This window comes from Vibrio sp. UCD-FRSSP16_30 (assembly GCF_001676025.1).
Lineage (GTDB): Bacteria > Pseudomonadota > Gammaproteobacteria > Enterobacterales > Vibrionaceae > Vibrio.
In genome coordinates, this window is sequence record NZ_LZFW01000046.1 from 1 (window position 1) to 115,343 (window position 115,343).

Annotated in this window: 92 protein-coding genes, 3 pseudogenes and 1 riboswitch (1 of these 96 running past the window's edge); of the genes and pseudogenes, 37 read left to right on the forward strand and 58 right to left on the reverse strand. The window is 41.8% G+C overall.

All coding sequences use genetic code 11. From position 1 onward, the window contains the following. A pseudogene (locus A9260_RS16830) lies at positions 1-777 on the reverse strand (IS3 family transposase); the annotation flags it as partial. 363 nt (positions 778-1,140) lie between these two features. Between A9260_RS16830 and A9260_RS12570 the strand changes: the two are divergent. The 4 genes from A9260_RS12570 (at position 1,141) to A9260_RS12585 (ending at position 5,798) form a co-directional block, all read left to right on the forward strand. Then, entirely contained in the window at positions 1,141-1,500 is a 360-nt protein-coding gene (locus A9260_RS12570; RefSeq protein ID WP_068699472.1) for a glutaredoxin family protein, read from the forward strand. Positions 1,501-1,808: 308 nt separating this feature from the next. Continuing rightward, positions 1,809-3,617, forward strand: coding sequence for an extracellular solute-binding protein (locus A9260_RS12575; RefSeq protein WP_068699474.1), 1,809 nt, complete (start codon positions 1,809-1,811; stop codon positions 3,615-3,617). A gap of 72 nt (positions 3,618-3,689) precedes the next feature. Then, entirely contained in the window at positions 3,690-4,781 is a 1,092-nt protein-coding gene (locus tag A9260_RS12580; protein ID WP_068699476.1) for a microcin C ABC transporter permease YejB, read from the forward strand. Continuing rightward, positions 4,782-5,798, forward strand: coding sequence for an ABC transporter permease (locus A9260_RS12585; protein WP_068699477.1), 1,017 nt, complete (start codon positions 4,782-4,784; stop codon positions 5,796-5,798). Positions 5,799-5,883: 85 nt separating this feature from the next. Here the strand turns inward: A9260_RS12585 and A9260_RS12590 are convergent, their stop codons facing one another. Further along, positions 5,884-6,126: a hypothetical protein gene (locus tag A9260_RS12590; RefSeq protein ID WP_068699479.1), complete on the reverse strand. Its 243-nt coding sequence runs from the start codon at positions 6,124-6,126 to the stop codon at positions 5,884-5,886. Positions 6,127-6,334: 208 nt separating this feature from the next. Here A9260_RS12590 and A9260_RS12595 point away from each other — a divergent pair, with 208 nt between their 5' ends. Then, entirely contained in the window at positions 6,335-8,005 is a 1,671-nt protein-coding gene (locus tag A9260_RS12595) for an ABC transporter ATP-binding protein (protein WP_373604482.1), read from the forward strand. A 23-nt stretch (positions 8,006-8,028) separates the two neighbouring features. Then, positions 8,029-9,486 carry a protein adenylyltransferase SelO gene (locus A9260_RS12600; RefSeq protein ID WP_068699482.1) on the forward strand — a complete coding sequence of 486 codons (1,458 nt, stop codon included), beginning with the start codon at positions 8,029-8,031 and terminating at the stop codon, positions 9,484-9,486. 63 nt (positions 9,487-9,549) lie between these two features. On the opposite strand, the gene A9260_RS12605 is transcribed toward A9260_RS12600, so the two are convergent. The 4 genes from A9260_RS12605 to A9260_RS12620 all read right to left on the reverse strand — a co-directional run bounded on the left by A9260_RS12605 (position 9,550) and on the right by A9260_RS12620 (position 12,536). Beyond that, on the reverse strand, positions 9,550-9,933 hold the full coding sequence (locus A9260_RS12605; RefSeq protein WP_068699483.1) for a hypothetical protein: 384 nt from the start codon (positions 9,931-9,933) through the stop codon (positions 9,550-9,552). A gap of 183 nt (positions 9,934-10,116) precedes the next feature. Then, positions 10,117-11,811, reverse strand: a complete 1,695-nt coding sequence (locus A9260_RS12610; RefSeq protein WP_068699485.1) for an SgrR family transcriptional regulator — start codon at positions 11,809-11,811, stop codon at positions 10,117-10,119. 66 nt (positions 11,812-11,877) lie between these two features. After that, the gene (locus A9260_RS12615; RefSeq protein WP_068699487.1) at positions 11,878-12,099 is read right to left on the reverse strand and encodes a DUF3389 family protein; all 222 of its coding nucleotides are present in this window, start codon (positions 12,097-12,099) and stop codon (positions 11,878-11,880) included. Further along, positions 12,096-12,536, reverse strand: coding sequence for a hotdog fold thioesterase (locus A9260_RS12620; protein WP_068699489.1), 441 nt, complete (start codon positions 12,534-12,536; stop codon positions 12,096-12,098). Before A9260_RS12620 ends, A9260_RS12615 begins: the two co-directional genes overlap by 4 nt. 162 nt (positions 12,537-12,698) lie before the next feature. Here A9260_RS12620 and A9260_RS12625 point away from each other — a divergent pair, with 162 nt between their 5' ends. The 3 genes from A9260_RS12625 to A9260_RS12635 all read left to right on the forward strand — a co-directional run bounded on the left by A9260_RS12625 (position 12,699) and on the right by A9260_RS12635 (position 16,037). Then, positions 12,699-13,487, forward strand: coding sequence for a M48 family metallopeptidase (locus tag A9260_RS12625; protein WP_068699491.1), 789 nt, complete (start codon positions 12,699-12,701; stop codon positions 13,485-13,487). A gap of 147 nt (positions 13,488-13,634) precedes the next feature. Next, positions 13,635-14,204 carry a PhnA domain-containing protein gene (locus A9260_RS12630; RefSeq protein ID WP_068699494.1) on the forward strand — a complete coding sequence of 190 codons (570 nt, stop codon included), beginning with the start codon at positions 13,635-13,637 and terminating at the stop codon, positions 14,202-14,204. Between the two features lie 444 nt (positions 14,205-14,648). After that, complete coding sequence (locus tag A9260_RS12635) at positions 14,649-16,037, forward strand: SLC13 family permease (protein ID WP_068699495.1); 1,389 nt, start codon at positions 14,649-14,651, stop codon at positions 16,035-16,037. A gap of 268 nt (positions 16,038-16,305) precedes the next feature. Here A9260_RS12635 and A9260_RS12640 read toward each other — a convergent pair whose 3' ends face one another. The 3 genes from A9260_RS12640 to A9260_RS17280 all read right to left on the reverse strand — a co-directional run bounded on the left by A9260_RS12640 (position 16,306) and on the right by A9260_RS17280 (position 18,604). Beyond that, on the reverse strand, positions 16,306-16,959 hold the full coding sequence (locus A9260_RS12640) for a hypothetical protein (RefSeq protein ID WP_068699737.1): 654 nt from the start codon (positions 16,957-16,959) through the stop codon (positions 16,306-16,308). A gap of 142 nt (positions 16,960-17,101) precedes the next feature. Further along, a complete protein-coding gene (locus A9260_RS12645) occupies positions 17,102-18,142 on the reverse strand; it encodes a DUF1254 domain-containing protein (RefSeq protein ID WP_068699497.1) in 1,041 nt (346 codons plus the stop codon). A gap of 189 nt (positions 18,143-18,331) precedes the next feature. Beyond that, the gene (locus tag A9260_RS17280; protein WP_331711138.1) at positions 18,332-18,604 is read right to left on the reverse strand and encodes a DUF6868 family protein; all 273 of its coding nucleotides are present in this window, start codon (positions 18,602-18,604) and stop codon (positions 18,332-18,334) included. Positions 18,605-18,966: 362 nt separating this feature from the next. On the opposite strand from A9260_RS17280, the gene A9260_RS12655 reads away from it, so the two are divergent. Continuing rightward, positions 18,967-19,986: a manganese-dependent inorganic pyrophosphatase gene (locus A9260_RS12655; RefSeq protein ID WP_068699499.1), complete on the forward strand. Its 1,020-nt coding sequence runs from the start codon at positions 18,967-18,969 to the stop codon at positions 19,984-19,986. Positions 19,987-20,065: 79 nt separating this feature from the next. Here the strand turns inward: A9260_RS12655 and mrtJ are convergent, their stop codons facing one another. From mrtJ to A9260_RS12670, 3 genes are all read right to left on the reverse strand, one after another. Further along, on the reverse strand, positions 20,066-20,608 hold the full coding sequence (mrtJ, locus tag A9260_RS12660) for a JDVT-CTERM system glutamic-type intramembrane protease MrtJ (protein WP_197485235.1): 543 nt from the start codon (positions 20,606-20,608) through the stop codon (positions 20,066-20,068). 80 nt (positions 20,609-20,688) lie between these two features. Further along, complete coding sequence (locus A9260_RS12665) at positions 20,689-22,371, reverse strand: choice-of-anchor F family protein (protein WP_068699502.1); 1,683 nt, start codon at positions 22,369-22,371, stop codon at positions 20,689-20,691. Positions 22,372-22,650: 279 nt separating this feature from the next. Further along, positions 22,651-22,905, reverse strand: a complete 255-nt coding sequence (locus A9260_RS12670; RefSeq protein ID WP_197485236.1) for a DUF3297 family protein — start codon at positions 22,903-22,905, stop codon at positions 22,651-22,653. A 234-nt stretch (positions 22,906-23,139) separates the two neighbouring features. On the opposite strand from A9260_RS12670, the gene A9260_RS12675 reads away from it, so the two are divergent. Continuing rightward, positions 23,140-23,778: a hypothetical protein gene (locus tag A9260_RS12675; RefSeq protein WP_068699503.1), complete on the forward strand. Its 639-nt coding sequence runs from the start codon at positions 23,140-23,142 to the stop codon at positions 23,776-23,778. Positions 23,779-24,377: 599 nt separating this feature from the next. Then, positions 24,378-25,337, forward strand: a complete 960-nt coding sequence (locus A9260_RS12680; protein WP_068699505.1) for a porin — start codon at positions 24,378-24,380, stop codon at positions 25,335-25,337. Positions 25,338-25,439: 102 nt separating this feature from the next. On the opposite strand, the gene A9260_RS12685 is transcribed toward A9260_RS12680, so the two are convergent. The 3 genes from A9260_RS12685 to A9260_RS12695 all read right to left on the reverse strand — a co-directional run bounded on the left by A9260_RS12685 (position 25,440) and on the right by A9260_RS12695 (position 29,277). Next, positions 25,440-26,903 (reverse strand): outer membrane beta-barrel protein, encoded by a 1,464-nt coding sequence (locus A9260_RS12685; RefSeq protein ID WP_068699506.1) that lies wholly within the window; start codon positions 26,901-26,903, stop codon positions 25,440-25,442. A gap of 211 nt (positions 26,904-27,114) precedes the next feature. Then, on the reverse strand, positions 27,115-27,306 hold the full coding sequence (locus A9260_RS12690) for a hypothetical protein (RefSeq protein WP_068699509.1): 192 nt from the start codon (positions 27,304-27,306) through the stop codon (positions 27,115-27,117). 255 nt (positions 27,307-27,561) lie between these two features. Beyond that, positions 27,562-29,277, reverse strand: coding sequence for a bifunctional metallophosphatase/5'-nucleotidase (locus A9260_RS12695; protein WP_082957026.1), 1,716 nt, complete (start codon positions 29,275-29,277; stop codon positions 27,562-27,564). A gap of 263 nt (positions 29,278-29,540) precedes the next feature. On the opposite strand from A9260_RS12695, the gene A9260_RS12700 reads away from it, so the two are divergent. Continuing rightward, positions 29,541-31,172, forward strand: coding sequence for an ATP-dependent endonuclease (locus tag A9260_RS12700; protein WP_068699512.1), 1,632 nt, complete (start codon positions 29,541-29,543; stop codon positions 31,170-31,172). Positions 31,173-31,293: 121 nt separating this feature from the next. On the opposite strand, the gene A9260_RS12705 is transcribed toward A9260_RS12700, so the two are convergent. Both A9260_RS12705 and A9260_RS12710 read right to left on the reverse strand, forming a co-directional pair. After that, on the reverse strand, positions 31,294-31,863 hold the full coding sequence (locus tag A9260_RS12705) for a YceI family protein (protein ID WP_068699513.1): 570 nt from the start codon (positions 31,861-31,863) through the stop codon (positions 31,294-31,296). After that, entirely contained in the window at positions 31,860-32,387 is a 528-nt protein-coding gene (locus tag A9260_RS12710; protein WP_068699515.1) for a cytochrome b, read from the reverse strand. Before A9260_RS12710 ends, A9260_RS12705 begins: the two co-directional genes overlap by 4 nt. A 219-nt stretch (positions 32,388-32,606) precedes the next feature. Between A9260_RS12710 and A9260_RS12715 the strand changes: the two genes are divergently transcribed. Further along, entirely contained in the window at positions 32,607-33,248 is a 642-nt protein-coding gene (locus tag A9260_RS12715) for a hypothetical protein (RefSeq protein WP_068699517.1), read from the forward strand. 35 nt (positions 33,249-33,283) lie between these two features. Here the strand turns inward: A9260_RS12715 and A9260_RS12720 are convergent, their stop codons facing one another. After that, the gene (locus tag A9260_RS12720; RefSeq protein ID WP_068699518.1) at positions 33,284-34,015 is read right to left on the reverse strand and encodes a dienelactone hydrolase family protein; all 732 of its coding nucleotides are present in this window, start codon (positions 34,013-34,015) and stop codon (positions 33,284-33,286) included. A gap of 259 nt (positions 34,016-34,274) precedes the next feature. Between A9260_RS12720 and A9260_RS12725 the strand changes: the two genes are divergently transcribed. Both A9260_RS12725 and gltS read left to right on the forward strand, forming a co-directional pair. Beyond that, positions 34,275-35,306, forward strand: coding sequence for a helix-turn-helix domain-containing protein (locus tag A9260_RS12725; RefSeq protein ID WP_068699520.1), 1,032 nt, complete (start codon positions 34,275-34,277; stop codon positions 35,304-35,306). A 181-nt stretch (positions 35,307-35,487) separates the two neighbouring features. After that, complete coding sequence (gltS, locus tag A9260_RS12730; protein WP_068699522.1) at positions 35,488-36,714, forward strand: sodium/glutamate symporter; 1,227 nt, start codon at positions 35,488-35,490, stop codon at positions 36,712-36,714. Positions 36,715-36,823: 109 nt separating this feature from the next. Here the strand turns inward: gltS and catB are convergent, their stop codons facing one another. The 3 genes from catB to A9260_RS12745 are packed head-to-tail and all read right to left on the reverse strand — an operon-like array spanning position 36,824 to position 38,289. After that, the gene (gene catB, locus A9260_RS12735; protein WP_068699524.1) at positions 36,824-37,441 is read right to left on the reverse strand and encodes a type B chloramphenicol O-acetyltransferase; all 618 of its coding nucleotides are present in this window, start codon (positions 37,439-37,441) and stop codon (positions 36,824-36,826) included. Between the two features lie 50 nt (positions 37,442-37,491). Further along, positions 37,492-37,956 (reverse strand): ASCH domain-containing protein, encoded by a 465-nt coding sequence (locus A9260_RS12740; protein WP_068699527.1) that lies wholly within the window; start codon positions 37,954-37,956, stop codon positions 37,492-37,494. 51 nt (positions 37,957-38,007) lie between these two features. Beyond that, positions 38,008-38,289 carry a hypothetical protein gene (locus A9260_RS12745; protein ID WP_068699529.1) on the reverse strand — a complete coding sequence of 94 codons (282 nt, stop codon included), beginning with the start codon at positions 38,287-38,289 and terminating at the stop codon, positions 38,008-38,010. Positions 38,290-38,386: 97 nt separating this feature from the next. Between A9260_RS12745 and A9260_RS12750 the strand changes: the two genes are divergently transcribed. Further along, entirely contained in the window at positions 38,387-39,364 is a 978-nt protein-coding gene (locus A9260_RS12750) for a transposase (RefSeq protein ID WP_068699531.1), read from the forward strand. A 284-nt stretch (positions 39,365-39,648) separates the two neighbouring features. Here the strand turns inward: A9260_RS12750 and A9260_RS12755 are convergent, their stop codons facing one another. The 6 genes from A9260_RS12755 to A9260_RS12780 form a co-directional block, all read right to left on the reverse strand. Further along, on the reverse strand, positions 39,649-40,413 hold the full coding sequence (locus A9260_RS12755) for a hydratase (protein ID WP_068699533.1): 765 nt from the start codon (positions 40,411-40,413) through the stop codon (positions 39,649-39,651). A gap of 258 nt (positions 40,414-40,671) precedes the next feature. Next, on the reverse strand, positions 40,672-42,120 hold the full coding sequence (gnd, locus tag A9260_RS12760; protein ID WP_068699535.1) for a decarboxylating NADP(+)-dependent phosphogluconate dehydrogenase: 1,449 nt from the start codon (positions 42,118-42,120) through the stop codon (positions 40,672-40,674). A gap of 24 nt (positions 42,121-42,144) precedes the next feature. Continuing rightward, positions 42,145-42,861, reverse strand: coding sequence for a 6-phosphogluconolactonase (gene pgl / locus A9260_RS12765; protein WP_068699537.1), 717 nt, complete (start codon positions 42,859-42,861; stop codon positions 42,145-42,147). Continuing rightward, complete coding sequence (gene zwf, locus A9260_RS12770; RefSeq protein WP_068699539.1) at positions 42,858-44,360, reverse strand: glucose-6-phosphate dehydrogenase; 1,503 nt, start codon at positions 44,358-44,360, stop codon at positions 42,858-42,860. Before zwf ends, pgl begins: the two co-directional genes overlap by 4 nt. 496 nt (positions 44,361-44,856) lie before the next feature. Next, positions 44,857-45,714 carry a glutathione-dependent disulfide-bond oxidoreductase gene (gene yghU, locus A9260_RS12775; protein WP_068699541.1) on the reverse strand — a complete coding sequence of 286 codons (858 nt, stop codon included), beginning with the start codon at positions 45,712-45,714 and terminating at the stop codon, positions 44,857-44,859. Between the two features lie 85 nt (positions 45,715-45,799). After that, positions 45,800-46,030, reverse strand: a complete 231-nt coding sequence (locus tag A9260_RS12780) for a DUF3820 family protein (RefSeq protein ID WP_068699543.1) — start codon at positions 46,028-46,030, stop codon at positions 45,800-45,802. Between the two features lie 109 nt (positions 46,031-46,139). Between A9260_RS12780 and A9260_RS12785 the strand changes: the two genes are divergently transcribed. Next, on the forward strand, positions 46,140-47,051 hold the full coding sequence (locus tag A9260_RS12785) for a hypothetical protein (RefSeq protein ID WP_197485240.1): 912 nt from the start codon (positions 46,140-46,142) through the stop codon (positions 47,049-47,051). Positions 47,052-47,111: 60 nt separating this feature from the next. Here the strand turns inward: A9260_RS12785 and tdh are convergent, their stop codons facing one another. Together tdh and A9260_RS12795 are read right to left on the reverse strand one after the other, a co-directional pair. Then, positions 47,112-48,143, reverse strand: a complete 1,032-nt coding sequence (tdh, locus tag A9260_RS12790; RefSeq protein WP_068699547.1) for an L-threonine 3-dehydrogenase — start codon at positions 48,141-48,143, stop codon at positions 47,112-47,114. Further along, positions 48,143-49,339, reverse strand: coding sequence for a glycine C-acetyltransferase (locus tag A9260_RS12795; protein ID WP_068699548.1), 1,197 nt, complete (start codon positions 49,337-49,339; stop codon positions 48,143-48,145). The genes tdh and A9260_RS12795 overlap by 1 nt, the downstream gene beginning before the upstream one ends. Positions 49,340-49,503: 164 nt before the next feature. On the opposite strand from A9260_RS12795, the gene A9260_RS12800 reads away from it, so the two are divergent. Next, positions 49,504-50,433 carry a LysR family transcriptional regulator gene (locus A9260_RS12800; protein ID WP_068699550.1) on the forward strand — a complete coding sequence of 310 codons (930 nt, stop codon included), beginning with the start codon at positions 49,504-49,506 and terminating at the stop codon, positions 50,431-50,433. A gap of 60 nt (positions 50,434-50,493) precedes the next feature. Here A9260_RS12800 and A9260_RS12805 read toward each other — a convergent pair whose 3' ends face one another. From A9260_RS12805 to A9260_RS17190, 4 genes are all read right to left on the reverse strand, one after another. After that, positions 50,494-50,829, reverse strand: coding sequence for a PBPRA1643 family SWIM/SEC-C metal-binding motif protein (locus A9260_RS12805; protein WP_068699552.1), 336 nt, complete (start codon positions 50,827-50,829; stop codon positions 50,494-50,496). Between the two features lie 201 nt (positions 50,830-51,030). Beyond that, positions 51,031-52,224, reverse strand: coding sequence for an acetate/propionate family kinase (locus A9260_RS12810; RefSeq protein ID WP_068699554.1), 1,194 nt, complete (start codon positions 52,222-52,224; stop codon positions 51,031-51,033). A 541-nt stretch (positions 52,225-52,765) separates the two neighbouring features. Then, entirely contained in the window at positions 52,766-54,712 is a 1,947-nt protein-coding gene (locus A9260_RS12815) for a DEAD/DEAH box helicase (protein ID WP_068699556.1), read from the reverse strand. Positions 54,713-55,007: 295 nt separating this feature from the next. Next, entirely contained in the window at positions 55,008-55,142 is a 135-nt protein-coding gene (locus A9260_RS17190) for a hypothetical protein (RefSeq protein ID WP_269451470.1), read from the reverse strand. Positions 55,143-55,499: 357 nt separating this feature from the next. On the opposite strand from A9260_RS17190, the gene rnb reads away from it, so the two are divergent. From rnb to A9260_RS12835, 4 genes are all read left to right on the forward strand, one after another. Beyond that, positions 55,500-57,515: an exoribonuclease II gene (gene rnb, locus A9260_RS12820; RefSeq protein WP_068699557.1), complete on the forward strand. Its 2,016-nt coding sequence runs from the start codon at positions 55,500-55,502 to the stop codon at positions 57,513-57,515. Between the two features lie 187 nt (positions 57,516-57,702). Beyond that, positions 57,703-58,029, forward strand: a complete 327-nt coding sequence (locus tag A9260_RS12825) for a hypothetical protein (RefSeq protein WP_156684057.1) — start codon at positions 57,703-57,705, stop codon at positions 58,027-58,029. Then, a complete protein-coding gene (locus A9260_RS12830; protein ID WP_068699561.1) occupies positions 58,026-58,496 on the forward strand; it encodes a helix-turn-helix domain-containing protein in 471 nt (156 codons plus the stop codon). Before A9260_RS12825 ends, A9260_RS12830 begins: the two co-directional genes overlap by 4 nt. A 70-nt stretch (positions 58,497-58,566) precedes the next feature. Continuing rightward, a complete protein-coding gene (locus A9260_RS12835; protein ID WP_068699564.1) occupies positions 58,567-59,715 on the forward strand; it encodes an iron-containing alcohol dehydrogenase in 1,149 nt (382 codons plus the stop codon). Between the two features lie 102 nt (positions 59,716-59,817). Here A9260_RS12835 and A9260_RS12840 read toward each other — a convergent pair whose 3' ends face one another. Then, positions 59,818-60,882: an AbrB family transcriptional regulator gene (locus A9260_RS12840; RefSeq protein WP_068699566.1), complete on the reverse strand. Its 1,065-nt coding sequence runs from the start codon at positions 60,880-60,882 to the stop codon at positions 59,818-59,820. A 791-nt stretch (positions 60,883-61,673) separates the two neighbouring features. Here A9260_RS12840 and A9260_RS12845 point away from each other — a divergent pair. The 3 genes from A9260_RS12845 (at position 61,674) to A9260_RS12855 (ending at position 63,925) form a co-directional block, all read left to right on the forward strand. Next, positions 61,674-62,411 carry a transporter substrate-binding domain-containing protein gene (locus A9260_RS12845; RefSeq protein ID WP_068699568.1) on the forward strand — a complete coding sequence of 246 codons (738 nt, stop codon included), beginning with the start codon at positions 61,674-61,676 and terminating at the stop codon, positions 62,409-62,411. A gap of 148 nt (positions 62,412-62,559) precedes the next feature. Continuing rightward, positions 62,560-63,207 carry an amino acid ABC transporter permease gene (locus A9260_RS12850; protein ID WP_068699569.1) on the forward strand — a complete coding sequence of 216 codons (648 nt, stop codon included), beginning with the start codon at positions 62,560-62,562 and terminating at the stop codon, positions 63,205-63,207. Continuing rightward, on the forward strand, positions 63,200-63,925 hold the full coding sequence (locus A9260_RS12855) for an amino acid ABC transporter ATP-binding protein (protein WP_068699570.1): 726 nt from the start codon (positions 63,200-63,202) through the stop codon (positions 63,923-63,925). Before A9260_RS12850 ends, A9260_RS12855 begins: the two co-directional genes overlap by 8 nt. Before the next feature lie 157 nt (positions 63,926-64,082). On the opposite strand, the gene A9260_RS17210 is transcribed toward A9260_RS12855, so the two are convergent. The 5 genes from A9260_RS17210 to A9260_RS12880 form a co-directional block, all read right to left on the reverse strand. Continuing rightward, positions 64,083-64,553, reverse strand: coding sequence for an RNA-binding S4 domain-containing protein (locus A9260_RS17210; protein WP_068699571.1), 471 nt, complete (start codon positions 64,551-64,553; stop codon positions 64,083-64,085). Between the two features lie 56 nt (positions 64,554-64,609). Continuing rightward, positions 64,610-65,221 (reverse strand): glutathione S-transferase, encoded by a 612-nt coding sequence (locus A9260_RS12865; protein WP_068699573.1) that lies wholly within the window; start codon positions 65,219-65,221, stop codon positions 64,610-64,612. Positions 65,222-65,556: 335 nt separating this feature from the next. Then, entirely contained in the window at positions 65,557-66,987 is a 1,431-nt protein-coding gene (locus tag A9260_RS12870) for a coniferyl aldehyde dehydrogenase (protein ID WP_082957027.1), read from the reverse strand. 324 nt (positions 66,988-67,311) lie between these two features. After that, positions 67,312-68,910, reverse strand: a complete 1,599-nt coding sequence (locus A9260_RS12875; RefSeq protein ID WP_068699575.1) for an isocitrate lyase — start codon at positions 68,908-68,910, stop codon at positions 67,312-67,314. Positions 68,911-69,007: 97 nt separating this feature from the next. Continuing rightward, on the reverse strand, positions 69,008-71,176 hold the full coding sequence (locus A9260_RS12880; protein ID WP_068699577.1) for a malate synthase G: 2,169 nt from the start codon (positions 71,174-71,176) through the stop codon (positions 69,008-69,010). A 231-nt stretch (positions 71,177-71,407) separates the two neighbouring features. On the opposite strand from A9260_RS12880, the gene A9260_RS12890 reads away from it, so the two are divergent. After that, positions 71,408-73,009 carry a DUF3612 domain-containing protein gene (locus A9260_RS12890; protein ID WP_082957028.1) on the forward strand — a complete coding sequence of 534 codons (1,602 nt, stop codon included), beginning with the start codon at positions 71,408-71,410 and terminating at the stop codon, positions 73,007-73,009. 83 nt (positions 73,010-73,092) lie between these two features. Here the strand turns inward: A9260_RS12890 and A9260_RS12895 are convergent, their stop codons facing one another. From A9260_RS12895 to thiD, 9 genes are all read right to left on the reverse strand, one after another. Continuing rightward, positions 73,093-74,157 (reverse strand): RelA/SpoT domain-containing protein, encoded by a 1,065-nt coding sequence (locus A9260_RS12895; RefSeq protein ID WP_068699586.1) that lies wholly within the window; start codon positions 74,155-74,157, stop codon positions 73,093-73,095. 140 nt (positions 74,158-74,297) lie between these two features. Next, positions 74,298-74,915, reverse strand: coding sequence for a thiamine phosphate synthase (thiE, locus tag A9260_RS12900; protein ID WP_068699588.1), 618 nt, complete (start codon positions 74,913-74,915; stop codon positions 74,298-74,300). Between the two features lie 14 nt (positions 74,916-74,929). Further along, a complete protein-coding gene (gene thiM / locus A9260_RS12905) occupies positions 74,930-75,721 on the reverse strand; it encodes a hydroxyethylthiazole kinase (RefSeq protein ID WP_068699746.1) in 792 nt (263 codons plus the stop codon). 14 nt (positions 75,722-75,735) lie between these two features. Beyond that, positions 75,736-76,407 carry a thiaminase II gene (gene tenA / locus A9260_RS12910; RefSeq protein WP_068699590.1) on the reverse strand — a complete coding sequence of 224 codons (672 nt, stop codon included), beginning with the start codon at positions 76,405-76,407 and terminating at the stop codon, positions 75,736-75,738. A 9-nt stretch (positions 76,408-76,416) separates the two neighbouring features. Next, a complete protein-coding gene (locus A9260_RS12915; RefSeq protein ID WP_068699592.1) occupies positions 76,417-77,370 on the reverse strand; it encodes an ABC transporter substrate-binding protein in 954 nt (317 codons plus the stop codon). 28 nt (positions 77,371-77,398) lie between these two features. Beyond that, entirely contained in the window at positions 77,399-78,367 is a 969-nt protein-coding gene (locus tag A9260_RS12920; RefSeq protein WP_068699594.1) for an ABC transporter substrate-binding protein, read from the reverse strand. A gap of 32 nt (positions 78,368-78,399) precedes the next feature. Then, a complete protein-coding gene (locus A9260_RS12925; protein ID WP_306763861.1) occupies positions 78,400-79,152 on the reverse strand; it encodes an ABC transporter permease in 753 nt (250 codons plus the stop codon). A gap of 34 nt (positions 79,153-79,186) precedes the next feature. Beyond that, entirely contained in the window at positions 79,187-79,969 is a 783-nt protein-coding gene (locus A9260_RS12930) for an ABC transporter ATP-binding protein (protein ID WP_068699598.1), read from the reverse strand. Between the two features lie 7 nt (positions 79,970-79,976). Then, positions 79,977-80,798, reverse strand: coding sequence for a bifunctional hydroxymethylpyrimidine kinase/phosphomethylpyrimidine kinase (thiD, locus tag A9260_RS12935; RefSeq protein ID WP_068699600.1), 822 nt, complete (start codon positions 80,796-80,798; stop codon positions 79,977-79,979). Positions 80,799-80,859: 61 nt separating this feature from the next. Then, a riboswitch (TPP riboswitch) is annotated at positions 80,860-80,957 on the reverse strand. Between the two features lie 476 nt (positions 80,958-81,433). Here thiD and A9260_RS12940 point away from each other — a divergent pair. After that, the gene (locus A9260_RS12940; protein WP_068699602.1) at positions 81,434-82,174 is read left to right on the forward strand and encodes a nitroreductase family protein; all 741 of its coding nucleotides are present in this window, start codon (positions 81,434-81,436) and stop codon (positions 82,172-82,174) included. A gap of 93 nt (positions 82,175-82,267) precedes the next feature. After that, positions 82,268-83,086 carry a LysR family transcriptional regulator gene (locus A9260_RS12945; protein WP_082957029.1) on the forward strand — a complete coding sequence of 273 codons (819 nt, stop codon included), beginning with the start codon at positions 82,268-82,270 and terminating at the stop codon, positions 83,084-83,086. Between the two features lie 185 nt (positions 83,087-83,271). Here A9260_RS12945 and A9260_RS12950 read toward each other — a convergent pair whose 3' ends face one another. From A9260_RS12950 to A9260_RS12960, 3 genes and pseudogenes are all read right to left on the reverse strand, one after another. After that, positions 83,272-84,303, reverse strand: a complete 1,032-nt coding sequence (locus tag A9260_RS12950; RefSeq protein WP_068699605.1) for an HlyD family secretion protein — start codon at positions 84,301-84,303, stop codon at positions 83,272-83,274. Between the two features lie 3 nt (positions 84,304-84,306). Next, entirely contained in the window at positions 84,307-84,819 is a 513-nt protein-coding gene (locus tag A9260_RS12955; protein ID WP_068699607.1) for a magnesium transporter, read from the reverse strand. A 254-nt stretch (positions 84,820-85,073) separates the two neighbouring features. Next, positions 85,074-85,913 (reverse strand): annotated as a pseudogene (locus tag A9260_RS12960) (polysaccharide lyase family 7 protein); the annotation flags it as partial. Positions 85,914-86,356: 443 nt separating this feature from the next. Between A9260_RS12960 and A9260_RS12965 the strand changes: the two are divergent. The 3 genes and pseudogenes from A9260_RS12965 to A9260_RS12975 all read left to right on the forward strand — a co-directional run bounded on the left by A9260_RS12965 (position 86,357) and on the right by A9260_RS12975 (position 89,802). Next, the gene (locus A9260_RS12965; protein ID WP_068699611.1) at positions 86,357-86,737 is read left to right on the forward strand and encodes a DUF2750 domain-containing protein; all 381 of its coding nucleotides are present in this window, start codon (positions 86,357-86,359) and stop codon (positions 86,735-86,737) included. Positions 86,738-87,152: 415 nt separating this feature from the next. After that, positions 87,153-88,016, forward strand: a pseudogene (locus A9260_RS12970) (polysaccharide lyase family 7 protein); the annotation flags it as partial. A gap of 226 nt (positions 88,017-88,242) precedes the next feature. After that, entirely contained in the window at positions 88,243-89,802 is a 1,560-nt protein-coding gene (locus A9260_RS12975) for a polysaccharide lyase family 7 protein (protein ID WP_068699614.1), read from the forward strand. A 104-nt stretch (positions 89,803-89,906) separates the two neighbouring features. Here the strand turns inward: A9260_RS12975 and A9260_RS12980 are convergent, their stop codons facing one another. Then, positions 89,907-90,596 (reverse strand): pseudouridine synthase, encoded by a 690-nt coding sequence (locus tag A9260_RS12980; RefSeq protein ID WP_068699616.1) that lies wholly within the window; start codon positions 90,594-90,596, stop codon positions 89,907-89,909. A 228-nt stretch (positions 90,597-90,824) separates the two neighbouring features. Between A9260_RS12980 and A9260_RS12985 the strand changes: the two genes are divergently transcribed. Continuing rightward, entirely contained in the window at positions 90,825-91,802 is a 978-nt protein-coding gene (locus A9260_RS12985; protein WP_068699618.1) for a transposase, read from the forward strand. A gap of 279 nt (positions 91,803-92,081) precedes the next feature. On the opposite strand, the gene A9260_RS12990 is transcribed toward A9260_RS12985, so the two are convergent. Further along, positions 92,082-92,933: an MOSC domain-containing protein gene (locus A9260_RS12990; RefSeq protein ID WP_068699620.1), complete on the reverse strand. Its 852-nt coding sequence runs from the start codon at positions 92,931-92,933 to the stop codon at positions 92,082-92,084. A 154-nt stretch (positions 92,934-93,087) separates the two neighbouring features. Between A9260_RS12990 and pyrC the strand changes: the two genes are divergently transcribed. Together pyrC and glgC are read left to right on the forward strand one after the other, a co-directional pair. After that, positions 93,088-94,119 (forward strand): dihydroorotase, encoded by a 1,032-nt coding sequence (gene pyrC / locus A9260_RS12995; protein WP_068699622.1) that lies wholly within the window; start codon positions 93,088-93,090, stop codon positions 94,117-94,119. A 313-nt stretch (positions 94,120-94,432) separates the two neighbouring features. Further along, a complete protein-coding gene (glgC, locus tag A9260_RS13000) occupies positions 94,433-95,650 on the forward strand; it encodes a glucose-1-phosphate adenylyltransferase (protein WP_068699624.1) in 1,218 nt (405 codons plus the stop codon). A 2-nt stretch (positions 95,651-95,652) separates the two neighbouring features. On the opposite strand, the gene A9260_RS13005 is transcribed toward glgC, so the two are convergent. After that, a complete protein-coding gene (locus A9260_RS13005; protein WP_068699626.1) occupies positions 95,653-96,006 on the reverse strand; it encodes a DUF3024 domain-containing protein in 354 nt (117 codons plus the stop codon). 159 nt (positions 96,007-96,165) lie between these two features. On the opposite strand from A9260_RS13005, the gene A9260_RS13010 reads away from it, so the two are divergent. Together A9260_RS13010 and A9260_RS13015 are read left to right on the forward strand one after the other, a co-directional pair. Beyond that, the gene (locus tag A9260_RS13010) at positions 96,166-96,990 is read left to right on the forward strand and encodes a phosphate ABC transporter substrate-binding protein (RefSeq protein WP_068699628.1); all 825 of its coding nucleotides are present in this window, start codon (positions 96,166-96,168) and stop codon (positions 96,988-96,990) included. A 350-nt stretch (positions 96,991-97,340) separates the two neighbouring features. Next, a complete protein-coding gene (locus tag A9260_RS13015; protein ID WP_068699629.1) occupies positions 97,341-98,912 on the forward strand; it encodes an HNH endonuclease in 1,572 nt (523 codons plus the stop codon). 323 nt (positions 98,913-99,235) lie between these two features. On the opposite strand, the gene A9260_RS13020 is transcribed toward A9260_RS13015, so the two are convergent. The 4 genes from A9260_RS13020 to A9260_RS13035 form a co-directional block, all read right to left on the reverse strand. Continuing rightward, positions 99,236-99,922 (reverse strand): MaoC family dehydratase, encoded by a 687-nt coding sequence (locus A9260_RS13020; RefSeq protein ID WP_068699631.1) that lies wholly within the window; start codon positions 99,920-99,922, stop codon positions 99,236-99,238. Between the two features lie 156 nt (positions 99,923-100,078). Continuing rightward, complete coding sequence (locus tag A9260_RS13025) at positions 100,079-100,771, reverse strand: class I SAM-dependent methyltransferase (RefSeq protein ID WP_068699750.1); 693 nt, start codon at positions 100,769-100,771, stop codon at positions 100,079-100,081. 16 nt (positions 100,772-100,787) lie between these two features. Continuing rightward, on the reverse strand, positions 100,788-103,148 hold the full coding sequence (locus tag A9260_RS13030) for a Lon protease family protein (RefSeq protein WP_068699633.1): 2,361 nt from the start codon (positions 103,146-103,148) through the stop codon (positions 100,788-100,790). Positions 103,149-103,332: 184 nt separating this feature from the next. Continuing rightward, positions 103,333-115,343: the 3' portion of a retention module-containing protein gene (locus A9260_RS13035; protein ID WP_068699635.1), read on the reverse strand. Its footprint extends 7,390 nt past the window's final position; 12,011 of the gene's 19,401 nt are visible here — the last part of the coding sequence; its start codon lies off the right edge, out of view; its stop codon occupies positions 103,333-103,335.

The window sequence follows — 115,343 nt, forward strand, 5'->3', positions numbered from 1 at the left end:
ACATAGCCCAACCAATTGGTTTACGAGCAAACAAGTCCAGCACAACGGCTAGATAAGCCCAGCGATTCCCTGTCCAGACGTAGGTCACATCTCCAACCCACACCTGATTTGGAGACGTAACGGCAAACTGTCGGTCAAGGTGATTCGGGATCTCCACATGCTCGAGTGGCTGTTTCTTATATTTATGATTCGGTAGCTGCCGACTAACTAACCCTAGCTTTTTCATAATCTTAGTTGCGCGATAGCGACTCAAATTAACGCCAGCATTAGTTACTATGCCCGCAATTGTTCGAGCTCCAGCAGAGCCATTGCTGGCACTATAAGCTTCTTGCACAAGCGATCGAGTTTGAACCTCTAATGTAGGGATAGCTTTTGGTCGTCGCTTCCAATACTTGTAACTCCTTCGATGAATGTCGAAGACGTGACATAGCGTAGTAATGCTGTAGCTCTGTTTGAGTCGCTCGATTATCGAGAATTTTTCAGTGAGTCCGACATCAACAGAGCTGTAGCCTTTTTTATGATTTCGTTGTGCTCTTCAAGCTCTGCGATCCGTTTTTTTAGCTCACGGATTTCAATTTGTTCTGGCGTTAACGGTGAGGCTTTGGGCGTAATGCCTTTCCGCTCTTGCTTGAGCTGCCTTACCCACTTGTCCATGGCTGACTTGCTAATATTCATGGCCTTGGCTGCCTCATCAACTGAGTACCCTTGGTCAACAACTAGCTGTGCTGCTTCAAGTTTGAATTCTGGGCTGAAAGTTCTTCTTGTACGTTTTGTCATAGTTCCACCTGTTGTGTACGAGGTGCATCTTAACACCTCTAATCAGGTGGCCAAATTCACTATGCCACTACATACTGACATGGAAAACCTTAAATTATATTAGTGACAAGTGCTTCTTTTCGTATATACATACTCAAAGTGCTAAAAGTACAAAAAATTATTCATATTGAAGTCGTTTGCTACCCTATATAAATGAGCAAAAGTAAGTCAAATGATTGCACAAAAAATTGAGATACAATATTGCCTCAATTCACAAGTAGACAGAAAAGAGTGATAACCAATCCCTACAACTTCATTGACTATGTTAAGTTTTTGATACAGCATTGATACTTATTCTCAAAATCAAAAACAACTAAGGTCGTCATGAAATTTATCAGGATTGTTCTAGGAAAGATTATCTTGCTGCTTAACTTCATCTTCACTCCACGCGGCATCAAACGCTCGCCAGAAGCGCAACAAGCTGCCAACCAAATCGCGGATAACTTAACGCTCTATCAATTTGAGGCATGCCCATTTTGTGTGAAAGTGCGTCGTGAGATGAAGCGTCAATCGGTCAATATCGCTTTAAAGGATGCTAAAAATGATACGGTGGCTCGTGAAGAATTGAGTGTGGGTGGCGGCCGCGTAAAAGTGCCATGTTTAAAAATCAATAAACAAGGTGTAGACACTTGGATGTACGAATCTAAAGACATTATCGCCTATCTGCAAAAAGAGTTTGCTTAATAATCAGTGAGCAGAGTGCTCACTCTGCTTCAATTATGTTGAATAGTGACTGCCGTCTGTGTTGATTCACTATTTAGCATTAACCAAAGTCCGACAAACAAAATGCCCCTAAAATCATCCTAAGCCTGTGCTGACCTCTAATTACATTGCTCGCCTTCAGATAAATAATCCCTCTTTATTTCAAACTTCTCACTATTATTGAAATAGTTAGCGCTGTTTTGGCTAAGATAGTAGGATGATGAATATCAACACGTTGCGTATCCCGTATTCACAACCGCGCACGTATCTATAAGGAAATGGAGAGCGACATGCTAAAAAGGACGCTAATTGCAGGGGCTATATTTTGTTCACCTTGGCTTCACGCGCAGGTAATAGAATCCACCTATTTGTCCGGTTTTGGTGACGTTAAATACCCATCTGATTTTCAGCACCTCAATTATGTTAATCCTAATGCACCTAAAGGCGGCCACGTTACTTATGGCGCGATTGGTACTTACGACAGTTTTAACCGTTATGGTTCAAGGGGTAAGCCCGGCGCAATGACCGGCGAGATTTACGACACATTAATGTTTTCCCCTAATGACGAAATCAATACCTCCTACCCTTTAATCGCACAAAAGGTCCGCTACCAAGATGACTATTCTTGGATGGAAGTGGACATCAACCCAAATGCCAAATTCCATGATGGTGTACCCATCACCGCTCATGATGTCGAGTTTAGCTTTCAAAAGTTTCTCGACCAAGGGGTGCCTCAGTACAAAACCTATTATAAAAAAGTGAAATCCGTTAAGGCGCTCAATGATAAAACCGTGCGTATCGAAATGAATGAAGTCGATCACGATGTGCTGTTTTCCCTCACTCAAGGCCTCATTGTATTACCGGAACACTTTTGGAAAGACAAAGATTTAAGTCAGCCGTTATCACAGCCTCCGGTTGGCAGTGGTCCATATAAAGTAGAATCCTTCAAGTCTGGACAGAGCATCACCTATTCACGAGTAAAAGATTATTGGGCAGACACCCTTCCGGTCAACGTAGGGCGTAATAACTTTGATACGATCCAATATGACTATTATCGTGATGACACCGTGATGCTTGAAGCATTCAAAGCAGGTGAATACGATTTAAGACAGGAAGGCACGGCTAAGTTTTGGGCTACCTCTTATACCGGCAGTAACTTTGACAAAGGTTATATCCTTAAAGAAGAAATCCCCCATCAATTGCCGCAAAGCATGCAAGGTTTTATCTATAACACCGAGCGCGATATTTTCAAAGATCCTAAGGTTCGTGAAGCCCTTACCTATGCGTTGGATTTTGAGTGGATGAACAAAAATATGTTCTACCAACAATACGCTCGCACTAGCAGTTATTTTCAAAACACCGAATATCAAGCAACCGGTAAACCAAGCAAAGCAGAACTGGCAATATTAGAGCCGATTAAAGCGCAAATTCCGCCACGAGTATTTGATAATGCGTATGCCCCTCCTAAAAGTGATGGCTCTGGCCGTATACGAACGCAAATGCGCACGGCCATCAAGTTACTAAAAGAAGCGGGATGGGAAACAAAAAATGGCGTGCTCACCAACAGCAAAACCGGCAAGGCGTTTGAATTTGAATTAATGGCTTATAGTCCCACGACAGAACGTATCGCCGATCCGCTCAAGAAAAACCTCAGTAATCTGGGGATCACCATGAAAATTCGCACCGTTGATACCACACAATACTTAAAGCGTTGGCACGAGCGTGATTACGATATGATTTTCTCGTCTTATTCTGCGAATGCCTACCCTAGCGCCAACCTAAAAATTGCTTGGCACAGCCACTTTGTCGATAGTACTTATAATCAGGCAGGGGTGCGTGATAAAGCCATCGATTATTTAACCGATGAAATTGATACACATCAACTTGATCCCGAAAAGCTCAAAGCATTAGGGCCTGCTCTTGATCGCGTTCTTACTTGGAATTTTTATGCCATTCCAGCCTGGCACTCAGATACCTTTCGAGTCGCCAGTTGGGACAAGTTCTCGCGCCCTGATGTTCGTCCAGAATACGATCTTGGTCTTGATACTTGGTGGATAGACAGCGACAAAGCGCAGAAGCTGCCGACTAAACGTCGCTAACATCGTTCTTTAATAAGGGGGCTTGCCCCCTTTTATTTAATCTCAAGTTAATAAATTTAAACAAAGAGTGTCATGTCAGCTTATATCATAAGACGCCTACTGCTTGTTATCCCAACCCTATGGGCGATCATCACGATTAATTTTTTTGTGATTCAAATTGCGCCCGGCGGCCCTGTCGAGCAAGCCATTGCACAAATGGAAGGCTTAGACTCAGGTGTGATGGAGCGCTTTACCGGTGGCGGTCAAGAGGTTAAATTAAGCGCGGCAAGCAATGATGCTCAAACAACAGGCTATCGCGGATCTCGTGGGATGGATCCAGAAGTTATCGAAGCCATTAAGCAGCAGTTTGGCTTCGATAAACCAATCCATGTGCGCTATTTTGAAATGCTCAGAAACTACCTTACCTTTGATTTTGGTGAAAGCCTGTTTAAAGGTGGCGATGTTATCGATCTCATTGTGGAGCGACTGCCCGTTTCAATCTCCCTTGGTCTATGGAGCACCTTGATCATCTATTTGATCTCAATTCCTTTAGGGATCATTAAAGCCATTCATCACGGTTCTCGTTTTGATATCTGGAGTAGCGCATTAGTGATTGTCGGCTACGCTATTCCTGGTTTCTTATTTGCGATCATTTTAATTATTGTGTTTGCCAGTGGTAATTATTTGGACTGGTTCCCGCTTCGTGGTCTAGTTTCGTCAGATTTTGACTCCCTTAATTGGTATCAAAAAGTCATCGATTATTTCTGGCATTTAGCGCTTCCTACATTGGCCATGGTGATTGGCGGATTTGCCACTTTAACCATGCTAACCAAAAACTCTTTTCTTGATGAAATCAACAAGCAGTACGTGGTGACAGCAAGGGCCAAAGGACTGGACGAAAAAAGCATTCTTTATAAGCACGTTTTTCGCAATGCGATGCTGATTATTATTGCGGGGTTTCCTAGCGCCTTTATCAGCATATTTTTCACCGGTTCCATGCTGATAGAAGTGATGTTTTCTCTAGAGGGCATTGGACTGCTTGGTTTTGAATCAACCATTCAGCGAGACTATCCTGTGGTATTTAGCTCCCTTTATATCATGACCTTACTGGGCTTATTGCTGAGTATTATTTCCGATCTTACCTACTCATGGGTCGACCCACGCATTGATTTTGAGGCTCGATAAATGAATCCGTTAGTCGCATTACGTATACAGCAATTTAAAGCTAATCGCCGTGGATACTGGTCATTATGGCTGTTCACTATTTTATTTGCCGTCAGCTTAGTGGCAGAACTTGTAGCCAATGATAAGCCTCTATTTATCAGCTTTGATGATGGCTGGTATTTCCCTATCGCCAAGCATTATTCAGAGATTGAATTTGGTGGCGAATTTGCAGCAGAGGCCGACTATACCGACCCTTATGTGAAAGATCTGATTAATGAAAAAGGCTATATCATTTGGCCGATCATTCCATTTAGCTATGACACAATAAACTATGATTTATCCCAACCTGCTCCCTCACCACCTGACGCCGTCAACTGGTTAGGCACAGATGATCGAGGTCGAGATGTGCTCGCTCGCGTCATTTATGGTTTTAGAATATCGGTTTTATTTGGCTTTATTCTTACCATCGTAAGTAGCGTTATCGGAGTCATTGTTGGCGCAACCCAAGGCTATTATGGTGGCAAACTGGATCTTATCGGTCAGCGTTTCATCGAGGTGTGGTCTGGCATGCCAACCTTATTCTTACTGATCATTTTATCAAGCTTTGTCGAACCTAATTTTTGGTGGTTACTAGGCATTATGGTGCTATTTAGCTGGATGAGTTTAGTCGGTGTAGTGCGGGCTGAGTTTTTACGCTGTCGAAACTTTGATTATGTAAAAGCTGCGCACGCTTTAGGTGTCAGTGATAAACGCATTATCAGTCGTCATATGTTGCCTAATGCGATGGTGGCAACCTTAACCATGATACCGTTTATTTTATCGGGTTCGGTGACCACGTTAACGTCGCTTGATTTCTTAGGTTTTGGCTTACCTAGCGGTTCTCCCTCTTTAGGTGAACTACTGGCTCAAGGCAAAGCGAATTTACAAGCACCTTGGCTGGGTTTTTCTGCATTTGTGGTGTTATCGGTGATGTTGAGTTTATTGGTGTTTATTGGTGAAGCGGTGCGAGATGCCTTTGACCCACATTCACAGGCTTAAGCCTTACCAGAATATTAGAGACTAAACGCAAAAGAGGCGCATAAAGCGCCTCTTAAAATACAATATTCGATGAGTTAAAACCGTATTAACTTGTTTGCTCAGTCAACTTAAGACGTTCAATGGTTTGTTTAAGTTCGTTGGCAAGATCGGTCATCGCCGTTAGGCTTGTCGAGTTTTGCACAGAAATTGATTCAACCTTAGCTGTAGCTTGGCTTAGCGTATCAAGCACAATGGCATCCAAAGAACGTAGGCATTTTTGTGCCAGTTGTAGGTGCAGCTCCGCTTCTTTGGCAAGGCTATAAGCTGATTTGTAGATTTCTTTTGGCATTTTAGCCTCCTGAGTCAATTTATGGGGGGTCATAAGACAGGGTTTTAAAATTTAATTTTGTATTTAAATACTACAATTAACAATATATTAATTTATTTGATAGAGCCACAGTTTATTTGAAAAACTGAGAGCTAATTCGCAACTATTGGTTACTGAGTATACATTTGCTTACATTATTTCGAGTCTGAATATTAACCAATAATTCACTTTGACCACTTATACTATTCACCGTTTTAGACCAACAGCAGGAAGCCACATGAGTCAGCCACTACTTAACATTGACAATCTTTCCGTCGCCTTTGGTGGTAAAAATGACCCAAGAACAGTAACTTACAATGTTAGCCTCACTTTAAATAAAGGCGAAACATTAGCCTTAGTCGGTGAAAGTGGCTCAGGTAAATCAGTCACAGCCAATGCAATTTTACGCCTACTCCCTAAAGCCAGTGCTGTCTATCAAACTGGCAGCATACACTTTGATGGTGAAGAGTTACTCTCCTTATCTGAGAGACGTATGCGCGGCGTACGAGGTGGACGTATTGGTATGATTTTTCAAGAGCCCATGGTCTCCTTAAATCCTTTGCATAAAGTCGGCCGGCAACTGGTTGAAACCGTTGAAATACACCGCGGATTACGCGCTAATCAAGCTAAGTCTCTTGCTCTCACTTGGCTTAAAAAAGTCGGTATTCGTCATCCTGAGCAAAAAATTAATGCCTACCCTCATCAATTAAGTGGCGGAGAGCGCCAGCGAGTAATGATTGCTCTTGCGTTGATCAATGAGCCAGAATTGCTTATTGCCGATGAACCAACCACCGCTCTTGATGTTTCAGTACAAGCTCAAATCCTTGATCTTCTTAAAGAGCTTCAACAAGAGTTAGGAATGGCAATGCTGTTTATTACTCACGATCTAAGTATTGTTAAACGCATTGCAAGTCGTGTGTGCGTAATGAAAGAAGGCAAACTTGTCGAAACCGCAGATTGCGACACGCTATTTAAAGCGCCGAAACACCCTTACAGCAAAATGTTAATTGAAGCGGATCCATCAGGATCGCCTGTCAGCGTAAACGCAACGCAATCCCCCCTTGTCGTCGCCAGCGATCTGAAAGTGTGGTTTCCAATTACCGGTGGCGTATTTAAGCGCGTGATCGATCATACCAAGGCGGTAACTGGCGTTAACTTCACCCTTAAAAAGGGACACACTCTTGGATTAGTGGGCGAAAGTGGCTCTGGAAAATCCACCACCGGTATGGCCATCCTGCGCTTAATCAACAGCGAAGGTGGAATTGTATTTGATGAGCAGGAACTCTCGGCATTAGACAGAAAGCAAATGCTGCCATTAAGAAGGCGAATGCAGGTGGTGTTCCAAGACCCTTTCTCTGCGCTTAATCCGAGAATGTCAGTTGCGCAAATTATTGGGGAAGGGTTGCGAGTTCATCCGCATTTAAATCAACAGACCTTAGAGGAAGAGTACTTAAACGATCAGCAAATTGATCAAGAGATTTGTCGGGTGATGCAAGAAGTAGGATTAGATTGCGAGACACGCTATCGCTATCCTAATGAGTTCTCCGGTGGACAAAGACAGCGCATTGCCATTGCCCGCGCATTAATTCTCAAACCCGAATTTATTTTATTAGATGAGCCAACCTCTTCACTGGATCGCACAGTACAAGCACAAGTATTACAGTTACTTAAAGACCTTCAGCTGAAATATGGTCTAACCTATCTATTCATTAGTCACGATCTTAATGTGGTGCGATCTTTGTGTCACGATACGATGGTGCTCAAAGCTGGCGAAGTGATTGAATATGGTCAAACCAAACAAGTCTTTGAAACGCCTAAACACCCTTACACTCAGCAACTAGTGACGCTGTCACACATGTAAACGAGTCATCTATAGGATATATAATGAAAGCCCTAGATCAACTTAACTATTGCCACACCTATGCCGATCTAGGCTCAACGTTTGGTACAACCCTCTATCCTAGCGCGCTGCAGTTCCCCTACCTTATTCATGTCAATCATTCGCTGGCCAGTCAGTTAGGTATTGATATGGCGAGCAGCAATAATGATGATTTAACCGCGCTATTATCTGGGCAAAGTATCCTAGAGCAATGGCAACCTACCGCCATGAAATATACTGGTCATCAATTTGGTCAATATAATCCTGATCTTGGGGACGGACGAGGCTTATTGCTCACCGAAATCATTGACTCAAACAATCAGAAGTGGGATTTTCATCTAAAAGGCAGCGGACTTACGCCCTACTCTCGCCAAGGCGATGGGCGAGCCGTCATACGTTCAAGCGTGCGTGAATATCTCATCAGCGCGGCTATGCAAGGACTTGGTATTGCGACCACTCAAGCTCTCGCCATATTAGGCTCTGGCACTAAAGTTCAAAGAGAACAGGTCGAATTTGCGGCAACCTTATTGCGCGTCGCCCCTAGTCATATTCGATTTGGTCATTTTGAATACCTATTTTATAGCGGGCAACATCAACAACTAAAAGAACTCGCCGACTATGTTATCCAATGGCACATGCCATCAATTGAGGATACTCAAGATAAGTACCCTCAGTTTTTTCAGCAAGTAGTCAGTTTAACCGCCACTATGATTGCCAAATGGCACGCTTATGGCTTCTGCCATGGGGTGATGAATACTGATAATATGTCGATACTTGGGCTGACTTTTGATTATGGGCCTTTTGCCTTTCTCGATAGCTATAATCCCAAATACATTTGTAATCATAGTGATTACAGTGGTCGCTACGCTTTTGATAAGCAGCCCGGTATTGCGCAGTGGAATCTTTCCGCTCTTGGTTACGCCTTGTCAAACTTAATAGATAAAGATCAATTAGAGCAATCACTTGCCGATTACCCAACCCTATTACAATCAGAATACCGCCAACTAATGAAAGCACGCTTTGGTTTGCAAAGCGATCAACCCGGCGATCCTGAACTCATTAGCGAAGCATTATCGTTAATGGAGAAATTAGAGCTCGATTTTCATCATACTCTGCGACTTCTTTCCGAAACTGAGTGCACGCTTTGGTCTGCACCACTAACCAATCAGCTTGATAAGCCAACATTTAAGCATTGGCTATTGCGATATAAAACTCGCTTAGAAATGGATTATAACGATGATCAATTACGCCAAAAGGCAATGCAATCGGTCAATCCTAAATACATTCTAAGAACGCATCTTGCGCAAGAAGCTATCGAATTAGTAGAAAAGGGAGACTTTGCAGTAATTGAGAAATGGATGGAGGTATTGGCTAATCCCTTTATCACTCATCACTGCGATGAGCATTGGTCATTACCGCCAAGTAATGACCAAAAAGGCTTATGTTTAAGCTGTTCATCCTAAGCACATCAACAGGTTTTATTAAACAATAATAGATAGAGTGGTAGTTATACCAATCACAGTAAGTTAAATACACTCGGCGGTATATTGCTCAATCAAGTGCGCGGTGTGCTGTTGTGCATCACCCGCATAAAATGCGTTTGCTTGCTCCCAACCTAATTGACGGCTGACTTCTGATGTGGCGGTAAGCACGGCTTCAGCCTCACTCATCCCCTCATTAAGCGCTAATGCCGTTGTCTTTGCTCGCTGAATATACTTGTACATATGGCTTTGATATTGGGCAAGATTGGCGTCTTTTGTTAAGAATGCCGCGTATCCGCCACAACGTGTTTGATTAATAAAGGTTTCAGGTGTTGGCGGTGGATTAACCGGCATAGCAAAGCTAGTGCTACAAGTAAAAATACCCGCAGTTAATATCACTGTCGCAAGTTTATTTGAAAATACCTTCATTCGTATCCTTATTAATTAAGCGCGACACAGCCGCGACCTGACATACATAAGCTAGACTTCAGTTGATGAATCGCATTATGAGCTGCAACTATTATGAAAGTATATTAATAATGATTCACTAGCAATAATTTCAGTAACAATAGCTTAAGTAACTCATCTATTAATTAGTAGATTAACAGGCACTTACTGCCGTTTAGGATGTTCAGGCATCACCCACACCTTAGAAAAATCAAACCAGCCAAGCGCATTGCATTTTGCATTTTGCAGCGCGCCACACTGATCTTTACTCACCCCAAGCCAGCAATGGAACATGGGGATAATGAGATGGTTTTGCACTAAATATCGACCAATTTCTCGCGCAGGAAACGCTTCATTTGGCAGTTGTTGCCACTGTTTAATTAAGCCATGTACGTGCTCAAATTGGGATGTGCTACTTAAAGGTTCAATGTCACTGTAACCAAGAATCCAGCCACGTAACGTGTCTTCTCTGTGATTGCCAAGTCCCATGGGCTTGATCCACAAATCTATCGCTTCAATATCATCAGGCACATGCTCGTAACGAATAAACTGCACCGACAAACCATCTTGCTTTAACAGGCTTGCGATAGCCTTGGCTAAGGTCGGAAATACGGGATGCTCGCTATGATAAGCAATGCTCACTGTTTTATTAGCTGGTGGTGCGTGTTTTGGCGCAGGCTGACTGTGATACCAACCCGGCCTTATACCATGTGCCGGTAATAGACCAAGCTCGACTATCGACTCCTGACTTAACTGCTCAAACAAGTTAAATGTCGACAATTTAGAAGCGAAATAATGTTGCCACTTTGGGTCTTGTCCTAGCCCGCTACGCTGATTAACCGCGATGTAGGTACAACCTGGATCAAGCGCAACTTCATCATCGGTTCTTTGTTTGGGAATATTGGGCTGTGACAAACTTGGATAAACAATACTGGAATGTATTTCATCAATCACCCACACCTCTACTCTGTCCACCAGCGGACGAAAGCCAAAATAGCTATCAAACGCTTCTAAAATCAACCTCTTATCATCATTAACGGCAACACGATAAGGGCCCGTTCCTGATGGCAAGCGATCAAAATCTTCAATATCACCACTGTTGGGCGGTATTATTTTAGCCACTGTTTCAGCAAGTAATACATCGAGATAAAAATCAGGACGGCTCAGTTCTATATCAATGACTAATGGAGAAGGTGTGGAAACTTGCTCGATATGCGCAAACATAGGCAATTTAGACAGTGTTTGTAAATGAGAAACGACCTGCTCTGTTTCCAATAATGCGCCGTTATGAAAACGCACCTTAGCTCTTAGGTAAAACCGCCAATGGCTGCCGTCTATATTTTCCCAAGAATGAGCAAGATCTTGAATTAATTGATCATCTTCATCTAATTGGGTTAGGCCACTAAAGACTTGTTGGATGATGTTTTGTTCAGAGCGTCGATGAGGTTTACTGGGATTAAGTGTGGCCAAAGGACGATAATAAGGGAGCCTTAATACCTGTTGCCCCTGACGATTTTGCACGCCAAGGTAATCTTGAATCACCTGAGTTAAGCGGTTAGCATCTTGATTAAGTACTTGTAGTGCTTGCCCAATACGTCCCTCTTCAAGGTAGCGTTTTGCCAGTCCTTCGCCAACATCTTGTCGGTTCTGTTTGAAAATAAGCTGAGACTGTTTGCCTCGCCCTGCCGATGGTCGCCACTCTATCCAACCTTCTTCAGTCAGTTTATTTAGCACGATACGAGCATTACGACGAGTACAGAACAAAATGTCGGTAATATCTTCTATTTGGGTATCGCTATCTTGACCATTAAAGTGTTCAAATAAGGTTTCAAACTGAGTTCTAAGGCGAGGGCTACTCATAAAGAGGAAATTCCAGTTTCAAAAAGAAAATAACATTTCCTCATTTTAGCATGAACTCAAGTGATTTTACGTGATTGGAATGCCAGTAACTTGTGAAATTTCTTTAATCGTTTCCGCTTCTAGTTTAAGAGAAAAACGACTTTGTGAATCGGTGACCACCAGCACTTGGCCCATCAGCGAAATCGCATCCGTTTGAGCTTCTAGTGTTAGGCGCTGCGCTCCTTCAAAACGAATCATTAGCTCATGAGGAGTAACAACAATTTTTCCTAATTCAAAATCTAAAGTCATGAATTACCCTTCTTTTTTCCGCCTTGTCTAACCATAACCGTATGTCGAGCAATGCACACCAATGCGCCGCTTTGATCTTTTATTTCAATGGACCATAGCTGTGTACTGCGCCCTAAATGTACTGGAGTGGCAACGCCCGTCACAACACCAGAACGTACTGCTTTTATATGATTGGCATTAATCTCCAATCCCACACAGTAGCTATCAAGATCACAACAAAAATTGGCAGCAAGTGAACCTAGAGACTCAGCCAACACCACCGATGCTCCGCCATGTAACATGCCTAAAGGTTGGTGGGTTATGGGCGCGACTGGCATGGTGGCCGACAGAGAGTTTTCTGATACTTGAGTGTAAATAATGCCTAAGTGCTCTATAAGCGTATTTTTAGATGACTCATTTAACGACTCTAGACACAGTTCACGTTTCCAAATACTCATCACTCTCGCTCCATTAATGCCTTTTAGTTCTAGTATCTTATTCTTTTTTAACTCTTTTATGTCTAGTTTTTTCAATCTTACGTGCAAATTTCTTCGTTTGAACCACACTTGAAGCTATTGAGAAGCAATCATCTCGCAAAGATAAATAAGGACTATCATTGTATGCGATGTAAAGCAGCATTACTTTCAGCCATATCGACCATCATACTTACCGCTTGTGCCACCTCTCCAACGGGTAGAAATCAAGTGGTACTATTTTCTGATACTCAAATGTCCAGCCTCGGAAGCCAGTCATTTGAGGAGATGAAAACTGAGCTGAATATCAGCAAAGATAATAAAACCAATGCGTATGTACAGTGTGTTACCACAGCCATCTTAGATTATGTACCGATCCAAGGGAGCTTCAGCCAGTGGGAAATTGTGGTATTTGATAGCCCGCAAGTAAATGCATTTGCTTTACCTGGAGGTAAAATTGGCGTTTATACGGGGTTGTTGAAGGTCGCTATAAATCAAGATCAGTTAGCAACCGTCATTGGTCATGAAATTGCTCATGTACTTGCCGATCACAGTAATGAGCGTATGTCCCATGCACAACTTGCCAATACTGGATTGCAAATTAGTAACATTGCTTTAGAAAGCCAAGACTATCGCAACGAAATCATGGCGCTAATGGGCGTGGGTGTTCAATATGGTGTTTTGTTACCCTATGGCCGTACTCAGGAAAGTGAAGCGGATATTGTTGGACTAGAATTAATGGCAAAAGCTGGGTTTGACCCTTATCAAAGTGTCGAGTTGTGGAAAAACATGGCAAAAGCCTCTGGAGGCAATCAAACGCCAGAGCTGCTATCAACCCATCCCTCTCACGATACTCGAATCAAGGACTTAACCGCAAAAGCGGCCAGTTTACCGATATATACCGGACAAAAGCCTAATTGTGGCAGTGCGAGTTAACACCAATATCCTGAGCTGAGTCCATTTACAAGCGTAATTAACGCCTTGCAAACACAGCTTACAGTGACATTGTTCGGGTTCTACTTTCATTAGAGGGCCGAAATATGGATAATGTCGCCAATTACACGAGATAAACAAGGTTAATACATGTCTATTGAATCAACATTGCGCCAACGTAGCGGCGATAAATGCGAACTTTGCGGCGCAACGAACGATCTACAACCTTTTGCTGTAGCACCTCACTCTCAAGCAACCGTCGATCACGGTGCTCTTTTGTGTGATACCTGCCGTACTCAAGTTGAAGATGCGGATCAAATGGATGTGAACCACTGGCGCTGCCTAAACGACAGCATGTGGAGCCAAGAAGCACCAGTACAAGTACTAGCATGGCGTCAACTTACTCGCCTAGCACGTACTGAAGCTTGGGCTCAAGACCTTCTAGATATGATGTACATGGAAGAAGAAACTAAGCTTTGGGCTGAGACTGGCATGGAAAACGACGGTAAAAAACACGTTGATTGCCACGGTGCACCACTAGCAAAAGGTGACACGGTCACTATCATCAAAGACCTACCTGTTAAGGGGTCTTCAATGGTCGTTAAAATAGGCACAATGGTAAGAAACATCAGCCTTGCGCAAGATGACGTTGAGTTGTTCTCAGGTAAAGTAGATGGACAATCTATGTGGTTACGTTGCGAATTTTGTCGTAAAAAGTAATTAAACATAGCCAACAAGTAACAACGTAAAAAAGGCTCATTTTATTTTGAGCCTTTTTTGTACCTAAATTTCGGCTAAATGCTGATGTTCAACATTCACTATTCTCTTTTTAAGCTCTCAAATTTTACTCTGCTCAAGCGCCAAATGTAGACTTGAAACGAACGATAACCGCCACCAATTGCTAATGTGTTATGTTTTGCTTTTTCCATCCCATCTCATTTATTGATAATAGTCAGATCATTTGATTGATAGGGCAACCCTCACTTTAATAACAACAAATTAACCTTACATACGACATGGTTAACAAGTTTACAATATGCTCATATAAAACATGATTGAAACATGTGATCATTAATTAACCATAAAGCAGTCGCTCTACAGTAATGGATCTCTTAAAAAATACTCATTCATAGAGCAACTTAAACATCGTTTGTGAGGAACTATATGAATCGAAATGACAATATTCCACTACCCCGCAATACAAGAGAATGGCTGTTGAACAAAAATAGTCTTATTATTTTAGCCGATATTGTTCTATTTTTTGCTCTATACAACACCCTCCCTTTTGAACATCACGTTGTCTTAGGTCTCTGCATCTTAAGCTTTGTAGCAATACTTTGGTTAACTGAAGCTTTACATGTCACTGTTACGGCAATACTTATTCCTATTCTTGCGGTCATATTCGATATTTTCGATACACAAACCGCGTTAGGTAATTTTTCTAACCCAATCATTTACCTATTTCTTGGTGGCTTCGCATTGGCTGCAGCTATGCATGTTCAAGGCCTAGATAAAGTCATTGCTGATAAAGTGCTTATTTTTGCTAAAGGAAAAATGCGTACTGCGGTTTTCATGCTTTTTGGTGTCACAGCTGGCTTATCAATGTGGATTAGCAATACTGCAACCGCTGCGATGATGCTGCCTATGGTTCTAGGCATATTAAGTAAAGTCGATGCCGACAAAGAACGAAAGACCTATGTCTTTGTTTTATTGGGTGTTGCTTACAGTGCCAGTATTGGTGGCATCGCAACCGTTGTTGGTTCTCCTCCAAACGCAATTGCGGCTGCAGAGGTAGGGCTTACTTTTACTGAGTGGATGAGCTTTGGTGTACCAGCTGCAATAATTTTATTACCCATCGCCATCGCAACATTATATTTAGCTCTTAAGCCCAACTTAAAGGGCACTTTTGAGCTGAATCGAGAACCGATAGCTTGGGACAAAGGCAAAATCGTCACCTTATCCATCTTTGCACTAACTGTGTTTTTTTGGATTTTTAGTAAACCTATAAATGCAATGCTTGGTGGTATATCAAGATTTGACACTATTATTGCCTTAGTCGCGATTGTACTGGTGAGCTTCGCTCGTGTCGTTCATTGGAAAGATATTGAAAAAACCGCTGATTGGGGTGTTTTGATCTTGTTTGGCGGTGGGATCTGCCTTAGTAATGTATTAAAAGCAACCGGTACCAGTGTCTTTTTAGCTAATTCTCTAAGCAACTTAGTCGCAGACTTTGGCTTAATCTTCATTATTGCCTCTGTTGCTTTATTCGTTGTTTTCCTTACAGAATTTGCAAGTAACACCGCTAGTGCAGCATTGTTAATTCCTATTTTTGCTACTGTTGCCGAAGTATTTGGTATGTCACCAGTAGTTTTATCAGTCCTTATTGCCGTCGCCGCATCTTGCGCCTTTATGCTCCCTGTTGCGACTCCACCAAACGCCATTGTGTTTGGCTCTGGTCATATAAAACAGCAAGAAATGATGCGAGTCGGAATTATCCTCAATATAGCTTGTATTGGTGCGTTAACCTTAATTGCGATGTTGTTATGGCAATAATACTGGTAAGCAGGAGCCATACGATTACAGCTTGTTAGATGTTTTATCCCCCTGACTAAGGGGGATAATGCCGATCAGTTAAGATGAAGAAGATCCGTTGACCGAACCTTTATTGGTGTCAAAATCCATGAGTATTCGGTACACATGGATTTTTTATTGTGGATCTTTATGATCATCATAAGAAAGAGACTTTCCCAATTGCAATAAAGCCTAGCCTTAGCAGCATCCTTTTTTAGCCTAAATGCCAACCTAATTGATTTTGCTCACTCTAAAATGCAAATTTGTATTTTGCATAGATGCTGCCGTCAGTGTCATCTCTTATGTCTGATGCCCAAGAATGTTCCGCGCCAACTCTAAATTGGTGGGTTTTCACTTGATAGGAGACGAAGGTATCTAAAGACACAATTGAGGTCGAGATATGATTGCCGTCGGCATAGGTGTAGAAAGGATCAACTCCTAGCGACCAGCCCTTCCCCAATTGCACTCGTGAATAAGTACCAACGGTATACAACATACTGTGTCTGTCTATACGATCATTTTCAGATAGTGCATCCCCGTAACCCACTGTTGCAATAGGATAAAATTGAAGAGTCTCATTAATTTTTAGTGCATATATACCACCAACATTGAGCGCGTATGCTGACTCATCGTTGTCTTCAAATTGGTAGGTAGCATCGACATATAAACCCAGCCCTTTGTACAGACCCATTTTGGCGTATCGACCATTTATCGCATCCATACCACTTTTTGTTTCGATGGAGAGAAGATTATTTCCCCAACCAAATCCAACAGAAGCATCCACTAAAGGATCGTTATCTTCGGTGTAGTTGGAGCTCAAATAAATACCAACACTTGAGTACACCGCTGTGGGATCTGACATATCAACGTCATCTGCTTTAGCATTTGCTAATGTGCTGTTCATTGCTAAAGCTAAGATTGCTATTAAGGCACTCGTTTTCACTAATATTATCCCTTTGCTTAATCAAGCAGTCCAAGCCAAGTCAAATTAATAACTCAACTTAGACTGCCCTAGTACTATGGGTTCGCTCATCGTAACAATAAGATTAATTTTGTTCTTTTAACTCTTTAATGATTAAATCATATTCAGAATCAATCACTTGCTGAGTTGCGCCATAATGTCGTGTCGTAATCGTAAAGTCACCATCATAAGCTGACGTGTCAATATTATTGATGGCATCAGCGCCACAATTAAATGAGATGGTTACCGTGCCATCTTTATTTTTATCCCATGTGTATGAGTTTACCGCCACCGCACCTTCAATCAGGTATTTCTCTGAGTCGTACGCGGTAACTGAAGTAAAGAAGGTATTTTTAGGATCTTCAAACGTTGTGGTGACACATTTATCCGCATTAATGAATGGAGAGTTCACATACTTGTTGCCTTCATTCGCCACCGGTGAAGCGCCGCCCCAACCTGCTGCATTTTCTAAGTTCCACTGCTGTAGATCTGTCACTTCACTTGGCGTGCGCGGGAATGTGTAAGTAAACTTACCTGTCTCTTCGACGATATCATCTACAATGCGCTTACGCTTCCAGACCTCTTGGTCCACTTCATCGAAGTTATATTTAGGCAGTACGTAATCTGTTGCAAAGTTAAAGAACGAAACATCAACCGCGTGCAGTGCCTCTCTTGATTGCTCAATGCCATTTTCTAGCCCTGAGCGATAAATTAGAAACGCCGTTTCTGTGTCTGTCACGTTGACCGTATGCACGCCATCTTCAACAATTAAATGCTCGCCATGACCGTTTTCTGTAATGACTTGCACAGATAAATAGTTATCAGTGTCAGGAATCTGGAAAGTCACTTTACCGTCAACTGCTTTTAAAATCGCAACACCGTATAAGGTATCGTCATTCATCTGTACCGTTGGTGCTTTATTGCCGCGCGGTGGCAGATTTTCCAAAATCGCAAACTGTTTATTTGCGCCGCCATTCATCCAATTTCGATACATACGAGCCGTCTCTGCATGAGCAAAGTTAGCTTTTGTCACGGGAATAAAATGTTGAGTTTCCATATCTGCTGCAATTGATACGCCAGATGAAACACTGAATGCGATAACTGTTGCGAGTACTAATTTTTTCATAATATTCTCAATAAATTGAAGTTGATAGCGGCGTTTGCCTGCTCCTATGAAAAGAGTATAGATGACTTTTAGTGGACAAATGAAATCATTAGTATTGATAAGTGATATAAACTACGCGCATAACTAAAGCCAATGAGTCATTGGTTAGGAAAAATTTACATGCTAGATATTAGTGCGTAGCAGGCGAGACTAAAACATCAATTTTAATACGATATAGGGCGTCAAATTTAGCAGCAGTATTCCTACTTTGTAATTAGCCAAGTAGGAGAAATACAATGTAGGTAGATGGGATCTTCTGACACCTGTAATTTTGCTGTGAACACTCATAGTGAAGTCTTTAAACAGGAATAAAAACGTCGTGGCAAATATCAACATGCCTATATTTATGGTGGTACACCAACCTAAGAAAGTCGCAATTTGATTAATATCCATAATCGATTTGTTCTCCGTAAACTTGAACATTCATACCATGGTCTAACTCACTTTTTGACTGCTAGCCCATTCCTAACCTCACTTATCTACAATATCTCGAAACCATATGTAAACCATTGAAATATTGTAACTATTTTCCCATGTTGATATTAATATAATTGCGTTTTTCTCAGCAATAATGAGAGATTTAAAGAAAACCATTAAATACTGTTTTTATATACAGCACCCTCATAAAGAAGAGCCAAAAAGAAAACTACCTAAGAATACTTACCATCCTAAGCCTTTGATTACACAATAATTCATTGTAATAGTTTCACAATATTTCTGACTTTTTTCTGCAACAACAGTTCTTTAATCTCAGCATCAGAATTTAACTTACTCAAAAGAATCTTATGAAACCGACACTGCTAAAACTCGCGATTATTTCTGCTGCTGCAGGTATGTCTTCAGCTCACGCTGCACTTGATTTATACCAACCAGCAAATAACAAAACAGATAACCTAGTTTGGGTTGGACACATGAGCCCAGATACAGATTCAGTTGCATCTGCAATTGTGGCAGCTCATATCTATGGCGGTAAGGCAACGGCTGCAGAAGAGATTAATCCAGAAACGACATTCGTTCTTAACTACTGTAACGAGAAAGCTCCTGAAGTAGTTAAAGACTACTCAAACTACCAAGTTGCGCTAGTTGACTTTAACCAAAGAACTCAACTTGCTCCAACAGTGAAACCTGAATCTCTTGTGGCTATCATTGATCACCACGCTATTGGCGGCGCGCCAGTTAATGCACCTCAGTTAGTGTCTATGGACATTCGCGGTTGGGGATCGACGGCCACTATTTTGGCAGCAAATGCGCAAACACTAAACGTTGAACTGCCTAAGTCTGTTGCTTGTGTCGGTCTTGGCGCAATTTTGTCTGATACGGTTGTTTTCCAATCTTCAACAACAACAGACTACGACAAAGAGCTTGCTAACAAGCTTGCAAAAGTAGCCGGTGTTAATGACATCAATGATTTTGGCCAACAAATGCTGATTGCCAAATCTGATCTTAGCCATCTTTCAGCGTCTAACATCCTAACTATGGATTACAAAAACTTTGAATTTGGTGGTAAGAAAGTCGGTATCGGTGTGGCTGAAACTCTAACAGCAGATCAGCTAATCGAACGTAAAGATGAGCTGCATAAAGCAATGAAAGAGTATAAAGAAACTCAAGGTTTAGATTACCTATTCTTCTCTATCACTGATACTCAGCACAAACGTGCCAACCTATTGTGGGTAGACAACGCAGAGAAAGAAGTACTAAAAGTCGCTTTCAACTCTGACTTTAACCAAGACATGCTGACTCTTGATGGCGTAACGTCACGTAAACGTCAAATCAGCCCAGCGATTCAAAAAGCAATCGAAGAGTAATCACTATCATCCGCTAGGATGAGGTTATTCACGAACATAAACGCTCAAAGTCATTCGCTTTGGGCGTTTTTTATGGCTGTTAACTTAACCTCGCTTCAAATAGAGGAAATATAAAAAACAAAGCATTATAAAAAACATGTAGAACGATAGCAGGAGAAATACTGCCATAGCGCTCGCGAAAATGACCCAATATTAATGAGGGTATGAACACACTTAATGCCCACAATGGCGATTGATTAATAAAATGAAACGCGACAAAGATCAACGATGTTATCAGATTGGCATAGCTAATTTTGTAGGCTCTTTGACTACATAGATATTGCATCCCCCAACGAAGTGCCAATAATCGCCCTTGAAGCATACCTCTAAACACATACTCCTCAATCACTGGCGATAAGATAATCAGTACCAACAGATGACTGAGCACATAGCTTTGACTATGGCTATGGATATCACTTTGAATATTGGCCAAAAAACCGAAAAACCATAATAAATACAACGCGACACCAAAGCATAACGCAAACCTAAACTGGTGATCTTCAAAGTACACCTTATGATTTTTCAAATCTAAACCACCTAAAAGACCGTTAGGAAAATCCGAGAGTTTAATCCTACCTTTCACAGACACTTTCGACTCTCCTATGATCAAGATACCGACCTACAGCCGGTATCAATTATGCACAAGCGCCTCTTTAATCAGTCTTATTTTGCTTTAGCGGGGGTATAAGAATGCTTATAAACGACATGTGCTAACGCAATCATAAATAGAATAAACAACATAGGATCTAAGCGGCCGCCTTTACTCACAGTACAACCACCACCTTTGCTTACTTCAGGTGCTATAGCCTCAGCTTCATCGGCTTCAATAATAGACTCATCAGCTGTCGTTACTGCCCCATAAGGCGGCTCATAACAACCGCCAAAGATGCCAGTACACCAACTTGGACTCGCTTGGTTTGCGGCTACCATCGGAATAATACGCAATGTAAACGCGCCATCTGGAATACCGTCACCGATTTTAACAATGTAATTGATACCTAAATTAAGTACATCCTCAATGCCACCCAATTCGTATAATCCATAAGGATTTGCCGCTAGCCAATCTATCTCAGCCTGATCAATGACCATAAATCCGTCATCATAGTTTCCGCGCCAATTCGTACCATCCCACCAGGCCATTAGAGACGCATCAGTTTCTGGATTGCTATCATCGTCAAAGAATACAGCGCTAGGTTCCCATTTTGACGGCAACCATTCACCAAATGGTAGCCCTTGCCCTTCTGTTTCTGCGCTTGTTTGATGGTAATTACTCTCAAGAGCAGTCGTAGAAGCAATCATATCCGTTTGGATTAATGTCACTTCTGTAAACAATGGATTGGCAAACGTTGGGCATGCATCAGCGGCATCAGAAACACAGCCTTGCTCGACTTCATAACCGGCAGTTCGCTCATCAAAAAAGCCATTGTCGGTAAAATGCTTGTCTGGAGCGCCAAATAAACCGTGTGAGAACGTGGCAAGTTTGTGTGATTCAAACAGATCAGAACCATCATAAGTTAAATTCCCCTGCCCACCAGAGCCACCTTCTCCCTTACCTAAAGAAAGATGGAGCCTATCAGTAATACCTTGCTCACTGGCAGAGACAAAGGCACTTCCTTTACCTGTTCCAATAATGAGTTTAAAACCACCTAAACGCTTACCTGTATAATTGTTGATTTTGCTAAACACTTGGTATGATCTTAAAGCGTCATTTCCATCATCAGTGACATTAAATACCAAATCGATACCATGCCCCTCACCTTCAGTAATGTCTTCTACAGAATCGGGTAACATCGCCACTTTAAATCTTTTGTGAGTTTGAAAGGTGCTAGAGCAAATGACTGGTTGTGGATGAGTGGAATCAAGAAGGTTTGCGTCTTCTACCTCGGAATCTTCCGCGCTTAAAAATGATGATCCAATAATGCAGTTTTGTGGCTTACCATGTGACACACTGAGATCGTCATTGACTATTTTTATAGCATTAGGCTCACCAATCGGCCAGTCTTTGCCGGTTATACTGGCTAAAGGTTGATTATCTTCACCCAACACAGAACTTTCAAAATAATCACCATAAGTCATTAATGAGTAAGTGCCTGTCGGCTTATCAAATGAACCAAACTCGATACCATCTTCATATTTTAAGGTGATATCAATGTTATCTAGATTCCAACCACCAATGCAGGCCGTCAACTCACCAGGCACGCCACAATCGCCAATAAAAGCATCGGCAAGTGTATTAGGATTAGAATTTTGAATTATCGCTGCGTGAGCACTGGCAGCTAAGAATAGACTGGAGACAACTAAGCCTATTGTATTCATGGTTGTTCGCTCAATTCTTGATTTATTCATAATCATCTCCAGTGTCTCTGATTAGAAAGTCACACTTAAGATGCACAAGATGGCGATGTTTACTTTTTCTGGTACATTAACACTACCTAATACACCTTTACCTTAAATTTAGCAAAGAATTGAGGTGCCTAAAGAGTGTTTGCGCTTAAAGTTCGATTACCTACAAAAACATTGATCTGACCCCAAATTCTCATTACAGACTCGATTTGATAACAAAAAAAACGCACAAGATCAGCTGATTTTGTGCGTTTTCTATTTTATGACTAAAGAGACGTTAACTTAAACGTAGTAAGCTTCTACAGTGCCTTTAAGTGTAATCAAGATAGGTTGACCACGACGATCTAATGCTTTAGGTGAAGGGATTTTTACCCAACCTTCACTGATGCAGTATTCTTCAACATCAGTACGCTCTTTACCGTTTAGTCGAATACCAATTTGATGATGAAAGCACTCTTCCACAAAATGTGGGCTACGTGAATTACCAGAAAGATGATCCGGAAGAGTTGGCTTTGCGTTCGTGTCGCTCATGTTCATGACCTGAATTATAGATAGAGTCGCTCATTGTAGACAATGCCAGTGCGAGGCTCAAGAAAACTTAGCATCGATTTATCTATCGCCCCCGATTCTCGCTATACAGAACGCAGTTTTCATTGCGCTGACAAGAAACACACAAGAAAATCAAACAAAATGGACACGCCCCTAACCTTATAAGCAAAAATAAGTTTTATCATAGGCTAATACCAGCATTACTCTGCCAAGGAAGATTCCATGATTAAATCGCCTCTACTTATTGGTTCACTACTATTACTTGTTCAAGGTTGTAGCAGTACTCTTCACACACCCAATGATAGCCAACTTGAAACAAACACAGACCAGCAAGCACAGATAGACCAAACTAACTCACAAACAGATAGCCTATTAATAACGCAGCATAAGGTTAATAGCCCAGCTTCTTTTTCAGATGAAAAGCAAGCGTGGCTAGCTAGCGAGCAATGGAACTATCATGGGACTGGGACTGTCAAAAATGTAGGATGGAATGAGCAACAGCAAAAAGGCGATCTTAACTACATGGCGACCTACAGTAACAATCCAACAGACTGTGAAGGCGAGGTATTTATTACTGGTCCTTTTTATAGCAACCGCATTAGTGGGATTTTTAACGTCAATGGGCAAGACGTTCACTTTAAATACGTCAGCAAAGTTAATCGCAATACCCGTACATATCGTGCAAAAAACCCTGCCGGAAAAGCCTTTTTATTAAATGCGCTAAGTCAGCAGCAACCTGTTGTCATCACCTCTGATATGAACATTACCGGAACATTTCCGACCAAAGGCTTTACTCAGGCAAAACTGGCGATAGATAAAGAGTGTAAAATTAAACTAGAACGAGACAGTAATGCACTATAAAGCTGGCTTTGCGAAACAAGACTGATATCTAAAAAGAGTCAACCGACTAAATAACGATGCGTTGTATTGCCTCCTGAAAAGGGGGCAGATCACAGAATCTCACTTTGGCCTATTTTCTAAGGCACAATGACAATACCAACGCTAAAGCCTCTGACAACAACAAACTAATGCTCTACTTGTCATATGATTATACAAATAGCCTTTATTTTATGAGGATATTCAACAAAATTATCCACTTGCCACTTAAAAAACACAGACGCTAAACCAAATTTCGCCGCTATTTAGATGTTCTACAACTCCTTGAAAAATGACTATTCAGTCATCATGCTCTTTACAGAATAAATGGTAAGTAGTATTTGAAAACCTATATTCCACATCATCCTATTAGTCATTCAATATGAAATAATAAAAACAAATCAGTTGGTTACAGTTTAAGCACTTTTATATATGCAACTTTACCAAGTGAAATTAATCACCTAGCTAATTATTCAATATTAGATTCTATTTATGCACCTTATATTAGTCTCATAAAATATTATAACCTTGTGGCTCTGAACTAAATCACTCTATTTGTATCAGATACTCAAGGAAGTTAAAAAATGAAAAAACTGACCCTAACAGCTATTGCTATTGCTTCTGCATTTGCCGCTAGTGCGAATGCTGCTGACATCTATAAAGGCGACAACCTTGCTTTTAATATGGGCGGCCGTGTTGAGGCTCGCAGCCAATTTTCAGATCAAGGCAAAGATAATAAAGCAAACGAAAAACAAGAAGACCAATCTCGTGCTCGTCTAAACTTTGAAGCTAAAACTCAAATCACAGAAGACGTATTTGCTCGCGGTTTTGTAGAAAAAGAGTTCACAAAAAATAACTCTAACGATACACGTTACTTGTACGTTGCTGTTGGTAATGACAATAATGAACTGCAATACGGTAAAACCGATGGCGCACTAGTTCAAATTACTAACTACACCGATATCCTAAATACTTACGGTGCTGAAGCATCAAGTAAGTCTGTTACTGCTGACCGTGCTGACAACCAACTTCTTTATATTGGTAACTACGGTGATTTAACTGTTAACGCAGCGCTAAATGGCGGTGGCGAAACAGTTGATACAGATAATACTGGCACTACTATCGACAAAGGTTACGGCCTTTCTGCTAGCTACGACTTCGGTATGCTTAAAGCAGGTGCTGGTTATGCGAAAGAAACTCACGATGGCTTCAAAGCTAAAGACAGCGATAACCTTCTATTAAGCTTGGGTTCAGACCTAACTGATCAACTATACGTTGGCGCATTGTATGTAGATGGTTCTCAATTCGGTGACGACTTCCAAGGTTACGAACTAGCTTCTTCTTACGCATTTACTGAAAAATTAACTCTTGCTGGTACATACACAAGCGTTAAATTTGATTCAGCAACTGACGACAGCAACAAAGCAGCTCTTGACCTTGGCTACCAAGCAACAAGCTACTTCAAAACTTACGTTGGCGTGAGCAAAGCATTCACTCTAAACGAAGAACTTAAAGCCCTACTAGGTGCTAAAGTTACTTTCTAATAAGTAGAAATTAGATAAATCAATTACGCTTAGTTGATTTTGTAATGCAAGGGGTTCTTATAAAGAGCCCCTTATCTATTTAAAGGCAATCAAAATATAAGTTTAGAAACGGTAATTCAGACTAGAAATAAACTGCTTCTTATCACTGTTTTTCTGCCCGTACTCCATCGACATTGACCACTCTCGGTTAAAGTTATAATTCGCCCCAACCAATGCCATCCATTTATCTAAATTTTCTTGCTCTAGCTTGTAGTCAATAGTATCAAGCAGATCACCTGTTCCAGGTACATCGACACTTCCTGTAATAGTTAGCCTGCTATCAAGATAGCTTGCCCCTACAAACACTGCGATAGACTGACTTCCTGATAACGGAAACTGCCTCCCTACTCTAGGAGAAATATTCCATATATTACCTGCCGTGACACTGCCCCGCATATCAGCATAGGAATAGCTGATAGGTAGGACAAAAAAGTAATCATTCCAACCGGCAGCTAATATTGTCCCAACCGTATAATTAACACCACTTATATCTATCTCAGGTGTTGTAACGGTAAGATCATCTCGACAAAATGAGGGCTGTATTAGACCTTTACAAATATCTAATTGCTCAGACAAATAATCACTATCAAGAGTAAAATTCACCAAAGCATGGCCATTAATCGCCCCAACAGTCGCAAACACATTCATAAACGGAAACAACCATGCATCCAGTTTTAATTGTGGGGTATAAGTAACAGTGGAATTATTACTAAAAGAAACAAAAGGGGTGGGTATTTTATCACTTCCATTAGCACCAATTTCTAAATTCCGCAGATCCATTGCCTGCTCTGTTTGCACATAAATGATACTAACACCAAACGGTAATGGCAGATCAAAGCCTTGTTCTACCACATTTTGCGCAAAGAATGGCAGTGCCCTATCCCATACTTTCGGCTCATCAGACAATATTTTTGCTTCACCTTTAGTCTTGCTTGCAACGCGACTATGCCCTAGACCAGTATTCGTCAAATCGTAGTTGGTCGATACTGACACCAACCGCGCCGAACCTGATGCCGTTGCTCCCGTGGTTGATGAGACATATAAAGGTACATCGTTAGATGTCCGCCACACATCACTATAAGCACTTGTGCCTGACTCTTTCACATTCCATTCAGCGCCAAGTAGAGTTCGCCAAGAACCGTCTTTATAGTCGTTTAACGCTTCTTCGTCAGGGAAGATAGCTAATACTTCATAAGTACCTAACCCTAACCCAGCACCTAAGTCATAGCGTTTGACGTCAATATAAGTAACCGAACCATCATCGTTATTCTTTATCATTCCCCTGCCGTAACCACCGCCTAGCAAAACTACATTCACACCCGACATACTGGCCGTTGCGTAGCCCGCAGATGCGTCTAATTCATCTGCGACCTCAGGATAGATGTCAGACATTTTATTAATGAAGGCTTGGGAGTCAGACTTGATGGCATTTCGCGTAGCATCACGCTCGTCAGCGGGGATAGTTGATACACAACCTGTGCTGAGTATTGATAGCGCACTCACACCCACAACAATCACTTTTCGCATTAATGCCGTCCTAGCTAATTAATGTTAATAAAAACAGTTACCTATGAGTATAGAAGAGTATTTAATAAACGAGTTTTAAAATAAAATTTGTCGATAAGAAAATAAATGAGAGAAAGTGAAGGGGGGAAAATAGTGATTGTTGAGCTATAAACAAAAAGCCCCGCTCAAATGAGCGGGGCTTTTCCATAATCTAAGCTATTGCTAAAATGTCTTAGCGCATCATGCCCAAATCTTTCTGCATATGATCTGAAAGCTCAGACGCATAATAAGTGGTTGTCGTTTGTCCTTTGCCGAACAAAATGTCGACAAAATGCATAATCAATCCTTTGAAATCAATAGAATAGCTCTTTGCTTCCTGAGAGCTTGGTACTGCTATGGTGTTAATCTGCATTACTTGCGCCATGAGTGCCTCTTTAAATTCTGTAAGTTTCAATAAGTTATGGCGCAAATATAAGCAAATACGGCTAAACAATAAAACAAGTAAATTTAAATTTTCAGATTAGTTTTTCTAATGCAACAAGTTAGCAACAAGCATTCAAATTAACCGTTAATAGATATGCATAAATCATCACATATACAGTACTTCGCGCATATCCATTCTTGAATGATTTCAAACTGTCTTTTTTATTACAAATCATTTACAAAAATGATTTGTAAATTATGTGATAAGGCCTAATTTGATTTGAGTTTCGATGCGCAATTCTTCTCTAGACACAAATTCAAGAAAACAATCTGCCATCGACATTTCTGTTACGCTCCAATCATCCCGACAATTCAAAATAGCAGAATACCCTTCCTTACCCTTCATCGAATACGCTGACGACGTTCCCCAATAAATCTGCTGCGGATTAATCTCAGTCCAGCCTCGAATATCATCGTAGATACGAATATTTTTAACTCGATCGCCCTTGTTGGCCTCTAAAATAACCTGATAATCTAAACGATAAGAATAAGGGTAACTTCCTGTGCCCGTCCCATCCTCAGCAATCGCGTTATCAATCGCCCCCTCTAAAATATCTTTAATGTATTGCCCTTCTATCGAGTAAACCCCAATTGGAACGGCAAATGGCAGCAATCGTCCTGCAATATCAGCCTGACTGATTGGGCCAGAATTTAATGAGCAACGCACACCACCAGCATTATGTATCGCAAAATCTAACTCAAATCCTCGATGGCACATTGCGTGATAAAAAGACTCAGCGACCAAAGGACAAATCTCACTTGATCCTTTGTCATCGGGTACTCGCACATGTCTTAGGGGAGATTTTAAATGCCCTACTATGTTTTGCTGCAGTGCTTGCACGGCGGGTTTATACGTTTGAGTCAAAACCTGATTCACTTGTGGATCTTTTTGACAGCGCACTACGTGAGGATGATGGGTTAAATAATCAAATACCCGCTTGTATTCACCATCACAAGAACAATCACTCATAGTGGCATCAAAGCAGACTCTGCGACCGATTAATATCTCATTAAGGCCGGTAAAGGCAGTGATTTTTCCTGATTCATCAAAATCAATATCACAATGACCTAAAGACTGTGCGTGCATACCTGCTTGCACAATATAAGTATCATTCACTCGCATTCCATAGCGATCTTTTGATGGAAGTCCAAGATCACTAAAGTCCCCCTGTAACACGTGCGAATGTCCACCCACGATCAAGCTAATTCCATCAATACTTTGTGCGAGTTTTAAATCTGCTTCATAGCCTAAGTGACTCAATAAAATGATTTTATTGATACCAGATTGCTGGATCTGCTGCACAGTGTTGATTGCCGTTTGCTTGGCGTTCACGAACGGAGTATCGGGATCTGGGTTGGCAATATCGACCATTTTATCGATAGATAAACCAAAAATAGCAATGCGCTCCTCGCCAACTTTATGCTCAAGCCATTGAGCCGATTGCAGTGTGGGTTGATAAGGATAAACGCTATGTGAATCGCTAACCGTCACCGGTTTGTTCATTAACTCATTTGATAAATCCCAGTTACCACACAACAACGGAAAGTTAATTCGCTTACTAAATGCGGCAACAGGGCCATTACCCATATCCAACTCATGATTACCCAATGTCATCGCGGTTAAATCAAGTTGATTTAAAAGCTTTGAATTGGCTTCGCCTTTAAATAAAGAAAAATACAAGGTGCCTTGAAAGCAATCACCAGCATGCAAGAACACGAACTCTCTCTCATCACTCGCCGCTTGTTGCTTTAATTGCTGTGAGCGCGTGCATATACGCGCAAACCCACCAACACTGATATAGGGGTTAACTGTTTGATCATCGATATTCAATGACAATTGAACCGTGGTCGGTTCAAAGTAAGAATGGGTGTCATTGATGTGAGCAACCCGTATCCTGGTCGCTTTATTCATTATTTTCGTCATATTCTCATCTCTAGTTTCACCGCCATTGTAGTCGGCGCGATATGACAAACCAATGAATGTTTTTCAACACTTAGTTTTATTGCCAATAACTCCGCTAAAAACGCAGCCACTATTCGCTTTATTAAAAAGAATATTTAAAAGGACACACACCTTAATCGCCCACAGATAAACAAGTTATTAGCGATAAATTTGCTCACCTTCGCAGTGTAGGTGCTGTCTATTTTCTATAATGAAAGAAAAGGGAGTCATCTATGCAATTAGAGCGTGTAGAAATTTCTGGGTTTCGAGGCATTAAGCGTCTTTCCCTTCCTTTTGAGCAATTAACGACTCTCATTGGTGAAAACACGTGGGGAAAGTCTTCACTGCTCGATGCTTTATCCGTTGCTCTGCCGACCAATGCACAGCCCTATCAATTTGAAATGCGGGATTTTCATGTCGATTACGCTATTTCTCATCCACAAACCCAGCATTTACAAATTATTTTAAAATTGGTCACCAGCACTAATAAAGAAGCTCGTTCTGGACGCTATCGAAAAATAAAGCCCATTTGGAATGAGTGCTCTAATGGCCGCAGTGAAATTATCTACCGCCTTAGTGCGACCTTAGAAGGTACTAAGGTCACAACCCGCTATGCCTTCTTAGACAGCAATGGCGCGGCTAAAGCATTACATCATGAATCAAAACTGGCTCAAGAATTAATGATTCTTCACCCCGTTATTCGACTTCGAGACTCTAGACGATTTCAACGTGATGAGGGTTCAACTGAGAAAACCAATTCCAAAATAGAGCAACGAATTAAAAACACCTGTCGCCGCCTTATTTCAAACCCAGGACTTGTCAGCAAGCAAGAGATGAAAAGTAGCGTCAATACCATGCACGATTTAGTTGATCACTACTTCTCCTACAAAACCCACACACGCCACGATCCAAGAGCCTCACGAGATGGGATTTTTACTTCAAGTTCCGGCAGTAAAATGTCGCTCAAACAGTTTGTAGATAAAACCCAAGACCGACAAACTCGGTTATTGCTGATGGGACTTCTTAATAACTATCTGCAAGCGAAAGGAAACACCGAACTTAGACCCTGCGCACGACCCCTGTTAATTGTCGAAGACCCTGAAGGACGATTGCACCCTACCCACCTAGCAAGAGCGTGGGCACTCTTACAAATGATGCCAATGCAAAAAATACTCACCACAAACTCAGCCGTTTTATTAGGCGCAGTGCCGCTACGCAGTATTAAGCGCCTAGTTAGAAAATCAGATCGTACCGAAGCAAAATACATTCGACCTGAAATGCTAAGCGCTGATGAGTTAAGACGAGTGGGTTTTCATATTCGCTTTCATCGTTCTAGTGCACTTTTTGCTCGTTGCTGGTTATTAGTGGAAGGGGAAACCGAAGTTTGGCTTTTTAATGAACTGGCTAAACAATGTGGTTATGATTTGGCGGCAGAAGGTGTTCAAATTGTCGAATTTGCACAATCTGGTTTACGGTCACTGCTTAAAGTTGCGCGCGCTTTTGATATTGACTGGCATGTAGTAACGGACGGTGACGCGGCCGGTAAAAAGTATGCGGCATCGGTTCGCGCCATGCTCAAGTCTGAGCAGGAAAGACACCGATTAACTGAGCTTCCCGATAAAGACATCGAACATTATCTATATAACAACGGCTTTGAGCATTTTTTCCGAGATATGGTCAAGATCCCTTACGATCATCCTATTCCAGCCAAAAAAGTTATTGTTAGAGCACTTAAAAAGCACGCTAAACCTGATGTTGCGCTGGCGATTGTTGAATACTGTGAAACTCATGGTGACAGTATTATTCCGCTGCTCATTCGCTGGACACTAAAACGAGTCATTAGTATGGCTAACGGCAACACTTAGCTGCTAACTTAAACTTAAACTTAAACAGAATATTACAGATTCAAATACCCTAAAATCAAACGTAAAAAAGCCCCTTTATTAACCCGCGATAATAAAGGGGCTGAAAGAAAAAACCCTACGGTTACTTCTTTTTGCCTTCTACATGTAATTCCATATCGACGTAGCTTGAAGCGCCCATCACTGGAATATTGAAATCAGATAGCTCTAAACGTGTGGTGCCCATAAACCCGGCTCTTTCTCCACCCCATGGGTCTTGTCCCAGTCCAATAAAGTCAGCGGCAATAACAATAGGCTTAGTTTGACCATGCAAAGTTAAGTTACCTGCAATCTCAAGCTTGCCATCACCTTTATCAGTGACTTTAGTACTGCTAAATACCGCTTCTTTATATTTACCGGCATCAATAAAGTCATTACTTCTGATATGTTTATCACGCTCGGCATGATTTGAGTCAAGGCTCGTCGTATCAACCGTCACTTCAACTTTTGATGCTGAAATGTTTTTAGGATCATAGCTAAATTCACCCTCAAAATGATTAAAACGACCTTTAATAAAGCTATAGCCAAGGTGACTCACTTTAAAGTTAATCGATGCGTGAGCACCCTTAGTATCAATCACATAATCGGCTGCGTGAGCAGATAAAGGGGTTGCTATTGCAATGGCCAATCCTAGAGCCGTTGTTAATTTTTTCATTTTGAGCCTCCTGTCATTTTGCGTAGCGTATTGTCTTTTTCAATAAAGTGATGCTTTAACGCTGCTAAAGCGTGAATTGCAGCCAATCCAATTAGGGTACAAGCTAGGTAATAATGAACCGTACCCGCAAGATCTGCCTGCCCTTCAAATAACTTGCCTAATGCAGGTACCTCAAACCATCCAAAAACTGAAATACCGCGCCCATCCTCTGTGGAAATTAGATATCCAGAGACAAATAGAGCCAATAGCAATACATACATCAGATGATGGGCAGACTTCGCCATCTTTATCTCGAATGCACTGCCTTCTATTTTAGGAGAGCCTTGGTAATGTTTCCAAAATAAGCGATATACCGTGACGCCAAATAAAATCATGCCTACAGATTTATGAACAAAAGGCGCTGTTTGATACCATTGACTGTAGTAATTTAACCCTACCATCCACCAACCAAGCGCAAATAGTGCAACAATCGTAAGTGCACTAAGCCAATGAATTGTGCGCGCGGTGAGGTTATAAGGTTCCAACTTGCATCCTTTGTCGCATAAATACGATTTACTTAATCGCCTCTTTAAATTAACAACTAGACTACAAGATAGTGTACCGTTACGTAACTAAAATCGTCTTATAATCAGAGAGATAGCCTTGTCTTATTGAAAAACTTTGAGCAATGTCAGTTATTTACTCATGCTTACAATTTAGAATGTACAACCCTTATTTACCCTCAAATATAGACTGGAGCTGGTTTGTTAAAAGACATCGTTATTCAGGCACTTAAAGCGGTTCAAAATGACTGTCTTTCCTTATCCCAGCATCATTATCCGACTGTGCATAACAAAGGGATGAGTAATCGCCATCTTACTTCATTGGTTGAACGTCGCCTAATCAAGACCGCAGATGCATTTGGCTTTGATCTTTCTATCGAACCGGTCGAAATATCTAAAAATACGCCACCGTCAAAAAGCGTTTATCGACGAATCACAACCCAGCACGGCACAGTTTGGCTGTTTCCCTATTCAATCAAAACCGCTAATAAAGTGTTTAAGTCTCATTTGCTAGAGACACTTTTTATATGGCGAAAAGAGTATGCTTACGCCATTCAACCTAATGACTGCGTTGTATTGGTCTGCGATCACTGGCTAAGCCGTATTAATACCAGTCAGCAATTACTGGATTGGTGGCACAATCGCTTACCTGATAATTGTGACAATTATGCGCAACATGGGGTTTTATTAAGCCCATCACAAGCGCCGCGATTGGATGATCTGCTACACACTTTAGAATTACAGCCTTGCTATAAAACCCACACTCACCCGCTAAAAAAAGAAGAGGACGGATCTCAAGTGACAAGATACGTCCATCTATATGGCATATTTGAATGTAAGTAACGGGGCTCAATGAGTTACGTGACTTACATAATAAATTACTTAGTGACTTCACCTAGCACTTCGGTAAAGCGATTCCAGGATTTTTTATCGGCTTCTTCTCGGTAACGATCAGAGCCAAACACTGAGAATGCGTGCGGTGCGCCGCTATAGGTAATCATTTCATGATTAATACCCGTTGTTTCTAGCTCATCAGCTAACATGGCAAAATCTTGCATGCTCACGACTTTGTCTGCGGTGCCATGGAAAATAACCACAGGAGCTTTCGTCATTTTATAGTCTTGCCCTTTTGGCGTTTTTAACCCGCCATGGAAACTAATAAATGCTTTAGCATCAACCCCAGAGCGAGCAGACTCTAGCACTGCCGCACCACCAAAGCAGTACCCCATCACTACGGTATTATCGTCATGACCGTTTAGCATTTCAGCCTTACGCTGACTTTCCGCCATCAGTTTTTGTAATTTTGCGCGATCTTTATATAACTCACCTGTGTGCTGCTTTTTATCTTTAACTTCTGTTGGGCGAATACCTTTACCAAACAGATCCGCAGCGAACACGTTATAACCCTGCTCATTTAGCATTTGCGCACGTTTAACTTCGTAGTCAGTTAGTCCGTCCCAATCATGAATTAGAACCACTAGAGGTGCTGAGTCTGAAACTTTAGACCAATACCCTTGATATGATTTTCCATCTACTTCGTAAACAACATCTTCACCAGCAAGCACGCTAGCTGAGCCAACAAGCAATGTCGCGTATAACAAATGACGCATGAGATTCTCTCCTTTGATATGAGTCTCAATGAGTGTAGTACGCCATGATGACAATAATAACTATTTTGATTTACATTTGTCGGTGAGTTCAAATTTCTATTGGGATATGTGTAGCCTTATTTCTTTGCTTCCCTATTTAGCAATGGCTAACAATCTTTTGAGCGAGTCGACTATATTATATAGATACGATTGAATTACCCTTTATTGACGTGCAATATAATCAAAAATAAGCAATCTAACCTATTGAGATGTATAAACTTTGAGTCAAAACACTGACAAATTAGAAGATCAACAAGAGTTAACGAATGATGTTATTCCATTAGTAAGAGCAGACATTGTTAATGCCGTTATCACTCAGTTTGAGAAGCAAGGCATTAATATGACTGACGCTTTACTAAGCGCGAATATCAGTCGTGAGATGTTGCTCGATTCAAGTAACATGATCATGAATGAGTCAGTGAAAAGTATCTTTGGCCAGGTTTATGAAAGCGAGGGGATTTTTGCTTTTGTTGAAGCAATCAGCTATTCCCAGAGAACACAGCTCATTCCTAAATTTGTTAAAACGCTGTCTAAAAACCTAACGGTACGTGACGTTTTGACTAAATTTAATCTGTTAATTCGAGAGTCGATTCCTGTTGCGTCCCAGTTCTTTGAAGTCGACTCAAACAGTGGCTGGTTTTGTTCCTCTTTTCGCCATGAAAAAATTGATGATTGGCAGGAAATATTTAATATTCTGTACTGTGTCGAATTGATTCGCTCGCTAACCAACAATAATGATTGGAGACCGAAAACCGTTTCATTACAGCAAAGCCGCTTAGGTAAGTTTGCTCAAAATATCCCAAGTGATATTCAGCTGCTATTTTCGCAAAAAGTGACCAAAATCAGTGTTGATACGCAGTATCTTGATCAACTCATCAATACGCCTTATCCAGAACCTGAGCCCCAAGATATTGTTTGGCATAGTACCTTTACCGATACGGTGTATATTGCGCTCACTCCCTACGTGCATGAAGAACATTTAGATATAGAACTTGCGGCTAAATTGTTTGCAATGAGCACCCGAACACTGCAAAGGCGACTGCATCAGGAACAAAATTCATTTAGAGCCATTAAAAACAGCCTCATGTTTAACACTGCATGTGATTTAATGTGCCTCAACCTCAGCCTGACACATATATCGGTGCAATTAGGTTATGCGGATATTTCACACTTTTCTCGTGCATTTAAGCGCTTTAGTGGTTTAACCCCAAAACGCTATCAAGCGGCATTACTTGCAGATCAAAACGCCTAATAATTCATCAAATGCTATCATTTATGTGAGCAACATCAACAAAAACACCAGTAATTGCTCTTTTTCAGGTATAATACAGACCTCTTTTGGAGTGACTCATCGTATTTACTTTTCGTCTTTCGTCTATAGTTACTTCATCCCGTCATCACACGACTACAGTGGTGTGAAATAAAGGCGTAATATGAATACGACATACACATTGGGCGCATTAGAGTCCTTCCTTATTGCGATAACCGTTCTATTTCTTGGTCAGTTTATAAATAGAAGGGTCTCATTTTTAAAAAAATACCAAGTCCCTGAACCTATTGTAGGTGGATTGCTAGTGGCCATGGTGATCACAGCATTACACTTCTATGGGGTTAATTTAGACTTCACCCTACCTTTGCAAAAAATCCTGATGTTGATGTTTTTCACCACGGTTGGACTTTCTGCAAGTTACTCCCAGTTACTTAAAGGGGGTAAGAAGGTCTTTATCTTTTTAGGGGTCGCTTCGGTTTACATCATTATCCAAGATGCCATCGGGGTCAGTCTTGCCAGTCTGATGGATTTGAACCCACTAATGGGATTGGTCGCAGGTTCAATCACTCTCTCTGGTGGACACGGCACAGGAGCGGCTTGGGCGGCAACATTTGATGAGCTGTACGGCTTAAAAACTCTTGAGTTTGCTATGGCTTCAGCGACATTTGGCTTAATTGTTGGTGGATTAATCGGTGGGCCTGTCGCTCAAAGACGAATTACCAAACACAATCTGATGTCTGAATATGGGGATGGTTCTAAGCACCATGAAAAATTCCCTGATGTCGTTACTTATAACGAAACCGAAGAAGATAAAGTCACCCCAAGACGTATGATTGAAGTGCTATTTATGGTGTTAATCTGCGTTGTTGGAGCAACTTATATTAAAGAATTCACTTCAGGCCTTGGCATTACTTGGCTAAAAGGCATTCCTGACTTTGTTTTTGCTCTATTTCTTGGCGTTATTCTGACCAATATTTATGAAATAACTGGTGTATACAAATTTAATACCGATACCGTCGATATTATCGGTACCGTCTCTTTATCACTGTTCTTAGCCATGGCTTTGATGAGTCTAAAGCTATGGGAAATATTTGATTTAGCAATGCCGTTATTGGTCATCTTAACCGTGCAAACCATTGTATTGGCTATCTTTGCCTACAACGTCACCTTTAGAGTCATGGGCAGTAACTATGATGCAGCCATCATCACAGGTGGACATTGTGGTTTTGGCATGGGCGCAACACCAACTGCGGTAATGAACATGGGATCGCTGGTCAATCATTATGGCCCTTCCCCTCAAGCCTTTATGGTTGTGCCTATCGTTGGTGCATTCTTTATCGATATCGTTAACTTGATTGTGCTGCAAGGGTACATTGCGTTCTTGGGTTAGATGAGTTGAATTCAATCTCATTATAAAATTACGTTTAATTACCTTCGTTTCAAAATAATAAAAGCCAGCAATTTGCTGGCTTTATACTATAGGTATAATTAGATTTATATTACGATATCCAATACTGATAAAGCCCTTTAACATCCCCTGAGCACAGGAACTTCATTGCCTGTTTAAGGCGCTCTTCAGACCAATCCCACCAGCGCATTTCAAGAAGTAATTTGATATCTGAATCATCAAAGCGAAATTTAATATGCTTTGCCGGGTTAGAGCCAACCACTTCATATGACAATACATCTTTAGTCACTACTGCGCGACTTGCAATGACTGCGCCATCACCAATAGTCACCCCTGCCATAATCATTGCTTCACTACCAATCCATACATCGTTGCCAATTACAGTGTCACCAGCACGCTGAAAGCCATCCTCAGCATCAGAAAAATGAGGATCATTTTGATAATAAAAAGGAAAGGTACTGACCCAATCATGACAGTGCCCTTGATTGCCAGCCATCATAAATACTGCGCCTGAACCAATAGAGCAAAAACGGCCAATAATGAGTTTATCTACGTCATCTCTAGTAGGATCAAGATAGCGAGCGCAATCATCAAAACTATGCTTATGATAATAACCAGAATAGTAACTGTGTTTTCCTACAATAATATTCGGGTTAGTGACCTGCTCTTGCAATGACATTCCGGCAAAAGGAGATTCAAAATAGTTCATTACGCCACCTTATTACTGCTCTAAAGTGAATAGCCAAACTTTAAATAGTTTTATTGATAAACAACATGAAAATGCTCAAGTACTAATACTAGGTCTTCACTTGGCTCGATATTAATCTGCTGACATTCGTTTGAAAAGAAATCCCAATGCGCCTCTCGCCAATGATTGAGTGAACGATCGCCCTCACCTTCTGCATAAGCAAACTCTGCTGTCACATCTTTATATTGGCAGGTTTCAACACGGTCAATTTCAATAATGCATACCGGATTACCCGACCAGTCAACCACAACCTGCAAATGACCCGGAGTTGGCATTGGCTCTTCACCAGATTCATACCAAATACTCAAACTGCAAGTTGCCGTCTTTTGACCGATTCGAATTAATTCAGCGCACACATTGGCGTTTGTCTCATCACCACAAAAATAATCAGAACTGAATGATTGATATTTATCACGCTCAATCTCAGTCAATGAACTCAAATACTTATCTAAATAAGCTTGAGATTTTCCATCCATAACATCCTCTTAGAGCCACTCTTATTAGTATGATGACTCAATGCAAAGTGACTAACGTACCGTGACACCTTCAACTTCAATAACTGATTTAGCATTCGCACGTTCAATCACTTTTAATAACGTAGTTTGAATTAACTCGTTATTTCTTATTTCGGTTTCGCAAGAAAAACGCTCTTCTTGCGCCTCATCCCCTTCCGTCAACGTAAATTGAACAACCACTTCAGTTGCACAATCTTTAGTCTCACCAAAATACGCCAAACAAATTTGAGGATAACCATTAAACCCCTTCTTAACCTGCTTAGCGATTCGCTTCTTAGCCTTTTCCAAATTCATACAACTTCCTTTTTCTAAATATGGACACCCATCATTAATAGCACGATTTACACTGCCCTACTAAACTAACATTATTCACCGTAGTTGGAACAGTACTATGCCACGTCCTCGAAGAACTCAAATAAGTATTGAAGACACTCCTTATTACCATTGCTGTAGCCGCGTTGTCAGGCGAGCCTATCTCTGCGGCAATGACCCATTCTCTGGCAATAATTACGACCACCGTCGAACCTGGGTTGAATCTTTATTAATAAAACTTAAAAGCGTCTTCGCCATCGACATTGCTGCATTTGCTGTCATGTCCAATCACTTACATGTTATTTTAAGAGTCGATATCGACACCGCTAACAATTGGACCGATCGTGAAGTACTAGAACATTGGCACTTACTGTTTAAGGGTGATGATTTAACACATCGCTTCGTAAAAGGTGATTTAGTTGAGGCCTATGAAGTCACTAAATTAAAACACACAATTGCCATCTATCGAAGCCGACTGTGTGACATCAGTTGGTTTATGCGTTGCTTAAATGAACCTATCGCAAGACAAGCAAATCAAGAAGATAACTGCTCCGGTCGGTTCTGGGAAGGACGCTTTAAATGCCAAGCACTACTCGATGATGTGGCTCTGCTCACGTGCATGGCTTATGTGGATTTAAATCCAATTAGATCTCAACTGGCCAAGACATTAATTCAATCGGAACATACCAGTATTAAACTGCGTATTCAGGCGGCAATTAACGGAGAACAACCTAAAGCATTACTTCCCTTCATTGGCAATGAGCAGCAACATCAACCAAAAGGAATCGCGTTTTCTCTCAAGGACTATCTTGAACTTGTGGATGAAACAGGACGAATTATTCGAAATGATAAAAAAGGTGCCATAAGTGAACATAGCGAGAGGCTACTTACTTGCATGAATATTTCTCATGATAATTGGCTCAAACTTGTCACTGATTTTGGCGTACTATTTCACGGCCCGGTAGGAACACTGGAGGAATTGACTAACTACTGTGAGCATTTGGAAAAACGGCGAAGGCATTTTGCAAAGTGTTGCCAGTATATGAGTGCAGGCTAAACCACTACGATTTAATTTTAAACCACTATCAACCTTTATGCATATAAAGGTAATCAGTCTCATCTGAACCTAGCCAATTCCCTACTAAATATTCAAAATTTATAGCAAACAATCAGTTTTTCTATAGCTTAAGTTTTACATCATAGAGAGCGATGCTCCCGTGAGTAGCTAATATCAAATATTGTAGATAGGTCATTGTTTTTGAATGGGTGGCATCTTTAAAAAGAGTAATTAATAAAAAAGCAGAAACCTAAGCTTCTGCTTTTCTTGTCAAGTTATCACACTTATGCTTTAGCGTTAAATACTACTTGGTATTCGCCAATGCCTTCGTAGTTGATGGTTGTTGGCTTATCAAATTCTACTTCTACGATGCCACAGTAAGAACCAGTGATGATGGTTTCGCCTGCTTTAAATTCAACGCCACGACGAGTCATGAAGTTGATTAGCCAGTAGATTGGGCTTTGTGCTGATTGGTTTGGGTGCACGCCATCAAATGTTTGAACATTGTCGCCTTGAGTCACGGTTACGTTAACTTTTGCTGCATCAAACGCTTTTTCACGATCGATTTCAGGACCAACGTATAGGCCTTGGTTTACCATGCAATCTGCTAGTTTTTCGTAAAACTCTGCGTCGCTGTCTACTGCAAAACGTGCCTGCATTAGTTCTAGTGCCATGTGGCATGAACCGATTGCTTCGTTAATTTGCGCTTCAGTGTAACCTTCAGGGTTTGCAGGTAGGTCTTTACCTAGAGTGAAACCAATTTCAGGTTCGATGCGAGCCACGCCGTTATCAGCAAAAAACTGACAAGTTTCACCGCGCTCAACACTATCTGTGAAGATAGGTGCAACGATGTATTTGTCTTCAGCTAGAGGATTTAGACATTTCCAGCCCCCTACTTCGTTCTTTTTAAGTTCAATCATTGCCGCTTGAACTTGTAACGCTTCTTCAAGAGTCGTAGGACGAATGTCTTCTGCTAGGCGCGGAGCCTTTGTGCCTGCTACGCGACGGCTTAGTAGCTCAGAAGCCGCTGCACTGTAAAAATTAGTCATATTATATTACCGATTGATTGTTTTTATTGATGATATAGCAATTTCAAGGATGTGAATAGGCCACTAGATCACGAACAAGTCGCTCAGGGATCAGGAGCCGAAGAAAAGCTCGATTACTAAGAGTCATTGTATACATAATGCTCTTGTAAATGGCCCTCTTATAAAGAGATTTGCTTATAAAAAAGGTGGCTTAAAATAAGCCACCTTTGTACTCAACTTTACTCAGTCACTATTACACAATAAGACAGTCGTTAACGATTAAACGTCGTAAGTTGTTGATGCAGTATCACCGCCTGTACCAGTCCAGTTAGTGTGGAAGAATTCACCACGCTCACGGTCGATACGCTCATAAGTGTGAGCACCAAAGTAGTCACGTTGAGCTTGTAGAAGGTTAGCTGGCAGACGAGCTGTTGTGTAACCATCAAGGAATGACAGCGCAGAAGTCGTACAAGGCATTGGGATACCCACTTCTAGAGACTTAGCTGCCACTTTACGCCATGCACCTAGACAGTTTTCTAGGATAGCTTTGAAGTAAGGATCAGAACCTAAGAAAGCAATTTCTGGATCAGTATCGAATGCATCACGAATGTTACCTAGGAATGCAGAACGAATGATACAACCGCCACGCCACATTAGTGCTACGTTACCGTAGTTAAGATCCCAGCCATTTTCGTTAGACGCTTCGCGCATTAGCATGAAGCCTTGAGCGTAAGAGATGATTTTTGAAGCCAGTAGCGCTTGACGAAGTGCGTCAACCCACTCTTGCTTGTCACCGGTTACTTTCTCTACTTTCTTACCAAACAGTTTTTCTGCTGCAACACGCTGATCTTTCAGTGAAGATAAGCAACGAGAGAATACAGATTCAGAGATCAAAGTCAGTGGAATACCAAGATCAAGCGCATTGATACCCGTCCATTTACCCGTACCTTTTTGGCCAGCAGTATCAAGAATTTTATCAACTAATGGCGCGCCATCTTCATCGCGGTATTTTAGGATGTCAGCGGTGATTTCTACAAGGTAGCTATCAAGCTCAGTGGTATTCCAATCAGCAAATACAGCCTGCATTTCGTCAGCAGACATGTTAAGACCATCTTGCATAAACTGGTACGCTTCACAGATTAGCTGCATGTCACCATATTCGATGCCATTGTGTACCATTTTAACGAAGTGACCTGCGCCATCGTTACCCACCCAATCACAGCAAGGCTCACCTTTGTCTGTTTTTGCAGATATGCCCTGTAGAATAGGCTTAACCGCATCCCAAGCTTCAGGAGAACCACCTGGCATGATAGAAGGACCAAAACGTGCACCTTCTTCACCACCAGATACACCAGTACCAATGAAGTTAATGCCTTTTTCGCGCAAGTACGCAACACGGCGGTTAGTATCTGGATAGTTAGTGTTACCACCATCAATGATGATGTCACCTTTATCTAGCAGTGGGATCAGTTGTTCGATGAAGTTATCAACAACGTCACCAGCACGTACCATAAGCATCACTTTACGAGGTGATTCTAGCTTATCTACCATCTCTTGTAGCGAGTATGCGCCAACAATGTTTGTGCCTTTTGCAGGACCTTCAAGGAACTGATCAACTTTAGCGGCTGTACGGTTGTGAGCCACAACTTTAAAACCATGATCGTTCATGTTTAAGATAAGGTTTTGACCCATAACTGCGAGTCCAACTACACCAATATCACCTTTCATTGTATTTCTCCTAGTATTCTTATCTTAAGCAATCTTGCTTGCTGCGTCTGAGTCTAAAAACCATTCGGTTTCACCCGCAATAGAGTGAATTTTTGCCGCTGGATATGGCAACTCTTCCGCTGGAGTGTGATAGATCTCTTTTACGATATCTTTTTTGCCTGCGCCAAGCACTAAATAGCTAATACGCTTGGCCGCTTGCAGTACTTTTGCTGACTTCGAAATACGCAACTGACCCGATTCTGGGTGAGATGCAACGATTGCCAGCTTTTGTTCGTTGTAATTTGTTTGCTCAGGGAACAAAGAGGCAGTGTGGCCATCAGCCCCAACACCTAATAAAATCCAATCAAAAACAGGAACGCCATTTTGTGTTGGGATGAGCTCAGCCATTTCATTGGCAAAACGCACCGCTTCTTGCTGCGCGTCATTTTCGCCCAAAATGCGATGGATATTACTTGCTGGCACGCCAACAGGCGTAAATAACAAGGCGTTCGCTTCACCAAAGTTACTTTCTGCGTCATCAGGTGCAACACAGCGCTCATCACCCCACCAAAAATGCAGATTTTGCCATTGTATCGCGCTAGCGTAAGGCTGTGTTGCGAGCAACTTAAACAGCATCTTAGGCGTACTACCACCAGATAAAGAGATGTGAACTGCTCGGCCTAATTCGCTGAACTGCTGTAACTCTTTTGCTAACTGCTCGACAACCTGCGCTGGAGTATCAAAAATTTTGGTATTCATCATAATTCGCAATAGTCTGTATCGGTTAAGTTTTTACACGGAAAACGCCACTCTCTACCATCACGCTCTAGAAGAGTATGCGCCTCTTTTGGTCCCCATGTGCCACAGGCATAACCAAACAGAGTTTGTGTGCGTTCTTTAAAGTCTAAAATCGGCTGAACGTATTCCCAGCATGTCTCAACGGCATCGGAACGTGCAAATAAAGTGGCATCACCATTAAGAGCATCAAGCAATAAACGCTCATAAGCACTCAGCATGTGTGCTTCGTTTAGTGACTTATAATGGAAATTCATTTTCACTTCTTTCGCGTGGAAGCCTGCACCGGGTTCTTTTAGACCAAAACTGATTTGAATGCCTTCATCAGGCTGAATACGAATAATCAGTTTATTCTCTGGCGCATCTTGACCAAAGACGGGGTGCGGGGTGTCTTTAAAGTGGATAACCACTTCCGTTACACGCGTAGGAAGACGCTTACCAGTGCGAACATAAAACGGCACGCCTTTCCAACGGCTGTTATTTATGAATGCTTTCAGACCGATATAAGTTTCGGTGCGAGAGTCATCTGCCACGCCAGACTCATCACGGTAGCTAGGTAAAAACTCACCTCTGACTTCCGATTCAGTATACTGACCTAGCACTAGATTATTCACAAGGTCGTTTTCATCCAGCGGTTTCAAGCTTTTTAATACTTTAACCACTTCATCACGAATTGCATCGGCGTTAATGCGAGGTGGCGACTCCATGCCAACCATTGCTAATACTTGTAGCAAGTGGTTTTGGAACATGTCGCGCACAGCGCCAGATCCGTCGTAATAGCCACCACGCTCTTCAACACCTAAGAACTCTGAACCAGTAATTTCAACATAGCTGATGAAATTTCGGTTCCAAAGAGGTTCAAAAATGATGTTTGAGAAACGCAGTACTAATAAGTTCTGCACTGTTTCTTTACCAAGATAATGGTCGATACGATACAGCTGCTTCTCATCAAAATCAGTGTGGATTTTTTCATCTAGATCTTGAGCAGAAGCCAGATCGTAACCAAATGGTTTTTCAACAATCAGGCGTTTCCAACCATCTTTCTCACAGTTTAATCCGTGAGCAGCAAGGCTTGCAGGAATTACTGAGTATAAGCTTGGCGGAGTAGCTAAGTAATACAATACATTACGCTGCTCTAATTGATAATGAGCGGCCAATTCGTCTTGGCGAGCGGCAAGTTTTGCGTAATCCGCAGTATCTGAAGTATTGATTGCTTGATAATGAAGATGAGTAATGAACTCTTCTAATACCGCTTTCTCTGTTTCTTCAAACTCTTGAAGCGATATTTTCAATTTTTCGCGATAAGACTCATCACTGTATTCAGTGCGACTTACGCCTAAAATGTAAAATGATTGGGGAAGTTGACCGCTTTGGTACAGTCTATATAAAGCGGGAATTAACTTACGATAAGTTAAATCTCCAGAAGCACCAAAAATTACTATGCTGCTTTTATCAGGTATTACCATCATTTATCCTTAAGTGCCTTTAGGGTTGCATACATCCATAACGTCGAGGGGAAACCGCGTACGAATGGTTCACAATGCACCATGAAAGGAATTCTACACCTAATGAGGGGAATTAAAATAATTTGTCACTTTTCACAGTGATTAATTGCAATTTATGGGCAAAAAAAATCTCCGCATATTAACGGAGATTGCCTTGCGCTATAGTCTAACTTTATGAAGCCTCAATACAAATGTTTTTCATCTAACGCTCTATTTTTAGCACTAGATCGCTCAAAATTCAAACATAATACAATCATACTTTAGCAGCAAAGCACCTCATAACAAACGCAGTCGAAGTGACTCATAATCAACGAGTAACTTAATAGCAAACTACGCGCATAATGCTTTGTATCTCTAGCCGTCAATGCCAACATCATAGCCAAAGATACAAAAGTTATAGCCGACCACTATAGTTAAAACTGCAATAGTTAATACTGCAATAGTTAATACTGCAAAGCTATGGACGAAGTTTTAATACCTTATCGATATCTTCTGCGCAATGACGTTCAGGAAGCTGCTCCCATTCTTCGCCAAATGAACGGTTTACAATACGCCCACGCTGAACCCCTTTGCGTTGCTCAATCATTTTCGCCCAACGCACCACATTGCTGTAAGACTCAACCTGCAGAAATTGCGCTGCATCGTATAGTTTGCCCAACACTAAGTTGCCATACCATGGCCAAATCGCCATATCGGCAATGGTGTACTCCGCGCCTGTAACAAATGTGTTCTCTGCTAATTGTTTATCAAGCACATCTAATTGGCGCTTGGATTCCATCGCAAAACGATTAATCGGATACTCTTGCTTTTCATCGGCATAGGCATAAAAATGCCCAAAGCCACCGCCTAAAAATGGTGCCGATCCTTGAGCCCAAAATAGCCAATTGAAGGTTTGCGTTCTTTGTGCACCAGAGCTTGGTAAAAACTGACCAAACTTCTCCGCTAAATGAACTAGAATTGACGCAGACTCAAACACATTGACCGCTGTTTCACCACTTTTATCAACCAAAGCAGGGATTTTTGAATTAGGATTGACTGCAACAAAGCCTGATGAAAACTGGTCTAAATCACCAATGCTAATCAAGTAAGCATCGTATTCAGCTTCTTTTATGCCGAGTGCCAACAACTCTTCAAGCAAAATGGTGACTTTTTGCCCATTTGGCGTACCTAGAGAGTACAACTGTAAATCGTGACTTCCTTGTTCGAGTACTTTATCAAATCTCGCACCCGACTCAGGGCTGTTGATATTGGCCCATTTATTACCACCGTCAACATCATTTTCCCATACACTTGGCGGTACATATTGTTTACTCATAACATCTCCTTGAATATGACTAACACTACAGCGTACTTAACATTTTTAGGCACACGATAAGTGGTGAATTTTTTTATAGCGTCTCTTAATAACGACTCGATTCATCTTTAAGTGGTTTTACAACCGCATCCAGCCCTTCTACCTTCAGTGCTAAGCACAATTGCAATAATTGTCCTAGTTCGCCTGCTGGCCATTGTGATTTATTCTGAAACCAGAGTAAGTACTCTTCGGGTAGATCAATAAGCACGCGCCCTGCGAATTTACCAAAGGGCATCTTCATACGGGCAAGCTTGAGTATATTTTCTTTATCCAACACTTTTTAAAACCAAATCAAACACTTTGTGACATTTAGTGTTATATCTACAATAATAAAAGTTCGTGACATAACCAAAGGAACCGGTTTGCACAAAGTCACTTTTCTCGCACTGCTATTTACTGGATTCTCAACATTTTCTTGGGCAGATACGCCACAAGAAAAATGCTTAAGTAAGCCAGACGATGATAGGCCAATTTCTCGTGCTTATCACTTCCTGAACACAAAATTTTGTCAGCCTGCGGTCTGGTTTGATGATTTCTTTGCTGATGAACGTGTGACAGAAGATGCCCGCGCCGGAACATCAATGCGTTGGAAAAATGATTTTATCTATTATGAAGACAATGGATTTAAGTACAAAACAAAAATAGACGCCAAATTTAACCTGCCAAAAGTAACCAAACGCCTGAAACTGATCATTGAATCCGACGGAGAGGATGATCTTTTTGACATTTTCCCAAGCAATGAAGAAGAGATACAGAACTCTGTAGGATTAAGATACGATATTTACGCAAAAGGTCGCAGTAGCTTTAATATCAAGGCCACATTTAAGCCTAAAATCGAAGCGAGATATCGTTTTACTTATCCTCTGAGCATTAATACTGTCACCCGCTTAACTCAAAAGATTTACCAGAAAAAACAAGTCACTGGAGAGTCCACTCAATTCGATATCGATCAGGCGTTATCCAAAAATCTATTACTACGCTGGACCTCATTTGCCGAATTTAATCACGACCACGATGACGATAGCGACGTATGGGACATGGGGACCGGATTGGTGCTATATCAATATTTATCACCCACCCAAGCTCTAAATTACACCGTCAGCACTACTGGCACTGACTCTCCTAGAACCTATATCGATAACACCTTAATCGCCCTAACCTATCGACATAATTTTTTCTTTGAGTGGCTTTATTATGAAATCACTCCCGAATACAACTGGTACAAAGAATACGAGCAAAGCTTTGAAGAAGAAGCCAGCATTCGATTTCGGCTAGAGGTTCGTTTTGAGAATTTCTAGACATAAAAAAACGACAACCTGAGTTGTCGTTTTCATCATTCAAACATCAAAATTGGAGGTCTATTCCCAATCAAGGATCACTTTGCCTGAAAGCCCGCTACGCATAGCGTCAAAGCCCTCTTGGAAGTCATCAATCTTGAAGTGATGCGTGATAATTGGCGTTAAATCTAAGCCTGATTGAATCAAGCTTGCCATCTTATACCATGTCTCGAACATCTCACGACCATAGATACCTTTGATCACCAAGCCTTTAAAGATCACTTGGTTCCAGTCAATACCCATGTCTGATGGTGGAATACCCAGTAATGCTACGCGGCCGCCATGGTTCATGGTTTCTAACATGGTGCTAAATGCCGCTTGTACGCCTGACATTTCCAGACCCACATCAAAGCCTTCGGTCATGTTTAGCTCAGCCATCACATCTTTTAAATCTTCTTTGGCAACGTTAACGGCGCGAGTGACGCCCATTTGACGCGCAAGATCTAAGCGGTATTCGTTCACATCGGTGATGACTACGTGGCGAGCACCTACGTGCTTAGCAACTGCAGCGGCCATGATACCAATTGGGCCTGCGCCGGTAATTAATACATCTTCACCCACAAGATCAAATGACAATGCGGTATGCACAGCATTACCAAACGGGTCAAAGATAGACGCAAGATCATCTGAGATGCCATCAGGGATTTTAAATGCGTTAAATGCTGGAATCACCAAGTATTCTGCAAATGCACCAGTGCGGTTAACGCCTACACCGATAGTATTTCGACAAAGGTGAGTACGGCCACCACGGCAGTTACGGCAATGTCCACATGTAATATGGCCTTCACCTGATACGCGATCGCCTATTTCAAATCCACGAACTTCTTGACCAATAGCCACAATTTCGCCCACGTATTCGTGGCCGACAACCATAGGTACAGGAATGGTGTTTTGTGACCACTCATCCCAGTTGTAAATGTGCACATCAGTGCCACAAATTGCGGTTTTCTTAATTTTGATCAGAACGTCGTTGTGCCCCATTTCAGGCATATCAACTTCGTTCATCCAAATGCCTTGTTCAGGCTTTAGCTTGGAAAGTGCTTTGATTTTCATTATTTGATCAATCCCATGTCATGACCCACTTCGATGAAAGCGTCAATTGCGCGATCAAGCTGCTCACGAGTGTGTGCGGCTGACATTTGAGTACGAATACGTGCTTGGCCTTTTGGTACTACAGGGAAAGAGAAGCCCACAACGTAGATGCCTTTCTCTAGTGCGCGCTCAGCAAATTCTGCTGCAACTTTCGCATCACCTAGCATGATAGGAATGATTGCGTGATCCGCGCCACCCATAGTGAAACCAGCACCTTCCATACGAGCACGGAAGTGCGCTGCATTATCCCAAAGGTGAGAACGTAGATCGCCACTTTCTTGTAGAAGATCCAACACACGTAAAGAAGCAGACACAATGGCAGGTGCAACAGAGTTTGAGAACAAGTACGGACGAGAACGCTGACGTAACCAGTCGATCACTTCTTTCTTACCAGAAGTATAGCCGCCTGACGCGCCACCCATAGCTTTACCAAGTGTACCGGTAATGATGTCGATACGATCCATAACGTTGTGATAATCGTGAGTACCCGCGCCTGTTTCACCCATGAAACCAACCGCATGAGAGTCATCAACCATGACTAACGCGCCGTATTTATCCGCTAAGTCACAGATAGCTGGAAGGTTTGCAACCACGCCGTCCATTGAGAATACACCGTCAGTCACGATAAGCTTGTGACGCGCACCCGCTTCGTCAGCGGCAATCAGTTGTTGCTCAAGCTCTTGCATGTTGTTGTTTGAGTAACGAAAACGCATCGCTTTACACAAACGCACACCATCGATAATAGAAGCGTGGTTAAGCGCATCAGAGATGATGGCATCTTCTTTACCTAAAATAGTTTCAAACAACCCTGCGTTTGCATCAAAACAAGAAGTATAAAGAATGGTGTCTTCCATACCTAAGAAAGTAGACAGCTTCTCTTCAAGTTGTTTGTGAATGTCTTGAGTACCACAAATAAAGCGTACTGATGCCATACCAAAACCATACTCATCCATACCGCCTTGAGCTGCTTTAATAAGCTCAGGGTGGTTTGCTAGGCCTAAGTAGTTGTTTGCACAGAAGTTAAGTACATCTTCACCAGTAGAAATTGAAACAGACGCTTTCTGTTGAGAAGTAATAATGCGCTCAGACTTATACAAGCCTTCGTTTTTAACTTCTTCGATTTGCTGCTGGATTTGATTGTAAAATGCAGAAGACATGATTCTATGATCCTTTAGGTAAAGCGGAAAAACCGCGATAAGCATTCACACTTTAAAAAAGTGCGATCTTTTCATAATTTACAGTGTAAAGAGATTCTAGTGGAAAGCGCTTATGAGTATAATACGGTTAATGGAAAATCATTTATGAATTGCAGGCACAAATAATGAAAACCACTCAGCTCATGGCATTGCTACCGGATTTGGCCACCTACACTCTTGTGGTTCAACAAGGCAACTTTACCAATGCCGCAAATAGCTTAGCGATGACTCCATCAGCGGTGTCTAAAACCATTACTCGTTTAGAAAAAGCCCTTGAGGTGAAACTCATTGAGCGTACCACTCGTAATTTTCGGATTACCGAGGAAGGAAATAAGGTTTATGAGCAGGCGATACAAATGCTCAATGCCGCCGAGCAAGCGGTAGAGCTGTCTTCAATCGGTCATTCTCAGGCACAAGGCAGTATATTAATCTCTGCGCCAGAGGCATTTTTGGCAGTGGTGCTGCAACCGCTGATCATCGAGTTCCTTAAGCAATATCCCAATATACAGATAAAAGCTCGCGCGATTGATGGGGCTGTCGACATTTACAAACAAGGAATAGATGTTGCGTTTAAGCTTACCGAACAACCTGATGAACAGTTAGTCCTTAAAGAACTAGGACAAACTCAATTGCTCCTTTGTGCCTCAAAGCCTTACCTAATGAAACACGGTAAGCCTACCCACCCTTCAGATTTAATTCATCACAACTGTCTTTATCTAGCAGAGACACAACACGATAATGTTTGGACGTTTCATAAAGATGACCTATCACAATCAGTGACGGTATCAGGGCGATACGCGGTCAATCAGGCGCAGCTTCGATTTGATGGGGTGAAAAACCACTTAGGAATTGGCTTGTTCCATGATTTTGTTATCGAAAATGCGGTTCAACACGGTGAAGTGGTGCAAGTGCTTGAAGACTGGACTATAACCAGCAATCATCACGGCAATATACTGATGCAATACGCACAAACCAAATATATGCCGGCAAGATTGAGGTTATTTATCGATTTTATCAATCACTCGCTAAATTTAAATGATGGAGCAAAGCATTGATTAGCAATTAGTTATCTATTAGTGCCCTATGAACAAGCAAATAATATCTTTGCTATCCAATTACTTACCGCAGCATTTCTTATATTTTTTACCACTTCCACAACTGCATGGATCATTGCGCTGTGGCGTTTTCTCAAAACGTTGAGTTTTTGGCTTATTAAGCACAGCATCTAACTCAGAAATGTTTTCTTCAATAGACGCATCAATATCGATATTAGCAAACAATTTATGCTCATCAACAATCGATTGAACCTCAACTTTACGCTGTTGCGAGGCAACCACGAGAGACAGCGGTGCACCTTCACTACCCAGCTTTAATGTAGCATCTGGGTTATAACCACTTTTAGCGTGATTTTTCATGATATCAGGTGTGCCACGATAGAAAAATTTAGACATGAGTTCTCTCAAAATTGACAAAAAACGCAGTGTACAGAGATCGACGAAAATTAGCGACAAAGTTCACACTTTATTGGCTTTAACACCAGAATTAATCATCGGTTCTAGTCGCTACCCGTACTCAGTAACCCCAAACACTCACCCAACAAAAAAGGCGACCCTGTGAACAGGGTCGCCTTTCAAATTCTAATTCAATCTAACTTAGATAAGTTCTACAGATTGTTTAGCAATTACGAATTCTTCGTTAGTTGGGATAACAAGAACTTTAGCATCTAGAAGTTTAGATTCACCAATTTGACCTGATGCACCAAAACGAGCTGCTTCGTTAGCTGCTTTATCTTCAACAAAACCTAGTACGTTTAGGCTGCTTAGGATTTCGCTACGGATATCCAATGCGTTTTCACCAATACCACCTGTGAATACAACTGCATCTAGTCCATTTAATGGTACTAGGTAAGAAGCAATGTATTTTGCTACACGGTAAGTAAATACTTGGAACGCAAGTTTAGCGCCTTCATGACCTTCTGCCATTGCTTCTAGGATGCCACGAGCATCAGAAGTAAGACCAGACACACCTAGGAAGCCAGACTTTTTGTATAGAGTTTCAAATACTTTCTCTTGAGACCAGCCTTTCTTAAGCAGGAACTCGATAACGCCTGGGTCAAGGTCACCACAACGTGTACCCATCATTAGGCCCGCTTGTGGAGTGAAGCCCATAGACGTATCAACTGACTCACCATTTGCTACTGCACAAACTGAAGCGCCGTTACCTAAGTGAACAGTGATCAGGTTAGTTTCAGAAGCTGGTTTGTTTAATACTTTAGCCGCTTCTTGAGTTACGAAGTAGTGACTAGTACCGTGGAAGCCGTAACGACGGATACGGTAGTCATCATACAACTCATGAGAGATAGAACCTGTGAAAGCTTTCTTAGGCATTGTTTGGTGGAATGCAGTATCAAATACAGCAAACTGAGGCAATGAAGGATACGCTGCCATTGCAGCTTGGATGCCCTTAGCACCTGCTGGGTTATGAAGAGGTGCAAGATCTGAAAGGCTTTCAATCTCTGCAAGTACTGTTTCATCGATGCGAACAGTGCTAGTGAATTTTTCACCACCGTGAACGATACGGTGACCAACAGCAACGATTGTCTCTTTAAAAGATAACTCTTCCATCAATTTAACGATACGGTTGATTGCTTCTTGATGATGATTGTCAGGAGCTGTGATTGCTTCTTGTGTTTTTTCACCATTGAACTTCCAACCAATTGTCGCTTCTGGAAGGCCGAAACACTCACCTAGTCCACTGATTAGTGCTTCACCAGATTCAGAATCGATTACAGCGAACTTCAATGAAGAGCTGCCTGAATTGATAACGAGTACGTTCTTATTTGACATGAGTTAAATCCTAATTAGACGAGGGCATTCAATCTTTGTTTATGATTATCAAATAATTTGGAAATTATTCAAATTTTTTTTAATTAAATAATCATACAAATTACCATACTTTGATCTAGATCAATCTGCAAATTTTTTTAACACATGAAATTTTAACTAAATATGAATAAATGAGGCTGACTCTCGCATAAAAAGGAACTTTTATTCCATTTTTCACCATATTTGAAAGGTTAAAGCTCATTTTTACCGACTGTTTAGTCATACAAGATCACATTGAAGCGCAGCCATAATCACCTGTTTTATACCTATAGCAGTCAGTAAGTGTGTATATTGCGCAGCAAAAACACCTCACAAAATGGGAAGTTTTTGATTAGCGATTATTTCAGACCCATTATCGAATGTTTTAACCCGCTATAGTGAGCCGTTATTGTTTAGGATTAGCATTGTTTAGACAAAAAAAAACCGAAGCACATGATGTGCTTCGGTTAGAAATACTTAACTCATTAATTGTTTATCAGAGTTATTTATTTAACTGTTCTGCTTACTCGCCAGAGCCAGTGTTGTTACCACGACGAGCGTGACCACGTTCACCGCGGAAGTTACCACGATTATCGCCACCACGGTTTCTGTCGAAACGACGTTCACCATCGCGTTGACCGCCACCGCTACGCTCACCGTCACGGTTACCACGATAACCGCCACCGTTACCGCTACGCTCACCGCCACGGTTGCCTTCGCTGCGACGACCTTCACCACCGCTACGACGTTGACCGCCACCATCGCGACGACCGCCACGAGATTCACGGAAGTCATTGAAATCAGAGATTTCTGCCGCTGTTTCTTTTTGACGAATACGCAGTTTGCGTAGTTTGCCAGTCGTTTCTGAAGTCATTGATTTTGGAAGCTGAACAAAAGTATGACCTTGAGCCAGCTTAATTGCACCGATAGAACCTTTAGTTAGGCCTAGTTCGTTTGCAAGAGCACCAACGATGTCTTTAACTTGAACGCCTTGATCACGACCAACTTGAAGCTGGTATGTATCCCAGTCTTTAGTTTCGCCACCGTAGCTACGACCGCCATCACGTCCGCCGTCACGACCATCACGACCGCCTTCACGACGTTCTGTACGGCGTTTCTTATCACGCTCGATTGCAGAAGTCATTGGGTCATCACCAACGTAGAATAATGGACGCTTACCTTGCTGACGACGAAGTAAAATCGCCGCTAGTGTTGCTGCATCAATTTCTAAGTTAGCTTGAAGTTTTTCAACAAGCTCAGAGAATTTTTCTAAAGAAGAATGTTCTTTGTCAGCTTGCAGTTCAAGACCTAGCTTGTTCAAACGTGCTTCAGCAACTTGGTCACGCAATGGAAGTTGAATTTCTGCCATTGAAGACTTAGTCACACGTTCGATAGTGCGAAGCATACGCATTTGGTTAGTGCGAACTAGAAGGATCGCTTTACCTTTACGTCCAGCACGGCCTGTACGACCAATACGGTGGATGTAAGATTCAACATCGAATGGGATGTCGTAGTTAAATACGTGTGTAATACGAGGTACATCAAGACCACGAGCAACAACGTCAGTTGCAACTAGGATGTCAATTACGCCACGTTTGATGTTGTCTACAGTACGCTCACGTTGAGACTGAGGAATATCACCGTGTAGTGCAGAAACTTTAAAGCCACGGTCCGCTAAGTAGCTTGCTAGACGTTCAGTGTCTTGGCGAGTACGTACGAATACGATAGAAGCGTCAGTTTCTTCAGTTTCAAGAATACGAGTCATTGCTTCGTCTTTCTCGATACCTTTAACAACCCAGAATTGTTGCTCTACTTTATCAACAGTGTGGTTTTTACCCGCAACATCAACAAACGCTGGATCACGCAAGAAGCGCTCAACAATTTTCTTAAGCATTGGAGGCATAGTCGCAGAGAACAATACGCGTTGAGCAGACGCAGGAGCGTGCTCAAGGATAGCGGTAACGTCTTCTACGAAGCCCATGTTCAACATTTCATCTGCTTCATCAAGAACGAAAGTGTTTACTTCGTCAAGGTGCAGACGGTCACGGTTGATAAGGTCTTGTACACGACCTGGAGTACCAACAACGATGTGCGTACCATTTTTAAGAGAACGCATTTGGTCAACGATTGAAGCACCGCCGTAGATTTCAAGAACCTTAAGACCACGAATGTTCTTACCTAGGTTTTTGATTTCTGCTGCTACTTGGATAGCCAACTCACGAGTTGGAGCAAGGATGATTGCTTGTGGCTTACGTTGGTCTAGTTCAAGTCTGTTAAGAAGAGGCAAAGAGAAAGCCGCTGTTTTACCAGTACCTGTCTGTGCTTTACCTAGCGCATCTTTACCTTCAAGAAGCAAAGGAATTGACGCTGATTGAATTGGTGTTGGAGAAACAAAACCCATGCTATCAAGGGCAGAAAGGATTTGTTCGTTTAGTTCTAAATCGCTGAATTTAATTTCAGATTCTTGCATCGGGATCCCACTATAATGTGTTCATAAAGACGGTCCCAGGTGCTCTCTAAATTCATACACCGATCCTGCTATACACACTAAATCCATTTTCAGAAGGGAAAAGTATATAAAACGCATCAAGCCGCTAGGGACAAAATAAGGTGGCGAATTCTGCCTTATAAAATAGATAATTACAAGAAAAAATTGAAATAGATCACAAATTTACCGAAATACACACTTTATATGCCTGTTTAGAGCAGTGAGATCCCCATCACAGCCTGAAAAAACACTCGCAAACTTTAGATGGGAATATGAGCTAATAACGACGACCTTGCATGTCGGAATGAGTATGCTTCACTAAGGCTTGTCGCTCTTTTTGTGTCATATCATCTCCTGAATGAGCACAGCCTGCGATAAATAGAATCATCAATACTGTTGTTAGGATTTTCATAAGTCGCTCCTTTGCGTCATAAAAGCACAACAAACATGCTGTAGTTAGTTTGTGTATACATAGTTTGTAAATACATAGTTTTTATATGTATGGTTTCTTTACGCGTAAAGCCGACCAATGGATCGAAATATGTCATTTTTTATTTGATGATTAAGCCCATTTACCTTTGTATCTAGACCCAATTAGGCATTTATTTCTGCCTATTGTTTATACGTATGGCGTAAGTTATACATTTGCATCAAGAGTCGGTAAGATAACCACCGTAAATCACGCCCTTCAAGGCGCTTGCCTATCCACGCAAGTAAGATGAAGTCGCAAATTGAACCCTATAATTGCCAAAGATTAATAAAATAATAGATGTTTGCAGATAATCCGTTGCTTGCTCAACTAAAACAGCAGATCAAAGAAAATATCCCAACGAAAGAAGGGACGATTAAGGCAACTGACAAGAAGTTCGGCTTTTTGGAAGTAGATAATAAAACCAGTTACTTTATTCCGCCCCCATACATGAAAAAATGTATGCATGGCGATAGAGTGGTGGCGCTTATTCGTACCGAAAATGATAAAGAACAGGCAGAACCTGATGAGTTACTAGAGCAAGCCGTCACTCGTTTCATTGGTCGCATTAAACTTTTTAAAGGCCGTTTAAACGTTGTACCGGATCAACCTCAGCTTAGAAACTTATCCTTAAAAGCAAAAACAGCTAAAGGCCTAAAGCACGACCTATTTACTGAAGGTGATTGGGTTGTAGCCAAAGTCATTCAACACCCTCTAAAAGGTGATAACGGCTTCATGGTCGAAATTACCGAAAAGATCACCGATGCCAATGACAAAATTGCGCCTTGGTGGGTTACTCTTGCTGAAAACGATCTTCCAAACACAGAACCTGCGGGTATTGATGACTGGCAGATGCATGACGATAGCGACTTAGTCCGCGAAGATCTAACGCATATCCCGTTTGTTACCATCGATGGTGAGTCAACCAAAGATATGGACGATGCGTTATACGCACGTAAAACAGACGACAATAAATTTGAATTGACGATTGCAATTGCCGATCCAACTGCTTACATCACGCCAAATGACGAGATGGACAAAGTGGCTCGTGAACGTGGTTTTACCATTTATCTTCCTGGTCGCAATATTCCAATGCTACCGCGTGAACTTGCTGATAGCCTTTGTTCTCTTCATCAAGACGAACTGCGCCCAGCATTATGTTGCACCGTTACCGTCAGCGCTGATGGCACCATTGAAGATGACATTCGTTTCTTTGCCGCAAACATTAAATCTCACGCACGCTTAGCCTATAGCCATGTGTCAGATTATTTAGAAATTGGACACAGTGAGCAATGGTCTCCAACGGATGAAATTGCAGCGGTTGTAAACGATTTATCCGCAATGGCGAAAGCTCGTAGCCATTGGCGTAAAAACAACGCAGTGATCTTCCCTGATCGCCCTGATTATCGTTTTGAGCTTAGTGAAGACAACGATGTTATCGCCATTCATTCCGATGTACGCCGAAGTGCCAACAAACTGGTTGAAGAAGCGATGATCACCGCCAATATTTGTGCCGGTCGTGTACTGAGTAACAAGCTTGGCATGGGCATCTTCAATACTCACTCTGGTCTTAAAGATGACAAAGTAAAAAATGTCATCGATCTTGTCACTGAATATGGCGCTGAAGGATTCAATGCTGAGAATGTCGTGACCTTAGAAGGTTTTGCCACGCTTCGCCGTTGGTTGGCCTCTCAGGAAACTCAATACTTAGACAATCGAATTCGCAAGCACCAAGCTTATGGAGAGATGGGCAACACCCCTGCCCCTCACTTTGCTATGGGCTTAGATATTTACGCAACTTGGACCTCTCCAATTCGTAAATACAGCGATATGATCAACCATCGTTTACTTAAAGCTGTGATTCTAGATAAAGCACCAGTGCAAATTCCAGATGATGAAGTTGGTGATGAATTGGCGCTACATCGTAAATATCATCGAATGGCTGAACGTAAAGTCAGTGATTGGTTATACGCGCGCACTTTAAAACAAGACGTGGAAGCACAAACCAAGTTCCAAGGTGAAATTTTTGATATTGGTCGTAGCGGTATGCGTGTCAGACTGATCGAAAATGGCGCCGCAGCCTTTGTGCCAAACTCACTGATTATGGATAACAAAGAGCGTATCGAATCAAGCTCAGAGCAAGGCACCATTTCTATTGATAAAGAGGTTATTTATAAGCTCAGTGATATCGTTGAAATCGTGTTGTCTGATGTGAATATTGATAAGCGAAATATTGTGGCTAAACCTGCTGAAGTTTTTGCAGATTTACCCAACACAGATTTATCAAACACGGATTCAGCAAAGAAAGACGATTAATTAGCACCGTTAATTAACCGATAGACCAGAAGCCTGCGCAGTATGACGATGTCACTGTGTGGGCTTTTTATTTTGTGAATGCCTTCTTATTAATATTGCAGTTACGCGTACGCGCTTAACGTATTTATGCCTCAAATCCCCTAATCTAGGATACACTTTAGGTCGGTTTGTTGATGTGGACATAACTTTGTCGCCTGTTACTTTTTTAGCCCTTTCAAATGAAGTGTCACTTCCCCATTATGATCCATTAAAGCCTATTGCCATTGTGCTTTTAAATTCTGGCGAGTGGCGCATTAACGGTTCACAAAACAAACTTGTTGAAGGGGACATTGCTAGCTATTTATCTGAAGATCTATTGCTCAAGCATACACCTAAAGACCAATCAGAGATGAGCGCCGATGTCATTTTGCTGGAACATGATCTCTTAGAGGCATTCCTCAATAGTTACACCCCACCAACCCACCATTTACAAAACACGACTGGTTTGTCATCAGATAAACTAGGCAACAGTTGATACAAACACTCAAAGTCAGCACGCAAACGATTAACGCAGAAGCCGTTCAACCGTCTCTAGTACAACAAGCGATTGCTCAAGCATTATTGTTGCATTTAGCGACGACACAGCCTGCCATGATTGATCTTTTAAAACGCGCTATCGACTGCAGTTTTTTAGACAAAATGTCACTCTTTTTAGACGCTAGATTGGATCAGTCCATAAACTTACCTATGCTTGCCCAGTACTTACAAATTTCCGTATCGACCGTAAAACGAAAACTGGCCAATGAAGGGTTATCCTTTACGCATTTGCTAAGACAGAAAAGAGTGTATAAAGGCGCTAATCTACTACGCTCTGGACGCACACATATTAGTGCTATCGCACCACTTTGTGGATTTAGCAGTCCAGCGCAATTTAGCTCAGCATTCAAAAGCATTTATGGCTGTACACCCAAAGTCTTTAGGCGCGAACGTCGAACACCTTAAAAGGTGGTCATTACAACAAGCGCACGGTACTGTATAACCAAAGCGACACATAACGACAAGGATCTCTTGCATGAAATTTAGTTATTCAAATCCAACCAATATCTATTTTGGACAACATCAGATAGAAGCAATCACCCGTGCTATTCCAGCCGACAAAAATGTATTGGTCGTCTATGGTGGAGGTTCGATCAAAAAGAACGGAGTGTATGATCAGGTTGCCCAAGCCCTGTCCAATCACCAGTGGCAAGAATTTTCAGGTATTGAACCTAACCCAACCGTTGAAACTCTCGATAAAGCAGTAGAAATCGTCAAAAAAGACGGCATTGATTATTTACTGGCTGTTGGCGGTGGTTCGGTCATTGATGGCACCAAATATATTGCGGCCGCATCGCTTTACTCAGGAGATGGCTGGGACATCCTAACAGGCAAATATCATGTCACTGATGCCGTTCCATTAGGCGCAGTATTAACATTGCCTGCGACGGGGTCAGAGTCCAATAAAGGGGCTGTTGTCACTAAGAAAGCCACTCACGATAAATTGAGCTTCTTGTCTGCGCATGTTCAACCTAAATTTGCCATCCTTGATCCCGACGCAATGAAAAGTCTACCTGAACGTCAACTGGTTAATGGCCTTGTTGATGCTTGGGTGCACGTTTGTGAGCAATACATTACTAAACCAAGTGGCGCTATGGTTCAAGATGGCTTCGCGGAAACCTTGCTGCGAAATTTAAAACAATTAGGCGATGATTTTGCCAATCACGACAGTGATGCTTGGCGAGCTAATTTGATGTGGAGTGCCAATCAGGCACTTAATGGACTTATCGGTTCTGGGGTACCACAAGATTGGGCAACTCATATGATGGGACACGAACTCACTGCATTATATGGCGTTGATCACGCTCGCTCTCTTTCAATCATTCAGCCATCATTATTACGCAATCAAATCGAATTTAAACGCGCCAAACTTGAGCAAATGGGTAAAAATGTGTTTGGATTACAAGCAAGTGCCGATCTTGCTGAACGTACCATTACAGAAATTGAACACTTTTATATCAATATGAAAGTACCCGTTCAGCTGACTAAACACAGCAATGAAAAATCCCAAGCCATTGACGATATTCTTGGCCAACTGAAATCTCATGGAATGGTGACTCTAGGTGAGAATCAATCCATTACATTGACAGAAATGAAACAGATATTAAGTAATGCCGTCGCTTAGTTATGAGTAGATGACTGTTTTATCTTGTTGTTAATGCATACAAAGGTCTAATCTTCGGTTAGACCTTTTATTATTGATATTGTTATTGATATTGATAACGACTTAATGATTAGCGTATTGGCGTTGAAAGCGATTGGATGCGTAGCTCGCAATGGGCGGAGCTAACAATACCACCAACAATAACCTAATGATCTGCATACTCATGACAAACCCCAGATTGACCTCGCCATGGCTTGATAGAGCGATAGCAGTAACCGCATCTAATCCACCTGGCGTAGTGGCAAGATAAGCAGTCAATGGCGTAACATGAAACCCATACACCAAAACCAAGGCAATAATGCCGCACAATACAATCAATGACACGATAGAGAGTAATATTTTAGGCAATGCACTCCATGCTTGTTTAACAATGTCACGGTCAAATCGCATGCCGATGTTAATACCAAAAATCAAATAACACACATCAAGCAACCATGTCGGAACTTGCAAATCTAATGAGCCCGTGTTGACACAAAATGCACTAAAAAACATAGCCACTAATAAGCAACCCGCAGGTAAGCGCGATTTAACACCAACATACGAAGAAATGACCACGACTAACAATGTTTCCAGTACCGCTTTATACGAATAACCGTCGAGCCAATGCATAAGATGAATACTGGGTTGCGCCTCTGGTGATAACGACAGAAAATGTGCAACAAAGGCGGCTAAGAAACTGACCATTGCCACTCGTATATATTGCATAAAAGCGACAAGACTTGGATTGTTACCATGGGATTCAGACATTAATACCATCGCTGATGCCCCGCCCGGCGCACAATCCCAAATAGCGGTGCTTCCTGGTAGAATACGTAATCGGGCTAAACTGTATCCCATCATCTGACAGACAATTAATACCAATAGAGCGACGCCAACAAACACCCACCAACTTGAGAGGTAAGGTAATAATATTTCAAGATTTAATGCCTTGCCTGCAACGAGACCAATCACAGACTGAATCAGAAAAATTGCAGACTTTGGTGTGCTCAATTGCCACTGCCTCAAGCTAAAAGCAATAGCCATGACCATAGGCCCTAATAGAGTTGCAGCAGGTAGATGCAAAGTGTCAAATAACACTCCTACGACAAAACAAATTGTATAAACAATCAACACTCTAAATGACGTCATATAACAGAGCTTATTTTAATGAACTGAAAACACGATACTCGATATATGACGAAACGACAGCATTCATTTACATGAAATAAAATTGCACCACAGCACTTCGTTAAATTTAAGTTAATGGAATATCATTTAAAATATTTCACGCGGACAATAATAAGATTCACATTAAACTCAACAGAATTATTAACATGAGCAATTACATCAACATAGAGAAGGCTAATCCGTTTATTTCTATCGATTAAACCAATAAGCAACCATTATTTAACTCAAAAACAGTACCATTAACATGTCATATTACCTTGGGCTATTACATTCAGGGCATTTGATCTCACCCCTACGAATCAACCTATACAAACAACCTAAGAAAAACACACAAACTCAATTAGTTACCTCAACAAGAAGATACGAAACATTCGAAACGTATTAGCATATCAAATCAGATCCAACGATTTATTTTTCAGAAATAAAAATCACACAGAATCAAACCCATCAAAAATGGAATATTACATTTAGCAAATAAACAATACACCCGCATTTAATAGGCGTATTTTGCTCTAATAACGCTCAACCTGTGATAGAACTATAAACACACCTAATAAAATCAATGTATATAGATAAAAACACATATGCAACTCAACCCATGAATATATATTCAAATCAGATAATGAGATGCAATTAATATCATATTGCTACTTGTTCATTTTATATGATTACTTGATTTTTTGCGCGTGAGGCTTTATTTTCGATCATTGCTTTTGTCTCTTAACTGAGATTTAAATAAAGGAAACTAGCAAATGAAAAAGATTTCGATCACGCTTGCAATGCTATTAGTAGTTGCAACAAGCTCAACGGCTTTCGCTAAAGAGAAAGTATATAAGATTGCCACTGATGCAGCTTATGCTCCTTTCGCTTTTAAAAAAGATGGCGCGTATACAGGTATTGATGTAGATGTACTTGCTGCTGTCGCTAAAACCGAAGGTTTTAAGTATGAGCTGACTCCAATGAACTTCAATGGCATCATCCCAGGCGTAGTATCTGGGCAACTTGATGGTGCGATTGCTGGTATGACTATTACAGAAAAACGTGCCCACGTTTTAGACTTCTCTGAAGGCTACTACGAATCTGGTGTTATTCCAGTGGTCACAATAGACAGCAAAATTGCGTCAAAAGCGGATCTTAAAAACAAACGTTATGCCGTTAAAAAAGGCACTACATCTGCAGATTGGGCTAACGCTAACCGCAAACAGTTGAACTCAAGTATTCGTTACTTTGATGATTCAGCTTCAATGTTCCAAGAAGTGATCAATGGTAATGCTGATGTTGCGTTTGAAGACTACCCAGTTATTGCTTACAAAATTTCTCTAGATAAAACTCCAGTACTTAAACTTGTTGGTGAAAAACTTACCACTGCAAAATTCGGTTTTGGTGTTAAAAAAGGTCAAAATGCTGAACTTCTTAAAATGTTCAACGAAGGCCTAGCGAAAATTAAAGCAAATGGTACGTACGAGAAAATTCTTAGCACATACCAATAATCTTCAGTTTTAGATTCAATTGTTTTACTCAGGAGGAGTTTATTTAATAAACTCCTCCTCCCTTTCCTAAGTAACCAAACACGAACACTCTCTACTCGCTAGCGGAGTGCTTTTAAGCGCGGTTACGCTGTTACATAAGGAAACTTGTATGTTTGAGCTATTTACGGATAGCCTGCCGGCCTTTCTTGACGGGATGCAAATCACCCTCATTATTACGGTATGCGCACTGTTCTTCGCAACGATCATTGGCCTAGTACTTGGCCTCATAAATATTGGCAACAATACATTTCTACGTGCTATCGCCAAGGTATACATCGACATCGTTCGTGGTACACCTCTAATTGTTCAGGCCTTTTTCTTATACTTCGGCATGACTGGTTACCTTGGTTTCCATATGACGGCAGAAGTGGCTGGTACGATTGTAATCAGTATCAATGCTGGTGCTTATATGGCCGAAATCTTCCGTGGTGGTATTAAAGCCATTGATGTGGGCCAAATGGAAGCCGCACGAAGCCTTGGTTTGCCATACACAAAAGCAATGATCAAAGTGGTTCTTCCGCAAGCGTTCCGCAATATGATTCCTGCAATCTTAAATCAGTTCATTATTTCACTGAAAGATACCTCAATCCTTACCGTTATTGGTGTTAACGAGTTGACTCAATCGGGCCAAATCATTATCTCTTCAACGTATCGTTCATTTGAAGTATGGACTATGGTCGGGATTATGTATTTCATTCTAATCTTTATATTGACCACTATCTTTAGACGTATTGAAGCGAGAATGAGCAATGATTAAGGTATCAGAATTAGTAAAAAGCTATGGTGATAACGTTGTTCTTAACGGTATCGAATTTAATGTCGGTGAAAATGAAGTTGTCTCTCTTATTGGACCTTCAGGTTCTGGTAAATCGACCCTACTTCGTTGCCTTAATGGCTTAGAAGAACTCAATGGCGGTCATATTGTCATTGAAGGTTACGACTTAGCCGATAAAGCTCTGAACATTAATCATTTTCGTGAACGAGTCGGAATGGTGTTTCAATCATTCAATTTATTTCCACACTTAACGGTATTGGAAAATATTACTCTTGCTCCGATAACGCTAAAAAAAGTCACCAAAAAAGAAGCAGATAAAATTGCATATGATCTTTTAGATAAAGTTGGCTTACAAGACAAAGCCGATGCTTATCCTAAAAGTTTGTCCGGTGGTCAAAAGCAACGTATCGCGATTGCCAGAGCGCTTGCTATGGAACCGAGCTTATTGTTATTTGATGAGCCGACCTCAGCGCTTGATCCAGAAATGGTCGGTGAAGTACTGCAAGTAATGCAAGATCTTGCCAGTTCACATGGTATGACAATGGTTGTGGTAACTCACGAAATGGGCTTTGCCCGTGAAGTGTGTGATCGAGTGGTGTTTATGGCAGATGGTAAGATTATCGAGCAAGGTAAGCCTTGTGAAATTTTTGATAACCCTCAGCACGAACGTACCAAAGATTTCCTATCTAAAGTTCTGTAGATCTTAAATATTATAGACACCCCCTACCCTCTTTTATTACTAGTGGCTGATAGGGTCTATAATCTAGAAATCTAAAAAAAGAGCTCTGCTAATCAATAGCAGAGCTCTTTTTATTCATACATAACCAATCGTACTTACTGTAATTGGTATAAAACGATTAGAAGAAACTGATGGACTTACGACCTGTTTTAGGGTTCTTATCGTCGTCGCTATCTACCTGAGCGGGTTCTGAATCTTGAACATCAAATTGCGGCTCAGCGTGCTTAGGTTCAACGTACTTAGATTCAACATACTGAGACTCAGCATACTCAGGCTCATCAAAACCTTGATCACCAGCATCATAGTCCATGTTTACATCTTCAGTCTCTACAACATCAGCAGGATCAACATAGATCACCAAGTAGAACTCTTCATCAAATTGAACTAAATCACCATCGACAAGCTTACGGCGTTTACGAGTTTCAATCTCGCCATTAACTGCAACAAAGCCTTGGCTGATCGCTTGCTTTGCTTCGCCGCCACCGCCAACTGCATCAGCAATTTTTAATACTTTGTAAAGCTCAACCGGTTGAGTTGAGACTTCTACGCCAATGGCTTCAATTTCAATTTCTTCTTCTAAATGGTCCACAGTATTTCCAAGTTTTGTTATCGAGCAGCGCTCGTATCTGCCGACTATTCTAACTGCTATTGGAACTCAGGCATAGCAGCAAGTTTTGTATGCCAAACTTGTATGTGTGAATACTGCTCGTCAATCTCAACCTTAAACGCGCCTTTCATTAAGTTCACGAATAAAAAACCAGTAATATCGGCTACTGAAAGATGGTCAGTGGCAATAAAACTAGAGTGACTCAATCTCGCGTCTAATTTATCAAGAAAGGCAATAGCGCGGCTTTTAGATTCTTCGCCCCACTCACTGACACAGTTTTCTCGATCAGAGTAAAACCCAGTGATATTCCTAAAGGCTTGAAAGCCCGCTATCAGACCTTGAAACTCGACAATACGCTGCCACATTTCAACTTGTGCGCTTTCAACGCCGGGGCGACCGAATAAATTGACGTTATTGGGTACAATATGCTCAAAGTAACGACAAATTGCCGTAGATTCACTGATATAGTTGCCATCATCTAACTCCAGCAATGGTACCGTTCCACTGGCGCTTTTAGCTTGAAATTCTGGGGTGATATTCTCGCCGCCTTTAAGGTCAACAGAGATTCTCTCAACGTCTGTATTAATGAGTTTAAGAAAAATGGAAACACGTCTACAGCTTGGCGTTGCCGCCGATTCATATAACTTCATTCATTACTTCCCTATTAAAAACAAACACCTCGAACAGTTTAGTTACAAATCCGTTTAGGGTCAGTATTTTTCTCATCATTACACTGTAATGACATCACTTGATATGCACCTAGCATTTTAAGTAGTAATACTCACTAGGATATACATGTACTGCCGGTCAAGATACTGAAGAGACTATTGCGGGATTTAGCCTCTACCAGAATTAAATTTCAGATCCAAATCCGGTTAACGTTATTGCAAACGAGACCATTAATGTTGATTTAAATGAGAAAATCTAATATTTGACACTAAAACAGGGCCACATTAGTGACCCCTGTTCATTCAATTTAAATCGATTATTTCACAAATAACTTCTTCAACACCGACAACATTGATTGTCGATACTTCATCAACATACGAGTCCTTGGCAACCAACTTGGGGTATGCAAGACCGTACGCGCATGACTAAAAGTTCTAAAACCCTCTTCACCATGGTAATGACCAATACCAGAATGGCCAACCCCACCAAAAGGCGCATCATCTGAGGCAACATGTAGAATTGTGTCGTTAATTGCCACGCCACCAGAATGTGTACGACTTAAAATGTAATCAATACACTGGCTATCATCGCTCATCACATAAAGTGCAAGGGGACGCTCTCGTTGATTAATATACTCAAGCGCATCTTCAATTTTTTGGTAAGTGACAATGGGTAAGATGGGACCAAAGATCTCCTCTTTCATCAAATCTAATTGCTGATTCGGATTTAAAATAAGATGTGGCAGTATTTGATACTGCCCTTCAACCTTGTCATTCTCAGCCACTGCGACAACTCGCACCGACTCATCAGCCTTGGCTTGATCGAGATAAGATTGCAGTCTTTGGTATTGCTTTTGGTTAATAATGTGCGTGAACTGGCTAAGATCTTTAGCAAAATATTGATTAAAGCGTTTAATAAATAACTCAGAAAATTCATCCACTCGGTTTTGTTCAATCAACACATAATCTGGCGCAACACAGATTTGACCTGCATTAACGCATTTACCAAATAGCACCGCGTCCACTATCTTTTCTAACTGCGCATCAGGGGCAATCACAACCGGAGATTTTCCGCCCAGCTCTAACGTTACTGGCGTCAGATTTTTCGCAGCAGCTTGCGCCACCATTCGTCCAACTTGAGTTGAACCGGTAAATAACAAGTGATCAAATGGCAATGCACTAAAACTTGCTGCCACAGAAGCCCCGCCCTGCACTACCACGATCTCTTCATCCAGCACTGAAAGAATGCTTTCAATGACCACATTAGTGGCTGGAGTAAACTCACTGAGTTTAAGCATCACCTTATTTCCAGCCGCAATTGCCGTAATAAGTGGTGGCAAACTCAATATTAACGGGAAGTTCCACGGAGAAATGATGCCTACAACCCCCACCGGTTGATATTGCACCTGCACTTTAGAAGGCGCTAATAACAAACCAGCATGACGCTTCGAAGGCTTAGCCCACTTATCGAGATGCTTGAGAGTGTATTTAATGTGATTAATCGTCGGGATGATATCGGACATTATCGAATCAAAATCTGATCGATAACCAAAATCCTGACACAGCGCGGCAATCAAATTATTTTGTTGCTCAAGTAGTGACTGCTTTAATAACAACAAACGCTGCTTTCTTAGCTCAATACTTGGGTAAGACTCTTCAGCATAGCGATGTTTCAGCGTTGCTAATTTCAGATTCATATCATTATTTTGGCTAATGATATCTTCTGCAACCAAATTAAGTTGCGCCATAGTGCCTTATCCTTTTTATCCAACGCAGTGGTATGCACCACTTTTCATTCTTATATTTGAGTGGATTGTAGGTGATGAATCCTATTCTACCTAACTGTCTGACTCGCAGTTGTGCTATCAATCACGGCATAATACGGGGAATAAATAGCAAGTGGCCGCATCTGTCACAAACAAAAAACCACTTCATGTTGAAGTGGTTTTTATTTATGTCCTAATTTATATCGAGTACTACTCAGGGCGAGATCAGCAACCTTATTTGAACAAAATCATGTGCATTTTCGGAACCCGTCTTTGTTGCATGGATTTACGGTATGGATGCCACAATTAAGCAAACTGATTCATCGTATTATTATCACCCGAGGCTTTCAGTGCTTGGTCACCAGAGAAATACTCCTTATGATCATCACCTATATTAGAGCCCGACATATCTTGGTGCTTAACCGAGGCCAATCCTTGACGAATCTCCTTACGCTGCACTCCTTTTACATACGCCAGCATGCCCATTTCACCAAAGTAATCTTTAGCCAAGTTATCAGTTGATAGCGCTGCGGTATGATAGGTTGGCAAGGTAATCAAGTGGTGGAATATACCCGCATCACGCGCTGCATCTTGTTGGAAGTTCTGGATTTTAATATCCGCTTCTCGCGCTAATTCTGACTCATCATAAACACTGTTCATCAGTTTCTCACGCTCATAAGCTGCAACGTCTTTACCTTGTTCTTTCCACATATCAAATACTTGCTGACGGAAGTTGAGTGTCCAGTTAAACGATGGGCTGTTGTTATAAACCAGCTTCGCATTGGGAATCACTTCACGGATTCGATTCACCATTCCCGCAATCTGCTGAACATGAGGCTTTTCTGTTTCAATCCACAATAGATCGGCGCCATTTTGCAATGAGGTAATGCAATCCAATACTACGCGGTCTTCACCCGTGTTAGGTTTAAAACGAACCAAACCATTAGGCAAACGGGTCGGTTTAATGTATTTGTCCCCTTGCTTGATAACCATCTCGCCGCAACCAAGTTCATCCAACTTAGTGATTTCTTCACCATCAATAAACGAGTTATAAACATCGGCTAAATCGCCTTCTGATTGACTTACTGGTATTTTTTGAGTCAGACCCGCACCCAGTGAATCGGTGCGTGCAACAATAACGCCATCATCGACACCCAACTCAAGAAACGCATATCGCACTGCATTGATTTTTGCCAAAAAGTCTTCATGAGGCACGGTAACTTTACCGTCTTGGTGACCACATTGCTTAGCATCCGATACTTGGTTTTCAATTTGAATACAACACGCTCCGGCTTCAATCATCTTCTTCGCCAGAAGATAAGTTGCCTCTTCATTACCAAAGCCGGCATCAATGTCAGCCACAATTGGTACAACATGAGTTTCGAAGGTATCAATTTGGTTTTGTACCGACTGCGCCGTGACAGCGTCACCTGAGTTACGTGCTTGATCGAGACTTTTATAAAGATGATTTAACTCGCGAGCATCCGCTTGTTTTAAAAAGGTATAAAGCTCTTCAATCAACATAGGTACTGACGTTTTCTCATGCATTGACTGATCAGGCAGTGGCCCTAGTTCTGAGCGCATTGCGGCAACCATCCAACCAGAAAGATATAAATAACGACCGCGAGTCGTCGCAAAATGCTTCTTCACGGAAATCATTTTTTGCTGACCGATAAATCCATGCCAACAGCCGAGAGATTGGGTGTAATTGGCACTATTTTCATCATAGGCCTGCATATCTTCACGCATGATTTTTGCCGTGAAACGTGCAATATCTAACCCGCAATTAAAGCGATTTTGCAGCTTCATTCGCGCAACATACTCAGGATTAATTGCCGCCCACGTTTGACCTTGTTGCTCAATCGTACCCTTTGCTGCTTCTATTACTGATTTGTAATTATCCATAATGTTCCTCTCTCAGTGATCCAGTCGTTTGCTGTCAATTTAATTTCTATTATTCGATAAGTGCTCTGTTAAAAATGTGTGTTAATGCATAGCTAAACTATTGTTTTACTTGCAATCTGTATTGGTGTAATAACGGTTCCGTGTAGCCATTTGGCTGCTCAGCACCTTCAAAAATCAGTGCTTTGGCACATTGAAAGGCATGACTGGTTTGCGTATTCGGTGTCATTGGGTAATAGCCTGATGTTCCCTCATTTTGCGCATCCACTGTGTAAGCCATCTGCTGAAGTACTTGGCAAACTTGCTCAGAGCTGCAAATGTTATGTTTAAGCCAATTAGCAATGTGCTGACTGGAAATACGCAAGGTTGCTCTGTCTTCCATAAGCGCAGTGTTGTTAATATCGGGCACTTTTGAACACCCTACTCCCATCTCAATCCAGCGAACGACATAACCGAGTATTCCTTGAATGTTGTTCTCCAACTCTCGAATAACGTCCTCTTCAGTCAGTTGGTTTTCTTGAGCCATCAATGGGATATTCAACATAGCGCTTTTATAATCTTCGCTATTGGCAGACAGACGTTGCTGCTGTTGCTTCACATCAATTTCTAAATAATGCAGTGCGTGTAGGGTGGCGGCCGTCGGTGAAGGTACCCAGGCTGTTGTTGCACCCGCATGCAGATGAGCGGTTTTTTGCTCCATCATTTGCGCCATCTCATCAGGCATTGCCCACATACCTTTACCAATTTGTGCTTTACCAGAGAAGCCCGAATCTAATCCAATGGATACGTTGTTCTTTTCATAAGCATCAATCCACGTTTGATGTTTAAGCTCTTGTTTCGCAAGGAAAGGGCCAGCTTGCATACTGGTATGAATCTCATCGCCAGTGCGGTCTAAAAATCCAGTGTTAATAAAGAACACTCGTGATTTCGCCGCTCGGATACACTCTTTTAAATTAAGTGAAGTACGACGCTCTTCATCCATAATGCCAATTTTTATCGTGTTCGGCTCAAGGCCTAACATGCACTCAACTCGGTCAAACAATTCACAAGAAAAAGCCACTTCTTGCGGTCCATGCATCTTAGGTTTTACGATGTAAATACTGCCGGTACGGCTGTTTTTCATGCGGCACAGTTCAGGGTTTTTAATTTCAATGGAAGCAATTAAAGCGGTGATGACAGCATCGATGATTCCCTCTGGCGCTTGCTCACCATTGGCCAAAGTGATCAAGTCACTGGTCATCAAATGACCGACATTGCGAATCAACAATAAAGAGCGCCCATGTAGGTTGTAGTCTTCACCACTTCGACCGGTATAGGTTTTGTCACCCTCTAAGCGTCGGATCTGAGTGAGCCCATTTTTCTCAAATGAGGCATGTAGCGAACCTGTCATCAGACCAAGCCAGTTTCGATAAGCATCAATTTTGTCGTCACCATCAACCGCAGCGATAGAGTCTTCCAAGTCCATAATGGTCGACAGCGCTGATTCGATATTAATGTCGTCAATATGCGCCAGATCGTGCTTACCGATTTTTCCTTGGCGATTAATAATGATCTCAACGTGTAAACCATTGTTTTTTAGCAAGATAGAAGTAGGTTCACGCTCGGGATCGCTCGCGCCTACAAACTGACATGGACGCTTCAAACCGGTGTGTGTCCCGTCAGGGAAGTAAGCCAATAAACTATTGAAGTAAATAGTGTAACTTTCTACGTCGTGATGAGAGCCTTGGTCTAACGGGAATACACGGTCTAAAAAGTCTTTAGCGTAAGCAATAACGTGCTTGCCTCGCGCCGGATTGTATTTCTTACCCGCTTTCATGCCCGGTTCAGTTTGTGCGATGACATCGGTTCCATATAAAGCGTCGTATAAACTTCCCCAACGAGCATTGGCCGCATTTAAAGCAAAGCGCGCATTCTTAATAGGTACAACCAATTGTGGTCCCGAGAGTAACGCGATCTCTTGATCAACATTGTCAGTTTCAATGCAGAAGTCATCCCCTTCTTCTTGTAAGTAACCAATCTGGGTTAAAAAACTGCGATACTGCTGTGCACTGAATGAGCGATGACTGTCATGAAATTGATTTATCTTGGCTTGCATTGCACTACGCTCAGCAAGCAAGGCTTGGTTTATTGGCGTAAGCTCTGTTACTAGCTGAGTAAAATCATCCCAAAATTTATCCACATCTAAACCAACAAGTGGCAGCACTTCAGTATTGATAAACTGGCAAAAGCTTTGTTGTATCTGGCATTCCTTAGTCATTGGTAAATTCATGGCATCATTCCTCATGCTTGTCTTTGAATTAATGGTCATTGAAGTGCTTGTAAGTTGTACTATTTACCTGGTATCTGCTGCGTTCTGTAATCGCTATATCAAGTTTTCATTTGGCAAAGATAAAAGCTCAATCTGTTACCGCTATCGAATTTCTTCTCTCTACATTTTTACTTTAACCAAAATTTAACTAGAATTTCACAAATAGAATTACACAGTGTAAATTTTACAAATATGAAGACACAGACTCGCTTATTTAGACAATCGCATTTTCTTGGAACCAAAATCCGTAATTTGCGTAAACGAAATCACCTCACTCTTGAGGATCTTTCATCGCGCTGCGTGAAACTCAATGCCGAGTCAGCCCCGTCTGTGTCATACCTTTCTATGATTGAAAGAGGCAAACGAGTCCCTAGCGAGGATATGCTTGAAGTGATTGCCAGCGTCTTTCAAAAACCGGTTAATTGGTTTTTAGACGACACTAATGAGCAAAGTGAATTGGTGCCAGAAAAAGGCGCACGCGGCGGAATAACAGGGATGGCACTTGAGCCTAGCTTTTTGTTTTCTAAAGAAATATTGCAGATTGCCATTCCAGAAATGCTGGCGCAAACCGGCACCACAGGTCGCCAGTTTGCCCATTTATTAATTCGTGCTCATCAAGAGCACAATCAAAATCATTTTCCTGATTTAGAGCGCGCCGCCGAAGAAATCGGTCAAAAGAGAATGCCACTGGCTGTGGACGATCTTTTAGAGATCTGCTCCGATATCGGCTTAAAAGTAAAATGGTTCAAAGCACTGCCGCAAAGCATCACCGAAGAAAATGGCGAAGAAAAACAGCGCGTCGTTCGCTCTTATTTTGAAGCACCTAACCTACTTCACATCAACAGTATTTTGAAAAAAGATCCAATTCGTCTTAAATATGATCTGGCGGTCAATATCGGGCACATGGTGCTTCATCACGGTGACGGTGAAAAAAGTAAGCTGATGTCTGACAGTAAACCAAGCTACGGAGTGCGCGATGAGAAACTAGAGTCGAGTTCTGCAGAGCTTGATTCCACTAAAATACTGCATGCGTGGCGCGATTTTGAATGTTCCTTTTTTGCCGGCGCGCTACTGTGCCCTAAAGTACCTTTTAGACAATTATTAGACCGCAGCGGATACGATATTAGTGTGTGCAAATTAGCGGGCGTGTCCGAGTCAATTGCCATGCGCCGCATGACCGCAGTCTCACCTTATCCACACTGGCACTATTTTGATGCTTATCATCCTGGGACATTAAAAGCGGTTTACCGAGGCAATGGCATCCCTTTGCCTTGGGGCAACATGAAGATGGTAGAAGACCCGTGTCAGCATTGGTCTGTATTTCGCATGACCACCAAAGATAAAGACTTTAACGTTAGCGTGGCGCAAATTTCAATATTGATGCAAAACGATGTACCACATATCTACTGCTGTGAATCGGTAAAAGTAAAAGATTTTGCAGGTAACTCGCACGTATTATGCAGCGGCGTCGATCTTAACCCTGCGATTCAAGCGCAAGGATTTGATGCCATCGATGTGGCGCAAAGACTGAAACAATCCTGTATTGAAAATGGCGGCACGGGCCCAATACCAAACGATATTAAAGAGCTGCTACTTACCGTCGGGCGAATTTTAAATATCAATTGGATTGAAAGAGGAATGGATAATCGAGCTAGATTAATCTGCTCCAGAGGCTCAGTATGCCCCCGCCAACCGCAGTGCAAGAGACGTGCTGATAAAGAGAATAAGAGTGAAGATATTTTGAAACATCAAGTGGTAATCACGCATTCACCACTTCCTACAGATTTAACATGATGAAGCCTGAGTATTTCTAAAATAAGCGCAATAGTGAAATTAAAGCCAGATTTAAACATATTTAACTGATCGTGTAATAAGCTTTAAGACAGCAATATACGGCTAAATTCAGAAAGAAATTCCGAAGTATCAATTATGTAGTTTGGATACGCTTTTTCAATGGATTTTAAATCACTTCCGGCGACTAAAAGCACATTGACAGTAGCGTCTCGCTCTAACTCTGCGTAACGTTGTATCGCTGCCTCTTTTTTACTTGCAGAATACAAGAAAGCATTGCCATTCAGAGCTTCATTGTCATATATAAGTAATGTATAACCAGAACTTTTTGACTTATCTTTTATTTCGTCCATCGTAAATGCACGGTTAAAAGCATCAAGCTTATGATAAGCAGAAAGAAGAGAGTTCAACTCCGTTAGTTCAGTCTTATAAGCTTGTTTTTGTTCGTCTGAGATATCCCATGAACCGTCTTTTTCGGCAAGAAATTCTCCCATAATCACAAATAACCTCTTCCAACTTGAACTGGCAGCTTGAGGGTTAGTTTTGAGGGTTTCTTTTTCAATAATATCAATAACTTCAACTGTGGTTGCCCATAAATGTTGAAGTCTGGTTCTTAATTGCACTTCTATTTGAAAGCCTTTCCACTCATGCTTATCCACATTTGCATAACTTTTATAAACACGGTGAATACCTCGATAGCCTGTTGCTTTTGGGCAAGTGATATAATCATAGATCTTAACACCATGCACTGTACGGCTAGAGTCTAAGCTATTACTAAGTCGTTCAAGACCATCAAGAGTATCAACGATTACCCGGCAACCACCAATATCATGCATTCGTTTTAAACTCATAGCGTCATCAAAGTTACCATCTGATGACTTTCTTTGAAGCTTATCAATTATGATTGGTAAGCGCTTTAATCGCCTTACAGCTATAACAGATTCGAATAAATCCAACTTGCGGATATGTTTCAAAACTAAGTTGTTTATGATTTGTGAAGGGTATATGTGTGCTGCACGAAAATTTTGGATTACTTCAACGGCATGTTCATAGTCGCCTTCTTTCTTACGAATAACACGACCCGCTTTTTCTACTTGCTTCCTCGAAAAAATCAATTGTTGCTTTGTTTTTTCGTAGCTTTCGTTAACCATTGAAGTACATAATATCCGTGCATATTTGAACAATATATATTACTACTTGAACTAAAATAAAGCTAACCTCATCATTGTTCAAATTAAAACCATGATAGTTAAATCAATAAAACTCTTTCCCTCAGAATCAATGTCTAATACTAAGCGCGCATCTTCAGCAATAATTGCTCGCTAGCAACCTTGGGATCATCTGCTGCAGAAATTGCCGATACTAATGCAATGCCGTCTACGCCTGTACTGACAACGTGGTGAATATTGCTGTCATTTATGCCGCCTATTGCCACTAAAGGTTTAGCGGAGATTTGCACCGCTTGAGTTAAACCCTCAATACCCCAATGCTTAATGGTGTTGCTCTTAGTTGCGGTTACAAAAATAGCGCTGACGCCTAAATAGTCGACGGGTAAGGCTTGTGCGATAAGTAACTGCTGTTCACTTTCAACCGATAGACCTAGGATTTTGTCCTGACCAAGCAGACGACGCGCATCTTCAACAGGCATATCCGACTGACCCAAATGAACTCCACATGCATCTACTGCCAACGCAACGTCAACTCGATCATTAATAATGAGAGGGACGCCGGTGCCTTGCATGACTTTTTTGACCGCTCGCGCTCTGGCAATAAACGCTCGTACATCACCGTGTTTTTCACGGATTTGCACCATAGTGACGCCACCAGCAATGGCTTGTTTTACCACGCGACACAAAATATCAATGTCTTGCTGATCGTCGGTCACAAAGTAGAGTTCATAAGGGTTCATAGTCTTTAATCCAATTAAACTGTGGTCAGTTTTAAACGCGCTAACACGGTATCAGCATCAAGCTGATATAACGTGTCCAACAAGTTCATCTGCAATGAACCAGGGCCTGCTGATTTCTCTGCCGCAATTTCCCCAGCAACGCCAAGAATCGCGGTTGCTGCAACGCCGGTGACTTCACCAATGGCCGCAAATGCGCCAGTAATAGCGGTATGAGAACAGCCCATGCCAGTGACATACGGCATCATCTCATGACCGTTATCGAGCTTATAGGTCGCATCAGCGGTGACAACATAATCACTCGCACCAGAGATCACGACATTTGCGCCGTATTGCTCCACACAATATTTTGCAGCGGTAACCGCAGAATCACTGCTATCAAGCGCATCAACGCCTTTTGATTGAGCCTCCTCTCCTGCAAGAGCGATAATTTCAGAAGCATTACCGCGAATGATCAGCTTATCGGCTTGCTCTGCAATTTGACGAGAAACTTCAGTACGCAATGTGCTTGCACCGCAACCAACAGGATCAAGGATAACGGTTTTTCCATTGATGTTCGCTTGCTCTACCGCAAACAACATACGCGGGATCCACACACTATCTAATGTGCCAATATTAATTACTAAACTGCCAGCAAAGCCCATCATTTCAGACATTTCTTGGGCAGAATGCGCCATAATGGGTGATGCGCCAATGGACAATAATGCGTTGGCGGTATTGTTCATCACCACATAGTTAGTGATGTTCACCACTAGCGGTTTATTGTCACGAAGCGTTTGCAAGCTTGCCACGATTTGCTTGTTATCCATCATTTATAACTACCTTATTTCTGTTTTACCGCGTTGTAGCCCTGCTCCCAAAACGCAATTTCCATGCGGGTTGCCGTTCTAAACACTTCGATTAATTGTTTGGCTCTCGCGCTATTATCAGGAATATCCGCAATAAGTTGGTCAAGATTTTCAATACACGATACAACACTGTCTTGAAACTCTGCACTGGCGTACATTTCTAGCCAGCTTTGGTAAGGATTGCCTTCCAATACGGTTGTATCACGCTTGGCAAGATTATCACCAATCACGCCATAACCAATGGCGCATGGCGCTAGAGCAACATAAAGATCAACCAAATCCCCTGCGCTACCGGTGTCTAATACATAGCGAGTGTAAGCAACGGTGCCAAAATCTTCGGTTTCCGCTTCCATCTCTTGCTCGCTAATGCCCCACTTTTGACAAAACTCAATGTGGTGACCAATTTCAGAATCCAGCAAATTATGCAGACTAGGCAGTGCACTGCGCATCTGAGCAAGATTCTTTGCTTTATAAATAGCCAGCGCATAAGCACGGGTGTATTGCTTCAAGAATAAAAAATCTTGTTTTAAATAATGCAAAAACACTTCGTGTTGCAGTGTTCCATCGGCCAATTGATGCACAAAGTCATGCTCAATATAACCTTGCCACTCTTGCTGACAAGCTTGAATAAGTTGCTGGGTATTCATGATATTACCTTAAAACGTTGGCAGGTATTTAGCGCTATTAGGCACGCTATTAATGATTTTATTATCAAACATAAACTGGGCGTAATTATCATAACGCTGGCGATCAACCGCAGCTGGGCGCAGTGCAAAACGGGTCAATGTATCTTCCCATGCACGGCGGTTTAATTCGTTATCTAGCGTGTCTGGGTTATACGCAACAAATTCTTTCCATGCCTGCTGTGGATGGTTGACAATGTATTGCGTTGCAAGCTCAATAGCTGAGTTAAAACGCTTTAATGCTTCAGCATCATAGCTATTGGCATTGGCGACAAACACAAGTTCATCATAAGCAGGAACGCCATGCTCTTCAGGGAAAAACGCTTTCGCTTTAAAGCCTTCTAATGCCAATTGATTGGTTTCAAAATTACGTAATCCACCCCAAATAGCGTCTACTTTTCCCGATGCTACCGATGAAGAAAGCGCCCAACCTACATTGATGATTTCAACATCAGAGAACTTAAGCCCTGCCGAGCGAAGCATGGTACCGATAGTCGCATCTTCATTGCCCGCAATAGCAATACCGACTTTCTTACCTTTAAGATCTTTCAGTGAGTTAATCTTGCCATTATCAATCACCATTAACGTATTCAGTGGCGTTGAAATAAGCGTACCACTGCGAATCAAAGGCAGACCTGCTGCCACATCAATGGTTAGCGTAGGCTGATAAGAGACCGCCAAATCAATTTTATTGGCTGCCACCAATTTTGCCGGAACGCTTGGGTCTGCAGGTTCTTGAATGTTGATTTTTAGACCTTGCGCTTTAAATAATCCGCGCTCTTGGGCGATGACAATTGGGCCATGGTTTGGGTTAACAAACCAATCTAACATTAAGGTCAACTCTGTCTCTTTAGCCTGTGCAAATGGGCTAAGTAATAATGGCGCTGCGGCAAGTATTGCAACTAGCTTTGATGTAAATCGTTTCATGGGGCTTCCTTGTTCCTCTAGTGAAAATCTAAAAATCAATTAAGTAACTATTGCTATCAGGGATTGTTGAAATAATTTTCAAGTCGTACATAAACTGACTATAATCATCATAACGCTGCTTATTTACCGCCGACGGACGCAATGCAAATCGCGTTAATGTGTCTAACCACGCTCGGTGGTTAAGCTCGTTATTTAATGTATCGGGGTTATAAGCAATGAACTCTTTCCATGCTTGTTCTGGATGATTAACAATGTATTGCGTCGCAAGCTCCAACGCCTTATTAAAGCGTTGAATTGCATCTTTATCGTAGTGTTTAGCATTGGCGACAAACATCAACTCATCATAAGGAGGAATGCCGTGCTCTTCTGGGAAAAAGCTTTTTGATTTAAAGCCTTCTAGATCTAACTGATGGGATTCAAAGTTACGCATTCCGCCCCAAATCGCATCCACTCGCCCAGAGGCCAGGGATGAAGACAACGCCCAGCCGACATTGACAATTTTAATGTCTGAATAATCGACATTTTCATTGCTCAGCATTTTGCCAATGATGGCTTCATCACTGCCCGATACTGATACGCCAACGGTTTTGCCTTTAAGATCCGACAAACTGTTGATCTTGCCGTTATCTAATACGGTTAATGTGTTTAATGGCGTTGCTAGTAATGTGCCGCTCCACACCAAAGGTAAGCCTGAAGCAACATCAATCAAAAATGATGGCTGATAAGAAATAGCTAAATCGACTTGATTGGCCGCAACTAGTTTAGACGGCACGCTAGGATCCGCAGGCTCTTGAATTGTGACTTTTAGACCTTGCGCCTTAAAAAAACCGCGCTCTTGCGCAATCACAATTGGGCCATGGTTTGGGTTAACAAACCAATCTAACATCAAGGTTAATTCTTTCTCTTTTGCAAAGCTTGCTGTACTAAATAGCAGCGAACTACACAGTATGGCCGCGCTGGATAACAACGTGGTCAGTTTCTTTTTATATAAACGCATGTCTCTTCCTTAATGACATCAAAAAATGGCAGTTAATCAAACTGCCACGGGATAAATTTATTGAGTAACCTGTCGGTAATGAAATACAAAGTGACCGAGATAAGAGCCAGAATAAATAGCGCGGCAAACATCTCATCAATCATCATACGGGCGTTGGCTTGCAACATTAAATAGCCAAGGCCGGCACTTGAACCCACCCACTCTCCGACAACTGCGCCAATAGGTGCAACCACCACCGCCACACGAATACCAGAAGCTAATGCGGGCATGGCTGCTGGCAATCTGACTTGGGTTAATTGCTGCCAGCGCGTCGCGCCCATGGTTTTACTCAGATCAAGATAACCTTTAGGCGTATTTCGCAAACCGTCATAACAGCAGGTTGTAACAGGGAAAAAGATGATCAGCGCGGCCATCACCACTTTTGAGGCAATGCCATAGCCAAACCAAAGCATCAAAATCGGCGCAATGGCAAAAACAGGAATTGCTTGAGAAGCAATCAATATCGGTAATAACCAACGGCGCAACGGTTCAAATAGCAGCATTTGCAATGCAAACATCAGCCCCATGCTTAAACCAAACAGTAAACCCAATACGATTTCTTGAGAGGTAACAATGGTATGCTGCAGCAATACATCACTGCGACTGCCAAGACGTTCAAAAACGGCGATAGGCTCGGGCAAAATGAAGCTTGGCAAGTCAAAAAACATCACCGTTGCCTGCCATAGACCCAGCACAACCAAACAAGACACAATCAAACGAAACACATGGGAACCATTGGCTTTCATGCGAGCCGTTAACCCTTGCTGAACCACTACTTGATTACTCATCTCGGCCTCCAAGTTGCTCAATAATATGCTGTTGCAGATTCGCCATTTGCGCATCAATAAGACGTGGCGTTACACCATCAGGAATGGGCACCGTTTCGATAGCCATCGGCTCAGATTGCATTAGGTAGATGCGATCACTTAAGCGCAACGCTTCTTGAGGGTCGTGAGTAATGAGCACCACCGTTTTACCTTCAAGCATTTTACAGGCCAAGTCTTGCAGGCGATAACGTGTTACTGCGTCTAGAGCAGAGAAGGGTTCGTCCATTAAGACCACTGGTTTATCTTGCATCAGCGTACGAGCCAGCGCCACTCGCTGCCTCATGCCGCCAGAGAGTTGCCTTGGAGATGCGCCCTCCTGTCCTGATAAACCCAGTTTTTCAAGCAGCGCCATCGCTTGTACTCGGCGATCGCTAAGTTGCTGCTTACTTAATTTTTTATGACTGAACCGGTCACTAAAACAGACGTTATCAAGCACACTAAGCCATGGCATTAACAAGTCTTGTTGCGCCATATAGGCAATAGAATCTGAAAGCTTATCTGGGAAACTGCTGTGGATTTGCCCCTGCCATTGTACGTTCTCCGGTAAAAGACCGGCCAACAGGCGCAATAAACTGGTTTTCCCACAGCCACTTTTACCCAGCACACTGCTCCAACTTCCTTTAGCAAATGAAAGGTTCAGCTGCTTAAACAAAGGCGAAGATGCATCAGAAAACTGTAAGTCGCCGTTTTCAATGGCAATGCCTTGAAACTGCTGGGGTGATTGCTTGTTTGGCATTACAGACTTACTTATTATTTAAAGCGAAAAAGTGATGTACAGGGCCGTGACCCTGACCGACATTCAGCTCATCAGCGTGAGCGATCGCCTTGGAGATATAGTCTTTGCCTAACGCTACAGATTCACTTAGTGAGCCTGTTTGCGCCATAAAGGAGGCAATTGCCGATGACAGCGTACAACCCGTGCCATGGGTATTTTGCGTATTGACACGTTGAACCGTAAAAGTTTGCACGTCATCAGGGGTAATCAATAAGTCGGTACTGGTGGCTTCACTTTCTAAATGCCCGCCTTTCAGAAGTACCGCTTGGCAATCTAAGCCGCGCAAATCTTCTATCATGGCATTCATTTGTGATTCTGTTGTGGGTAAGGCTTGGCCAAGTAAGGTGGCCGCTTCTGGTAGATTTGGCGTTATCACATCCGCTAAAGGAAGCAATTCTGTTTTTAGGGTTTCAATGGCAGATTGTTGTAATAATAGATCGCCACTGGTGGCAACCATAACAGGATCGACAACAAGATAACGAGGTTGATATTGTTTGAGTTTTTTAACCACAGCCTGAATGAGAGAAGCTTCTGCTAGCATGCCAACTTTGACGGCAATAACATCAAGATCGGTAAATACAGCGTCAAGTTGCTGTTCAATAAACTCAGCTGAAATAGGCAGAATGCCCGTCACACCTTGGGTATTTTGCGCCGTTAATGCCGTAATAACAGAACAAGCATAACTTCCAGTGGCTGAGATGGCTTTAATGTCGGCCTGGATACCCGCACCACCACCGCTATCCGATCCGGCAATAGTTAAGACAATGGAGCTTTTATTTGATTGAGACACAGACACTTCCTTTTCGCTCGACGAACGAAACCAATGCCTATAAGCCAAGAAAGTTCTGTAGCATGCAGGGCGATTAGTTCCCTACGCCAGCATTAACTGAATCAGGTTCAACGGGTTCACGGTAGTGATCTCAGCCTATTGGCTCCCCGACTAATACGATGTGGCGATACTAACAGAGTCATTATATTGATGAAACTAGAAATCGATAAATCTCCGACTCTTGGCATGAAATAGTCAATGTTGGTATAGATAATAGTGGTTTCTTTATCAAATAGGTTATTCGATATGCTCTATCACCGTCATCAGTATCCCATAATTAAGGTGCGGTCGAATTGATTGTAGATGGATTGCTATAAGATGACTGGTTAGAGGAAATATCATCGGCTTTTGCGGAAAAAGCGTAAACACAGACCAAAATACAAAGGATAATATGCTTCATTTATTACACCAAGTTCACCATTAGAGTTTATAAACAAAGTGTATTTATAACGAGCAACATTCGAAAATGAATTAGAGCAATACCCGATATTTGTTTCGGTAATACAGCCCTTTCTCCGCGCCAAACTATCAAACTAGTTGTCTGATACTAAACAACATGTTAGAAATCTTGCATCCTTTGTTCATGCACAGTTCCTATGTCACTATCTAGCCCAAACACTAACTCTTTTAGCCACTTGATCCACTCTCGACGCTCTGTTCGTAAATATGATCAAACCACTGACTTTAATCATGACATTGTGAAAAAAGCGCTCGATCTAACCGTATTAAGCCCTAACAGCAGTAATATGCAGTTATGGGAGTTTCATCGAGTGATTAGCCAACACAAAAAAGATCAATTAGCCGTACTGTGTATGGGACAAAATGCAGCAACAACAGCGAATGAATTAGTGGTGTTTGTGACAACGCCAGATAAGTGGAAGTCGCGCGCTAAAACCAATGCCGCCCATGTAAGAGAGAGCTTTGCAAAACGTACTGTCGATGATATTGCCAAACGCGCAACCAAATACTACGAAAAACTCATTCCTTTTATCTACAGCAATGATTCATTAGGCATCAAAGGACGTTTGCGCAAAATATTAGTCACTTGCCTTGGTATCAAAAAGCCGATGTTTAGAGAGGTCACCAAACAAGATCTCAGAGTTTGCCTACATAAAAGCACATCCCTTGCCGCAATGACGTTTATGCTAGCAATTCGAGAACAAGGTTACGACACTTGCCCTATGGAAGGCTTTGATTCTGCACGCGCTAAAAAACTGCTTGGTTTAGGCAAAAATGATGAAATCACTATGATCGTCAGTGTCGGAAAAGGAACCGAAGAAGGTATTTACGGTCAGCGTCACCGCGTTGCGACTGAAGAGGTAATATTTTGCCACTAAGGCAAAATTAGCCGACAAGTTTCATATATAAACTTATTGATTTTGTTGAATTTTTGCTACTCTATATTTTAAAGGATATAGATTGGCAAACGGATGAGAATTACAGACTTAAACTCACTGCACGTTTTTTTGACGTTAATGCAAACTCACTCAACGCAACGTGCAGCAAAAAAACTAGGGCGTTCACAGTCCTATATTTCCAAAGTGCTAGCCCAACTTCGTGAAGAATTAGACGATCCGCTATTTACTCGAAGCGCTGAAGGGCTGTCTCCTACTTCTTATGCTTTAAGTATTCAGCCCAAATTACACAATGCACTCGAGCAAATATCCCATTCTTTAGAGCCTGAACAGTTCTCACCTAAAAATGTTGATCGCATTGTGTTGCATGTACTTGAACCTATGTTAATTCGCTTTGGCAAACGCATTATTAAGCAAATTCGACTCGAAACCGACGCCATTATAGAGATGCGTAATTGGACTAAATTATCTGAAGGGATGATTTTGGATGAAGAAGTCGATATGGGCATCCATATATTAAGTGACAAGCCACAAACATTATCACAAAAGAAACTGTATGCCGGATCTGGCGTGGTCATGGGCAATAAACAGGGGGAATACATCAAATACATTGCCTCTGGTGTTAACGATTATGAAAACCGCTTTCAAAGAGCCTTGCCTGATGTAGAAGCCACTCTTTTTGTTGATAATTATATGTTGATGACCAGTCTTATGGATGTTGCCTACACCATGCGCCATGAAGCCTACCAAGTTGACTCTGACATACCTGATCTTGGTATTGATACCGCGACAATACAAAAAGCGTCAAAGCGTAAATCACCTAAAAACATCTGGCTGGTTAACCTTATCGAAAAATGTGTTTTCGAGGAGTTGAAATCCAACGCGACAGTGTAATAACAATGCAGTACCGCGCCAATTAATGAGTTTTCGGTCAATCAAAAAACATCAAAGCCCAATCATCAATGGCTAACTCACGTTAGATTTTGCTGATTGGGCTTTGTTATTGATTATTGCTATGTATTAGTAGTTATGTATTAGTGATTATAACTTAAGACGATAGCTCAAATTTAAACGCTCACTTAAATTGCTGACAAATAAGCTTTATAGGCTTTCAAGCGAACAGTCGCAGCACCAATGATATCCATAAAACCTAACATTGGGTGTGGTTTATCAGCGGAGACCCAGCCAGAGCCGGTAGAGCCAATTGGGATGTTATACCCTTCTGGTTCGTTAAATTCGATAACGATAGTACGGCCATGATTATTGGTATTGTTTCCCACATGCTGTCTTACATGCTGACTACCTTGACGAATCTGAACTTGAGCCTCACCGGTACCGGTGGTCACACTGTGTACACGTCCTCTAAAGATCTCTCCAGGAAAAGCATCCACATAAAACTCGGCAAATTGACCAATTTTAATGCCACGATAACTTTGCTCAGGAATGCGCATTTCAACGAATTTTTTATCCGTAGAATATAGATGCATGTTACCGGTGCGAGTACCGTTGGTAATATTGGTAATCGACAATTGTCCATCAAAAGGCGCTCGAACTTCTCGGCGATCATTTTGCCATTCTGCCGTTGCCATCTGAGCTTCAATGTTCATTATTTGTGCGTGAGCTGCCGCAATTTTAGCTTCAGCCGTTTCAATTTGCGTACGAGTATCATCTCGTTCAGATTCTTGTGCAAAATCCTTTAATTTTTCTAAACGGCCTAGTGTTCGCTGATCATTTTTTTGTTGATGCCTTAAAGAAAGGATCTCCGCTTCACTGGCTTTTTTCTGTGCTTGTAAGCTTTCTATTTGTGACTCGGTATCTTCCGAGCGAAGGGTATAAATCAAATCACCCTTTTTCACTACCTGGTTATGTGTGACATAGACTTCATCCACTTCTTGACCAAATAGTGGACTTAGCACTGCATGCGGCGCTTTAACGGTTGTACTGTCTGTCAAATCTGCAGGGGACCAAAAACGGTGCGCTATAAATAGTGACATCGCGATCATTATTCCAGTGCTGATCATGATAGTGGCACTTTTTAGACTCCACTTTACAAAACCAACTTTGACTAAAATCCAGCAAATTAGGATATAAGGCAACATAATCTCTTTCATGACTTACTCCTGTGATGTTTTAGAATTTTTGTTATGCGACAAACCATTACCAATCACTTTTGAGAACGACTCTCCAATTGCATCCCAGCGAGTAAATGCGATGATAATTGCCAAAACCCACCAGGTCTTGTCGATGAATAAACCGCATAACGATAATGCGAAAACAATCTGCGTATGCGCACTCGACATTCTTGATGCTTTATGAACAGCAACCTCATGTAATTGCCACAGTAAGTACAGTACATAGACCACGACAGAGACTGTGACAAAGAAGATAAAACCCATAAAGACTTCAGAATCTAACAATTTGATGATACTCGAATGCCCGTTGCTGAAATATTCAGGAGGTAAATCAGTCCCATGAATACTTCCCATAAATGACAAAGCTATGGATGCTCCGGCAACAATGCCAAAAACAATAGCGGCTTTGAGTAGATATGAGAGAACTAAAGTAATGCTCCTAGCAATTCGTTGTCCTTTGCCATTATTGGCTGGCGGTAAAGATGCAACTGACATTGGTTTTCGCTTCTTGTGATGAATACGACATAGATATTAATAGAATTTATCTATTGTTTAGGAATATGCGTTATTCCTAAATTTCACTGAATGTTATTCACAAAAGCAATAGAAGCGAAGGGAGTTCGATTTATTTCGTTAACTATTGAGTGGGATAAAACATAAATATGAAGTACAAAAAAGCCCTCACATGGTGAGGGCTAATTGGCATTTCCTAACGATAGTATTATCGCTATATCCTAAATAATCTCAGATTAGTGAGTTACTTTTAGGTCGTAGAAAGTTGCTTGAGCGTAATCGTCTGCTTCACCAGATTTGTTTTGGTTGTAAACGCCCGCTTTGAAGAACATGTATTGACCGCCTTCACCGTAGCCACTTTTAGACATATCAACTGTTTTAACGATGTCATCTTTACCGTCACGCATAACCGTTACTGTAAGGTCATTACCAGTAACATTGATGCGGTAGCTGAATTTCTCATTAAGTGCGATACCGTCTGCAGGTTCAGTACCTTTAACATCTTGGTGCCAGTAGTTTGGTAGAGAATCACCAATCATGTTGTGCCAAGTTTCTTTACCGAACTCTTTACGTGGTTCATGAGCGAAGTAAATTGAACCTGTTTTATTTTGAGGCAATTTTCTGTAGTACAAACGAATTGGTTCGTTGTTGTTAGCATGAATTTGACCGATGATCACACGACCAACCTGCCAGTTTTCACCTGTTGTCGTTACGTGGTTAACAGCAAGAGTTGCTTCAAGTGTACCGTCTACACCACCAGCTGCTTTTTGGTCAGCTTTAGGCGCGCTAGAGAATACCCAGTTGTTACCGCCAACACCTTTAGTGTTGAAGTTAGTGTTACCGCGACGCATCATTTCACGTAGTTCTGAACGAGTGTAATGAGTGTTTTTAGATGTTTTAGCACCAGAAATTGGCGCGTTAAACACCATGCCGCCATCTTCAGCTAGGTAGAAAAACTGAGAGTCAGAGTAGCCTTTTGCTAGTTCGTTCTCTTTAATTTGATCTGATTTACCGTTGCCATCTGAATCAACAGGAACACTGATAGACCAACCTTGTAGGTCAAAATTATCTGATGGAGCTTTCTGTGCAGGAGCCTTAGCCGCCGCGTATGCACCAGCACTCATAGTTAATGCAGTTACAAAAGTAGTGATAGCACTAAGAGCTAATCTCTTACCTTTTGAAGTGCTCAATGTTTTAAAGTTCATCATTACGCCTTACTCTTTGTCGTATTGTATTACTTAAAATGTTAACACTTATTCTTATCGTCTCACCTCACCAAATCTGTGAGTAAGATCATATTTCTGCAAAGAATAACGGACGGCACGGGCTCAGTCATTCACCAAGCGAATAATAGCCACTCAAGTCATGCTCACAACATACACACCTAGTTTCTCAACCATCGATATCTATTCAAAATCTTTAGTCACTGCTATTTCGAACTTATAAAAGACATTTTAAACAAATGAGCATAAAAAACGTTATAATACGGACTCTGAAACTACACATTCCAAGGCTTTGAATGAACTCTGCAACTACTCCTAATGTCCCACAAGACCCATCTGAACGTTTTAATCTTTTTTTTAAAGCAGCAGTAACAGACAAAAAAATCTGGCTATTAATAGATGAGCACGGCAGTGTCATGCTCAATACAGAGGATGAAGATTGCGTTCCAGTATGGCCTAGCCAAGAACATGCGCTACAGTGGGCAACCGGTGAATGGGAAGGATTTACCGCAGAGCCTATTTCTCTGGCTAAATGGAAAAGCCGTTGGACACACGGTTTGGAAGATGATGAATTATCTTTAGTTGTTTTCCCCGATCAAGAAGGCGAAGGCATTGTGCTATACCCTGATGAATTTGAACTGGAACTCGTGAAACGTGAATCAAAACTAAACAGATAGTTTTGCATATTATTCCATAAGGCCGAATCTCTATTCGGCCTATTCCCTACTCTATTCTCTTCCTTTTACTGACCTTTCCTCATCTAAAAACACATCATCTTTTCTAAATAAATGTTAAGAGCACGCTCACAGGATCACAGATTCAACCCGTATTAGTTCACAGTTTCTACTCCTACAAATTGACATAAAATAGTACAAATACAATGATTCGTGCATACCTGTAAACAAGTGAACACGAAAGAATATGAAAAGAACAGCTCTGATTTTAGCCTTTACTTCTGCGTTATTGAGCGGTTGCGGTAATAGTAGTGACGGCGGTAGCAATACCGGTAATGACAATGACAACAGCTCTCCAGGAGAGACGGTGCCACAGCCACCTGAAGGCTCTGATCCTCAGCCCCCTTCTGATGGGACTACTGGCAGTTGGAATATTGACAGTTGGAAGATCACTATCCCTGCTAGTAAAGATGACTGGTATGGGTCTGGTGGGACAACGGCTGCAGAATTAATGCCAGAGCGTTGTGATGATTCATCTAAAGGTGAACTCAATAACGATGATCCTATTTACGACAGCACCTATGATATTGACTATTTTTCTGTCGAAGATGGACGCATGCATTTTAGAGCCGACATGGGTTATGGCTCATCTACAGAAAATTCAAGCTACATTCGCTCTGAACTTCGTGAGCTTTACATCAGCTCTAATAACCCAGATTGCAGCAGTAGTGATACCGATACCAGTTGGTACTTAAATGACTCGAGAACCGATACTTCTGTTCATGAACTACATGCCACGTTAAAAATTGAAGATCATCCAGACATGAGCCAACCAAAAGTGGTACTAGGGCAAATTCATGGTTGGAAAATCAGCCAGGCTTTGGTCAAGCTATTATGGGAAGGCGATAGCCGACCAGTTCGCGTTATTTTAAACGATAACTACGAAACTGGTAATAATGACTGTGATAGCTGTGAAAACTTCAGCGTAGAGCTTGGAACGTACGCAACAGGTGAAGAGTGGTCATACACTATTCGTGCAGATAACGATGGCATCTACCTTGCTACTTTTGATGCTAATGGTGACAACGCTGTAGTTCGTTCTATCCCTTGGGGAGAAAATTATAAAGATAAAGATGGCGATACTGTTGTTCTATCCGATGATTGGACTAACTCTGATATTGCTTTCTACTTTAAAGCGGGTATCTATCCCCAATTTAAACCTGAGTACTCTGGTGAAATATTTGACGTTAGCTTTAGTAATTTAGAGATAGATCACTATTAAAGTCACTCAATTAGATCTCGATCCCAATTATTAATCAATTATTACAATTGTATTATTAAATTATGTATTCTTAGCTTCAGAAAAGATTGGTAACTCCTGTCTTTATAAAGCTTCAAAGGTGTAGAAATGAAATTTTAATTAATTTCTACATTAACAAAGCAACGATAAAACTGTTTTCATATTACAAGTAATATCGTTGATTTATATATAACTAGGTGAATGGTAAATGAAACATATATATCTAAAAAGCATCTTAGCTACATCTGTCTTACTAGCGGTTGGTTGTACTACAACAGCACCTCAATTTAGCAACAACAAAGAAACAGGCGTAGCTTTACTGACTCCTGTTGCTATCACGGCTTCTAGCCACGATGGTAACGGACCAGATCGTTTATTTGACCAAGACCTAACAACTCGTTGGTCTTCAGCTGGTGACGGCGAGTCAGCGACATTGGACTACGGTTCAGTTCAGGAATTTGACGCAGTTCAAGCAGCATTCAGTAAAGGTAACCAGCGTCAAACTCGCTTTGATATTCAAGTATCTGTTGACGGTGAAAACTGGACAACTGTACTAAAAGACCAAGTAAGTTCAGGTCAAGCAATTGGTTTGGAACGCTTCCAGTTCGAGCCAGCTGCTAAAGCACGTTTCGTAAAATACGTTGGTCACGGTAACACTAAAAACGGTTGGAACAGTGTAACTGAACTAGCTGCTGTTAACTGTAACATCAACGCATGTCCTGCTAACCAAATCATTACTCCAGCAGTTGTTGCTGCTGAGCAGACAATGATTGCAGACATGAAAGCAGCAGAGAAAGCACGTAAACAAGCACGTAAAGACCTACGTAAAGGTAACTTCGGTGAAAAAGCCGTTTACCCTTGTGAAACTACAGTAGCATGTCTACGTACTGAGCTTCCTGCAACGCCAGCTCTACCTGCAACACCTCTTGCAACTAACGCACCAGGTGAAAACTTTGACATGTCTTACTGGTACCTATCTCAACCATTTGACCATGACAAAAACGGCAAGCCAGACAACGTTTCTGAGTGGAACCTAGCAAACGGTTACCAACACCCAGAAGTATTCTACACAGCTGACGACGGCGGTATGGTATTTAAATCATACGTGAAAGGTGTTCGTACTTCAGAAAACACTAAATACGCTCGTACAGAGCTTCGTGAAATGTTGCGTCGTGGTGATCAATCTATCCCTACTCAAGGCGTGAACAAAAACAACTGGGTATTCAGCTCAGCTCCTGTTGCAGACCAAAAAGCAGCTGGCGGCATCGATGGTGTTCTTAACGCAACACTAAAAATCGACCACGCTACTACTACTGGTAATGCTAACGAAGTAGGTCGCTTTATCATTGGTCAAATCCACGATAAAAACGATGAGCCAATTCGTCTTTACTACCGCAAGCTTCCAAACCAAGCAACTGGTGCGGTTTACTTTGCACACGAAAGCCAAGGCGCAACTAAAGAAGATTTCTTCCCTCTAGTAGGTGGCATGACTGCTGAAGTTGGTGATACTGGTATCGCTCTAGGCGAAGTATTCAGCTACCAAATCAAAGTTGTTGCTAACACTATGACAGTTACGCTATCTCGTGAAGGCCATGACGACGTTGTTCAAGTTGTTGATATGAGCGACAGTGGTTATGATGAAGGCGGTCGTTACATGTACTTCAAAGCAGGTGTTTACAACCAAAACATCAGCGGCGACCTAGATGACTATGCTCAAGCTACTTTCTACAAACTTGATGCATCTCACGACACTTACCAAGGTAAATAATTTTTTACTGACGTAAACCAAAACGATAAATGGCGCTCACAATGTGAGCGCCATTTTTATTTAATCTGATTTATATTGGGTAATACTAATTAATTTAGTCTCAATTATTTAATAAATGAGTTAATTTCTAATTCCGTTAAATAACGCCACTGCCCCACTTCTATATCTAAAGAAACAGCACCAATAGCAACTCTATGCAGAGAAACAACTCTATTACCTACAGCAGAAAACATCCGCTTAACTTGGTGAAATTTCCCTTCAGTAATGGTTAATAATACTTCTTTTGAATTAATTACAACTAAACTCGCGGGTAAAGTTAATTTGTTCTCACCCTGCATTTTTATGCCATTTTTAAATTGTATTGCAACATCGTCCGTGATTTCCTTTGATAAAGTCACTTGATACACTTTTTTGCAATGGCTAATTGGTCTAGTAATGTTAAATGACCAGCGCCCATCATCGGTAATTAAAACCATACCTGTCGTATCGGCATCAAGACGACCTGCAATATGCAACTCTGATACATTTTCCATTTGCAAGTAGTTAAATAAAGAAGGATAGGCTTCATCTATATTTGAGCAAATCGTCCCTGCGGGTTTATGCAGTAAAATATAACGAAATGGCCTAGCAATTAACTCATCATCATTTAAGCACACTGTATTATTTTCATGTACCTGGGTGCTTTCACCAATTTCCACATTCCCATTCACTCGCACCTTACCAGAATGAATATGGGCAATCGCTTCCAGCTTCGTTAACTGAGTACTTTTACAAACAAATTTGTCTAAACGCATACTAAAAAATGCTCAAATAATGAGAATGTCGACATTATCCTTTGTTGCAATAAATTAGCAATAAGTCACGCAAAGAAGCACAAATATGTCTCCTATGAATCACCCTTGTATACTAGACACCCAACATTTTATACCAGACACCATTTTATATCAGACATCCAAAGCTATAAGCAAAAATCCGCTTTTCAACTAAACTAACAGCACAGTTAGCTATTTGGGGATATGACAATGCCAAGCCCTCGCAGAACTCAAATTAGTATCGAAGATACTCCCTACTATCACTGCTGTAGTCGTGTTGTTAGACGTGCTTTTCTATGTGGTGATGACCCTTATTCTGGAAAGAATTATGACCATCGCCGTCAATGGGTTGAATCATTACTCATCAAACTAGAATCTGTTTTTGCAATTGATATTGCCGCATTTGCTATTATGTCTAATCACTTGCATGTGATTTTGCATATAGACGTTGATAGTGTAAATGGTTGGACTGATCGGGAGGTTATTGAGCACTGGCACTTGTTATTCAAAGGCAATGAACTTACTCATCGATTCGCAAGTGGCAAACTAATTGAAGCATATGAAGTGGGTCAATTAAAGCACATTATCGCAACTTACCGAAGTCGATTATGCGACATTAGTTGGTTTATGCGCTGCCTAAATGAGCCTATTGCAAGACAAGCAAATCAAGAAGATAACTGCTCTGGTCGATTTTGGGAAGGGCGCTTTAAGTCACAAGCACTTCTTGATGATGCAGCCCTTCTGACTTGTATGGCTTATGTCGATTTAAATCCTATTCGAGCAAAAATGGCTCATACACTAGAACAATCAAATCATACGAGTATTCAACTTCGTATACGGGCAGCTTTAAACCATCAGCAACCTAAAGCTCTTTTACCTTTTGTTGGTAATGAACAGCAGAATCAGCCTAAGGGTATCTCTTTTTCGTTGAATGATTATTTAGAACTAGTCGATGAAACTGGACGAATTCTTCGCAATGATAAGCAAGGTAGTATTAGCGAGAAAAGTGAAAAAATACTGACAAAAATGAATATCCCTCATGGCAACTGGTTACAACTTATCAACAAGTTTGGCTATCTATTTCATGGTCCGGTAGGAAACATTGAAGAACTGACCGACTACTGTAAACACTTAGAAAAACGGCGGCGGCACTTTTCAACTTGTTGCCGATATTTCAGTGTAAGGTAGCTCACTTAACCACTTTTCGTAGATAACAGTCTGTATTAAATTACAGATAGAATTTCACGTTTTAATTTTGATTATTTACAATAAAAACAGAAGGTTAAACCCAGAACCAACAGTAATTCTAGCTTTCCTCTCCTCATTATGTAAATCAATTATATCTTGTTAACGAGTAACACATATTGAGTAGCTATATGCTTGATTCAATATGGGTGGCTTGAGTTAAAAAGCCAAAAGGATATGGACACTCTATCGATTTGATACAATGCCCATCAGAATAAAAAGTTATTTATGAGTATCTAGACAAGTTGTATCTGGGTAGGTAATCGGAGTGCGGGTTTCTAAAACTCGCAACTCATCACCTACTTCAATCACCCCTTCATTTAGCGCTACCAGATTCATGCCAAAGAAGATGGCACCTTTTTCATTGGCGCGGAATTTAGATAAGGTGGCGGTAGGTTCTTGATTTATCATCTTTTCACCTGTGCTTGGGTTAACCGAGGTTAACACACAGCGCTGACAAGCTTTACCTACCTGAAACTCCACTTCTCCAATAGCAATTTTTTCCCAGCTGTCTTCGGCAAAGGCTTCTATGCCTTCAACGACAAGATTGGTTCTGAATTGAGACATAGTTTGAGGGGACGATGCTCTTCGGTTCAACTCATCTAAAGAACCTTGTGAAATCACTAATAGCGGGTAACCATCGGCAAAACTAACATGGGTGTCCAGTTTTTCGCGGTAGCGGTTTGACTCTTCGCCACAATATAATAATTGTGCTTGTGAGCCGATGGCTTTAGAGAACCAAGCATTGGCTTGCTCTGTTGTGGTATAGGCAATAAAGCGATCGCTCCAGATTTTGCACTCAAATTCATTGCGCTGAAAATCTGCAATGCAAAGACGTAAGCTATCCATGCCAGGGGCGGTTAATACAATGCCATCAGGTAACAAAGTGCTTTTTATGGTCACCATATTAGGGAATTTACGCGCAGTGATCATTCTTCCTTCAAGATCAGCTACAACAAAACGGCGGTCAAAACTGATGCCCTCTAAACTCACCCAAGCTCGTGATTGAGCAATACCAGACGTTGATTTTACGGGATAAACATTAATACCCGATAATTGAGCTAAATCCTTCACTTTATACCTCTAACTCTCTCAATGTTAATGCAATCTTGTAGCATTTTCGTTATTATTCGCCCGCATTCAAGTAATCGATTGCGTGACGTGACTACCATACCACAGACTCGATTTCTTCTTAGACAATTTCACTATTTTTGGCGGGAGCAGATTTATGACCAACTTAACCATTACACGCCCTGATGACTGGCACGTACATCTTAGAGATGGCGACGTACTTAAAGACACAGTGCGAGATATTAGTCGCTACAATGGTCGCGCTCTAGTGATGCCAAATACCGTTCCGCCAACCACCAATACAAAACTGGCTGTTGCTTACCTTGATCGCATCAATGAGCATAACCACAGTGATACTTTTACTCCGCTGATGTCTCTTTACCTTACTGATAACACCACTAAAGAAGATATCCAAGAAGCCAAAGCTTCTGGTCAAGTCGTCGCTTGTAAGCTTTATCCTGCTGGTGCAACTACCAACTCTGATTCTGGTGTGACTGACGCGAAGAAAGTTTATCCTGTTCTCGAAGAGATGGAAAAACAAGGTATCTTACTGCTGATTCATGGTGAAGTGACCTCTCACGATGTTGATATTTTTGACCGTGAAAAACAGTTTTTAGACACCGTTCTTGCGCCTATCGTTAACGATTTTCCAAATCTTAAAATCGTTCTAGAGCACATTACAACCGCTGATGCAGTTGAGTTTGTAAGAAACGCTAACGACAATGTTGCTGCAACAATTACAGCGCACCACCTAATGTATAACCGCAACCATATGTTAGCAGGCGGCATTCGCCCTCACTTTTACTGCTTACCTATCCTAAAGCGCAACACTCACCAGAAAGCGTTAGTAGAAGCAGCAACTAGTGGCAATAAGAAGTTCTTTATTGGTACGGATTCTGCCCCTCACGCAAAAGGTCGTAAAGAAACGGCTTGTGGCTGCGCTGGATCTTACACTGCGCACGCAGCTGTAGAACTTTACGCGGAAGTATTTGAAGCAGAAGGCAAACTGGATAACCTAGAAGCATTTGCCAGCCATAACGGTCCTGATTTTTACAATCTGCCACGCAATAGCGATACCGTCACTTTAGTCAAAGAAGAATGGCCTGTAGCGGAAACAATGCCCTTTGGACAAGATATCGTTGTGCCAATTAAAGGCGGAGAAACGATTGCTTGGAAAGTAAAAGCATAATCACAGCTCGATGAAAAAGATAAAGGTTGCCGCTATTAGGCAACCTTTTTTATTGAATAGCCTTTATCTTAAATAAAAATTGATGTTTCGTTCTGCCCCATTTTTAAGCAAGTAAGCGGCGCGGTTACACCCACCCTATTCTCACTACACCTCGCCTTCTGCACCAATATGAAACAAATGCATTATAATGACTCATAATAAGGTGCAAGCACTCTATTCACACTTCAAAATATCTTAATAAACATAGCCTTAAGTTTTGGTGCAGTTATTGCATGGTGATAGTAATCCCCAAACATAACAAGGAAGTGTTGTCATGCAAGATACATTAACCGTCATTTTGGCTGGAGGAATGGGCTCTCGTCTCGCGCCTTTGACTCAAGATAGAGCAAAACCGGCTGTTCCCTTTGGTGGTAAGTACCGCATCATTGATTTCACATTGAGCAACTGCCTGCATTCTGGTCTACGTCGATTATTAGTGCTTACTCAATATAAATCCCACTCCTTACAAAAGCACTTGCGTGATGGTTGGTCAATTTTTAATCCTGAACTTGGGGAATATATTACTGCTGTTCCCCCGCAAATGCGCAAAGGTGATGCTTGGTATGAAGGCACAGCCGATGCTATTTATCAAAACCTTTGGTTATTGTCTCGTAGTGAAGCAAAGCACGTAGTGGTGCTATCGGGTGATCATATTTACCGTATGGATTACAAGCCAATGCTTGAGCAACATAAGAAAACCGGCGCAGCCTTAACGATCGCTTGTATGGATGTCCCAGTAGAAGAGGCCAGCGCATTTGGCGTTATGAATACCGATGCCGATAAACGCATTATTTCATTTTTAGAAAAACCATCTGATCCACCAACACTTGCTGACGACCCAAGTAAAAGTTTAGCTTCGATGGGCATCTATATTTTTTCGATGGACGCACTTGTTGAAGCACTTGAGTGTGATGCCCCTATTGATACTTCAAGTCATGATTTCGGCCACGATATTATCCCTAAACTCATTGATACTCAGGGTGTTTACGCTTATCGCTTTGGTAGTGAAGAAGGACGAGTAACACAAGATACTTACTGGAGAGATGTTGGCACTATCGATTCGGTTTATCAGGCCAACATGGATTTATTAGATCCCGTTCCTCCTATCGATCTCTATCAAAAAGATTGGGGCATTCGCACCTATGAGCCTCAACGTCCACCATCACGAACGGTTCCATCTGTTACCGGAAATCAAGGCATTTCCATTAACTCTATTGTCGCAAACGGTGTCGTGATTAGTGGCGGATCTGTGCAGCGTTCCATCTTGTCGGCTAACGTTAAAGTCGATGATGGCGCAACCATAATGAATAGCATCCTATTTGATGAAGTAAAAATAGGCGAACACTGTGAGCTAAGAAACTGCATTATCGATAAACACGTAATAGTGCCAAATGGTACTAAAATTGGCTACGATAGCGAAAAAGACAGCGAACGATTTACAATTTCAGAACAAGGCATTGTTGTCGTTCCCGAAGGTTATATCTTCGAATAGTATTACCAAATCAACCCTTGGGAGTCGTGCTCTACTTCCTCTATCAATTGATGCAATTGATTTCCAAGGCGTTTGATTTCAGGGTGAGTATGCCATCCTTCAAACATTTCGTAATGGTCTCGGTGCGCCACAAGCAAAGTCCACAAACCCTCACATAAAACCACTTTAGCCACTAAATAACGATGGTCAGCTTGACTAGAATCGAGCTTAAAACGTGTTTGATAAAACTCGATTCCGTTATCTAACTCTGCAAATTCAGCTTTACCTAAATCCACACACACATTGTTATTGCGTGAGTGGCATGCACCATCAGCCAATTTAACCATTTGATGTCGCTCAATCTCAGATAACGCCATAAATACCTCACAATTTTTCTATCGGTCACTCACCAACAAACAAAACTCAGCATAGTTTACATAATAAACGAGAATATCCATCAGTGTCACAGGCTTGTAACACAATCGTCTTATTCTGTGGCGATATAAATACCAATTGTAGTTTGAAGAAGGACAGTTATGTTTAAAGTGATTATCACGGCACTCACCTGCCTGATATTGAGTGTAGCAAATGTACAAGCAGCTCAAGTTAATGTCAGCGGCTCGACCTCAGTCGCTCGAGTAATGGATATTTTGGCAGAGAACTTTAATCAGTCTCACAAAGACACATTTATTGCCGTTCAAGGTGTGGGATCAACCGCAGGCATAGCCTTAGTTAAAAACGATGTTGCACAAATTGGTATGAGCTCTCGCCTACTGACCGAACGTGAGTATAAAGACAACTTGGTCGTGACCCAGTTTGCTTACGATGGGCTTGCCGTTGTGGTCAACCAACAAAATGACATTACCAATATTACCCGCGAACAGCTTTATAAAATTTATACCGGTGAGATCACTAACTGGAAAGAGCTTGGCGGTAACGATCGTTCGATTGCAGTTGTGACCCGCGAAACCTCATCAGGCTCTCGTTATGCTTTTGAAGATCAAGTGGGCCTGACTCGCGTGCTCAATGATCGCCGCGTATCCACCATTAGCCCAACCGCGTTAGTGGTGAGCACTAACAGCATGATGAAAACCCTGATCAGCTACAATCAACAAGCAATCGGCTTTATTAGTATGGGTTCGATTGATGCTTCAGTTAAACCATTAAACTTTGATGGTGTTGTACCTAATTCGATTAACTTAGTGAACAAAAAATACGAACTCGCTCGTCCATTTTTGATTTTTCATCACCAAGATTTAAACGATAAGTCAGCTCTAGAATTTGCCAAATATGTTAACTCTAGCGAAGCACGTTCAATTATTGAAAACCAAGGCTACACGCCGTACAAACGTGGGCAATAGCGCTATCTAAGCAATTCATGAATGTCGGTGAACAATAGAAAACGGTGTCTTTTCAAGCTATTGTCAGCCAATAAAAAGCTGGAGCTTGATCATTTCTGAGAACAATTACTACCAACAAGACGTTGGAAGTTACAATAAAGATTGATCAATCTCTAGCAAGCTTTTGGACAAAAATGCGTTACGAAGATCTGGACCGTCGGATAACGTCAGCTACTCCAAATCACGTGAATCGCCTACAAATTGATGACCAGTTTCGGTCACCCACTACACAATTAATATACTTTTCCTTTATACACTTAAGGGATAAAGTGTGGCTGTTTCTTCATTTTAAATTTCATAGGTTGTAGTGGATGGCTCCAAACCATAAAAGACATGACTTTCTTGATACAACTAAACGCTTATTAAGAGAGAATGTCGCGAATTTATGTTCAAAACCTGACTGTCGAGTTCTTACTATGGCATCTAAAATTGATGGGTGTTCGTCATCGAATGTAGGAGTCGCGGCCCATATATGTGCGGCTGCACCCGGAGGGCCTCGTTACAAGCTAGAACAAACAGAAGCTGAGAGAAAACATTATGATAATGGTATTTGGCTTTGCACTACGTGTTCTAGGCTTATTGATGTTGATGATGACTCCTATTCTGAAGAACTCTTACATGATTGGAAGAGCCAAACCTTAGCTTACGCTAGGGAAAATATTGGTAAGCAACTTCTTCCTAAAGAAGAAATTGAGTCAAAAGCTTTAAAAAACACTTTAGATTATGTATCTGGTAAAGGTTCTATTTTCTCTGCGGGTGTACCATCTAAGATGGTTGGCTTTATTGACGATCACCTTAACCAGTTAGATAGTAGGTTTTCTGTTCAGACTAATGTAGTCAATGGAGCAACGCTTCGAAATATTATACCTCTAACAAGTGACGCTAGCTTCGCCATATCAATAAATAAATCTGATGGGGAAGTATTTCAGGCTAATCTTCAGGAGATGAGAGAGACAGGTAAACCAGTCAAACTATCCAGTGACAGTTTTAAGTTTACAGGTTCAAAATTATTAGAGGCATTAGGTAATGACGAAAGAGGAGGTAGAGAATTAACTATACAGCCAAGCTCTACAAAGATAACGGTTGATCTTTATGCAATGTCACATTCAAATCAAGTCTACCTTGGAAGCTTTAAAGGTAAGCAGATTAATTTGAAAAATGGCCTTAAATTTGAAGCTTTTGCGTTTAACAAGTTGATTAAGGTATCGTGTTTTTACGATCTCGTAGACACTCAAACTCCTAAAGTAACATGCAACTATGTTATTAGCACATCTTTATGGGATGGCAAAAGTATTAATAGATTGCCTTTTTTCAATAAGCTTTTAATGGCAAAAGAAGTACTTCAAACCGGGGGCGGTTTAAGCATTGGGTTGGAACTTGAAGAAGGTGAAGCTATTGGCCCTATGTCGATTGGAGAACAAAATCAAGAACAGTTAAAGTTTTTCGAACAGTTTGGTAATCTCATTCATATAATTGATTGCTATAAAAAAATAGCAGATAAATTCAACCTGACAGTACCAGTATATGGTTACTTTGAATTATCTGCAGAAGAGTATGATACCTTGACTTACGTTTCAAGCTTACTTGAAGGTGAAGAAATTGTATTAGGTAACAATATTAACTCTTTTCAATTCAATACGAGCTTAGAAGAGTACGAAAAAATATTGGAAAGTAAAAAAGAAGGCCGGTCAAATGAATTGAAGGTTAGTAAAAAAGATTTTGTGCCTGACAATTTTGGACTTATTCTAAAATCATTAGAGTTTGAACGCACCTACTTTGATATGGATTTAGATGCGATAGTGGATGGTAAAAGTGTCAAATTAAGCTTTATACCTAATGAAAACTCGAAATCAATTTCAAGCCTATCGGTTTCAGGTGACTGATATTGAATTGAACTAACTCATACTCGAGCTAGCTAGCTACTCTGCGGCATAAGATGTGATGCAATCGGACAGTCATAGGAGTAACTTCTGGCTGTTACAAACAAGGAATGGGGCAAAGTGTTTTAACCTCCCTCCCCCTACACCACATTGCTTGAAACAACCAAAAAGTATTCAAACAATATGCAAATGATCAGACTTTATTAGAACTGACAAACTTTAACATCCTCAAGCAGCAAAAACTCAATTCAAAAAAATAGGCTAAGCAAATGCTTAACCTATTTTTCAATCAATGATGTGATGAGCTATGCCGAAATGATAAGCACTCAGAAATACAGGCGTATTACTGATTCAGCAACACAGGCAGGTCGACGAACCCCTTCAATCTCTACCTTTAGTTCACGAGTGATCTCTAAGCCTTTTTGAATAGGTGTCACTTTCACTAAACTACTGCGAGCACGAATGTTGCTACCTACTCTTACAGGGTACGGGAAACGTACACTGTTCATTCCCATATTGACGGTCACTTTGGCCGTTGGGAATAGCGGATTTTTAGGATCAACTGCATCTGATAGGCGTGGCAATAACGCCAAAGTTAAAAAGCCATGCGCTATTGTTGATTTGAACGGAGATTCTTGCTCTGCACGTTCAGGATCAGTATGAATCCACTGCATGTCTTCTGTCACTTTACCGAATGCATCAACACGTTCTTGATCGATAGAAAACCAAGTTCCTACATGCAGTTCTTCGCCAATTTTTTGTGATAACTCCAGATACAACGCTTCCGCTGCTGGCTTCATCTCTATGACATCTTTAGCCGGGTTCGCAACTTCTTCGTTAACTGCAGGTTTTTGAAAATCTCTACCCCACGGGCGAAATAGATGCTGCGCGTGAGCACGGCTGACTAATTCACTCCAATATATTCTAAGAGAGGGAGACATCCTATCCATAAACTCCGTATGATGTCTCGAAAGAGATCCTCGTTTGTGTTTAAGAATATCAACAACTTTCATGCACGCTCCAGTGAAGCTTTGAGTAGCCTATAAGGCACCAATTTTGACCTAAATCACACTTTAACTCAATACGAGAATGTTATTCCTGTGTAAATTAGTAAGAAAAATCAATCTTTAACCTTAATTATGCACAATTTTAGTTCAATAATGAAACTATTATGAGCCGCATTTCATAAAAATGAAACTTGGTTCTGTTATCAACCGTTCATACACACCTTGATCTATTTTAGCGATATCCGGTAATGGCTTTCCTTCCGACAGTTCACACACCGTCATTTTTGCCTGTTGAATAGCAGAAAATAGGTCTTGGAGGCTTCTTCGATAAAAGCTTACTTGGACTGGTTCACCTATCGTATCCCACGACTCTGTAATGCGTTCTAGCGCGAAATAGTTGCCACTTGGTGAAATAGAATAATCGTTTATAGGATGATGAGTCGAAAAAACAAAATGCCCATCCGGTTTTAAAACTCGACTAACTTCGCTAAATAAGGGCTTAAGATCTTCGATATAGTGAATGATTAAAGGCGCAATAACCCAGTCAAAACTGCTGTCTGCTTCATTAGGAAGCCCAATGCTAAGATCTTGGCTGTAAGCCTTAAACGGATGCGCATTACTCTTTGTAAGCTCAATCATCTCACTAGAAAGATCAATACACGTCATTATGCCGCCTTGAGATTGAATTTCTTTAGCATATTCACCCGACCCGCAGCCTAGATCCAAAACCTTATCCCCTGGCTTTATCGACAACAACGACAGAGTCGTTGGTCTTTCTAGCATGGCGTTGTAAATATTGTCTTTTACCACCAGTGAGTATTGCTTTGAAAAGGTGGTATACATTGGATTACTCACCTCAGATTTCATATAACTACTTCCTTAATGCATTAAGTTTTGCTTGGGCAATACCATAAATAGTATCTGTGGGATAACTGCCTTCATCAGAGGCAATCCCACTCTCTTTACCCGTAAATAACTTAATTGCTTGAGTGACATGCTCAATAGGCCAGATATGAAATTCACCTTTATCTACCGCCTCAACAATGTCTTTGCGTAGCATTAAATTATGTACGTTTGACTTGGGAATGATCACGCCTTGAGTGTTATTACGACCTTTGATTTTACACACATCAAAGAAGCCTTCAATTTTCTCATTAACTCCACCAATGGGCTGTGCTTCACCAAACTGATTCATGGAACCTGTGATGGCAATATCTTGGCGATTCGCTTGTTTGGAAAATGCCGATACGACGGCGCAAAACTCCGCCATACTGGCACTATCACCGTCCACACCACCATAAGATTGCTCAAAAGTAATGTTAGTGGTCAGGGGTATTTTGGCCGTTTTACCGAATACCGAAGACAGATACGCGGTTAAAATCATCACACCTTTGGAGTGAATACTGCCCCCCAAGTCGACGTTTCGTTCAATATCGATCACTTCACCGCTCCCATAAGAAGTGGTGGCGGTAATTCGATTTGGCGCGCCAAACATATGATCGCTCGTGCTCAACACAGACAGTGCATTAACCTGTCCGACAGCCTCACCATCGGTATGAATTAAAGTGGTGCCATTGATGAAGGTTTCCATGACGCTTTCTTGTAATCGACTAACCCTAGAGAGTTGATTTAACAATGCTTTTTCTACATGGCTCACACGAATAATATTCGCTCTTGCCGTTCTTGCGATGTAGTTGGCTTCGCGCAATAGATTGGCAGTATTGGCTGAGTGTAAGGAGATTTTATTCTGATCGCCTGCCATTCTTGAACTGTGTTCAATAATTCTCGCAATGGCTTTTTTATCGCAATGCAGCAGTTTGTTATCATGCACAATGCTGGAAATAAACCGAGTATAATGCAGCTCTGAATCACTGTTGCGCTGCATTTCATCTTCAAAATCGGCTGTCACACGAAATAGCTCTGCAAATTCTGGATCGTAATGCTGTAACAGCTGATAGGTTCGGTAATCACCAAACAAAATGATCTTCACATCCAGCGGTATTGGCTGTGGATCAAGAGACACCGCCCCCGTCATAGTGACCTGCTTTTCCAGTGCCGTTAAACAAAGTTCTCGTGCGCGCAGTGCGCGTTTTAGGCCATCCCAAACGTATGGCTGCTCTAATACTTTGACCGCGTCCATTAATAACACGCCGCCGTTGGCTTTATGCAAAGCACCAGGGCGAATCAAAGAGAAATCGGTAAACACAGTACCTTTAAATGTGGCGGTTTCAACATAGCCAAATAACGAATGATAGTTAGGGCTTTCTTCGACAATAATCGGCAAACTGTCTTTTGGCTGTGAGACCAATACATTCACTTTATATCGACGTGGCAGTTTTTTATCTAAAGAAGCGGTGGCTATTTCGCCTTGCTCGTTGCTTTCTTCAAGAAAAATATCGACGTTTTCCACGATGTCTGCTTGCAGATCATTAAGGTGCTGTTTTACCTCAGCGTGCTTCTTATATTTCACGCGCAACTCTTTGATAAAGTGACCTAATACATCTAACGTCACATCCGAATTGAGTTTTTGTATTTTATCGGTGTACTGCTCTTCCCACTCGGTTAAATCACGAATAATGTGACGCAGTGACACTTCTAAATTATCAATAGTTTTCTCAAAATCCGCTTGAACCTTTTTATCAAGCAGTTCAAAGGCCGCTTCTGTATACGGTTCTTCGCCATCTAAAGCGACAAACTGATAGTCTCCTTGCGTAGTAACACTAAGGCTAATGTGTTTTTCTTTTGCTTCTTTGGTCAAAGCGTCAAGCGCGGTGCTTTGTTTCTTTGCCAATTGATTTTTTAAGCGATCGGCGCGAGAAAAATACATTTCATTATCAAAAGCTAACGGTATCGCCTTTAGCAATTTAGTCATTAACTTTTCGAGATCCAAGCGCAGACTTTGCCCCACGCCCCTTGGCAGTTTTAGCACTTTAGGAACACGAATGTCCTCAAAATTGGCCACATAACACCAATCATAAAGCTCATGAAGATCAAAAGGATGGCGTTTTAAGTAGCGCAATATCATGGTGCGCTTGCCTAAGCCATTACGCCCAATGGCATAAATGTTGTAACCCTTTTCACGAATCGACATCGCAAACTCAACCGCAGACTGAGCCCTTTCTTGACCAACAATTTCGTCAATCGGTGGAATATCTTTGGTGGATTTGCATGAGAATGCGTCAAGATCGGCTTCTCGATAAAGCGCGGTTGCTGGTAATGAAAATGTAGCCATAGTCACCTCAATGTGAGAAATGGTGAGTAGAAAAGATGCAATAGTCGATACTAAACGGCTGTATTACTCTTAGTGTAATAGCAAAACTGGACGATAAGTGTGACAAATCAAACGATGAGTTAAGTATTGAACGATAACGTTCAATACTTAACTTCATATTAGACTGCCCTATCAACCCTATCTGTTAATTCCCGTCATACTTAAACACTTGGTTTTCAAACATAGTAGTTAATAGATCGCTATCTGGGTCACTATAGCTAAGTTGGCTATTTAATCCTTCGACGACAATTGATTGGCTTTGAGTATCAGAGCTTACTGTTATTTCAACATCATCGGTATTTTCCACCAGCGACGCTGCTAACTCATTGCTACTAGCCAAGTTGTTTAACAAGTCATCTAGCGCTAAGCCTGAGTCTAAATCATCAATCACTGCAATAAGGTCAATGCTATCACCCTCGGTTAAACTAAAGTCGGTAATAAGATCTTGCTGACCGTCATCCAAATCTTCCCAAACGAACAAGTCAGAGCCTTCCCCACCAGTTAATATGTCAGAGCCTAAACCGCCAATTAAAATGTCGTTACCCAAACCACCAATTAACTCATCATCAAAGTCTGAACCTCGTAATGTTGAATCTTCATCAGCATCAATTAAGGTAGTTGCCGCGCTTTGCAGTTCTGCATTCAGATCACTGCCATCGGTAACCACTTCAACAGTGTATTGAATAGCTGCTGACTCCGCCGTAATAGCAGGGTCACTTTCAGTCGATATCGCAACGACATCAAAGGCAACAGATGACGATGGCAAGACATTTGAGTCAGTGACCACAATGACTGCATCGGCAAGGGCTGCCGCATCTAAAACCCAACTACCTGCGCTGCTTCCTGGCGAAACCGTGCCCGCAGTAGATAGAATGGATAACGCATTATCTAAACCACTCACTTCAATGCTCAATGTTTCGCTGGCATCAGACAGCGCCGCCATTAGTCCTAGTAAAGGAATCCCTCTTGAAACTAACGCAGCTTGCGAAATGATAGTATTTAGGCTGCGCTGATTTTCATCACTAATAGTAAGAGTCGGCGTATTGGCAACCGGTGTAATGGTAATCGCGACCGTATCACTGTCTTGTTGATTGCTAGAATCTGCATCATCAAAAATACCATTATCATTGGTGACAATAGTCAGTTCAGCGTTATCAGTGCCTTGTGGGTTGCTGTACAAAATCCCGCTATCTACAGCAGACTCAGCTAAAACGGCATTTACTTGAGTAATTGGCCCTTTTAAGGTGACTGAATCACTACCATTATTATCAATGGTCACCAAACCGTTGCTTGTGATTATCTGTAACGTGCCGATATCAACGGACAGTATGACTTCGATATCAGAATCGGCATAACTGCCAATATAGTCCGCATCAGAGACTTGAATGCCTTCGATTTTAGTTGTGCTTCCTTCATCAACGGTAATACTGCCCGGCAACGTATTCACAGGAGCATCATTTTGCGCCGTTACACTAATATCAAAATCATCATTGCTTACTTTTGCGCCGCCACTGCCAAAGCTTCCTTGATCGTTTACCGTCACATTCACGCTCACGTCACCGGCAAAATCGGCATCGGCTGTGAACAATAAGCCACTGGCAAGTAAGGTGTTAATCTCATCAATTGAGCCAACCAATTCCACTTGCCCATCACTTAAGGTAATCGTGCCAGAAAAGGCATCTTTACTGGCTTGCGCAAAGTCAAAATCACCATTTGCATTGGCTGCAATCGTCAATAGATATTGTGCATCTGGCTCATCACTTTGATCCACATCTGAGATTTGGATATCAGTAATGGTCAGCACATCATCTTCATCAACGACTCTGTCGGTGATACCAGATAACTCAGGAGTGTCATTCACCGCAGTAACAGAGACATCAAAGCTGGTTTGCACTGTATTTGGCTCTCCAACGACGCCAAAGTTACCATTATCATCCACCAGCACTGTGACACTAACTGTACCAATCAGATTTTGTGCAGGCGTAAAGGTAATCCCCGAGCTCAAAAATGCATTAATATCCGATACCGTTCCATCAAGCTGTAATCCTGACGTCGCATCGCCACTCACGGTGACATTAAAGGTTGCTGGATCAAGGTTATAACTAAAGATGCCCTCACCATCTGTTACCGATATTGTTACCGTATAGGGTGCATCAGGCAGTTGAGCGGTATCGACATCGCTAATTTGAATACTGGTGATCTCAAGTGTGTCATCTTCAGCCACTGTTTGTGCATCAATCGGCTCTATTACTGGCTGGTCATTTTCTGCATCTACCGTAATAACAAACGTATCATCATTGGTGTGTAGTTCACCCTCAACACCGATGTTTCCGCCATCATCAACCGCGACAGTGACATTAACGTCACCGTAGAAGTTTTCAACAGGGTTAAAATGAACACCATCGGCTAGCGCTGCATTAATTTGTGCAACGGTTCCGGTAATGGTGATGCTTGCCTCAGGATCGGTACTCGAAAGCGTCACCCCAAACAGCGCTTCAGCATTATCAATAAAGCTAAGCAAACCACTATCCACAGAAATGGTAAAGGTGTAGTCAGTCGATGCATCATCGGCCGTATCGGGGTCAGCAATTGACAAGCCATTGATGATTAATTCATCGTCTTCTACAACAGTTAAATCAGCAATGCCCTCAAAGATAGGTTGATCGTTCACTTCATCAATAGTGAATGTCACCACTTGCTCAGAAATAGCACTGTCATCGGTGTATTCAATGCCGTTGATATCATATTCAACGGACTGAACTTGAATGGTGATTTGCGTAGGATCCCAGTTCAGCGAGTTGTTATTACCGGGGTTAAAGATAAGACTATCAACCACTTGCGCATTAACATCTAACGTCCAACTGCCATCTCCATTATCGGTAAAGAGTGTGCCATCTGCCAAGCTAATAGTGGCACCATCTGGCATATCTAAAACTGTAATGCGCATAATTTCAGGCGCACTTTCTTGGTAGTTAGCACCCGTTCCATCGCCTGATAATGAATAATCTTTATCGACAATCGTGGCATTGATTTTTATTTCAATGTCTTGGTTTTCAATACCTGTTGCAGAATCAACGATATCAGTATCAACCGCATCTGCGACGGGGTTAACCACCAAAGTGAAGGTTGAAGTGTGCTCAACAGGTACACCAAGCAACTTCTCTTGTGTAAAGACAATAATCCCAAGATCAACCGTGCCACTGAACTGCTCAGCCGGTGTAATTTCCAAATCTGCAAATGAAATGGAGGTCGCTGAAGGATTATTCAGCTGGATAGTCCAAAACCCATCACCGTTGTTTTTAGCCACAAAGCCATTTGCATCATCTTCACTGGTCGATTTCACAAGGAAATCATCAGGTACGCCAGATAGTCGAATCGACACAAACTCTTCTGAGCCATCATCATCATTTAACGAAACGGTAAATGGCGTGCCTTGTATTTGGTCGAGGAAGATAGGCGTATCTTCATTACCCGTGATCACTATTTTATTAGAGCGGTCACCCCCTTCGATAACGATGGAGTCGACAACTGGCACCACCTCAAAGGAAATATTGCCACTAAACGGCTTACCTGAATCGGTATCTGAAGGATGATCATAACCATCGGTTTCATCAAAAACCGTCACGTCATTGAGTGTGCCTGAAATAGACAACTCAACAGTATTATCGTCATCGCCGGTTGGGAAGTTCTCTGCGGGCTTAAACTGGACATCCTTTAAAAAGTCTTCAATGGCAGTAGGGTTATTGGCATCATAAGTCAGAGTAAATGAACTGACTTCGTTTCCGTCAGGGTCAATTAATACTCCCTCAGAAGGATCATTCAGCGCGATGGTCACTGTTTGGAAGCTTTCGACTCCTCGCCCTGCCGCAGTATCAAGATCGGTAGACTCAACGCCAATTTGCAAGTGAATGGTGCCGTCTTCGTAGGCGATATCATCTTGATATACTGGTGTGCCACTGGCATCAACAGGTAATAAATCAGCGCCTAAACCACTGGTACCTTTGACGACAACAGACACAACTTGTGAATCTTCAACAACTGGAGAAACCGCCACTGGAAGCGTCAGATCTTGGTATTCTTCATCTCCCGATAATGTATCCGTGGTTACCACGGTAAATTTTAAGTTCATGTCGCCGGCAAAATCTTGCGGCGGAATTAACAGTAAATTCTCTAAGCCAATGACATTCCCATCAACATCAATGCCACCTTTAAATACATACTCTGCGGTGGTGTAGTCATATTCCGCCCCTTGAATAACAAAGCCTTCAAGGTCAGATTGAGCAAACACCAAAGTCAAAATATCAGCCACATCATCTCTATCTGCGGTCGTTACCAACAAACCTTTATCGAGAATCTGCTGACCTAGCGCGATGCTACTGTCTTCAGTGCCTAAGATGATGTCATCAGGATTAGTGCTTTCCTCAACTACGGCTGCAATCGAATCATTAACCACTACATCTTCAGGGAATCGCAACGTCACGTCTGTTTCTTTTAAAACACGCGCGCTTCCTTCGCCTTCTTCACCTTTATCATAAACAAGCGCAACAAACGTGATGGTAATATCCGAGAACGCATCGTCACCATCACCGGCTATTTTCAGGCCACTTGGCGCGACAATGGTAAAATCTTCCTCGTTGGTTACGACCCATTTGCCATCACCGTTATTCACCGCGCCAATAATCACTAATTGATCGAGAATATCTTGATCAACAGTGCCAAAATCAACCACCAGCTCTTCAACAATCTCATCGGGATTATCGTCAATTTCTTGCTGCTCTTCGGCAGTCAAAATAGCATCAGGATCATTAAGTAATTTATCTAATGCATCTTGTTCGGTTTGGGTAATATCTGAGTCTTCAAAATTGACACTGTACGCATCATCTTTCACTTCATTTAAAGTGAAGTTAATCATACCGTTACTATCGGCAATAATCGGGTTATCAATCCCCCCAATCTCATCATTGCTTAAATCCGTGACAAACAGATTGGCATCATTTTCAACGATAGGGTTCACCACCACATCAACGGTGCCATGAATGATGGCCGTGGCGGTATCTTGGTATTCAGCTTCGCCTTGAGTAAACTCGTAATCCTCTTCGGTGACTTCAACGGTGACACTTAACTGGAAATCACTACTGTCATCAGCAGGTGGTTTAACTTCAACAATGCCTGCGCCACTTAATAGCTCTCTTAGGCCATTACTTTCTGAAATGGTGATATTGCCATCAGAATCTACAGATAAGGTTGTACCGTTTACTCTTATCTCTGATCCTTCAGGGAATCCAGTAATAACCACAAGATTAATCACTTCATCACTATCAGAGAAATCATCACCAGCCGGTCGCCAGTCGATTTCGATAAAGCTATCTTCATCACCTGATGAAGTACGTTGATAGCCATCCTTCGCATCAATCACCGGCTGTACTTTTATGATGATGTTACCTTCAGTAATGCTGCTATCACCATCGCTTTCTGTGACTACTATGGTGGCTTTTAGATCAATATTGCCCGTAAAGGATTCAATTGGTCGTAAGATAACACCAGTATCAACCCCCGCTTCCGTTAAGTTAGCTTGGTAGATAGGGCCACCCGCATCATCGTAACCTACAAACACAAGGTCAATTTCTTGGTTTTCACTATCTAAAACCAATACACCATCAGGGATATTAGAAATCAAAACCGTCACCGATTCCGAGTCATCGAGCGGCGTATCCGTTAACTCACCGCTCAGCACCTTAAAGTTCAGTGGGATATCTGTGTTTTCATCAATAAGAGTTTCTACGCCAGAGGCTTGCCCCTGATCATTTAAGATAGGATGCCAAGTATCCCCTATTCCATCAATGCTAATGTAAGGGAAATCGGCCACACCTTTAAGATCGACATAGATTTCTCTATCAGCCAACACTCGGTCATCGGTCACTGTTTTTATGGTGCCCACACCGGTTGTCTCATCCACATTTTCTAGCTGCTCTATGGTGTCTCGTATAATGCCCGTTACGGTTAGGCTAAAGTCCACGTTGCTGTTGGTGTACGGAACCAGTTCAACTTGAGATAACATGTCATACGCAATTTCATACACCCCCGCAGAGACTTCAATGATTGGGTTGCTGTCTGGGTCACCCAACCAATTCAAGGTGGCAGTATTGCCATTGCTGTCTTCAAGGCCGGTAATGTGTACATGTAAAGATTCTGACCCGTCAGCATCAATGACGTCATTCATGCGAATGTGTTGATCTAATGTCACCGTCGTATCTTCTTCAAGAGTAATACGTGCAACGACAAGCGCACCTTCATCGGCGATAGGGTTGACATTAATGGTAAAGAAACGCTCATCAGAACGCGCTTCTATAAGCTGTGCTTTGCTGTCTGATTCGGTGGTAATCGCCACCACTTTAAGTTGAATGGTCCCGCTCCAATCGTCAGCAGGATTCACCGTCACTTTACCGATATCATCCGCTGAGATGATATACAGACCACTAGCATCGGGGCTTTGCACCACCCCATCAATTAATAACTCTTGACCAAAGTCAGCTTCAAAGCTCACTTCATAGGTTAGAGTTTCTGAGCTGTCTTGATCTTGTGTTTGTGCCAAAATTTGCAAGATAGCATCGTCACCATCTTCATCAACAGTGACCTCAAAATTACCGCTAGAAGGCTCCCAAGTTGCTGTATCGGCAATGGCAGTCACTTCAACAGACAGTGTCCCATCAAGAGTTTCACTCACTGCGCTGTCACGATAAACCTCGATAGTAAAATCATAGGTATAATCAGTTCCTTCTGAGCCTTGATGACGCGCAGGCACAAAGAATAAATTATCCACACTCCAGTTTTCATTGTCAGAGCTTGAGCTCACTAGCAGATCTTGACTCAGTACCACTGAGCCATCAACAATGGTTAATGCAATATAATCGGCGCCATCAAAGTAATAAAAATCACCTTCAGTCGCATCCACACCTTTAATAGTGATCGCACCAAGTGCTTCATCGTTATCAAAGTCACCAGTATCAACACTGATCTCAACTTGGATTGGTTTATCACCCGCTGGCAGGTTGTCTTGCGCATTGCTGTCACCGGTGGTGATACTGCGCCCAGCATCTTCATAGCCACTGGCCTTGGATGTGGTAATTTGAGAGCTAATATCATCCACTTCAATACTGATTGGATTGGTACTAGTATCGCCGTCACTGTCAGTTGCGGTCACAAGTACATCAATACTGGCCGAGTCGCCATTTTCCTTCACATCATCGGCTGGGGTGAAGCGAATTCGTCCATCAGGATGCACCTCTAATACGCCCATGAGCAATGTGCTATCGGCAGGATTTGCCGGGTCACTGCCATCGCTGTATAGATTAAATGACTGGAATCCGCCGTTGCTATCAAGGGTTAAAGTGGTGCTGCCAATTTGAATTTGCGTAAGCGCGCCGTCATCTGCGCCCTCAGTGGTTAAGCCGCTTTGCTTTAACACATTCACTGTGGCGCTCTCATCGCCTTCGGTTAAGGAAATGGATTTCTCGATAACTTCAGGAACATCATCAACCACGCTAACCAGTACATCTTTGGTTGCTGAATTATCCCCGTCCATGTCTTGTGCGTACACAGGCACACTGATCGTCAGAGTATCGGCAGAGGTGATGTCAGTATTTAATCCGGCAATCGGGTGATCAATGGCGCGGATAATTTCAAAATCAAATTGACCAAAATCACTGCTGGTTTGGTCGTTATTAATTTGGATCGACAATACATTAAGCTCTTCACCGTTAACATTCGCCACCCCCATATAGCCGCCAGTGACACTGATAAAGGTCACTGCGACACCTTGGTAAGTAAGCGCGAAAGCTTGAGTTTGTCCACCCGCATCAACATAGCTCACCGTGATATTGGCACTGTCCACAAAGAAGGCTTCAATATCATCGGAGCCTTTGATTACCGTAACCGCTGAACTGCCCACTTCCAACGTGCCATCTGGCGTATTGCCCCCTTGGATTGGCGGCGTTCCCGCATCACCTTGGTCGATATTACCCTCATTAAGGGTTAACGCTGGCGCGGTATCAATTTGTGGATCATCACCATCGGCAATCTCGATATTAATGTTAGCTGAAGTGACATCGCCATCACTGTCGATGGCATCAACCACTACAGTTAAATCATTGATATCTAAACTCGCATTGTCTTGCTCTAAAGGCTGGCGTAAATCAATGCTGTAACTGCCATCAAGATTCACTGTGGCAATCAATACCACATCAGAACTATCTCCGGTGACATGCACCGTCAGCGTTGTGCCATCGGCGCTTAGTAGTAATTCAACACTTTGATTATTGCTAACCAAACCAGTCCAAGCGCTGTCACTCAACACACTTGAATTAAATTTCACACTGGCAACGGCATCAATGCCTTTAACCAAATCAATAGCGCCAGTCAGTGGATCGGCGTCCACATCCACAATGACATTCTCATCAATGGTTTCATCCTGATCAGTCGTGTCAGGATCCGTGCCGTCACTGATCACCAAACTAATTTCTTTAGTGACTACATCATTATCGGTATCCGTTGCTTCAACGGTTACTCCAAGGCGATTAGTATCATCAGAGGCAATTTGATCAAGTGGCAGTAGCTGCTCAAAGCTGTAGTGACCATCAATATCGATACGTCCAACAAGCACAACATCTTCGTCATCATTATCGGTAACTAAAGAGAGTGTTTGGCCATCATCGCTGATCACTACTTTGGTTTGTATGCCATTGGAGGTAAGCGCATCCCAAGCATCTTGTTGAGAGGCTGTTAATGACAACTCAACAGAAGCTATCGCATCTGCGCCTGCCGTTAAGCCAACATCACCCGTAATAGGGAAATCGACCGCGCCAATAATATTGTCTTCATTCCATGCAAGCTCAATGGTTTCATCGGTAAAGGTGCTGTCTTGACCATCATTAATGCGTACTTGGGCATTGGCCTGAGTAATATCACCATCGGTGTCTTCAATCTGCACACGAAGAGAAAGATTCAGACGATCATTGCTTGCGGTTTGATCAATGGCTTGCAGTTGGTCTACGGTGAAAGTGCCGTCAAAGTTACCATCACTGTCACTGTTTAAGCGAATCGTTAATACACCGCTATCTGGCGCACTCAGCAATGAAACGGTAATTAAAGTGCCATTTTCTGTCACGGTAAACGAGGTCGCCTCACCATTACTGGTGATAGCGTTAAGAGTATTAGTTTGTCCATTGCTGAGATTAAAGCCAAAGCTTGCTATCGCATCACTGCCTTGGGTTAAGCTCATGTCCCCTGTAATAGGTAGGCTGACAGTGCCAATATCATCGTCACTTAAAATAACGCGGTTATTAGTCAAGCTAATATCGGTACCATCTTCAATGGTGATCTCGATGGTGCTACGGGTTTCATCCAAGTCACCATCAATGGCCAAAGTGCCAACAGCAAGCTCGGTTAAATCCGCTGCGCCTTGGTCAAGAGATTCAAATTGCTCAACTTGATAATTGCCATCAATATCCATGCTAATCGATAGCACCACGGTGCCATCGGCAAGTTGCAGTTCAAGGGAGCGTTCAGATTCCACCAAAGAGGTGTCTTGTCCATTGCTGGTTATTGCTTCCCATAGCGTGCGCTGCGCATCACTTAATTCAAAATCAAGACTGGCCAAATCATCAGGGCTTAAAGTCAGCCCAATATCGCCAGAAATAGGTTGGGTAGCACTGCCTATGTCATCTTCATTCCAGCTTTCACTTTGATTGCTGGTCACAATGTTAGTGCCATCGTCAATGGTCACGGTAATGCTTGAATCGGTGATATCACCATCGGTGTCAGTAAAGACCACTGCGGCGCTTAATGAACTTTGATCACTGCCGCTGTTGTCCTGATCCACCGCAATAAACTGTTCAAGCTTAAAACTGCCATCGGTATTTAAGGTCAATTGCAAAGCAATCAGGCCGCCCGCGCGCACAATTAAGGTTTGATCGCTTTGTTCAAATACAGTGGACTGTCCGTTCACAGTAATAGCCTGCCACGCTGCGAGTTGCTCAGTGCTAAGATCAATCACCGCAGAGGCTATCGCATCACTACCTTGGTAATTTAAATCACCTTCAAACTCGTAACCGGCTTGACCAATCTCATCTTCACTCCACGATACATCCGCAGGATCGGTACTAATAATCGCGCCATCGGTAATGGTTAAATCAATGGATGAAGGCGGTCTATTGGTGACAGAATCAATATTGTCATCGCCATCAGTATCTTCCACCACCACGTCAAAGATAAGGTTAGTTTTTCCCGTACCATCCTGATCCAATGGCAATTTTTGCTCTATTGAATACGATCCATCATCCGCTAATGTGACCACTAAAACGTCGTTACCAGACTGGCTCACAACTATGGTTGAGTCAGTCACAGTGACATCTGTGGCTAGATTATTACTGGTTAAATTTTCTAGTGCCGTTAGCTGATCGGCGGTTAATTCAAAGCGAACACTGGCAATGTCATCACTGCCTATCACTAGGCCCAAATCTGAGTAGATAGGGAATAGAGTGCTTAAGTCATCTTCACTCCATGATTGGGTGTCACTGCTAATAACCGGGTCATCACCATCAGAGATGGTCAAGGCAATATTGGCCTCAATAGGACCGTTCAAATCATCGCTGTCTTCCACCAAAACAGGGATATCTAATAGCAGTTTTTCTAAGGTTTCATGATCCAGTGCTTGGTATTGAGTAACGCGGTAGTTACCCTCAAGATCAAGAATTTCAACCTCTAACACCTTGTTGGTTGGGTCATCACCAATGTACACCGTCAGTAAAGTCAGACCGGATAAACCGTTATCTGGACTGGTCGATAGCAATATATTGGTCTCAAGATCGTTGCTGACTAATCCTGTCCACGCCGCGTCCGATTCAATGGCGTCATCAAAGGTGACAGAGACAATTTCATCAGTACCTTCAATGATGACAAAGCTTTCATAGAAGCTTTGTTCACCAGAAATTTCCACAATATCGATAGCGCCATCCATTACCACCGGATCAGCACCATCAAAAATGTTGAGCTTAAGTGTGCCCGAATCCACATCAAGATCGGTATCGGTAATCACCACTTCAAGCTCAAGCTGTAGCGGTCCATCGATAGGCTGATCAACTGCATCACTTTCGGTAATGACATAACCGCCATCACTGTCAATGCTGACCACTAACACCACTTGAGATGCATCACCGGCTTTATGAACGGTAATTTTACCGTCCTCGATGATCAAGTCAGTCTGCTGACCATCACTGATAATGGAATGCCAAGGTGAATCGGCTGCCAGCGGTGCAAATTCAACACTCTTAATATCATCAATGCCTTTATTCACCGTCATGGTGCCAGTAAATGATGTACCGTCAGTCACCTCAACAAAGTTAATGGTTGAGTCCAATATTTGCGGGTCAACGCCATCGGTTATTTTAAGAATAATATCGGCACTGGAGCTATCGCCATCGTAGTCAGTGGCGATAACGCTAGCGGTTAAATCATTGACGTTGCTCACAACGTCCTGATCTAAAGGCAGATACTGCTTCACACTAAAGGTTCCATCACTGGCTAAAACCATTTCCAGTACGACAGCATCGGGATCACTGTCTAAGGTGACCGATAAGGTATTACCCACAATGCTAACAGAGGTCGATTCACCGTTACTGGTGAGATTGACCCACGCATCACTGGTAATTGACGTCGCATCAAAGGTATAGGTTTCAATAGAATCACTGGCTGGAGTAAAGGCAATGCTTTGATCGGTGATTTCAAGAGGTAGTCCCTCCTCTTTAAAGTTCACATTGACATCAGTGCCGCTAGGATCGCCCGCATCATTAATCTTAATATTAATGTTGGCACTGCCCGAGTCTCCATCAGAGTCTTTAGCCAGTACTGGTAAAGTCAAATCAGTCAGGTTGGTTAATTCATCTTGCTCAATAGGCTTAAATTGAGTCAACACATAGCTACCATCATCATTGATGGTCACTTCTAACACTTTTTCATCACTTGAATTAGTGACTGTGATGGTTTTATTGCCATTAGACAAGCTAACAGAGGTTGGATTGCCTTCACTGGTTAGGGCATCCCAAATTGCATCTGGCAGTTTAGCGGAATCAAAGCTCAAGCTTTGTATATCTTCACTACCTG

Coding starts and splice junctions, on each gene's coding strand:
- A9260_RS12875 (WP_068699575.1), bottom strand. CDS start 68,910: ATGGATAATTACAAATCAGTAATAGAAGCAGCAAAGGGTACGATTGAG.
- A9260_RS13020 (WP_068699631.1), bottom strand. CDS start 99,922: ATGAAAGTTGTTGATATTCTTAAACACAAACGAGGATCTCTTTCGAGA.
- yghU (WP_068699541.1), bottom strand. CDS start 45,714: ATGAGTAAACAATATGTACCGCCAAGTGTATGGGAAAATGATGTTGAC.
- A9260_RS17190 (WP_269451470.1), bottom strand. CDS start 55,142: ATGAAAATCCTAACAACAGTATTGATGATTCTATTTATCGCAGGCTGT.
- A9260_RS17280 (WP_331711138.1), bottom strand. CDS start 18,604: ATGTTCAAGTTTACGGAGAACAAATCGATTATGGATATTAATCAAATT.
- A9260_RS12880 (WP_068699577.1), bottom strand. CDS start 71,176: ATGAATTTACCAATGACTAAGGAATGCCAGATACAACAAAGCTTTTGC.
- A9260_RS12570 (WP_068699472.1), top strand. CDS start 1,141: ATGAAATTTATCAGGATTGTTCTAGGAAAGATTATCTTGCTGCTTAAC.
- pgl (WP_068699537.1), bottom strand. CDS start 42,861: ATGATGAATACCAAAATTTTTGATACTCCAGCGCAGGTTGTCGAGCAG.
- A9260_RS12605 (WP_068699483.1), bottom strand. CDS start 9,933: ATGAAGGTATTTTCAAATAAACTTGCGACAGTGATATTAACTGCGGGT.
- A9260_RS12685 (WP_068699506.1), bottom strand. CDS start 26,903: ATGCGAAAAGTGATTGTTGTGGGTGTGAGTGCGCTATCAATACTCAGC.
- tdh (WP_068699547.1), bottom strand. CDS start 48,143: ATGAAAATCAAAGCACTTTCCAAGCTAAAGCCTGAACAAGGCATTTGG.
- A9260_RS12675 (WP_068699503.1), top strand. CDS start 23,140: ATGATTAAATCGCCTCTACTTATTGGTTCACTACTATTACTTGTTCAA.
- A9260_RS12610 (WP_068699485.1), bottom strand. CDS start 11,811: ATGAGTAGCCCTCGCCTTAGAACTCAGTTTGAAACCTTATTTGAACAC.
- A9260_RS12865 (WP_068699573.1), bottom strand. CDS start 65,221: ATGAAGTTATATGAATCGGCGGCAACGCCAAGCTGTAGACGTGTTTCC.
- A9260_RS13010 (WP_068699628.1), top strand. CDS start 96,166: ATGTTTAAAGTGATTATCACGGCACTCACCTGCCTGATATTGAGTGTA.
- zwf (WP_068699539.1), bottom strand. CDS start 44,360: ATGGTAATACCTGATAAAAGCAGCATAGTAATTTTTGGTGCTTCTGGA.
- A9260_RS12950 (WP_068699605.1), bottom strand. CDS start 84,303: ATGAAAGAGATTATGTTGCCTTATATCCTAATTTGCTGGATTTTAGTC.
- A9260_RS12855 (WP_068699570.1), top strand. CDS start 63,200: ATGATTAAGGTATCAGAATTAGTAAAAAGCTATGGTGATAACGTTGTT.
- A9260_RS12940 (WP_068699602.1), top strand. CDS start 81,434: ATGTCACTATCTAGCCCAAACACTAACTCTTTTAGCCACTTGATCCAC.
- A9260_RS12705 (WP_068699513.1), bottom strand. CDS start 31,863: ATGAAAAAATTAACAACGGCTCTAGGATTGGCCATTGCAATAGCAACC.
- A9260_RS12640 (WP_068699737.1), bottom strand. CDS start 16,959: ATGAACAGCACATTAGCAAATGCTAAAGCAGATGACGTTGATATGTCA.
- A9260_RS12805 (WP_068699552.1), bottom strand. CDS start 50,829: ATGTCTAAATTTTTCTATCGTGGCACACCTGATATCATGAAAAATCAC.
- A9260_RS12590 (WP_068699479.1), bottom strand. CDS start 6,126: ATGCCAAAAGAAATCTACAAATCAGCTTATAGCCTTGCCAAAGAAGCG.
- A9260_RS12630 (WP_068699494.1), top strand. CDS start 13,635: ATGTCTATTGAATCAACATTGCGCCAACGTAGCGGCGATAAATGCGAA.
- A9260_RS12890 (WP_082957028.1), top strand. CDS start 71,408: ATGAAGACACAGACTCGCTTATTTAGACAATCGCATTTTCTTGGAACC.
- thiE (WP_068699588.1), bottom strand. CDS start 74,915: ATGAACCCTTATGAACTCTACTTTGTGACCGACGATCAGCAAGACATT.
- A9260_RS12745 (WP_068699529.1), bottom strand. CDS start 38,289: ATGAATTTGGAAAAGGCTAAGAAGCGAATCGCTAAGCAGGTTAAGAAG.
- gnd (WP_068699535.1), bottom strand. CDS start 42,120: ATGAAAGGTGATATTGGTGTAGTTGGACTCGCAGTTATGGGTCAAAAC.
- A9260_RS12700 (WP_068699512.1), top strand. CDS start 29,541: ATGCAATTAGAGCGTGTAGAAATTTCTGGGTTTCGAGGCATTAAGCGT.
- A9260_RS12850 (WP_068699569.1), top strand. CDS start 62,560: ATGTTTGAGCTATTTACGGATAGCCTGCCGGCCTTTCTTGACGGGATG.
- A9260_RS12695 (WP_082957026.1), bottom strand. CDS start 29,277: ATGAATAAAGCGACCAGGATACGGGTTGCTCACATCAATGACACCCAT.
- A9260_RS13005 (WP_068699626.1), bottom strand. CDS start 96,006: ATGGCGTTATCTGAGATTGAGCGACATCAAATGGTTAAATTGGCTGAT.
- A9260_RS12945 (WP_082957029.1), top strand. CDS start 82,268: ATGAGAATTACAGACTTAAACTCACTGCACGTTTTTTTGACGTTAATG.
- gltS (WP_068699522.1), top strand. CDS start 35,488: ATGAATACGACATACACATTGGGCGCATTAGAGTCCTTCCTTATTGCG.
- A9260_RS12635 (WP_068699495.1), top strand. CDS start 14,649: ATGAATCGAAATGACAATATTCCACTACCCCGCAATACAAGAGAATGG.
- A9260_RS12625 (WP_068699491.1), top strand. CDS start 12,699: ATGCGATGTAAAGCAGCATTACTTTCAGCCATATCGACCATCATACTT.
- A9260_RS12720 (WP_068699518.1), bottom strand. CDS start 34,015: ATGCGTCATTTGTTATACGCGACATTGCTTGTTGGCTCAGCTAGCGTG.
- A9260_RS12755 (WP_068699533.1), bottom strand. CDS start 40,413: ATGACTAATTTTTACAGTGCAGCGGCTTCTGAGCTACTAAGCCGTCGC.
- A9260_RS12575 (WP_068699474.1), top strand. CDS start 1,809: ATGCTAAAAAGGACGCTAATTGCAGGGGCTATATTTTGTTCACCTTGG.
- A9260_RS12895 (WP_068699586.1), bottom strand. CDS start 74,157: ATGGTTAACGAAAGCTACGAAAAAACAAAGCAACAATTGATTTTTTCG.
- A9260_RS12620 (WP_068699489.1), bottom strand. CDS start 12,536: ATGAGTATTTGGAAACGTGAACTGTGTCTAGAGTCGTTAAATGAGTCA.
- A9260_RS12925 (WP_306763861.1), bottom strand. CDS start 79,152: ATGAAAGCCAATGGTTCCCATGTGTTTCGTTTGATTGTGTCTTGTTTG.
- A9260_RS12965 (WP_068699611.1), top strand. CDS start 86,357: ATGAACTCTGCAACTACTCCTAATGTCCCACAAGACCCATCTGAACGT.
- A9260_RS12795 (WP_068699548.1), bottom strand. CDS start 49,339: ATGTCTTCTGCATTTTACAATCAAATCCAGCAGCAAATCGAAGAAGTT.
- thiM (WP_068699746.1), bottom strand. CDS start 75,721: ATGGATAACAAGCAAATCGTGGCAAGCTTGCAAACGCTTCGTGACAAT.
- A9260_RS12600 (WP_068699482.1), top strand. CDS start 8,029: ATGAAAGCCCTAGATCAACTTAACTATTGCCACACCTATGCCGATCTA.
- A9260_RS12810 (WP_068699554.1), bottom strand. CDS start 52,224: ATGTCAAATAAGAACGTACTCGTTATCAATTCAGGCAGCTCTTCATTG.
- A9260_RS12870 (WP_082957027.1), bottom strand. CDS start 66,987: ATGGCGCAACTTAATTTGGTTGCAGAAGATATCATTAGCCAAAATAAT.
- glgC (WP_068699624.1), top strand. CDS start 94,433: ATGCAAGATACATTAACCGTCATTTTGGCTGGAGGAATGGGCTCTCGT.
- A9260_RS12915 (WP_068699592.1), bottom strand. CDS start 77,370: ATGAAACGATTTACATCAAAGCTAGTTGCAATACTTGCCGCAGCGCCA.
- A9260_RS12845 (WP_068699568.1), top strand. CDS start 61,674: ATGAAAAAGATTTCGATCACGCTTGCAATGCTATTAGTAGTTGCAACA.
- A9260_RS12975 (WP_068699614.1), top strand. CDS start 88,243: ATGAAACATATATATCTAAAAAGCATCTTAGCTACATCTGTCTTACTA.
- A9260_RS12920 (WP_068699594.1), bottom strand. CDS start 78,367: ATGCGTTTATATAAAAAGAAACTGACCACGTTGTTATCCAGCGCGGCC.
- A9260_RS12815 (WP_068699556.1), bottom strand. CDS start 54,712: ATGCAAGAATCTGAAATTAAATTCAGCGATTTAGAACTAAACGAACAA.
- A9260_RS13030 (WP_068699633.1), bottom strand. CDS start 103,148: ATGGCTACATTTTCATTACCAGCAACCGCGCTTTATCGAGAAGCCGAT.
- catB (WP_068699524.1), bottom strand. CDS start 37,441: ATGAACTATTTTGAATCTCCTTTTGCCGGAATGTCATTGCAAGAGCAG.
- A9260_RS12655 (WP_068699499.1), top strand. CDS start 18,967: ATGAAACCGACACTGCTAAAACTCGCGATTATTTCTGCTGCTGCAGGT.
- A9260_RS12985 (WP_068699618.1), top strand. CDS start 90,825: ATGCCAAGCCCTCGCAGAACTCAAATTAGTATCGAAGATACTCCCTAC.
- A9260_RS13015 (WP_068699629.1), top strand. CDS start 97,341: ATGGCTCCAAACCATAAAAGACATGACTTTCTTGATACAACTAAACGC.
- A9260_RS12740 (WP_068699527.1), bottom strand. CDS start 37,956: ATGGATGGAAAATCTCAAGCTTATTTAGATAAGTATTTGAGTTCATTG.
- A9260_RS12615 (WP_068699487.1), bottom strand. CDS start 12,099: ATGACTTTAGATTTTGAATTAGGAAAAATTGTTGTTACTCCTCATGAG.
- A9260_RS12800 (WP_068699550.1), top strand. CDS start 49,504: ATGAAAACCACTCAGCTCATGGCATTGCTACCGGATTTGGCCACCTAC.
- pyrC (WP_068699622.1), top strand. CDS start 93,088: ATGACCAACTTAACCATTACACGCCCTGATGACTGGCACGTACATCTT.
- A9260_RS12690 (WP_068699509.1), bottom strand. CDS start 27,306: ATGGCGCAAGTAATGCAGATTAACACCATAGCAGTACCAAGCTCTCAG.
- A9260_RS12930 (WP_068699598.1), bottom strand. CDS start 79,969: ATGCCAAACAAGCAATCACCCCAGCAGTTTCAAGGCATTGCCATTGAA.
- A9260_RS12670 (WP_197485236.1), bottom strand. CDS start 22,905: ATGAACATGAGCGACACGAACGCAAAGCCAACTCTTCCGGATCATCTT.
- A9260_RS12955 (WP_068699607.1), bottom strand. CDS start 84,819: ATGTCAGTTGCATCTTTACCGCCAGCCAATAATGGCAAAGGACAACGA.
- tenA (WP_068699590.1), bottom strand. CDS start 76,407: ATGAATACCCAGCAACTTATTCAAGCTTGTCAGCAAGAGTGGCAAGGT.
- A9260_RS12580 (WP_068699476.1), top strand. CDS start 3,690: ATGTCAGCTTATATCATAAGACGCCTACTGCTTGTTATCCCAACCCTA.
- A9260_RS12645 (WP_068699497.1), bottom strand. CDS start 18,142: ATGAAAAAATTAGTACTCGCAACAGTTATCGCATTCAGTGTTTCATCT.
- A9260_RS12835 (WP_068699564.1), top strand. CDS start 58,567: ATGAAATTTAGTTATTCAAATCCAACCAATATCTATTTTGGACAACAT.
- A9260_RS12980 (WP_068699616.1), bottom strand. CDS start 90,596: ATGCGTTTAGACAAATTTGTTTGTAAAAGTACTCAGTTAACGAAGCTG.
- A9260_RS12840 (WP_068699566.1), bottom strand. CDS start 60,882: ATGACGTCATTTAGAGTGTTGATTGTTTATACAATTTGTTTTGTCGTA.
- rnb (WP_068699557.1), top strand. CDS start 55,500: ATGTTTGCAGATAATCCGTTGCTTGCTCAACTAAAACAGCAGATCAAA.
- A9260_RS12750 (WP_068699531.1), top strand. CDS start 38,387: ATGCCACGTCCTCGAAGAACTCAAATAAGTATTGAAGACACTCCTTAT.
- A9260_RS12665 (WP_068699502.1), bottom strand. CDS start 22,371: ATGAATAAATCAAGAATTGAGCGAACAACCATGAATACAATAGGCTTA.
- A9260_RS12585 (WP_068699477.1), top strand. CDS start 4,782: ATGAATCCGTTAGTCGCATTACGTATACAGCAATTTAAAGCTAATCGC.
- A9260_RS12680 (WP_068699505.1), top strand. CDS start 24,378: ATGAAAAAACTGACCCTAACAGCTATTGCTATTGCTTCTGCATTTGCC.